The sequence below is a fragment of the Actinocorallia aurea genome, assembly GCF_054783995.1.
In genome coordinates this window covers 55337-144469 of sequence record NZ_BAAGPQ010000035.1, presented here as the reverse complement: position 1 = coordinate 144469, position 89133 = coordinate 55337, and the positions used below count along the sequence as shown (strand labels likewise).

The following is an 89133-nucleotide window of genomic DNA, read 5'->3' as shown; positions in this document are numbered from 1 at the left end:
AGATGGGGAAGGGAGTGGGGGTGAGGGCTTGGGTGAGGAGGGTGGCGGCCTGGTCGGCTGTCGGGCGGGCGGCGGGGTCTTTGGCCAGGAGGAGGGACAGGAGGGGGGCGAGCGGGCCGGCGTGTTCGCACGGGGCCGGGGGGAGGCTGAGGATGGCGTGGAAGAGGGCCATGAGGGAGGGCGCGGTGAAAGGGGTCCTGCCTTCCACCGCGGTGTAGAGCGTCGCGCCGACCGACCACAGGTCGACTGCGGCCGTGGCTTTGCGGCCTTCGACCTGTTCGGGCGCCATATAGAGGGGCGTGCCCATCTTCGTCCCGGTATGGGTCAGGACCGTGGCGTCGGCGAGGCTGGCGATCCCGAAGTCGGTGATGACGGTCCGCTCGCCGCTGAGCAGGATGTTGTCGGGCTTCAGGTCGCGGTGCACCACACCGGCGGCGTGCGCTTCGGCGAGCGCGTCGAGCAGGGACCGGCCGAGTTCCGCGACCCGTTCCAGCGGCAGCCTTCCCTCCGCGTGGAGCAGCGCGCCCAGCGAGCCGCCGCCGACGAACTCCATGACCACCATAGGAGCGCCCTGGTGCTCGACGAGGTCGTGCACCGTGACGACCCCCGGGTGGCTGAGCCGGGCGGCCGACCGCGCCTCGCGCAGCACCCGGCGGACCAGGAGTTCGCGCTGCTCGGGAAGGGCCGCCTGCGGAAGCAGGATCTCCTTGACGGCGACCTGCCTGTCCAGGAGGTCGTCATGCCCGCGCCAGACCCTGCCCATCGCGCCCTCGCCCACGGACTCGATCAGCCGGTAGCGCCCACCGACGAGCCCGCCCCCATCCACGTTCACGAACGCCACGATAGTGCCGCGAATGCCCGTCGGGCGGTCGCTCGCCACGACGCCGGCTCGTCGCGATGCGGCGCGGGGCGGGTGGGAGGATGCGGGGGTGGGAGCGATCGAGCACACCGAGATCACGGCGGGGCTGTGGCATCTGCGGCCGCCGCGGGAGGCGGAGGCCGCCGACCTCCTGGCGCTGGCGGCCGATCCGGACACCGCGAGGTGGTCGGCGCCGCTGCCGGAGACCGCGGAGGGGGCGGCCGCCTGGTTGCGGACGCAGGCCGAGTGGGACGGGCGGGTGACGTTCTCGATCCTTGAGTCGTCGACGGAGCGGTGGGCCGGCCACGTCGGGGTGGCGGGGCTGGCGGACGGCGAGCCCGTCGTGCTGTGCCGGGTCGCGCCGTGGGCGCGCGGCCGGGGCGCCGCGACCACGGCGATCCGGTGCGTGACCGGTTGGGCGACGGCGATGCTCGCGCCGCCCCGGCTCGCGCTGGCGCACGACCCCGCCGACCTCGCCGCGTGCCGGGTCGCGGCCAAGACCGGCTACGCGCTCGCGTCGGCCACGCCCACCGCGCACGTCCACGTCCGCACCGCCTGATCCGGCCCGGATGGGGACGGTACGGGCACGAAACGGGCACGGTCCGGTCGGGGGACGGGAGCGGGCGGGTACGGATAGGTAGGGTGGTGATCATGGATGAGTCGGTGCTGGCGCGTTTGGCGGCGGAGAAGTACGTGCTGGTGACCACGTACCGCAAGGACGGGCGCGAGGTCGCGACCCCGGTATGGGTCGTGCGGGACGGGAACGCGCTCGGGATCTGGACGGCCGCGGAATCCGGGAAGGTGAAGCGGATCCGCAACCGCGGCGACGTGCTCGTCGGGCCGTGCGACGTGCGCGGCAACCCGACGGGGGAGCAGGTGCCGGGGACCGCGGTGATCTGCTCGGTGGAGGACACGGCCGCCTACCGGACCCTGCTGCGCAGCAAGTACGGGATCCTCGGGTCCCTGACGCTGCTCGGCAGCAGGCTGCGGCGCGGCGACACCGGTACCGTCGGCATCCGGATCACGCTGACCGAATCTTGATCTCCCGGCGGGAATGATCACCCGTCCCAGCGGGTTCCTCCCCTTTATGACCTTGAAGCCGGTCGGCACCTCCGACCTCCTCGTTTCCCCGCTGAACCTCGGCGGCAACGTCTTCGGCTGGACGGCGGACGAAGCCACGTCGTTCGCCGTCCTCGACGCCTACGCCGCGGCGGGCGGCAACTTCGTCGACACCGCCGACTCCTACTCGGCCTGGGTGCCGGGCCACTCGGGCGGTGAGTCCGAGGCGATCATCGGCCGCTGGACCGCCGCGCGCGGAAACCGCGACGACGTCGTCATCGCCACGAAGGTCGGCCAGCATCCGGGGTTCAAGGGGCTGAGCGCGGCGAACCTCAGGGCCGCCGCGGAGGCGTCCCTGGGCCGTCTCGGCACCGACCGGATCGACCTGTACTACACGCACTACGACGACGAGTCGGTCCCGGTCGAGGAGATCATCACCGCGCTCGACGGGCTGGTCCGCGAGGGCAAGGTGCGGCAGATCGCGGTCTCGAACATCTCGCCGGAGCGGCTGCGGGCGTCGCTGGAGTTCTCCGACCGCGAAGGACTCGCGAAGTATGTGGCGATCCAGCCGCATTACAACCTGGTGAGCCGCGACACCTACGAGGGCGAGCGCGCGGCGCTGGCCGTCGAGCACGGCCTGTCGGCGATCCCGTACTACGCGCTCGCGGCGGGTTTCCTCACCGGCAAGTACCGGCCGGGCGGCCCCGCGGTCGACAGCCCGCGCGCCAGGGGCGGCGAGGCGCTCCTGAAGGACCCGCGCGCCCTTCGCGTCCTGGCGACGCTGGACGAGATCGCCGCCGCCCACGCCAGCGAGCCCGCCGTGGTCGCCCTCGCCTGGCTCGCCGCCCAGCCGACGGTCGTCGCGCCGATCGCGAGCGCCCGCACCCTGGAGCAGCTCAGGCCGCTCCTCGCCTTCCCCGACCTCAAGCTCACCGACGCCGACCTCGCCTCCCTCACCGAGGCCTCCAACCCCTGACGCCGGCACCCGCCCGCGCCGCGCGGCTCCGTTCCCGGACCCCGTGCGGCGCGGGTCCCTGCGGGGCCGAAGAACAGCGGGTCGCCCAGGGTGCGTCGCCACGCCGGTGCGCGCCGAGAGCGCCCGGCGAACGCGATGCCGTCCTCGACGGCCCTCGCGTGCAGCGCCTGGCGGGCAGCAGAGGCGCGCGGCGGCGAGCCGCCGAGGCAGCACGCCGGTGAGGTTTCGCCATCCGCGCGGCGCGGCGGCCACGGGGCATGATGGGGGAGTGCGGAGGGTCGTGGTGTTCGGGCGCGGCGGGGCGGGCAAGTCGACGCTGGCCGTGCGGCTGGGGGCGGTGCTGGGACTGCCCGTCGTGGAGCTCGACGCGTGCTTCTGGAGTGACGGTCTGAGCCCGATGCCGAAGGAGGCGTGGGCGGAGGTCCAGGAAGGGCTCATCGCCGGGCCCGGGTGGATCCTCGACGGGGATCTCGGCCCGTATGACGTCCTGGACGTCCGGCTGCGGGCCGCCGACACCGTCCTGCTGCTGGACTTCCCGCTCTGGCGGTGCGCGTGGCGGGCGGTGCGCCGCTCACGCGAGACACGGGAGTTCTGGCTCTGGGTGCTCACCTACCGGCGGCGCGCTCTTCCCGTGATCCGCGCGGCCCTCGCCGCCCATGCGCCCGATGCCGACGTCCGCGTCCTGCGCTCGCCGCGGGCGGTTGCCCGCTTGGTCGCCGCGGAGGGGAGGCACTGAGCGCGGGGCCGACGGCGGGGGCGTTCGCGTCCTGCTCGGCGGGCTTTGCCGTGCGGTGTCGGCGCGTCGTCAGGGGGCCGGGGGCAGGCGGGTGAGGAAGGCGTGGAGGTCGGCGGTGAGGTAGCGGGCCATCGGGTGGGCCTCGGCTGCGGTGAGGGCGTGTTCGGCGTGGGTGCGGGCGGCGGGGAGGTCGCCGCGGGCCTCGGCGGCGCGGGCGAGGCCGTAGTGGGACTCGGCGCGGTTGCGCTGGGAGTGCCAGGTGGGGAGGGTGTCGGCGAGTGCGGTGCGGTAGCGGAGTTCGGCCTCGCGCCAGTGGCCGAGCCGGGCGGCGAGGTCGCCGCGGCCCCGGCTGACCTCGGCGAGGGTCGTGCGCGCCCCGCCGCGCCGTGCCGCGGCCTCGGCGGCGTCGTAGCCGCGGGCGGCGTCGTCCGTGCGGCCGAGGCGCAGGAAGAGGTCGGCGCGGCGCAGCAGCAGGTCGCCGGTCTCGGAGTGCGAGTCGAGTTCCCGCACCAGCTCCAAAGCGCTGTCGAGGAGCGCGAGCGCGCCTTCGAGGTCGCCGGACAGCTCGAAGGCGCTCGACAGGGTGTCGCGGGCCGTCGCCATGCCCCAGCGCTCGCCGACGGCGGTGAAGGAGTTCACCGCGGCTTCGAGCGGCGGCCGGGCCGCCAGGTGATCGCCGGCGAACAGATGCATCATGCCGTCGCCCAGTTCCATGAGGGCTTGCGACCAGGGGTCGGCGACGTCGCCTGAGCGGAACCGCGCGACCTGCTCGGCGTGGTCGTCCGGCGGCCCCGACGCGATCGCCCACAGCGCCAGCAGGATCGGACGGCGCGGCGCGGGCGTGATGCGCCGCATGACGGCGTCGGCGCGTTCCGTCAGCTCCGGTGACGGCACCGGCCGCTCCCCGGCCATGGTCGCGAGCGCGACGCAGGCCGCCCATTCCTCGTCGAGCCCGGTCGGCGGCTCCGGCGCGGCGGCGAGCAGGTCCCGTGCCGCCGCGGCCCCTTCGGCGTGCAGCCCGCGCAGCCACCAGTATCCCGACAGGGCGGCGACGAGCCGCATTCCGAGGAAGGGGTCGGCCCGGACGGCGAAGCGCAGCGCCGCGTGGAGGTTGCCGTGTTCGGCGCGCAGGAGGGCGAGCCAGTCGAGCTGGTCGCGGCCGAGCAGCCGGGGGTAGGCGGTGTCGGCGAGGTCGAGGAAGTGCGCGGCGTGGGCGAGACGGAGGCCGAACTCGTCGCCGGAAGCGGCGAGGTGTTCCGCGCAGAACGCGCTGATCGTCTTCAGCATGGTGAAGCGGCCGTCGGGTCCTCGCGTTATGAGGGATTTGTCCGCGAGGTCGAGGAGGAGCGCGGGGTCGGCGGCGCAGACGGCGCGGGCGTCGGCGGTGCGGAAGCCGCCGGTGAAGACGGTGAGGCGGGAGGCGAGCGCCTGCTCCTCGGGGGTGAGGAGGTCCCAGCTCCACTCGACGACGGCGCGCAGGCTGCGGTGGCGCGGGTTCTTGGACCTGTCGCCGCGCGACAGCAGCGCGAACCTGTCGCTCAGGGCCGCCGCGACCTCGGCGGCGTCCAGCGCGCGCATCCGGGCGGCCGCGAGCTCGATCGCCAGGGGCATCCCGTCGAGCGCTGAGCAGATCGCTACGACATGGGGCAGATCCTCCGAGGTCACCCGGTATCCGGGGCGGACGGCGGCGGCCCGGTCGGCGAAGAGCCGGACCGCGGAGGCCTCGCAGGCGTCCGGGTCGTCCGCTTCGGGCACCGTGAGCTGGCGGACGGGCCACAGGGTCTCCCCGGTGACGCTGAGGGGCTCCCGGCTGGTGGCGAGGATCCGCAGGTCGGGGAGGGCGGCGAGGAGCCGGGCGGCGAGGTCGGCGGCGCCGTCCACGACGTGCTCGCAGTTGTCGAGGATGAGCAGGGCGGCGCGGCCGTCGAGTTCGCGGCGCAGCCGTTCGACGGGTTCGGCGCGGGCCTCGAAGGGCAGGACGCCGACTTCGCGGAGGCCGAGGACGTCGGAGACGGTGAGGGCCACGGTGTTCCCGTCGGCGCCGGAGGGCACCGGGACGAGGTCGGCGAACACCGCGTATCCGCCCGCCCGTTCGGCGGCCTCGACCGCGAGGCGGGTCTTGCCGGTGCCGCCAGGTCCGAGCAGCGTGAGCAGCCGGAAGTCGTCGAGGAGCTCGCCGACCCGGGCGAGGTCGGCGTCGCGGCCGACGAGGCTGGTGAGCCGCGCGGGCAGCCGCGGAGCGGTCCGGCCGAAGAACGCGACGGGCGGGGGAGCCGCCTCGGCGCGGAGGATCTCCAGGTGGACCGCGGCGAGTTCGGCGGACGGGTCGGCCCCGAGTTCGTCCGCGAGGATCCTGCGGCCCTCCTCGAAGACCTCCAAGGCCTCGCCCTGCCTGCCCGCGCCGTAGAGCGCGCGCATGAGCAGCGCCCGGGCGTGCTCCCGAAAAGGCTCGGACCGTACCAGCGCCCGCAGGGGCGCGATCGCGTCGGCGGCGCGGCCCACGGCGAGCAGGGTCGTGCCGTGCTCCTCGACGGCCGACGCCCTGGCCTCCTCCAAGGCGGCGGCATGGCCGCGCAGGGCGGGGACGTCGGCGAGGGCTGGCCCGCGCCAGAGGGAGAGTGCCTCGTCGAGGAGGGGGAGCCGGTCGGCCGGAGGCAGCCCGGACGCCTCGGCGAGGAGGGCGCGGAAGCGGTGGGCGTCGATGTCGGACGGTTCGGCCGCCAGCCGGTAGCCGCCGGGAACGAGTTCCACCTCGGCGAGGCCGCCCAGCGCGCGCCGCAGCCGCGAGACCCGCGCCTGCAGCGCGCCCCGCGCGCTCTCCGGCGGTTCGTCCCCGTAGAGGGCGTCGATCAGCGCCTCCGCCGGAACCACCCGACCGGCCTCCAGAAGCAGCAGCCCCAGCAGCCCCCGCACGCCCGGCCCGCCGAGCGGGACGACCCGCCCGCCGGCCTCCCGAACCTCGACGACCCCCAGAATCCCGAAGCGCATGACCTGATTGTCGTGCATACCCGCCCTATCCGCGTATCTCCCGACGCCGCCACCGGCCCCGACGCCTCCCGCGCCGCCACACGATCGGCCCGCCACCCCCACTGTGCTGATGCGGGTCCGGTCAGGGCTTGCGGCGACGACGGCGGCGGCGGGGGGCCGGGCTGCTGGGGCCCGGGGTGGCGTGCCTGATGCGGGTGCCCCGTCTGATCGCGGCGGCGGAGGCCAGGGTGCAGGCGGCCAGGAGGACGCCCAGCCAGACGCTCTGGCCCAGGGCGAGGACGGGGGAGACGTCGCCCGCGCCGGTGAGTTCGGTCGCGGGGAGGGGCTGCTCGGTCGAGGGGGGGACGGCGTAGCCGGGGGGCGTGGAGGCCGTGGGGGTCGCCGCCACCTGGGGGAGGGCCGCGCCGGGGGCGGCGGCCTGGGGGGTGGCGACGGACGGGTCCGTGGAGGTGCCGGGGGCCGGCACCGCGGCCGGGGCGGCCGGCGCGGGGGTCGTCGCGGAGGCGGTGGGCGTGGCGGCGGGGGCCGAGGTGTCCTCGGCCGACGGAGTCTGGGTCTTCGGCGGGGTGCGGGCGAAGGTGATCTTGGTGTACTCGCCGACGGACTCGGACGCGTCGGCGCGGGTGAAGGCGCCGAGCGTCACGGTCAAGGGAGAGGCGCCCGCCTTCACGCGAAGGGTGAACGGGATGGAGGTGCCGCCGGCGTCGACGTCGCCGAGTTTGCAGTAGCCCTGCGCGGTACGGGTGCAGACCGGTTCCAGGCCGACGCCGGTGTTGGGGGCCGCGGAGAAGGTCAGGGTGGCGTTGGCGGCGGTCCCGCCGGTGGCGGCCACCCACACCTGCCCGCGGACCTCGGTGCCGCGCGTCGGGTCGGCAGTGGTGATGGTGGTGTGCACGACGAGGACGCCGTCGCCCGGGGCCGCCTGTGCGGAGGCACCGGGAATTGCGGCCGCCGTGGCCGTGAGGAGGAAGAGCGCCGCGCCTGCGCGCATGGGATGTGGTCCGCCTTCGAGCCTGCCGGGCCGCCGCGGGCGGCCGTTCTCCGGACAAAGGCGAGCCTACTGGATCATCCGTGACGGCGTGTGCGGTATCGCCGCGCGGAACCGGGGCTAGGGCACGACGGTGAGGAACAGGAACGAGGCGAAGATGGCCAGGTGGACGCCGCCTTGGAGCACGCTCGCCTTGCCCGGGACGATCGTGAGGATGGACACGGCGACGGTGAGGATCAGCAGGACGAGCTGGGTCGCCCCGAGCCCGAGCACGAGGTCGCCGGGGATGATGAAGGACGCGATCGCGATGACGGGGATGGTCAGTCCGATGCTGGCGTTGGCCGAGCCGAGCGCGAGGTTCAGGCTGGTCTGGGTGAGGCCGCGCTGCGCGGCCCGGACGGCGGCGATGGTCTCGGGCAGCAGGACGAGCAGGGCGATGACGACGCCGACGACCGCGTGGGGCATCCCGAGCGCCTGGACGCCCCGTTCGATGACGGGCGACTCGACTTTGGCGAGTCCGACGACGGCGACGAGGGCGACCATGAGGAGCGCGAGGCTGTAGAGGGTCTCGCCGTTGGTCGGCGGGTCGGCGTGGCTTTCATCCTCTTCAAGGAGTTCGCCCTCTTTGGTGATCGGCAGGAAGTAGTCGCGGTGCCGGACGGTCTGGGTGAACACGTGCAGCCCGTACAGGAAGCAGGCGACGACGGCGGCGAAGATGAGCTGCGCGGTGGCGAACCGCGGCCCGGCGGCGGTCGTGGTGAAGGTCGGCAGCACCATGGTGAGGGTGACGAGCGCACTGACGATGGCGAGCATGCCGCCGGTCCCGCCGGGCTGGAAGTGGGCGAGGCGCCGCCGCTGGGCGGTCACCCAGAGCGAGATGCCGACGATCCCGTTGCAGGTGATCATGACGGCGGCGAAGACCGTGTCGCGGGCCAGGTAGGCGCCCTTCTCGCCGCTGGAGAGCATGACGCTGACGATCAGCGCCACCTCGATGACGGTGACGGCGACGGCCAGGACGAGGGAGCCGTAAGGCTCGCCGACCCGGTGGGCGATGACCTCGGCGTGGTGGACGGCGGCGAGGACGGCCCCGGCCAGCAGCACCGCGATGACGAGGACCACGATGCCCGGCGGTTTCCGGCCGAGCGCGAGGATCAGGGCGATGACCGCGAGGATCGGCAGCGCCGTGGTCCAGAGCTTCAAGGCGGTCCCCTTAATGCGAGGTGAGGGGGATGCAGTCGGCCTACCCGAGATGATCATTGTGTGAAACGCTCTGTCCGCAAGTTCGGAAACGGGGGTTTTCATGCCGATCAATAGACGGGCCCTTCTTGCCGGAGGGACCGCGGGCGCGTTCGGCGCGGCGGCCTTGGGCGCGGGCGGATTCGTGGCGGTGGACCGAGGTCTGCTGCCGGGGCGTGCGCGGTTGCGCAAGGCGCTCGGTATGACGGGCGAAGACGGAACGGTCCCGGCGGTGCCGACCGGTCAGGTCGCGGCGTTCCGGCGCAGGTCGCAGGCCCGGGGCGTCGAGGTCGAGGTCGTGACGATGGTGCCGGACGGCGTGGAGGCCAAGGGCCTGCCGGTGGTGCTCGCCCTGCACGGCGCGGGCGTCGGCGCGTCGTTCTGGGTGAGCCTGGGCCTGCCGCAGTTCCTCACCGCCGCGGTGCGGGCGGGTGTGCCGCCGTTCGCGGTGGCGGCGGTCGACGGCGGCCAGCACAGCTACTGGCACGAGAAGAGTCCCGGCGACGACCCGGAGGCGATGGTGTTCCGGGAGCTGCCGCGGTGGATCGCGCTGCGGGGCTTCGCGGTGCCGTCGGGGCTGCTCGGCGTCTCGATGGGCGGGGCCGGCGTGCTGCGGATGGCGCGGCGCAGGCCGGTCGCGGCGGTGGCGGCGCTGTCGCCCGCTCTGTTCCCGACCTTCGCCGACGCCCGGACGGTCTCCGCCTACAGCGACCGGGGCATGTGGAAGGAGGAGGAGCCGCTGGAGGGCCCGGAAGGCAAGCTCGCCGGCGCGCTCGGCCTCTGGTGCGGCACCGAGGACCCGTTCATCAGGCCCTCGCGCCGGATGGCCCTGCGGGCACGGGCGGACGTCGCCGAGTTCGACCTCGGTCTGCACACGGTGGGCTACTGGCGGCGGGTCATGCCGGACGTCGTCAAGTTCCTCGGCAGGGCGCTGAACGGCTGAAACGGACCGGCCGGCACCCTTGCGAAAGTAGTCACTTACGTGGCAGTTTCCTCTGCATGGTACAAGTTCTGGACGAGCTTCTGACGAGGTTCCTGGCCGACCATGATCCGGACGCCATGGAGCCCCTGGAGTTCCTGCGGGCGCGCTACGACGCGGGCCTCGCCTGGGTGCACTTCCCCGAGGGGCACGGCGGCCTCGGCCTGCCGCGCGAGGCGCAGCGGCAGGTGGAGGCGGCCTTCAGGGGCACGCCCTCGAACAGGCCCGACGTCAACCCGATCGGCCTCGGCATGGCCGCGCCGACGATCCTGACCGTCGGCACCGAGGAGCAGCGCAAGAGGTGGCTCCGCCCCCTGTGGACGGGCGAGGACATCTGGTGCCAGCTGTTCTCCGAGCCCGGCGCGGGCTCGGACCTCGCCGGCCTGGCCACCCGTGCCGTCCGCGACGGCGACGGCTGGGTCGTCAACGGGCAGAAGGTCTGGAACTCGATGGCGCACAAGGCCCGCTGGGCCCTGCTCGTCGCCCGCACCGACCCGGACGTGCCGAAGCACAGGGGCCTCACCTACTTCGTGCTGGACATGCGGCAGCCGGGCGTCGAGGTGCGCCCGCTCCGCCAGATCACCGGTGAGGCGGAGTTCAACGAGGTCTTCATGACCGACGTGCACATCCCCGACACCGACCGGCTCGGCGACGTCGGCGCGGGCTGGATGGTCGCGAACACCACGCTGATGAGCGAGCGCGTCTCGATCGGCGGGCAGGCCGTGCCGCGTGAGTCAGGCGTGCTGGGCCTCATCGCCGAGGCATGGCGCGAGCGCCCCGAGCTCCGCGCGGCGGGCCTCCACGACGAGCTGCTGTCGCTGTGGGTGAAGGCGGAGGTGACCCGGCAGACGGCGCGGCGCCTCAGCCAGTCGCTGGCCGCGGGCAAGCCGGGCCCCGAGGGCAGCGGCATGAAGCTGGCGTTCGGCGAGCTGAACCAGGCGCTGACGGACTTCGAGGTCGAACTGCTGGCAGAGGAGGGCCTGCGGTACGACGAGTGGACGATGCGCCGTCCCGACAGCGTCGACTTCGCGGGCCGCGGCCCCGGCTACCGGTACCTGCGCGCCAAGGGCAACTCCATCGAGGGCGGCACCTCGGAGATCCTGCGCAACATCATCGCCGAGCGCGTGCTGGGCCTGCCGGGCGAGCACCGCGTCGACAAGGACATCCCCTGGAAGGACCTGCCCCGATGAGCGACCTGCTGTACAGCGAGCTGGAAGAGGAGCTGCGCTCCGGGGTGCGCCGCGCGCTGCGGGAGCGGGCCGACTGGCAGCAGGTGCTGGCCTGGACCGAGAGCGGCGAGACCGGCTACGCGGGCCTGTGGAAGGTGGTGGCCGCCGAGCTCGGCACGGCGGGCCTGGCCGTGCCCGAGGACAGGGGCGGCGCGGGCGCGTCCTGGCGCGAGGTGGCGGTCGTGCTGGAGGAGCTGGGCCGGGCCACCGCGCCCGTCCCGTACTTCGGCGCGGCGGTCCTCGGCGTCGCGGCGCTGCTGGAGGGCGACGACGCCGCGCTGCTGGAGGCGGCGGCCTCGGGCGAGAAGGCGGTGACGCTCGCGGTGCCGTTCGGCGCCCACCGGCCAGGCCCGCAGGGCCCGGTGGTGGCGGGCGTGGCCGACGCGCTCACGGCCGACGTCCTTCTGCTCCCGAAGGAAGACGGCCTGTACGCCTATGACGCCTCCGAGGTGGCCGCCGCCCCGGTCGTCAGCCTCGACCAGACCCGCCCGCTGGCCGACCTGGACTTCACCGGCGCGTCCGGCAGGCGCGTCGCGGGCCCCGAGGCCGCGGGGAAGGCCTGGACGATCGGGGCCGCGCTCCTGGCGTCCGAGCAGCTCGGGGTCGCGGAGCAGTGCCTGGAGACCACGGTCGAGTACGTGAAGACGCGGCACCAGTTCGCCCGTCCGATCGGCTCCTACCAGGCGGTCAAGCACCGGCTGGCCGACCTGTGGCTGACCGTCGCCCAGGCCCGCGCGGCGGCCCGCTACGCGGCGTCGTGCGCGGCGAGCGGCGACCCGGACCTCGCGGTCGCCGCGGCCGTCGCCCAGTCGCACTGCTCGGAGGCCGCGCTGCGCGCCGCCGAGGAGTGCGTGCAGCTGCACGGCGGCATCGGCTTCACCTGGGAGGCCCAGCCCCATCTGTGGCTGAAGCGCGCCAAGGCCCTCTCGCTGGCGCTGGGCGCCCCGCACCGGCACCGGGCGACCCTGGCCGGGCTGGTGGACCTGCCGCTGTGACGCGTCCGCTCTGAGCGCAGCGCGGGGCACTACCGTGCGCCGCGAAGGCCATGGCAGCATGCCCGGTGGCGCGACCGCCTCACGGCGGCCTTCCCCGGCGCACGGAGGTGCCCCCTCGATGACCGAACGGATCTTGCTCGACCGGCTGGAGATCGCGGATCTGCTGGCCCGGTACGGCCTCGCCGTGGACAGCGGCCGGTGGTCGCTGCTCGACACCGTCTTCACCGTCGACGCGGTCCTGGACTACACCGCGACGGGCGGCGCCAAGGGCTCGCTCGCGGAGGTCCGCGGCTGGCTGAGCGAGGTACTGCCCGCCTTCCCCGGGAGGCTCCACCTCCTCGGCCCGCCCGCGATCGCCTTCGACGGCGAGCAGCACGCGGGCGTCACCGTGGCGTTCACCGACACCCTCGCGCCCTCGCGGGAGCCGCTCTCGGGCAAGGGCGTGCGGGGCCTCATCCAGGGCGGCGGCTACTACCACCACAGGATGGAGCGCACCGCCGACGGGTGGCGCAGCCGCGAGCTCGTCGTCGAGCAGACCTGGCGCGTCTTCCACTGACGCCCCGCGCCGCCTTTCCCACGGGCCGGGGCTACTCCTCGACGCGGCGGCGCCTGGTGCGGCGCGGGTAGGCGCGGGCGGTCTCGGCGAGCCGGGCGGAGTGCTCGGCCTGCTTGCGCCAGTGCCCGTAGGCCTCGCCGCGCTGGGCGAGGGTGTCGAGCCGCTTCATCGTCCGCACCGGGATGAAGGCGGGATCGGCGTCGCGCCAGGGCGTGCCGGGCAGCGGCATGAACGTGTGGGTGTGGATCCGGGCGCCCAGGTCGACGAGGTCCTCGGCGAGCCTGAGGGAGGCGGCCTGGTCTTCGGCGTCCTCGCCGGGCATGCCGAACATGAAGTCGACGTTCGGGCGGAACCCGTGCTCGACGGCGATGCGCACCGCGTCGCGGACGGGTCCGGCGCCGTGGCCGCGGCCGGAGGCGGCGAGGATCCTGTCGGAGCCGGACTGCGCCCCGATGATGATGTTGTCATTCGCCACATACCGCCGCAGCAGGACCATCGCCTCGGGCGTGACGTGCTCGGGCCGCACCTCGGAAGGGAAGCTGCCGAAGAAGATGCGCCCGTGGTCGGGCAGTTCCTCGCGCACCCCGCAGAGCAGCTCCTCGACCTTGTCCAGATCGGGGTCCGGCCCCGGTGTGCCGTACGACAGCGACGTGGGCGTGATGAACCTGACGTCCTTCAGCCCGAACTCGCGCATCCGCCGCACGTGCGCGCGGACGCTCTCGACTGACCTGTGCCGGAACTGCCCGCCGAACATGAACGGCGTCTGGCAGAACCTGCACGTGTAGCGGCAGCCCCGGGTCAGCTCGATCGGGCCGACGTGGCGGCGCACGGCGGGGAAGGAGAAGTGGGCGTCCAGGGGGAGCTGAGGCGCGGGGCGGGTGCGCAGGGCGACGCCGTCGTGGTCGCGCAGGGCGAGGCCGGGCACCTCGCGCAGGGGCGTGTCCGCGCGCAGCGCCGCGACGAGGGAGACGATCGTGGACTCGCCTTCGCCGATGGCCGCGAGGTCCCAGCCGGAGTCGAGGATGTGCTGCGGCTCGGCCGTGGCGTGGACGCCGCCGGCGATGTGCAGGACCTCGGGGTGGGCGCCGCGGTCGGTGAGAGCCCGGACGGTGGCGAGCTCGGCGGCCATCGCCTCGGCGTCGGGGGAGTAGAAGGACCAGAGCACCAGGACCCGGGTGCCGGCCGCCGCGGCGATCTGCTCGGCGGTCTCCTCGGCGCTCGTGCCGTAGCGCAGCGTGCAGGGCTCGCCGGACGCCTCAAGGGCCGCCAGCAGGGCATGAATCCCGTAGGTCACCGCCTTGCGGTAACGGGCCACCACGGTCACATCCATAGGCACGCAAGGTTACCGGCATCGCGGCCGATCCCGGGTCTGGCGCTTACTAGACAGTTCGTCTAAGATCCGGACCGTTCGGTCACGACGGGAGCAATCGGAGGCGGCATGAGCGGCAAAGTGGCAGTGGTGACGGGCGCGGCCCGCGGACTGGGCGAGCTGATCGCGCTCCGCCTCGCCGGGAAGGGCTTCCGGCTGGCCCTCGTCGGGCTGGAGCCCGAGGAGCTGGCCCGGGTCGCCGACAAGTGCGGGAACGGCGCGGCCTCCTGGAAGGCCGACGTCACCGACGACGCCGCGATGGCCGCGGTGGCCGCCGAGGTCGTCGAGCGGTTCGGCAGGGTGGACGTCGTCGTGGCCAATGCGGGCATCGCCACGGGCGGCCCGGTGGAGCTGTCGGACCCGGCCACGTTCAACCGCGTGATCCAGGTGAACCTCATCGGCAGCGTCACGACCGCGCGCGCGTTCCTGCCCGCGCTGCGCACGTCGAAGGGCTACTTCTTCCAGGTCGCGTCCCTCGCCGCGCTGACCGCCGCGCCGATGATGGCCGCCTACTGCGCGAGCAAGGCCGGTGTCGAGGCGTTCGCGCACTCCCTGCGCGCCGAGGTGGCCCGCTACGGGGTCGGCGTGGGCGTCGGCTACCTGAGCTGGACCGACACCGACATGGTCCGCGGCGCCGACGAGGACAAGGCGCTCGGCGAGTTGCGCGCCAAGATGCCGTGGCCGACCGGCAAGACCTATCCGCTGGCGCCGACCGTCGACCGCCTCGTCGCCGGGATCGTGCGGCGCCGCCCGCAGGTCTACGGCCAGTGGTGGCTGCCCGCGCTGCGCTACCTGCGTCCGGTCATCCCGGCGGTGGTGACGCGGGAGTCGGCCAAGATGCTGGCGGGTTTCGACGAGAAGTGGAAGGCGGCGGGAATGAAGAACCGCCTGGTCGGCGCGGGCGGGGCGGCCGACGAGAAGCGCTGAAGCGCGGGGCGCGGGCGCGTCCGGGATCGGGAAGTCCCGGTTCTGTGCGCCTTCCGGGCTGGACGGCGAATATAGGTAAGGCTTACCTTCGTAAGGCTTACCTAAGTTCCTCTTTCGCCGACTCGTCTGAAAGGGCGCCCCATGACCAGCACCGCAGAGCAGGTCCACGACCTCGTCGGGATCGGATTCGGTCCCTCCAACCTAGGCCTGGCGATCGCCCTGCGTGAGGAGGCCGGCGACCTCGACGCGGTGTTCCTCGAGCGGCAGCCCGCGTTCGGCTGGCACCGCGGCATGCTCATCGAGGGCACCACGATGCAGGTCTCGTTCCTCAAGGACCTCGCGACGATGCGGAACCCGTCGAGCTCCTTCAGCTTCGTGAACTACCTGAAGGAGCGCGACAGGCTCGTCGACTTCATCAACCACAAGACGATGTTCCCGTCGCGGGTCGAGTTCCACGACTACCTGGAGTGGGCCGCCTCCCGCTTCACCGACCAGGTGGAGTACGGGACCGAGGTGCTCGCGGTCCGTCCCGTCGTCGAGGACGGGATCGTGACGGCCGTCGAGATCGTCGCCGCGAAGGACGGGCGGACCGTCGTGCGGCGCGCCCGCAACCTGGTGATCGCGACCGGGCTGGAGCCCGCGGTGCCCGACGGGATCGCGCTGGGCGACCGGGTCTGGCACAGCCACGAGCTGCTGCGCCGCCTGCCCGAGCTGGACTCCCCGCGCAGGCTGATGGTGCTGGGCGCGGGCCAGAGCGGCGCGGAGGTCGTCGACCACCTCCACCAGACGTTCCCCGAGACCGAGGTGTGCGCCGTCTTCGCCAAGTACGGCTACACCCCGGCCGACGACAGCAGCTTCGCCAACCGCATCTTCGACCCGGCAGCGGTGGACCACTTCCACTACGCGCCCGAGGACGTGAAGCGGATGCTGCTGGACTACCACGGGTCCACCAACTACTCCGTCGTCGACATGGACCTCATCGACGAGCTGTACCGGCGCGTCTACCAGGAGAAGGTGCAGGGCAAGGAGCGGCTGCGCATCCTCAACGTCTCGCGGGTCCTGGAACTCACCGAGCACTCCGGCGGCGTCCGCGCCCTGCTGGAGTACCTGCCGACGGGCGAGCGGACGGTCCTGGAGGCCGACGCGCTCGTCTGCTCGACCGGCTACCGCAGCCGCGACCCGCTCGCCATGCTCGGCGACCTCGCCGCCCACTGCGTGCGGCGTCCCGACGGCGCGCCCGAGGTGTCCCGCGACTACCGGCTCGCGATGTCCCCCGAAGTGGCCTGCGGCGTCTACCTCCAGGGCGCGACCGAGCGCACCCACGGGCTCAGCTCGACGCTGCTGTCCAACACCGCGGTGCGGGCCGGCGAGATCGTCCAGTCCCTGGTGCGCGCCCGGAGCCTCGTGGCGGTCTGAGCCGGCTCCGGCAGGCCGGCGGCAGCACGCCAGGACGGCGACACGGCAGGCGACACGCCAGGACGGCGACACGGCAGGACGGACGGGCGCCGCGCCCGTCCGTTCAGCCGTCGATGAGGGCCTGGACGGCCGGGGCGTACCGGGCGATGACGGCCTCGGGGTCGGCGGCCATCACCGCACCCTGCTTGTGCAGGCTGAGCACGGTGGACAGGCCGAGGACGTGCGCCCACACCAGTTCCGCGCGCAGCGCCGCGTCGGGGCCGGGCAGCAGCGCGGCGAGGCGGTCGGTCACCTGCTCGCGGAAGCGGCGCAGCAGCAGTTCCCGCTCGTCGCCCGCGCCGATGCCGAACACCACCCGGATGAGCGGCGGCGGCAGGTCCCGGTGGCGGACCATCACCGCGGTCTCCACGAGGTGGCGGCCGAGGTCGTCCAGCGGGACCGACAGGAGCGCCTCGGCGTCGCCGGAGAAGTCCGCGACCGCCTCGAACAGCTGCTCCTTGCCGCCGAAGTGCTTGACGATGAGCGCGGCGCTCACCCCGGCCTCGGCCGCGATGGAGCGCAGCGTCACCTTGGCGTAGGGGTGGAAGGCGAACGCCCGGCGGGCGGCCCGCAGGATCGCGGCGCGGCCTGGTTCGCTCACGCGGGCTCCGGTGCGGGCGCGGCGAGCGTCGAGGGCAGGGCGAGCGGGCGGCGCGGCACCAGGAGCGCGAACACCAACGCGCCGATCGCGGCGGCGCCCGCGACGAGGAAGATGAGCAGGTAGGCGTCGAGGCTGGGGTAGCCGCCGATGACCAGGTGGCTGAGCACCGCGGCGCTCATGGCGCTGGAGACGGCCTGGCCGACCATCCGCATGAGCGTGTTGACGCCCGTCGCCTCGCCGGTCTCGCTCGCGGGGATCGCGCCCATGATCAGCACAGGGAGCGCGGAGTAGGCCAGTGCGGTGCCGATGGCGACAACGGTGGCTCCCAGGATGATCGACCACAGGGCGTGGCTGGCGAGGTAGCGGACCACATAGCCTAGCGCGATCACGATCGAGGCCAGGGCCACCGTCGTCTTCGCGCCGCGCCGGTTGGTGAGGCGCGCCGAGACCGGGGCGAGCATGGCCATCGCGACGCCGCCGGGCAGCAGGCACAGGCCGCTCGCCACGATCGACAGCCCGAGCCCGTAGCCGGTGCTCTTCGGTTCCTGGACGAGCTGCGCGGTCGACAGCGAGTTGGCGTAGAAGGCGAAGCCGACGAACAGCGCGGCGAGGTTGGCCAGCAGGACCGCGGGCCGGGCGGCGACGCGCAGGTCGAGCAGCGGGGCGGGACGGCGCAGCTCGTAGCGGCCCCACAGGAGCGCGAGCACGAGCGCGGTCCCGCCGAGGCCGAGCGTCGCGGGCGCGGTGTACCCCCAGTCGGGGCTCTTGGTGACGGCGAGCATCAGGCACACCAGGACGGCGGCGAGCCCGACCGCGCCCGGGTAGTCGAACCGCTGCGCCGCGCCGGCGCGCGCCGACTCCGGCACCTGCCAGCGCACGAGCAGCAGCACGAGCAGGGCGGCGACCGCGCACACCCAGAACATGGCGTGCCAGCTGACGTACTGGATGACGACGCTGGCGATCGGCAGCCCGATGGCCGCGCCGATGCCGATGGTCGCGCTCATCATGGCGACCCCTCCGGCGACGCGCTCGGGCGGCAGCTCGTCGCGCAGGATGCTGATGCCGAGCGGGGTCGCGGCGAGGCCGACGCCCTGGAGCGCCCGGCCCAGGACGAGCAGCGGCAGCGCGGAGGACACCGCGCAGAGCAGCGATCCGACGACGACCACGCCCAGTGCCCACAGCAGGATCCGGCGCCTGCCGTACATGTCGCCCGCGCGGCCGAGGAGCGGGGTGGCGACGGAGCCGCTGAGCAGGGTCGCGGTGACCATCCAGCTCACGTCGGCGGGCGCGCTCCCGGTGATCTCCGGCAGGATCGGCAGCATCGGGACGGTGATCGTCTGCATCAGCGCGACGACGGTCCCGGACGAGGCGAGGATCAAGGTGATGGGGGGTGTACGTCTGTTCACTCTCCTAGGTAAACATATGTTCACCGCAGTGGGGCCGAAAACCGACGGGTGACCTGCGTCTCGTCACACGATCGTCACCGCGGGGTGCTGGACTGTTGCCTGTGAGTGTTCAGGAGTGTCTGGACGGTTTTCTGGTGCGCAGGTCTTGATTCAGGACGATGGGGTTCGGTTCGGGGGGGTGGTCGTGGTATCGCTGGTCAATGGTGTGGCCTCCGAGCTCCGGCGGCATGGCGGGGACACGTGTCACCGGGTTTTCGGGACGTGGCCTGCGTGCCTGTTGCGGGTGCGGGCCTGTGCGGCGTGGGGGACGGCGGCCGGGTATGGGTGAGCCGAAGCCGCTGCGGCCGATGGCGGTGCCCTTCGTGGTCGCGCAGGCACGCCCTGACCGGGCTGCTGCACTGGACCCGGCACCTGGGTGTGGCGGCGATCGCGATCGAGGATCTCGACTTCACCGACGTCAAACACCGCGAGAAACACGGCAGGCGGCGCCTCCGGCAGGTCGTCCACGGCATCCCGACCGGACGGCTCAAAGCCCGCCCGGTGTCCATGGCCGCCGAGCAGGGGATCGCTTTGGTGGCGGTGGATGCGGCCTACACCAGCCGGTGGGGAGCCCAGCACTGGCAGCAACCCACCAGCACACCCGGACACACGACCAGCCGTCATGAGGCAGCGAGCCTCGTGATCGGACGACGCGCCCAAGGCCATCATGCCCGGCGTCGGACGGCACCGCCCCCGCATCATCGGAGTGATGGTGCGGGGCATCGGACCGTCCAGGCCCGGCATCATGGTCTTGGGTGTGAGGAACCCTGCCCGGTCCGGACCGGACGGCGGACACGATCCGCCCGCCCACCAGGCACGTGAAAGCAGGGGACCAGTCTGTCCAGCACCGTTCGGGACAGGCCACTGACCACAGGAGGAACACTCCTGAACAGTGCTCAGGAACGGTCACAGCAGCCCGCGGTACTGGACGCCCGGCGTCACCACCGTCGGCGCGAGCAGCTCCGAGACCGTCGCGAAGACGTAGCCGCGCTTCTTCAGCTCCTTCACGATCTGCGGGACCGCCTCCACGCTGTCCTTCCTGATGTCGTGCAGCAGCACGATCTCGCCCGGCTGCACCTCCTTCAGCACCTTCGCCGCGACCGCGTCGTGCGCCATGCCGCGCCAGTCCTGCGGGTCGATCGTCCAGGTCACCTCCGGCAGCCCGAGCGCGGCGAGCTCCTTGGCGACCTTCCCGTCGCTCGCCCCGTACGGCGGGCGCATCACCGAGGGGCGCACCCCGGCGATCCGCGTGACGAGGTCGGACGTCCGGGAGAGTTCGTCCCTGATCCCCTTGGCGTCCAGACCCGTGAGGTCGCGGTGGTCCCAGGTGTGGTTCCCGATCTGGTGCCCGGCCGCGGCCGTCGCGCGCAGCACCTCGGGCAGCTCCTCGACCTTCTCGCCGAGCACGAAGAACGTCGCCCGGACGTCCTCGCGCGCCAGCGATCTCAGCAGCTGCGCGGTGTAGGGGCCGGGGCCGTCGTCGAACGTCAGCGCCACGCACTTGGCCACCGCGCAGTCGTTCGGGTAGGCGTCGGCGCGCAGGCCCCGGCGCCGTTCGGCGTCGGCCGCGACCACCGGTACGGCGGGCCTGTTGCGGACGCCCGGGGCCGGCCCCTCCGGCAGCAGGTGCACGTCGCCGACGACGGCGACGACGCCGAGCCCCGCCATCCCGATGGCCACGCTCGCCCCGAGGGCGAGCACCGCGACCAGCGCCAGCGCGACCGTCATCGCCACCGCGAGCTTCCTCATCGACCGTCCCCCGAGCGCCCCGTGAAGATCATTTGCAGGACGGACACTGCCCGATGACGGCCGGGGAAAACCAGGCGGCGCGCGCGCTCGGGCCGGGTGTCCGAAAGGCCGGGAAACTGGGATGATCTGCGGATGTCGCAGTGGTGGCGGGGGTACCGCCGGGAATGGCTCCGGGGCGACGCCGCCGCGGGCGTGACCGTGGCGGCCTACCTCGTCCCGCAGGTCATGGCCTACGCCGCGGTGGCCGGTCTGCCGCCCGTTGCGGGCCTGTGGGCGATGCTCCCCGCGCTCGTCGCGTACGCGCTCTTCGGGTCGTCCGAAAGGCTCTCGGTCGGCCCCGAGGCGACGACGGCGCTCATGACCGCCGTCGTCATCGGGCCGCTCGCCGACGGAGACCCCGCGCGGTACGCGGCCCTCGCCGCGGGGCTCGCCTTCTTCACCGGCCTCCTCGCGTTCGCCGCCCGGCTCCTGCGGCTCGGCTTCGTCGCCGACCTGCTCTCCCACCCGATCCTCGTCGGCTACCTCGCGGGCGTCGCCGTCGTCATGGTCTGCGGACAGCTCTCCCGCGTCACCGGGGTCCCGGTCGAGGGCCGGGGCGTGGTCGAGGAGGCGGTCTCCTTCGCCGGGAACATCTCCGGGGTCCACGCGGGCACCCTCGCGCTCTCGCTGACCTGCCTGGGCTTCCTGTTCGCCGTCCAGAGATGGCGTCCGCACTGGCCGGGCCCTCTGCTCGCGGTCCTGCTCGCCGCCGGGGCCGTCGCCGCCTTCGCCCTCGACGAGCGGGGCATCGCCGTCGTCGGGGAGGTGCCCGCCGGGCTGCCGCTGCCCGCGCTGCCGGACGTGTCCGACGCTGCCGTGCTGGTGCCCGCCGCGCTCGGCGTCCTGCTCGTCTCCTTCACCGACACCATGCTCACCGCGCGCGCCTTCGAGACGCCCGGAAGCCGGCGCGCGGACGGCAACGCCGAACTCGTCGCGCTCGGCGCGGCCAACGCGGGGGCCGGCCTGTTCCAGGGCTTCCCGGTGAGCAGCAGCGGCAGCCGCACCGCGCTGGCCGCCGCCGCGGGCGCCCGCACCCAGGCGTTCTCCCTGGTCGCGCTGGCCTGCGTCGCGGCGGTGCTGCTGGTGCTGAACCCGCTGCTCGCGTCCTTCCCCCAAGCCGCGCTCGGCGCGCTCGTCGTCTACGCGGCCTTCCGGCTCGTCGACCTCGCCGGGTTCCGCAAGCTCGCCGCCTTCCGGCGCAGCGAACTCCTGCTCGCCCTGTCGGCCGTCGCGGGTGTGCTCTTCCTCGACGTGCTCTACGGCATCCTCGTCGCCATCGGCCTGTCGGTCCTCGACCTGCTGCGCCGGGTGGCCCGCCCGCGCGCCGCCGTGCTCGGCAGGGTCCCGGGCCTGGCCGGGATGCATGACGTCACCGATTACCCGGACGCCGAGACGGTGCCGGGCCTCGTCGTCTACCGGTACGACTCGCCGCTGTTCTTCGCCAACGCCGAGGACTTCCGCCGCCGCGCGCTCGCCGCGGCCGAGGCCCCCGCCGAGCCTCCCGCCTGGTTCCTGCTCAACGCCGAGGCGATCGTCGAGGTCGACAGCACCGCCCTGGAGGCCCTGGCCGACCTCGCCGCCGAACTGGAGCGCCGCGGGATCGTCCTGGCCCTCGCCCACGTCAAGCAGGACCTGCTGGCCGACCTGCGCAGGTTCGGGCTCCTGGAGCCGATCCCCGAGGACCTGATCTTCCCGACCCTGCCGACCGCCGTCGGCGCCTTCACCGAGCGGACGGGCGCCCAGCCGGGCGACGGGCGGAAGGGCGCCTAGCCCTCACCTAGCCCAGCGACCGGGTGACGTCCGGCACGACCGTGGTCTGCCGCGGCGGCCGGACGTAGCCCGTGGGCTCGGGCCGCTCCGGCATCTGGATCTGCGGCGAAGGCACCTCGTAGTACGGGACCGTCGAGAGCAGATGGGAGATCATGTTGATCCGCGCGCGCTTCTTGTCGTCGCTCTCGACCTCGTACCAGGGCGCCTCGGGGATGTCGGTGTAGAGCATCATCTGGTCCTTGGCCTGGGAGTACTCCTCCCAGCGGGTGATCGACTCGAGGTCCATCGGGGACAGCTTCCAGCGCCGCATCGGGTCGTCCAGCCGGGACTCGAAGCGCCTGCTCTGCTCGGCGTCGCTGACGGAGAACCAGTACTTGCGCAGCAGGACGCCGTCCTCGACGAGCAGCCGCTCGAAGATCGGGCACTGGTGCAGGAAGCGCGAGTACTCCGCGTGCGTGCAGAAGCCCATGACGTGCTCGACGCCCGCCCGGTTGTACCAGCTCCGGTCGAACAGGACGATCTCCCCGGCGGCGGGCAGCTCGGCCACGTACCGCTGGAAGTACCACTCGGTGCGCTGGCGCTCGGTGGGCTTGGGCAGCGCCGCGATCCGCGCGACCCGGGGGCTGAGGTACTCGGTGACGCGCTTGATCGCGCCGCCCTTGCCTGCGGCGTCCCGGCCCTCGAAGACGATGACGACCCGCTTCCCTTCGGCCTTCACCCACTCCTGGAGCTTCACCAGCTCGGCCTGGAGCCGGAGGATCTCGCGGTCGTACGCCTCACGCGGGAGCTTCTTCGCCATGATCTCCATTATCCGCATACGGACGACGGGGAAAGCGGGCAAAGTCATCCGAAATCAGTGCCTTTGGTGACACTTGGCGGACCATGGCGCCACCTTTGGTCATCACACGATTACGCTTTGCTGAACGAGGCGATCCGGGGAGCGGACATGCGAGGCGTACGGCTGGCCATGAGCCTCGCGGCACTCGTCGGCGGGATCGAACTCGTGATCGTCTGCGTCGGGTACGTCACCCTCCCGATGGAGGCCGTCACCGGGCCGCCCCCCGCCGGCCGCGGGATCGACATCGGCTCCGCGCTGTTCGAGTACGTGATCCTGCTGGCGTGGGGCACCGTCAACGCCGCGGTCCTCGTCCTCGCCGCGCTGTACGGCCTCGCCGTCCACCGCGACGCCGCGCGCTGGCGGCGGGCGCAGCGCCGCGTCCTGCAGGCATGCCTCGTCGGCGCGCTCATCTGCGGCGTGTCGGCGCTGGCCGCCAGGGCCGACACGACCGCCATCCCGCTGGGCGCCCTCGGCCCCTCGCTCCTGCACGTGATCGTCTACAGCGCGATCGCCTTCTTCACCCTGCTCTGCCTGCTCGTCCCCGAGGTCGCCCCGGCGTCCTCGACTGGCGAGTTGACGGCCCGGTGAATGTGAAGTGCGTCATACCTGCCATCATCGGCACGCTGGAGCGATCCAGTCAGGGGGCTTCGATCAACCGCCCGGTAAGGTCGGTTCAGGAGGTGGGACGTCTTGGAGACGAGGGACCGGATCTTCACGGTGCCGAACGCGTTGAGCCTGGCTCGCCTCCTGGGGGTTCCGCTCTTCTTCTGGCTGGTCCTCACCGAGCACGACGGATGGGCCATCGGCCTGCTCGTGCTCGCGGGCCTGTCGGACTGGGCCGACGGCAAGCTGGCCCGCGCGCTCGACCAGACCAGTCGGCTCGGCACCCTCCTGGATCCCGCCGCAGACCGCCTCTACATCCTCGCCACGCTCGTCGGGCTCACCGTCCGGGAGATCATCCCGTGGTGGCTGCTCGCCGCGCTCGCCGCACGCGAGGTCTACATGGGCCTCGTCCTGGCCGTCGTCAAACGCCGCGGCTGGACCGGCCTGCCGGTCCACCTCGTCGGCAAGGCCGCGACGATGTGCCTCCTCTACGCCTTCCCCCTGCTTCTGTGGGGGGCCCACGACGGGGCCGCGGCCACCACCGCGCGCGTCGTCGGATGGGCCTTCGCCCTCTGGGGCACGGCCCTGTACTGGTGGGCCGCAGCCCTTTACACCCGACAGGCACGACAACTCATCCGAGCGCTGCCCCCCCGAGCGGGCGCCGAGAACGAGGGAGTCGCACCAGCCCCATGAAGGCCGTAGTGATGGCCGGAGGCGAGGGGACGCGTTTGCGTCCCATGACCGCCAACCAGCCCAAGCCCCTGCTCCCCGTCATCAACCGACCGATCATGGAGCACGTGCTCCGGCTGCTGAAGAGACACGGCTTCACCGAGACGGTCGTCACCGTCCAGTTCCTCGCGGCGCTGATCCGCAACTACTTCGGCGACGGCGAAGAACTGGGCATGAGCCTGCAGTACGCCACCGAGGAGGTGCCGCTCGGCACCGCGGGCAGCGTCAAGAACGCCGAGGACGCACTCAAGGACGACCGCTTCCTGGTCATCTCCGGCGACGCCCTCACCGACATCGACCTCACCGACATGGTGCGGTTCCACAAGGAGAACGGCGCCCTGGTGACCATCGGGCTCAAGCGGGTGCCCAACCCGCTGGAGTTCGGCATCATCATCGTCGACGACGAGGGCCGCATCCAGCGCTTCCTGGAGAAGCCGACCTGGGGCCAGGTGTTCTCCGACACCGTGAACACCGGCATCTACGTCATGGAGCCCGAGGTCCTGGAGCGCGTCGCCCCCGGGAAAAGCGTCGACTGGTCCTCCGACGTCTTCCCCCAGCTCCTCGCCGAAGGCGCCCCCCTGTTCGGCTACGTCGCCGACTGCTACTGGGAGGACGTCGGCACCCACGAGAGTTACCTGAAGGCCCAGGCCGACATGCTCGAAGGCAAGGTCGACGTCGAGATGGACGGGTTCGAGGTCTCGCCCGGCGTCTGGGTGGCCGAAGGCGCCGAGGTCGACCCCTCGGCCGTCCTGAAGGGCCCGCTCTTCATCGGCGACTACGCCAAGGTCGAGGCAGGGGCGGAACTGCGCGAGTACACCGTGCTCGGCAGCAACGTCGTGGTCAAGGAGGGCGCCTTCCTGCACCGGGCCGTCGTGCACGACAACGTCTTCGTCGGGCCGTCCACGAACCTGCGCGGCTGCGTCATCGGCAAGAACACCGACGTGATGGCCGGAGCGCGGGTCGAGGAGAACTGCGTCGTCGGCGACGAGTGCGTCATCGAGGCCGAGGCCTACCTGGCCCACGGCGTCAAGGTCTACCCGTTCAAGACCGTCGAGGCGGGGGCCGTGGTGAACACCTCGGTCATCTGGGAGTCCCGCGGCCAGCGCAACCTCTTCGGGCCGCGCGGCGTCTCCGGGCTGATCAACGTCGAGATCACCCCCGAACTCGCCGTCCGCCTCACCAGCGCCTACGCCACGTCGCTCAAGAAGGGCGCCACGGTCATCACCGCCCGCGACGCCTCCCGCGCCGCGCGCACCCTGAAGCGGGCCGTCATCGCCGCGCTGACGGCCGGCGCGATCAACGTCGAGGACCTGGAGGCGTGCGCGCTGCCCGTGGCCCGCTTCGAGACCGCCCGCGAGGACTGCGCGGGCGGGATCGTGATCAGGACCACCCTCGGCGATCCGCAGAGCGTCGACATCCTCTTCCTGGACGAGACCGGCGCCGACCTCTCCCAGGCCGCCCAGCGCAAGCTGGAGCGGGTCTTCGGCCGCCAGGAGTTCCGCCGGGCCTTCCCCGGCGAGATCGCCGAGCTCAGCTACCCCACCCGCACCGTCGAGGGCTACAGCCGCGACCTCGTCCGCCAGATGGACATGTCCGGCATCGACGAGGCCGGGCTCAAGATCGTCGTGGACTGCGCGGGCGGCGTCACCGCCAACGTCCTGCCGATCCTGCTCACCAAGGTCGGCGTCGACGTCCTCACCCTCAACAACCGGCTCGACGAGCTCCACCCCACCGAGACCCCGCCCATGCGCGAGGAGGCCCTGGCCACGATGGGCGCGATCGTGTCGTCCTCCGGCGCGGCCTTCGGCGTCCGGTTCGACCCCGTGGGGGAGCGGATCGCCCTCGTCGACGAGAAGGGCGAGCCGATCTCCCACGACAGGGCGCTGCTCGTGCTGCTCGACCTCGTGGCGGCCGAGCGGGCCGGCGGGACCGTGGCGCTGCCCGTCACCACCACCCGGGTGGCCGAGCGGGTCTGCGCGGCGCACGGCGTCAAGGTGCGCTGGACCACCACCCACCAGGACGTGCTGACGAAGGCGGCGGCCGACCCCGAGGTGGTCTTCGCCGGCGACGGTCGGGGCGGGTTCGTCTTCCCCGAGTTCAGCCACACCGTCGACGGCATCGCGGCGTTCATCAGGCTCATCGGCCTGGTCGCGCGCACCCGGATGACGCTCTCCCAGATCGACGAGCGCATCCCCGCCGCGCACCTGCTGCGCGCCTCGGTGCCCACTCCGTGGGCGGCCAAGGGCAGCGTCATGCGGCACGTGGTCGAGGCGGCGGGGGACCGGACCGTCGACACCACCGACGGCGTCCGCGTGGTCGAGACGGACGGCAGGTGGGCGCTGGTCCTGCCCGACCCCGCCGAAGCGGTCACCCACCTGTGGGCCGAAGGGCCCGACGACGAGGCGGCCCGCGCGCTCATGGACGAGTGGGTGGCGGTCGTCGAGGCGGCCGGAAGCTGAAAATCCCGCCCCCGGGACCGGTAATTCGATCACCGGGGGCTCCGCGACCGCCGTCCGCGCGGTACGGTCTTCCTGACAGGCTTTCCGGAGGGCTCCACCGCGCGGCGGCGTAGACCGTCGATCATGGCGGCGGGTAGCGTCTGACGGGAAGTGTTCTTTTGTGAGGCGCGGTCCAGGGGGACTCGCCGAGGGTAGGAGGCCGAGCCGATCGATGCCGAGCGTCTACTGCACCCAGTGCGGTCACGCCAATCCCGATGGCGCCCGCTTCTGCTCCAATTGCGGCACCCCTTTGGTCCGCAGTGTGCACCCGGCCCCGGAGACCCCCGGTGAGTCGACCTCGACGATCTCGATCAGCGGGCTGACCGACGGGCTGGAGATCCCCGAGGCCCCTTCCGAGGAGAGCGGCTCCGACCAGCTCAACGTCGACGCCCTGCCCTTCGGCACGGCACTGCTGGTGGTGCGGCGCGGCCCCAACGCCGGCAGCCGCTTCCTGCTCGACAAGGAGCGCACCTCCGCGGGCCGCCACCCCGAGAGCGACATCTTCCTCGACGACGTGACGGTCTCGCGCCGCCACGCCGAGTTCACCCGCCACGGCGGCGGCTTCTCCGTGCGCGACGTCGGCAGCCTCAACGGCACCTACGTCAACCGCGAGCGGATCGACAGCGTGGCGCTGCACGGCGGGGACGAGGTGCAGATCGGCAAGTTCCGCCTCGTGTTCCTCACCAACCCCCAGCACGGGTGAGCAGCAGCGCCGCCCGGGCGTACATGACCATAGGGGACGTCCTGGCACGCCTGCAGGACGAGTTCCCCGACGTCACGCCGTCGAAGATCAGGTTCCTGGAGTCCGAGGGCCTGATCGAGCCGGACCGGACCCCGGCCGGCTACCGCAAGTTCACCCACGCCGACGTGGAGCGCCTGCGGTTCATCCTGGCGGCGCAGCGCGACAGCTACCTGCCGCTGCGGGTGATCAAGGAGCAGCTGGAGACCCGGCCGCCGCGCACGCTGGTGGCGGCCGACTCCGAGACCGCTGCGGAGGTCGCGCTGACCCGCCGCCAGCTCCTGGACGCCGCCGGCATCGCCGAGTCCCTGCTGGAGGAGCTGGAGGCCTACGGGCTCGTCCGGCGCGTCGCGGGGCACTTCGGCTCCGAGGCGCTGACGGTGGCCCGCACCGCGGCCCGGCTCGCCCCGTTCGGCCTGGAGGCCAGGCACCTGCGGGTGATCAAGGCGGCGGCCGAGCGGGAACTCGACCTCGTCGAGCAGATGATCGCCCCCCTGCTGAGGCGGCGCGCGCCCGGCGCCCACGAGGAGGCGGGCCGGACCGCCGACGAGCTGTCCGCGCTCGTGCTCGCGCTGCACACGGCCCTCGTCACCGCGGGCCTGCGCGACAGCCTCGGCCGATGACCGCGGTCTCTCGCGAGGGTGCGGGGCGCTGGAGAGTCCGCCTTCGCCGGGGCTGCCCGCCACCTCTGGAGTAGGCCCGGCCTCACCGGGCAGGGCCGGTTCCGCGAAGGTGGTTCCGGAAGGTGTAGTTTGTGACATAGGACCGCCTGACGCAGGGAGCCGCCGTGAAGCAGATGGAGGTCGTCGGCGTACGGGTCGAAGTGCCCACCAACCAGCCGATCGTGCTGCTCAAAGAGATCGGCGGGGACCGCTATCTGCCCATCTGGATCGGGGCTGTGGAGGCCACCGCCATCGCCGTCGCGCAGTCGGAGAAGCCGCCGCCGCGGCCCCTCACCCACGATCTGTTCAAGAACGTGATCGAGGCGCTCGGCGTGGCCCTCACGACGGTGAACATCACCGAACTGAGGGACGGGATCTTCTTCGCGGACCTGGTGTTCTCCAACGGCACCGAGGTCAGCGCCCGTCCGTCGGACTCGATCGCGCTCGCGCTGCGGACGGGATCGGCGATCTTCGCCAGCGAGGACGTGCTGGAGTCCGCGGGCGTGTCCATGCCCGACGAGCAGGAGGACGAGGTGGAGAAGTTCCGGGAGTTCCTGGACAACATCTCCCCCGAGGACTTCGAGAAGGGCGGCGCTTAGGCGCCGCGCGTGTCCCGTGACCTTTCACCGGCCGTGACAGGTGTCATGGCCGTTTCCCACACCCGCGCCCGCGGGTAGGGGAAGAGGGGGAGCGGATACCGAGTCGTTTGCGCACGTGAAGGCGATACATCCGCCTTGCGACGCGCCGACGGCGAACGTTGACCATGCCCTGACCGGCACCTACCGTGCTGGTGGAGCACCCGTGGTGAAAGTCCGGCAAACCCCCTTGCCGGGATCACCTCGGGATGACAGAAGCCGGAGGACCGCGTGGCGGTGGGCAGCGGCGAGGACAAGGTGGACCGCGAACGTCAGCTCGCTTCCCGGGAGGCCGGGGCGCAGGGACTGCTGTTCGATGGCGGCGCGCCTATGCCGTCCCGGCTCTCCGAGGACGTGGGTTTCCGCGGGCCCGCGGCGTGCGCCGCGGCCGGCATCACTTATCGGCAGCTCGACTACTGGGCGCGCACCGGGCTGGTCGAGCCCAGCGTGCGGCCCGCGCACGGCTCCGGCAGCCAGCGGCTGTACGGCTTCCGCGACATCCTCGTGCTCAAGGTCGTCAAGCGGCTCCTCGACACGGGCGTGTCGCTCCAGCAGATCCGCTCGGCGGTCAGCCACCTGCGCGACCGGGGCGTGGAGCACCTGGCCCAGATCACCCTCATGAGCGACGGCGTCAGCGTCTACGAGTGCACCAGCGCCGACGAGGTCGTCGACCTCCTCCAGGGCGGCCAGGGCGTCTTCGGGATCGCGCTCGGCAGGGTCTGGCAGGAGGTCGAGGGCAGCCTCGCCGCCCTGCCCGCCGAGAACGCGGCCCCGGGCTCCGCCGCCGACGAGTTGTCCCGCCGCAGGGCCCGCAAGACGGGCTGAGCGGGCCCCTACAGCGAGTCGGTGCGCTGAAGGTGGTGGAAGGCCGCCCAGCCCGGCAGGACCGGCAGCCAGAACGTGAGCAGCCGGAACAGCAGCACCGCCGAGGTGGCGGTCTCCGCCGGCAGCCCCGCGATCGTCAGGCCGAGGATCAGCGCGCCCTCGACGGCGCCCAGGCCGCCCGGGGTGGGCGCGGCCGAGCCGAGCGCGTTGCCGGTGAGGAACACGACCGCCACGGCGGTCCAGGCGAGCGAGCCGCCGAACGCGCGGATCGAGGCGTCCAGGCAGACCACGAACGCGACGGTCAGCAGGAGCGTGCCGCCGAGGCCCGTGGCGATCTTGCGCGGGTCCTGGAGCACGTCCACGAGCCGCGGGATGACCCCGTCGAACATCAGCCGCAGCCGCTTGGCCACCATCCTGCGCACCGGCCCGACGGCCGCGCCCAGCCCCGCGACCGCCGCGACGGCGAGCAGCACCAGCATGACGGTCTTGGACGGCGCGAACTCCGAGTCCGGCGTGGCCGAGCCCGTCAGGAAGCCCATCACCAGCAGCAAGGTGATGTGGATGACCAGGCCGATGAGCTGGGAGGCGCCGACGCTCGCGACCGCGGGGCCGGGCCGCACGCCCATCTTCTGCAGGTACCGGGTGTTGATCGCGATGCCGCTCACCGCGGCGGGCGCGACGAGCTTGACGAACGAGGCGGCGAACTGGACCGCGACCGTCCGCCACAGCGGCAGCCGCTCGGGCACGAACCCCATGACCATCATCGCCGCCGCCACGAACGACACGCCCGCCGCCAGCAGCCCCAGGACCGCCCAGCGCCAGTCGGCCGTGGACGCGAGATGCCCGAGGTCCTGCCCGCTGAGCTGCGACGCCAGGGCGTAGGCGGCGATGGCCGCGCCGATGATGCTGAAGATCGTGCGCGGCCGGAACCGCTCAAGCCGGACCGGCTCGACCTCGATCTCCGGGTAGGACCGCAGGATCTCCTCGCGCAGCGCCCCCAGCAGCTTGCCGTCGCGGCGCAGCGCCGCCCGGGTCTCCCGGGACAGCGCGACCTTCTGCAGCAGCGGCACCAGGGCCCCGAGGGACTGCGCGCCCAGCATCTCCGAGGCCGTGCGCACCGCGCGCTCGGCGCCGACCCGCAGACCGAGCGTGGTGAGCAGCTGCGCCTGGTCGATGCGCAGCAGGAGGTCGCCCGCGGCGATCTCGCCGCCGCCCAGGGAGACGAGCCACGGCCGTCCCTCGCAGACGAGGACCGCCGAGCCGTCCAGGCCCCGGTGGGCGATGCGCTGGCTGTGCAGGAGGTTCAACTGGCGCCAGATGCCCGCCAGGAGCCCGTCGGTGATCTCCTCCTCCGGCAGGTCGGGCAGCGGGACGCCCTCCACGTGCGTGTAGGCCAGCAGGGCGGCCTCGGTGCCGACCTCGGAGGTCGCCAGCAGCCGGGGCGTGCGGACGCCCGCCGCGGTGGCCGCGTACGACAGCAGCGACTCCTGCTCCAGCGAGCGGCGCAGCGAGCGCAGGGTGCGGCGCGGCCTCTCGGCGCGCAGGCGCAGGCCGCGCCAGGCCCGGTAGACGATCCCGGACGTCTGCTGGTCGCGGTCCAGCACGACCACGTCGAGGTCGCGGGTGCGGGCGGTGACCAGGTAGCTGCGCCCGTCGGCGGTCCCGTCGTCGACCCGGGTGGCCTTGACGGGCCGCAGGCCGAGCCTGTCCAGGGCGGCCAGCACCGCGGTGCCCGGCGGGCGGGGGTTGGGCGTGCCCAGGCCGTAGAGGGTCAGGTAGCCGGTCAGCCGGCCGATCAGATAGGTGGCGACGAGGCCGAGGGCCGTGGTGTTGCCGGCGACGAGCGAGGCGAGGCCGGCGAGCGCGATCGTGCCCCACATCACCGCCTGCCAGCGCGGCCGCCCGCCCAGCCGGATCGCCGTCACATAGGCGATGACGGGCGTCAGGTCGGCCGGGACGGGGGTCTGCCCGGTCTTGGTCCAGCCGAGCGCGTTGGTGATCACCGCGGGGGACGCGTGCTCGATCCACGCGTCCAGCGCGACCACCGCGCCGAGCGCCGCGATCGCCGCGGCCAGGCCCACCACGATCCGCATGCCGTCGCGGCGGACCACCCGGTCGGCGGCGAAGACCAGCGGGACCGCGAGCACGCCGAAGCCCGCGGTGAGGCTGGCCAGGCTCAGCAGGAAATGCGGGGCCTGCTCGGTGCCCCGGCTGACGTCGTTCTCCAGGCCCGTCGTCGTCTGGGTCGCGAACGAGGGCAGCAGCAGGAGCAGGCCGATCCCGACGAGGCAGGCCACCGCCCTGATGAGATCGCCCTGGTTGCGGATGCGCGAGGGAAACGGAGCCTCATCGACCTCGGCGCCTTCGGGAAGGTCGAGCGCAGGCTCCAGCGCCGTCGCACCCGCCGTTCTCACCACGTCGGCACCGTCCTCCCGTTTCCCCGCACCGCCCAAGGTTATTAGGCCTCCGTCCGGCTGTGATCACACCTTCGAATGAGATCGTCGCACTCTTGGGGGGAACGCTGCGTGTCCGGCCGCCCACCCGTCGGAGACGATCTCCAGGGCGGGGCCGCCGACATCGGCGAGATCGTGCACAAGGTACACTGACCGGGCTGTCGACCCCTGGCGGGAGAGACTTCGCGCAAGCCGGCGCGGAGCGCCGAAGGAGCAACGTCCCCGGAACCTCTCAGGCAAACGGACCGTTCGGGTGAGGCGCCTCTGGAAAGCGGGCATGTGCCCCACCGAAGGTGAAAGCCAAGCGTCCGCGCGTGGCGAAGCTCTCAGGTTCCATGACAGAGGGGGAGTGCGGGTCTCGACGACCCCTCCTCACCTCTGCTCCGCGCCTTCGGGAGGCCCCGGGATGACCGCCCAGACGAATTTCACCGACCGCCACATCGGCCCTTCGCCCGCCGACCGGCAGAAGATGCTGGAGACCGTCGGGTTCGCCGACCTCGACGCCCTCGTCGACGCCGCGGTCCCCGCGTCGATCCGGACCGGCCGGCCGCTCGACCTGCCCGCCGCCCTGAGCGAGACCGAGGCCTTGGCCAGGCTGCGCGCGATCGCCTCGCGCAACCGGGTGCTCACCTCCTACATCGGCCTCGGCTACCACGGGACGATCACCCCGGGCGTCATCCTGCGCAACGTCCTGGAGAACCCGGGCTGGTACACCGCCTACACGCCCTACCAGCCGGAGATCTCCCAGGGCCGCCTCGAAGCCCTCCTGAACTTCCAGACCGTCGTGTCCGACCTGACGGGCGTCGCCGTCGCCAACGCCTCCATGCTGGACGAGGGCACCGCGGCGGCCGAGGCGCTGGCGCTGGCGCTGCGCGCGACCAGGCGCAAGGAGGCCGGGGCCTTCGTGATCGACGCCGACGCGCTGCCCCAGACCATCGAGGTCATCCGGGCCCGGGCGCTGCCGCTCGGCATCCCCGTCGTCGTCGCCGACCTCGCCGAGGGACTGCCCGAGGGCGAGATCTTCGGGGTCCTCGCCCAGTACCCGGGCGCGTCGGGCGCGATCCGCGACCTCGCGCCGCTGGCCGAGGCCGTCCACGGGCGCGGCGCGCAGTTCGTCGTCGCCGCGGACCTGCTCGCGCTGACCCTGCTCAAGTCGCCGGGCTCGTGCGGCGCGGACATCGTCGTCGGGTCCGCGCAGCGGTTCGGCGTGCCGTTCGGCTTCGGCGGCCCCCACGCCGGCTACATGGCGGTGCGCGAGGAACTCCAGCGCCAGCTCCCCGGCCGGCTCGTCGGCGTGTCGGTCGACGTCGCCGGGCGGCCCGCCTACCGGCTCGCCCTCCAGACCCGCGAGCAGCACATCCGGCGCGAGAAGGCGACCTCCAACATCTGCACCGCCCAGGTGCTGCTGGCCGTCATGGCCTCGATGTACGCGGTCTACCACGGGCCCGAGGGCCTCAAGGCGATCGCCCGCCGCGTCCACCACCGGGCCGCGACCTTCGCCGCGTCGATCGCCGCCCAGGACGTCGAAGGCTTCGAGGTCGTCTCCGGGGACTACTTCGACACCCTCACCATCCGGGTGCCTTCGCCCGCCGACCTCACCGTCGCCGCCGCGCGCCGCGCGGGCTACAACATCCGCCAGGTCGACGCGCACACGATCGCCGTCGCCTTCGACGAGACCACCACCGAGGACGACCTCCAGCAACTCCTGGAGGCGATCGAGCAGCGGGGCTTCCGCCGCGCCGTCGCCCTCGTCGAGCCGTCGGGGGAGACCCTGGCCGCGGGCCTCCTGCGCGACGACGCCTTCCTCACCCACCCGGTGTTCCACTCCCACCGGTCCGAGACGGCCATGCTGCGCTACCTGCGCCGCCTCCAGGACAAGGACATCGCCCTCGACCGGTCGATGATCCCGCTGGGCTCCTGCACGATGAAGCTCAACGCGACCACCGAGATGGAGCCCATCACCTGGCCCGAGTTCGCGAACCTCCACCCGTTCGCGCCCATCGAGCAGGCCGCCGGGTACGTCGAGCTGATCACCGAGCTGGAGGGCTGGCTCGCCGAGATCACCGGGTACGCGAAGGTATCGGTGCAGCCCAACGCCGGATCGCAGGGCGAACTTGCCGGGCTGCTGGCCGTCCGCGGCTACCACGCCTCCCGCGGCGAGGGCCACCGCGACGTGTGCCTGATCCCGTCGTCGGCGCACGGCACCAACGCCGCCAGCGCCGTCATGGCCGGGATGCGCGTCGTCGTCGTCAAGTGCGACGACGACGGCAACGTCGACCTCGGCGACCTGCGCGGCAAGCTCGACAAGCACGCCGAGAACCTTTCGGTGATCATGGTGACCTACCCGTCGACGCACGGCGTCTACGAGGAGGGCATCACCGAGATCTGCGCCGCGGTGCACGCCGCGGGCGGCCAGGTGTACGTCGACGGCGCCAACCTGAACGCGCTGGTCGGCCTCGCCCGTCCGGGCGAGTTCGGCGCGGACGTCTCCCACCTCAACCTGCACAAGACGTTCTGCATCCCGCACGGCGGCGGCGGTCCGGGCGTCGGCCCGGTCGCGGTCGGCGCGCACCTCGCGCCGTTCCTGCCCAGCCACCCGCTGCGCCCCGAGGCCGGCCCGCAGACCGGCGTCGGCCCGATCTCGGCGGCCCCGTGGGGCTCGGCCGGCATCCTGCCGATCCCGTGGGCCTACATCGCGATGATGGGCCCCGAGGGCCTGCGCGAGGCCACCCAGGTGGCCGTGCTGGCCGCCAACTACGTGGCGCGCCGCCTGTCCCCGCACTTCCCGATCCTCTACACCGGCCAGGGCGGGCTCGTCGCGCACGAGTGCATCGCCGACCTGCGCAAGATCACCAAGGAGACCGGCGTCACCGCCGAGGACGTCGCCAAGCGGCTCGTCGACTACGGCTTCCACGCCCCGACCCTGTCGTTCCCCGTCGCCGGGACGCTGATGATCGAGCCGACCGAGTCCGAGGACCGGGCCGAACTCGACCGCTTCTGCGACGCGATGATCGCCATCAAGGCCGAGATCGACAAGGTCGGCTCCGGCGAGTGGGACACCGCCGACAACCCGCTCCGCAACGCCCCGCACACCGCCGAGACCCTCCTGGTCGACGAGTGGAAGCACTCCTACACCCGCGAGGAGGCCGCCTACCCCGTCGCGTCGCTGCGGGCCGACAAGTACTGGGCCCCGGTCGGCCGCATCGACCAGGCCTACGGCGACCGCAACCTCGTCTGCTCCTGCCCCCCGCCGGAAGCCTTCGTGGACTGAGCGGCACGGGAATTAAGTAGATCTTTGGTGATCTTTCATGATCCGGTCGTGTCCCGCCCGCGCGGGCACGGCCGGATCGGTAGGGTCTGCTTGCGTCCCCGGTCGTGAGGAGGCCCCGGTTGACCCTGGCGCAGGCACAGCACAAGGCGGAGACCGGTGACCTGACCGGTGCCGCGACCCTTTTCACCGCGGCCCTCGCCGACTCCCCGGCCCCCGCCGACCGGGCGCAGGCCGCGCTCGGCCTCGCCGTGGTGCTCGACGACCTCGGCGACATCGAAGGCGCCCGCCGCGCCGACTGGACCGCGATCGAGACCGGCGACCCCGACTACGCGCCGCGCGCCGCCTACCACCTGGCCGTCTCGCACGAGCGGGCCGGCGAACCCGACGGCGCCGCCGAAGCCTGGCGGATCGTCGTGGCGTCCGAACACCCCGCCTACCTGCCCGCGGCCTGCCTGGCCCTCGCCCAGCTCGCCGACGACGCGGGCGACACCGAGGCCGCGATCTCCTGGTGGGAGCGGGTCATCGAGACCGGTGACGCCGAGTACGCGCCCGTCGCCGCCCACGACCTCGCGCAGCGCTTCCTCGACGACGGCAAGGCGGCCCGCGCCCAGCGCGTCCTCATCGACGCCCTGCGCGGCGTCGACCCCGGCGGCTACGCCTACGCCCGCCTCGCCGTCCTCATCGGCCTCACCCACCTCGACCAGGCCATCGGCGCCTTCACCGCCGCCGTCGAGGCCACCGACGCGCCCGACGTGGCCCCCCTGGCCATCGAACTCCTCGCCCGCACCCTCACCCTCCGAGGCCGTGACCCCGAAGCCGACGCCGTCTGGCGCGCCGGCCTGGCCGACCCCCTCCTGGAGGACCAGGTGTCGGCCCGCCTCAAGCGCTGACCCGCCCCCCGCACGGGCCTCCCGCCCGGGTGGGAGTGGGACGATGGGGGGATGCGGATCGAGACGGTGGCGGGGACTGCCGAGATCTTGACGGAAGGCCCGGACGACCCCCGGCTGGTCGTCGTGCTGACGCACGGCTCCAACGGAACCGTGGACGCCCCCGACCTCGCCGCCGTGCGGCAGGTCGCGCTGGGGCTGGGCGCGGCGGTCGCACGCGTCACGCAGCCGTTCCGGCTCGCCGGAAGGCGGGCGCCGGGGAGCGCGGCGAAGCAGGACGCGGCGTGGCTGGAGGCCGTGGCGGTGGTGCGGGAGCGGTGGCCTACGGCGCCGCTGGTCCAGTGCGGGCGGAGCAACGGGGCGCGGGTCGCCTGCCGGACCGCCGTCGAGGCGGGGGCCGTCGGGGTGCTCGCGCTGGCGTTCCCCCTGCATCCTCCGGGAAAGCCCGACAAGAGCCGGGCGGAGGAGCTGCGTGCGGCGAAGGCGCCCGTCGTCGTCGTCAACGGGGACCGCGACCCGTTCGGCGTGCCGGACCCGGCCGACGCCGCGGAGGTCGTCGTCCTGGCGGGGGAGCGGCACGATCTGCACAAGGACCCCGCCCGGGTGGGCGCGGCCATCGAGCCCTGGCTCCTGCGCTGGAGGAGCTGAGCCCTGCCGCCGGCGGGGCCTGCGTCGGCGCTTCGAGGGACCGCCTCGAAGCGCGGTGATCACCCGATAGGACTAGTTCTTCGCCATTTCAGGCGGCGGTGTGGGCGTGCAGGTCGGTCGGCCGGTGCGGCGCGACGATCTCCCCGCCGGGCAACAGCTCACCGGTGTCGTCGAACAGCACAACGCCGTTGCACAGCAGGCTCCACCCCTGTTCGGGGTGGGTGGCCAGGGTCCGCGCGGCGTCGCGGGCAGGTCCGTTGGAAGAAGGACAAGGCGGCTGGTGCGGGCACATCGGCGTGCCTCCGGTTTCCACTCAAGGTCTGTGTGATCTGTCACGTTGGACGCGTACCAGTGTGCAACGGTTCGCGTTCGCCGGGACATAGCCCGATGGGACTGTTGTGGCATCGACACCTGCGCCGCCGCGCCTTTGCGGCGCCGCAGGCTGATCGACGTGGACCGATCCTTCCCGCGCCTATCCCGGAGGAAACGGGCGGCTGGACGTCCTGGACAGAAGATCATGTCCTCTTGGCAAGACTCAGAGGAGCGCCGTGAGCATGCCCGACAGCAGGACTTCGAGGCCCTCCTCGAACTGGCGGTCCCAGTCGACGGGCTCGGGCGCGGCGAGCTCGCGGCCGCGCACCTCAAGGGCGGCGTGGCCGATGAGGAAGGCCAGAAGGGTCCTGGCGGCGCTGTGCGCGGCGGACTCCAGGAAGCCGGCCAGGCGGAGCACCTCGGCGACCGAGCGGGTGGTGGTGGCCAGCGCGGCGGGGTTGCGGCGGGTCACCAGCAGCGGCAGGACGCCCGCGTGGTCGACGAGCAGGGCCCGGTAGGCCTCGGCCCAGGACCTGATCCGGTCGCGCCAGTCGTCGGCGCCGAGCGGCCTGGTGTCGGCGTGCAGGACGCCGACGTGGGAGACGAGCCCGTCGAGGAGCTCCTCCTTGCCGCGCGGCAGGTGGTGGTAGATCGCCATGGCCTCGACCTCCAGGGCGTCCCCGAGGCGGCGCATGGTGAGGCGGCCGAGGCCCTGGCCGTCGACGATGTGCAGGGCGGCCTCGATGATCCGGTCGCGGGTCAGCGGCTCACGCGGGCTCAAGGGCGCTCCTTCGGCGGTGGCGGTCCGGGCGGTCGTCCGGGGTGATCACCCGAACCTTACTGAGTAAAGGCGGCGGCCGGGGCGTGCGGCGCGGAAAATCCCGCCGGGCGGATGTGCCGGGCGTCACGCGGCGGCGTAGGCTGCCGCGAGTACCTGTGCGGAAAGGAACGACCCATGGTCTTCGGACGTCGCATCAGCCCTGAGGACGCGGCCCAGTACGCCGCGGACAAGCAGCTCGCTCGGGAGCACGCGGGCCGCGTCGCGGCAGTGGAGGAGGCGCGGGCGGCCCTCGCCGCCGGAGCCCCGGACACCGCGGGCCGCCGCGAGCTCGCCGGGGTCCTGGAGGCCGCCCTCGTGGACGCGATCGCCTCGGCCGAGGCGGCCGAGCGCGTCGCGATGGGCCCCAAGACCTACGGGGCCACCCGGGCCGCCGAGATCTCCCGGCGCAAGGCCCGCGCGAAGGCGTCCGTCCGCCCCTACAGTGAGGAGCTGGACAGGCTGCGGACGGCCCGCGAGACGCACAAGCTCTCCTTCCGGGCCCTCGAAAGGGTCTAAAAGGAGATAGGCGGGGTTTTCCGGCACGCTGGCCGCCCAAGGTGGCACAGCGGCCGGAACTCTGAGACCCTTGCCTGCGCATTCGCGGAGGGGCACCGCGAGTCACGAGGGAACCGGGCCGGTGGCAGCTCGGCGGGGGAAAATCGTGGGGGTTGTGAGTTGGATCGCAGGCCGCCTGACCGGCACCGCTTGCTGGAGTCCTACCGCGCAGGGGTGGCCGCCATACGGCGGTTCGCGGCCCGGTGCGAGGACTGGGAGGCGCCGACTCCGTGCTCGGAGTGGCTGGCGATCGACCTTGCCGGGCATCTGCGCTGCGTCGCGGAGAACCAACTGGAGTACCTGCAGGACGCGCCGGACAGCCGGCTGGCGAAGCTGTTCGCCCAGGACATCGCGACGGCGGTGCTGATCCGCCAGCAGTCCCGCCAGAACGCCGCGGAGCTCGCGGTGCTGCCGCCGGAGTCCGGCCGGGAGCGGATCATGTCGTTCACGGTGTCGGCCGACGCCTATCTGGATCTGGTGGCCGACGGGTGGGAGAAGACCCATCTGATCCACCGGGGCACCAAGTACACGGTGGGGGACCACGTCGGTTCCGCGTGCGTCGAATGGCACCTGCACGCCTGGGATCTGGCCCGCGCGATCGGCGAGGACTACCGGCCCGACGATCCCGAACTGCTCGTGGCGGCGTGGGCGTGGGGCGTCCCGCATCTGCCGCTCAGCCGGGAGGGCGATCCGTGGATCAGGGTGCTGCGCTCGTCGGGCCGCTCCCAGGACTGGCGGCGGGACAGGCCCGTCAGGGCCCGCAGGCGGCGCTGACGCCCCGCGCGGCGGGCCACCGCATGATGCGGCGATTTGCCGGGTAGGTCCACTTTCGCGAGGTCTCGGGGGAGGCCGCGCGGGACCGAGATGATCGCGGGGGATCACGATGGCCATGTGCGAGGTCTGCGGCAACGACTACGACCTGTCCTTCGAGGTGCACGCCCAGGGCGCGGTGCACGTTTTCGACAGCTTCGAGTGCGCCATCAGCAAGCTCGCCCCGATCTGCGAGCACTGCAAGTGCCGGGTGATCGGGCACGGTGTCGAGGTCGACCGCCGCTGGTTCTGCTGCGCCCACTGCGCCCGCTCCTCCGCGGGCGCCGCCGCCAGCCAGATCGCCGACCGCGCCCCGGCGTAGACCAGGGACGGACGCCGCGGGGAGACCGCCCGCGCAGGGCAGGCCGCCGGTCTGCGGGCGCGGTCGGCCTGCTTCGTCGCGATGCGGCGTACGGCCCGCGAAGGCGATGCCGCGCACGGCGCTCCGAGATGCGATGCCGCGTACGGTCCTTCGGGGCGGGCTGCGGGTCAGCGGCGGGGGAGGGGGGCCGTGCAGGCGTCGGGGTGGACGCCGGCCTCCAGATAGACGGGGTGGCCGGATGCGGCGACGATGCCGGCGATGCGGCGGGTTATGTGCGGGGGAGTGAAGTCGCCGACCTCGTCGGGGGCGGCGAGGACGTGGTCCGAGAGCTCGTCCGGGGGAAGTTCGATGCGGGAGATCTCATCGGATTCCAGGCGGCCGGCGAAGACCCACACGTTGGTCGCGTCTATCTCGCCTTCCGGCGGGACCCAGTCGAAGCAGACGAGGCCGTCGAGCCGGGGCCGCAGGCCGAGTTCCTCCTGGCATTCGCGCAGGCAGGCCGCCAGAGGCGACTCGCCGGCCTCGATCACGCCGCCGGGCAGCAGCCAGCCCTCCCGGTAGGTCGGCTTCACCAGCAGGATGCGGCCGCCGTCGTCGGTGAGGAGGGCGGAGGCGGCGCCCCGGGTGCGCGGCAGCGTGGCGAGGTAAGCGGCGTCGGCCATACTTCGAGACTAAGCCTCAGGGCGGCGGAACCGTCGTCTGATCGCACGAAACCCATCACGCCGTGGCGCGCGGAGAGTGAGCGCGTATTAACACCGGGGACATGTACGGGACGCCCTGGTGAAACCGCCGCCGATGACGATCGTGGCATGGCCGCAAGCGACCCGGGAGCCGTCGCTCCCCGCTGCCCGTGCCGTTCTTCGCGGTGCGGGCCTGCAGGCGGACCGGACACCGCCCGAACGATCCCTTGTGTCGGCGGGCCCGCGGACGGCGGGCCGGATCAGAAGGGCTGGTCGGCCGGCGAGATGTGCAATGTACCGGACCGCGTGACGACGCCCCTGCTGCGCATTCATCCGGGCGCCCCCCTGGAGCCCGTGTCCTGGGAGGCCGCCCTCGACGTGGTGGCCGCACGCCTGCGCGGGCTGCGGGAGGCGCACGGCGCGGGCGCGGTCGCGGTGTTCGGCGGCTGCGCGATGACGAACGAGAAGGCCTACCAGCTCGGTAAGTTCGCCAGGGTGGCGCTCGCGACGCCGCGGATCGCGTTCGGCGACGGGACCGGCGTGCCCGCCTCGACGGCGGCGGCGCTGACCCGCGCGTTCGGGCTCGACCGGGCGCTGCCCGGCCCGCTCGCCGACGTCGGCGAGGCCGACGCGCTGCTCCTGGTGGGCGGTGACGCGGCCGAGTCCGCGCCGTCGCTGCTGCGCGAGGTGCGGCGGATGCGCGCGGGCGGCGGGGCGATGGTCGTGGTGGATCCGCGGGCGACGGAGACCGCGCGGTCCGCCGACCTGCATCTCCAGCTCACGCCCGGGACCGAGGCGGTGCTGGCCAGCGGCCTGCTGTTCCTGGCGGTCGCCGACGGTCTGGCCGACGCCTCCTACATCGCGCGGCGGACCTCCGGGTTCGACCGGTTGCGCACGGCGGTCAGCGGCTACTGGCCGGAGCGGGTGGAGCGGCTGACAGGGGTGCCTGTCGCGCGGATGCGCGAGGCGGTCCGGCTGCTCGCGGCAGGGCGCCGCTCCCTGGTGCTGACCGAGCGGGACCGGCCCGCCGACACCGTCACCGCGTATCTGAACCTGGCGCTGGCGCTCGGCCTGCCCGGCAGCGCGGGGTCGGGCTTCGGGTGCGTGACCGACACCGCGGACGGTCGGGGCCACGGCCAGAAGGCGGACCGCCTGCCGGGGGACCGGTCGCCGGGCGATCCCGCGGCGCGCGAGCACGTCGCCCGCGTGTGGGGGGTGGATCCGCGGTCGCTTCCGGCGGCTCCGGCGCCCGGCTCGGCGGACGGGCTGCTGGGCGGCAGGGACGCGCCGCGCGCGCTCCTCGTGTTCGGTTCCGATCCGATGGGCGCCGCCGGGAAAGCGCGGGTCTCCGAGCGGCGGCTGAGCGCACTCGACCTCCTGGTGGTGGCCGACCACGAGCTGTCGGAGACCGCGCTGCGCGCCGACGTGGTGCTGCCGGTGGCGCGGTGGGCGGAGGTTTCAGGGACGACGACGGGCCTGGACGGCCGGGTGGTGCGCCGCCGCCGGGCGGTCCCGCCGCCGGAGGGGGCCCGCACCGACCTTGAGGTGCTGCGGGACCTGGCCGAGCGGCTCGCCGCGCCGGGGAGCTGGAGCGCCGAGCCGGAAGAGGTCTTCGCGGAGCTGGCGCGGGCGTCGCGGGGCGGTCCGGCCGACTGCGCGGGCCTGTCCTACACGCGGCTCGACGCCGAGGGCGGGGTCTGCCTGCCGTGCCCCGCGCCGGAGCACCCGGGGACGCCGCGCCCGTTCCTCGACGGTTTCGCGACGCGTGACGGGCTCGCCCGCTTCGTCGCGCTGGATCCGGCGGGTCCGGCCGAGGACGTCGACGCGCGCTACCCGCTGTACCTGACGACGGGACGGGCGGCGGCCGGGCACCGGACGCCGCAGGAGCCGCCCTTCGTGGAGCTGCATCCCGATCTCGCCGAGCGCCTCGGCATCGCGCCGGGCGCGATGGTGCGGGTCTCGGGCCGGCGCGGGGTGGCGATCGGCCGCGCGCGCCTGTGCGTGTCGCTGCGCGAGGACACCGTGGCGATGCCCGCGCCGTGGGGCGGCGAGGGGACGGCCCGGCCCGCCGCGGACGCGGCGCCTTGGTCGGCCGTGTGGGCGGTGCGGGTCGAGCCGGTGGGGCTGCCTGATCCGGTGGCGCCCCTCCTGCGAGACGGCCCGCAGGGTCTGTCCGGAGGCTGAAACGGTTCAATGTCCGGAACCCACTGTGACGTCCTGTCGCGGTGGGTTCCTGCGTTTTATTAACCGACTACTAAAAAATCCGGTTCTTGGTCACGCCATGACAACGACGATGTCTCGACGTGAGCGTGTTTTAACACAGGGGTGACAATGGAGACCCTGACGCGAAACGCGCTCTTCCGAGTATCTCTTCCATGGATCACGGACGAGTCGTTCCCCAGAAGAGCCTGGTGGTGGTCGGGTACGGGCCCGCGGCCCACCGGCTGATCGACGCGCTGCGCGAACGGGACGGCGTCGGCGCTTGGAAGATCACCGTCATCGGTGAAGAGACCAGGCCGGCCTACGACCGTGTGGCGCTGACCACCTACCTCGAAGGCGCCGACCTGGCCTACCCCGCGCACGGCGACGGCGATGGCGTCGACGTCGTCTGCGCCGAGAAGGTGACCGGCATCGACCGCGAGGCCAAGGAGGCCGTCACCGAGTCCGGCCGCCGCGTCGCCTACGACGTCCTGGTCCTCGCGACCGGCTCCGCGCCGTTCGTCCCGCCCGTCGAGGGCAAGGACCTGCCCGGTGTGTTCGTCTACCGGACGATCGACGACCTCGACGCGATCCGTGACTACGCGGCGACCCGCACCTCCGGCGCCGTCGTCGGCGGCGGGCTGCTCGGCCTGGAGGCCGCCCGCGCGCTGCAGGGCCTCGGTCTGGACAGCGGCGTCGTCGAGGTCGCGCCCTGGCTGATGCCCCGCCAGCTCGACGAGGGCGGCGGCGCGATGCTGCGCCGCCACATCGAGGGACTCGGCATGGCCGTGCACGCCGGAACCCCCATGGCCCGCCTGTCCGCAGGCCCCGACGGCGCCGTCGGTGGGGTCGTCTTCGCCGACGGCAGGGAGGTCCCGGCCGAGGTCGTCGTGTTCTCCGCGGGCATCCGGCCCCGCGACGAGCTGGCCCGCGCCTGCGGCCTCGCGGTCGGCGAGCGCGGCGGCATCGTCGTCGACTCCGGCTGCCGCACCGACGACCCTTCGATCTACGCGATCGGCGAGTGCGCCCTCATCGGCGGCATGGTCTACGGCCTCGTCGGCCCCTGCTTCACGATGGCCGAGGTCGTCGCCGACCGCCTGGTCAACCCCGACAGCACCGCGTCCTTCGAGGGCGCCGACCTGTCCACCAAGCTCAAGCTGATGGGCGTCGACGTCGCGAGCTTCGGCGACCCCTTCGCGGGAGGCGAGAGGGGGACCGCGCTCGGCGTCACCTACACCGACCCGGTCGCGGGCGTCTACAAGCGCCTGCTCGTCAGCGACGACGCCCAGACGCTGCTCGGCGGCGTCCTGGTCGGCGACGCCGAGTCCTACTCGACGCTGCGCGCCTACGTCGGCGCGAAGCTGCCGGGCGCGCCCGAGCAGATGCTGTTCGGCGGCACCGAGGCCGCGGGCGGCGACCTGCCCGAGGCGACCGTCATCTGCTCCTGCAACAACGTGACGGCCGGCGACATCCGCTGCGGCATCCGCGACCACGAACTGCGCGACGTGCCCGCGGTGAAGGCCTGCACCCGCGCCGGAACGAGCTGCGGCTCCTGCGTCCCGCTGGTGAAGAAGCTGCTGGACGCCGAGCTCGCCGCGGCCGGCATCGAGGTCAGCAAGGCGCTGTGCGAGCACTTCGCCTACTCCCGCGCCGAACTGTTCGACATCGTCAGGGTCCGCCAGATCAGCACCTTCACGCAGCTCATCGCCGAGCACGGCACCGGCAAGGGCTGCGACATCTGCAAGCCGACCGTCGCCTCGATCCTGGCGTCCCTCGGCAACGGCCACATCCTCGACGGCGAGCAGGCCGCCCTCCAGGACACCAACGACCACTTCCTCGCCAACATGCAGAAGAACGGCACCTACTCGGTCGTTCCGCGCATCCCGGGCGGGGAGATCACGCCGGACAAGCTGATCGTGATCGGCGAGGTCGCCCGCGACTACGGCCTCTACACCAAGATCACCGGCGGCCAGCGGATCGACCTGTTCGGCGCCCGCGTCGAACAGCTCCCGCAGATCTGGAAGCGCCTGGTCGACGCCGGATTCGAGTCCGGTCACGCCTACGGCAAGTCGCTGCGGACGGTGAAGTCCTGCGTCGGCTCCACCTGGTGCCGCTACGGCGTCCAGGACTCCGTCGGCATGGCGATCAAGCTGGAACTGCGGTACCGGGGCCTGCGCGCCCCGCACAAGCTCAAGTCGGCGGTGTCGGGCTGCGCCCGCGAGTGCGCCGAGGCGCAGTCGAAGGACTTCGGCATCATCGCCACCGAGAAGGGCTGGAACCTCTACCTGTCGGGCAACGGCGGCATGCGGCCCCGGCACGCCGACCTGTTCGCGAGCGACCTCACCGACGAGATGCTGCTCACCTACATCGACAGGTTCCTGATGTTCTACATCAGGACCGCCGACCGGCTCCAGCGCACCTCGGTGTGGATGGAGTCCCTCGAAGGCGGCCTTGACTACCTGCGCGAGGTCATCATCGACGACAGGCTCGGCATCTGCGACGAGCTGGACACCGCGATGGAGCGGCACGTCGAGGCCTACGGCGACGAATGGGCAGAGACGCTCGAAGACCCCGAGCGACTGGCCCGGTTCGTCTCCTTCGTGAACGCTCCCGAGACGCCCGACCCGAGCATCTCCTTCGAGGTCGAGCGCGAACAGATCAAGCCCGTCCTCGCGGCGGGCCCGCGCCTGGAGGTGATCAGCCAGTGACCGTTACCGCGATCTCTACGACCTGGACGGACGTCTGCTCCGTCGACCGCCTCACCCCCGAGCGCGGCGTCTGCGCTCTCGTCGACGGTCTTCAGGTGGCCATCTTCAAGACCTTCGAGGGGGACCTGTACGCCCTCTCGAATTACGACCCGTTCAGCAACGCGTTCGTGCTGTCGCGGGGCATCCTCGGGAGCCGCGGCGGCGTGCCGACCGTGGCGTCCCCGATGTACAAGCAGGTCTTCGACCTGACCAGCGGAAAGTGCCTGGACGACCCGGACACCTCCGTGCCCACCTTTTCCATCAGGCTCAACGGCGACCGAGTGGAAGTGATGACGTGACCATTCAGGCGGGTGTGCTGACCAGTGAACCCCTTTCGGGGTTCGCCGTCGGGGTGACGGCGGCCCGCCGCCATGAGGAACTCGCGGCGCTCCTGGAACGCAGGGGCGCCCGGGTGGTCCATGCCCCGGCCATCCGGCTCGTCCCGCTCCAGGACGACGCCGAACTGCTCCAGGCCACCGAGGAGTGCATCAGCCGCCCGCTCGACTACGTGGTGGTCACCACCGGCATCGGGTTCCGCGCCTGGCTGGAGACCGCCGACGGCTGGGGGATGCGCGAAAGCCTCCTCGACCGCCTCGGCAGCGTGCCGATCCTCGCGCGCGGCCCGAAGGCGCGCGGCGCGATCCGCTCCGCCGGCATCACCGAGGCGTGGTCGCCGGAGTCCGAGAGCTGCGAGGAGGTGCTGAAGCACCTGCTCGAAGGCGAGCTCAACGGCACCCGCATCGCGGTGCAGCTCTACGGCGAGCCGCTGCCCGACTTCACCGACGCGCTGCGCAGCCACGGCGCCGAGGTGATCGAGGTGCCCGTCTACCGCTGGTCGCGGACCGACGACTCCACGCCGCTGCGCCGCCTCGTCGGCCAGGCCGTCGCCGGGACCGTCGACGCGATCACGTTCACCAGCGCGCCCGCGGTCACCGCGACCCTCGCGGTCGCCGCCGAGGACGGACTGGAGGACGCGCTCATCGAGGCGCTGCGCACCCACGTGGTCGCGGCGTGCGTCGGGCCGGTGACGGCGTTCGCGCTCACCGAGCGCGGTGTGCCGACGATCCAGCCCGAGCGGGCCCGGATCGGCGCGCTGGTCCGCGCCATCGTCGAGGACCTGCCCGAGCGGCGGGCGCGGCGGCTGCACGTGCGCGGCCACGCCCTTGAGCTGCGCGGGCACGCGGTCGTCCTGGACGGCCAGCTCCGCCCGATCGCGCCGGCGCCCATGGCGATACTGCGCGCCCTCGCCCGGCGTCCCGGGCACGTCGTCTCGCGCGCCGAGCTGTGCGGGGTGCTGCCCTCGCGCGTCGTCGCCGCGGGCTCCGGCTGGACCAACCCGCGCGACGGCAGGCCGCAGGCCGACGAGCACGCCGTCGAGATGGCCGTGGCGCGGCTGCGCCGCGGACTCGGCCGCACCGGGATCGTGGAGACCGTCGTGAAGCGCGGCTACCGGCTCGCCTGCGAGCCCGGCCGCGAGGCGCTCGCCTGATGGCGGTGCTGCTCGGCGTCGCGCACGGCACCCGCGACCCCGCCGGGGCCGCGACGGTCCGGGCGCTGCTGGCGTTGGTGCGGGCGGCCCGGCCCGACCTCGCCGTCGCCGAGGCCTACGCGGAGAACACCGCGCCGTCGGTGGCCGAGGCCGTCGCGGCGCTGCCGCCCGGCCGCCGGCTGGTGGCGGTGCCGCTGCTGCTGGGCCGCGGCTACCACGTGCACGTCGACATCCCCGCGCAGCTCGCCGCGACGGGGACCGAGGCCGTGGTGTCGCGCCAGCTCGGCCCGCACGCCGAACTGACCCGAGCGCTCGCCGACCGCCTCGCCGAAGGGGCGGCGGCCGACGCCGTCGTCCTCGGCGCGGCGGGCTCCACCGACCCGCGCGGCGTCGCCGACGTCCGCTCCGCCGCCCGCCTCCTGTCGCGCCGCCTGGGCCGCGAGATCCCCTACGGCTTCGTGGGCGGCCCGGGTCCCCGCCTGGACGAGGTGGTCGCGCAGGCCAGAGCCGGAGGCGCCCGCAGCGTCGCGGTCGCCTCCTACCTTTTGGCCCCGGGCTTCTTCCAGGGCCGCCTGGTCGCCACGGGCGCCGACCTGGTGGCCCCTCCCTTGGGGGCCCATCCGGCGATCGCCGACCTCATCCTCCGCAGGTACGACGAGGCCCTACTGGCCTCCCGTGTCCTCGAAAGGTCCTTCTGACCCCGTCCACGCCAACGGACTCTCCTAACGACCGCCCGTAGGCCGAAGGTCGAGGATCCGCCTGATCACCGCCGCGGCGAAGCCGCGGCCAAGAACACAGCCCCGACCCTTCCCGAAACCTCTGGCCCGGAACTGCTTGAAGAAGCCTCACACAGCGAAGTCCAGAAGAGGCTGTGCGTTGCTGGGGTGCCTCAGCTTGGAGAGGGACTCCTTTTCGAGTTGGCGGATGCGCTCCCGGGTGAGGCCCAGGTGCTTGCCGATCTCGTCCAGGGTGCGCGGGGTGCCGTCGTAGAGGCCGAAGCGCATGGACATGATCTTGGCTTCGCGGGGTGACAGGACGCCGAGGGCGCGGCGGAGCTGGTCGGCCATGAGCTGGCGGTCGACGAGCTCGGAGGCCTCGACGCTGTCGGTGTCCTCGATGAGGTCGCCGATGCGGGTCTCGCCGTCCTCGCCGATCGTGGAGTCGAGGCTGATCGGCTGGCGGCTGGTACGCAGCAGTTCGCGCACCTGCTCGGGGCTCTTGCCCATCTCGACGGCGAGCTCCTCGGCGGTGGGCTCCCGGCCGAGCTTCTGGTGCATGTCCCGCTCGATGCGGCTGAGCTTGCTCAGCAGCTCCAGGACGTGCACGGGCAGGCGGATGGTCCTGGCCGAGTCGGCGAAGCCGCGCTGGATGGCCTGGCGGATCCACCACATGGCGTAGGTCGAGAACTTGTAGCCCTTGGAGTAGTCGAACTTCTCCACGGCGCGGATCAGGCCGAGGTTGCCCTCCTGGACGACGTCCAGCAGCGACAGGCCCCGGTCGGAGTACTTCTTGGCGACCGACACCACGAGCCGGAGGTTGGCCTCCAGCATGTGGGCCTTGGCCCGCTGGCCGTCCTCGGCGACCCATTCCAGCTCGGCGCGCTGCTGCCCGGACATGCGGGCGGGCGCGTTCTCCAGCTTGTACTCGGCGTACAGGCCGGCCTCGATCCGCTTGGCGAGGTCCACTTCCTGCTCGGCGGTGAGGAGCTGGCGGCGGCCGATGGCCTTCAGGTAGGTGTGGACGGAGTCGCCCATCACCGAGGTGTTGTCGTCGAGGTCGCGGGTGCTGACCTCCTCGGTCTCCTCCTCCTCGGCGCTGTTCGGGTCGAACTCGGAGTCGTCGTCGCCGAGTTCGGCGGCGCGGGCGGCGTCGTCGCCGGCCTTGGCCGGCGTGGTGGCCGGGGTGGTCGTGGTCTTGCGGGCGGTCCGGCCGGCGGACGCCGTCCTGCGGGTAGTCTTCTTCGTGGGCTTGGCGTCGTCACCGCCGTTGCCGTCGTCGCCGAGGCGCACTCCGCTCTCGGTCAGCTCCTTGAGCAGGGACCGGCCGCGGGTGGCGGAGATCCCGGCCTCCTCGAAAGCCTCGCGGACCTCGGTGAGCGACAGATGCCCCCGGGACTTGCCCAGTTCCAGCAGGTCCGCGAGGTGCGCAGCCGCGCCGGTGGCGGCTCCGCTGTCAGTGCGAGTCCCGTTTTCCACGGGCGGGGCCGTCGTTGCCTTACGAGGCATGGGGTCCGACCCTCCCTTCTGACGAGGTCCGAAATATGCCTTTTGGGCACGTATCCGAAACGGTGGACCGTGTCCAGGATGTTCCCGACCAGCGAAAACCTTGACCCGGGCGGCTTGTGGCCAGGGATCGGCGGATTCGCGCGACTCGATCGGTTTCCCGGCTGCATCAGGTATAACGCCCGGGTAATACGTATGATTCCGGAGTCCGCCCCGAGGTTGACCGGTGTGGCGCGATTCTCACCCCGGGGTGAGACCTGCCTTCCCGTCAGGCGCGGCCCGCAACGCCTCGCGGTCGGGCTTCCCCGAGGGCAGCAGCGGGAGCTCGGCGCGGATCTCCAGCTCGCGCGGCGCGGCGTGGGCGGGCATCTCGGCGCGGACGAGGCCGCGCAACTCCTCCAGCGTGACGGGTCCGTCGGCGACGACCACGGCGGTCACCCGCGCACCCCACTCGGGGTCGGCCCGGCCCACGACGACGGCCTCGCGGACCGAAGGATGCCGCGAGACGATCTCGGCCACGGCCCCGGCGACGACCTTCTCCCCACCGGTGTTGATCACGTCGTCGATCCGGCCGAGCACGCGCAGGCGGCCGTCCTCGAACGCGCCGAGGTCCTGCGTGGTGAACCACGGGCCCGTCCGGCGCTCGGCGAACCGGTACCCGGAGAACAGGACGGGGCCGGCCAGCGAGATCCGTCCGTCCTCGCCGAGGGAGACCTCGACGCCCTCCAGGGGGACGCCGTCGTAGACGCAGCCCCCGCTGGTCTCGCTCATCCCGTAGGTGGTGAAGATCCTTGCGCCGCGTCCGCGCGCCTCCGCCAGCAGCGCGGAGGGCGCGGCGGCCCCGCCGAGCAGGATCGAGGCATAAGAGGCGAGGTCGGCTTCCACGTCCAGAAGGCGCCGTAGTTGGGTCGGCACCAGCGACACGTGAACCTCCCCGGCCTTGGCGACCTCCATGAGGTCGAACCCGGGATGGATCACCGGGGGCGCCCCGGACAGCAGCGCCCGCACCAGCACCTGGACGCCGGCGATGTGCGAGGTGGGCAGGCAGCACAGCCACGGTGCGTCCTGCGCGCCGACCCGGGCGAGCGTCGAGCGCGCCGACGACTCCAGCGCCGACGCCGCCAGCTCCACGATCTTGGGACGCCCCGTGGACCCCGAGGTCGCGATGAGCACCGCCGCGTCCGTCGGCACCCCGCCCTCCAGCGCGTGCACCCCCGAGGAGTCCACCAGCGCGGCGGGCCTGGCGGCCTCCACAAGCGCCCGCAGCGCCGGTTCCGGGGTTCCCGGGGCCACCGGCAAGAGGGCGGGCCCGCTCCCGTCCAGCGCGGCCGTCAGCGCCGTCAGCAGGGCAGGTCCGGGCGGCAGGACCACGGCGTGCACGGCTCTCATGATGCGATCAGGCTACCTCTGGCCGAACGCGGCCCGGAAAGGCGGTGTAATAGGGGCCATGGTCTCAGAGAACTTCGACGCCGCAGCCTGGAAGGAAGTCGACGGATTCGACTTCACGGACATCACCTACCACCGGTCGGTGGACCAGGGCACGGTGCGGATCGCCTTCGACAGGCCTGAGGTGCGCAACGCCTTCCGCCCCCACACCGTCGACGAGCTGTACCGGGCGTTCGACCACGCCCGCCTGTCCCCCGACGTCGGCGTGATCCTGCTGACCGGCAACGGGCCGTCGCCCAAGGACGGCGTCCACGCGTTCTGCTCCGGCGGCGACCAGCGCATCCGCGGCAAGGACGGCTACAAGTACTCCGAGGGCGAGACCTCCGCCGGGATCGATCCGGCCCGCGCCGGGCGGCTGCACATCCTTGAGGTGCAGCGCCTCATCCGCTTCATGGGCAAGGTCGTCATCTGCGTGGTGAACGGCTGGGCCGCGGGCGGAGGGCACAGCCTGCACGTCGTGTCCGACCTCACCCTCGCCTCCAGGGAGCACGCGCGGTTCAAGCAGACCGACGCCGACGTCGCGAGCTTCGACGGCGGCTTCGGCTCGGCCTACCTGGCCCGTCAGGTCGGCCAGAAGTTCGCCCGCGAGATCTTCTTCCTCGGCGACGAGTACTCGGCCGAGGATGCCCACCGCATGGGCATGGTCAACGCCGTCGTCCCGCACGCCGAGCTGGAGAAGACCGCCCTGGAATGGGCCGGGAAGATCAACGCCAAGTCGCCGACGGCGCAGCGCATGCTGAAGTTCGCCTTCAACCTGATCGACGACGGCCTGGTCGGCCAGCAGGTCTTCGCCGGGGAGGCCACCCGCCTGGCCTACGGCACGGACGAGGCCGCCGAGGGCCGCGACTCCTTCCTGGAGAAGCGCGACCCCGACTGGTCGCCCTACCCCTGGCACGGCTGATGCGGGCCTTCTCCATCCCGATGCGCACCCGGTTCCGGGGGCTGACGCGCCGGGACGGCGCACTGATCCACGGACCGGCGGGATGGGGGGAGTTCTCCCCTTTCGCCGAGTACGGCCCCGCCGAGGCCGCCCGCTGGCTGGCCGCCGCCCGCGAAGCGGCCTTCACCGGCTTCCCCGTGCCGCTGCGCGACCGGATCCCGGTGAACGTCACGGTCCCGGCGACCGACCCCGAGCACGCCTGGAAGATCACCGCCGAGGGCGGCTGCCGCACGGCCAAGGTCAAGGTCGCCGAGAAGGGCCAGACCGACGCCGACGACCTCGCGCGGGTCGAGGCGGTGCGCGACGCGATCGGACCGGGCGGTAAGGTCCGCATCGACGTCAACGGCGCGTGGGACGTCGAGCGGGCCGTCCGGATGATCGGACTGCTCGACAGGTTCGATCTGGAGTACGTCGAGCAGCCTTGCGCTACGGTCGAGGAGCTCGCCGCGGTGCGCAGGCGCGTGAACGTGCCCATCGCGGCGGACGAGTCGATCCGCCGCGCCGAGGACCCGTTCCGTGTCGTGGCCGCCGAGGCCGCCGACATCGCGGTGCTCAAGGTGCAGCCGCTCGGCGGCGTCGCCCCCGCGCTGGAGATCGCCGCGGCGATCGGCCTGCCCGTGGTGGTGTCGAGCGCGGTCGAGACCTCGGTCGGGCTCGCGGCAGGGCTCGCCCTGGCCGCGGCGCTGCCGGAGCTGCCGCACGCGTGCGGGCTGGCGACGCTCAGCCTGCTGGAAGGCGACGTGACCGGCGATCCGCTGGTCGTGGAGGACGGGGAGATCGCCGTCCGCCGTCCCGAGGTGGATCTCGCGGCGCTCGCGCGCCACCAGGTCGACCCTGCGGCCTGGCGGCGGCGTGCGGAGGAAGCGGAGAGAGCATGAACCCGGCGACGGCGCTGGCGACGGTCCTGGTGGACGAGCTGCTGCGGGGCGGGATGACCGACGCGGTCCTCGCCCCGGGTTCGCGCTCGGCCCCACTGGCCCTGGCCTTGGACGCCGCGGAGCGCGCGGGCCGGATGCGCCTGCACGTCCGGGTGGACGAGCGGTCGGCGTCGTTCCTCGGCCTCGGACTGGCCAAGCGGACAGGCCGGCCCGTCGCCCTCGTGTGCACCTCCGGGACTGCGGCGGCGAACTTCCACCCTGCGATCATCGAGGCCTCGGAGTCGTCGGTCCCGCTCGTCGTCCTCACCGCCGACCGGCCGCCGGAGCTGCGCGGCACCGGCGCGAACCAGACCATCGACCAGGTGAAGCTGTACGGCTCGGCCGTCCGGTGGACGTGCGAGGTCGGGGTGCCCGAGGAGCGGCCCGGGATGGTCGCCTACTGGCGGTCCATGGCCAGCCGCGGCTACGCCGCCGCCCTTTCGCCCGACCCCGGGCCGGTCCACCTGAACGTGGCCTTCCGCGAGCCGCTGATCCCGAGCGGCGACGACACGTGGTGCGAGCCCCTCGACCCGGGCGACGCGGGCGTGTGGACGCGGGTCCGGGAGAGCGCGCCCGGCTCGGTGCTGCACGTGCCGCCCACGCGGCGCGGGGTCCTGGTCGTCGGCGACGGGGCCGTCAACGTCAAGCGGTACGTCGCGGCGGCCTCGATGGCGGGCTGGCCGGTGCTGTCGGAGCCGATAGGCAACGGACGGTACGGCGACCACGCCATGTCCTCCCACCACTTCCTGCTCGGCGTGCCGGAGTTCGCCCGTGAGCACCAGCCGGACGTGGTGGTGACGCTCGGCAAGCCCGGGCTGTCCAAGCCGCTGCTGAGCATGCTGCGCCGCGCGCAGGAGCACATCGTTGTCACCCCCACCCTCGCGCGCTGGCCCGATCCCGTCCGTTCGGCCACCCAGGTCGCCCAGGAGGTGGAGATCCCCGTGGTCTCCGGTGACGACGGCTGGCTGCGGTCGTGGCGCGCCGCCGACCAGGCTGCCTCCGCCGCCGTCGACAGGGTGCTGGACGAGAGCGAGGAGGTGACCGAGCCGCGGCTCGCCCGCGACCTCGTGGCCACCATCCCGGGCGGCTCGCTGCTGCTCACGTCGGCGAGCATGCCGGTGCGCGACCTCGACCAGACGATGCGCCCGCGCCGCGGCCTGCGCATCCTCGCCAACCGGGGCGCTTCGGGCATCGACGGCCTGGTCTCGACCGCCATCGGCATGGCCCTCGGGCACAGCGGGAGGTCGTATGCCCTGCTGGGCGACCTGTCGTTCCTGCACGACCAGAACGGGCTCCTGATCGGCCCCCGCGAAGCGCGTCCCGACCTCGCGCTCGTGGTGGTCAACAACGACGGCGGCGGGATCTTCTCGCTGCTACCGCAGGCAGCGCTGCGCGACCCGTTCGAGCGGGTCTTCGGCACGCCGCACGGCACCGACCTGGAGCGGATCGCCGCGGCCCACGGGATCCCGCACACGCTGCTGGAGTCCGCGGGGCAGCTCCCGCGCGCGCTGGCGGGCGACGGCCTGCGCATCGTCGAAGCGCGGACCGACCGGGAGAAGAACGCCCTTCTGCACGCGCGGATGCGCCAGGCGGCGCACGACGCGATCAAGGAAGCCCTGTGACCGGGTTTCGCCTTACTGCGTAAAGACGCTGGCCGGCCCGACGCCATAGGGGCTGCGGGCCGATCGGCGTCCGATCCCGGGGAAATCTCGGTCATCGCGCTGCGTTGCTTTACGTTGCGGAACGTGACTCCGGGTCGAGTCTGGCGCGGAAGGCCGCGGCGTCGGGCAGGAACCACGTCTGACGGCCCCGGTTGGATTCGGTGACGAACGCGCGGAGCGCCCGGCTCGCCGTCATCCGCTCCTCGATGTCGCCGATGATCGCGACGCCCACCCCGTACTGGGCGAACTTCTGGAGGACCTCGCCGGCCTCCCGCGTCGCCAGGTCGAAGAACGACGGGGCGAGCCGCCCCGCGGGCACCGCGACCCAGTCCGCTCGGGCGCCGAACGCGTCGCCGAGCAGCCCGATGACGTCGTCGAGGGGCGGGCCCTGGTCGGGGACGAACAGCACGGGGGTGCCGTGCACGTCGGTGGGCTCGGGGGCCGCTTCGGCCGTCATCACGCCTCCTCGGCGAAGGTCTGCACGAGATCGAGCAGGGCCGCGGTGTCGCGCAGGCCGCCCAGGACGACGATCTTCAGGGTGGCGCGGGCCGCGTCGTGGACGGTGTGGACGCGCAGGGGCGTCCCCGCGGGTTCGCGTCCCGAGACCGTCGCGGTGAGCAGGGTGGTGATCCGCTGCGCCGCGCGGGCGTCGACGCCCTCCAGGAGTGCGATCGTCGAGGCCTCGGTGTGCCGGGACACCGCCTCCGCGGCGGGTTCGGCGACGGGGGAGCCGGTGAACTCCTCGAGGTCGGCGCGGCTGATCCGGTACTGCTTGCCGATGCGCGCGGCCTTGAGGCGTCCGTCGCGGACGTAGCCGCGCACGGTGCGCACGTGCAGGCCGAGGAGTTCGGCCACCTCGTCGACCGCGTAGTACCGCTGAGCCATCATCGCCTTCCCTCACATCCGCTAACGCTCCCTAAACTACCTTAAGGATGTGGGCGATGGGGAAGTTCGGGGAGGGGTCAGTCGAGGAGGCGCCATCCGTCGTCGTCGTGGTCGTCATCGCAGCGGCGGTCCGCCACGACGAGGGAGACCTCGCCGCCGACCTGCCACTGCGCGCCGGCCGCGGGCTGCTGCTGGACGACGCCCCGGTCGCGGCCTCGCACGCACACCTCCTGGTAGCCGAACCCGGCCGCCGCGAGGCGGACCGCGGCCTCTTCCAGGGACAGCCCGACGACGTCGGGGACGGGCCGGGCCGTCGGCGCGGAGGGAGCCTGCGTGGTCGGGGCCTGGGTGGGCTGCGGCTTGGGCGTCGTCGGTCGGGGAGACGGGATCGCCGAGGTCGGTGTCGCCGTCGGGGTCGCCGTGGTGGGCGCCGAGACGGGGGTGTGCTGCCCGCGCGGAGTCGAGGTGGGCGTCACCGTGGTGCTCGCGGTGGCGGCCGGGGGCCGCTCGGGGCTGATGGAGAGGTTCTTGTCGGAGTCGTCGGCGTTCACCGCCGCGGCGAGCCCGATGACGGCGACCGCGCCCACGGGCACGGCGATCTTCAGCAGCAGCCGGCCCTGCCGGTTGCGGGTATGCGCTCCGATGGCGAATCCCCCCTTTCGCAGGAAGATCCTAGGGCATTCCGGATAAGTCCCGGCGGTGTATCGCCGCATCGCACGCCCGTCCCGCCCCGCGCTCCCCGTCGGCCCATGACGCATCGGGTGAGCTCGCGTACACGACGTGATCAAAGGGTCGGAATCCGGGAGAACGGCGCCGGTCAGACCGTGTCCGGCGCGGGCAGTGCGGCCGCGGTCAGCGCACCGAGCACGTGGTACAGCGTCGTCTGCGCCTCCTGGATGCGGTGCGGCGAGTCCGACGGGACCACGAACAGGTGCCGGACCGCGCCCGGCGCGGCCATGCCGCCGCCGTCGCAGCCCGCGAAGGCGACGGTGACCAGGCCGCGGCGGTCCGCCTCGTCCAACCCGCGCAGGACGCTCGGGGAGCCGCCGCTCGTGGAGAACGCGACCGCCGCGTCGCCGGGCCGGCCCAGCGCGGCGACCTGCCGCGCGAACACGACCTCGAAGCCGATGCCGTTGGCGAGCGCGGTGAGCGCGGCGGCGTCCTGCGGGAGGGCGAGGGCGGGCAGCGGACGCGCCGGGGAAGGCGGCGCGGCGAGCAGAGCCGCGAAGGCCCGTGCGTCGGCGGCGCTTCCCCCGTTTCCGAAAGCCAACAGCCTGCCTCCGGCCGCGAAGGCGGCGGCCAGATCCTGTGCGCAGGCCGCCAACGCCGCAGCGAACCTGTCGGCGAGCCCTTCCCGGAGCGCTGCGGACTCGGCGGCCTTGCGCGCGGCGGACCGCTCGGCTTCCGCGAGCAGGCCGGGCGTCCCGTCCGCCCCGGCCTCGGACCGGAACGGGTACAGCGCCTCCACGCCCCCGCTCACCGGAGTTCCTCCACCACGGCGAGGGCCTCGTCGGCGTGGATGAGGAGGAGGTCGCCGGGGCGGGCGTCGACGAGGGCGACGCTCACCTCCACCGGGCCCGCTCCGGTCTCTACGAGGGCACGGCCTCCGGGCCGCACTTCGTGGACCCTCGCCGCGATCGCGCCTTCGGCGCAGGTGAGGCACACCTCGCCCATGCAGTGCGGAACCGAGTCTTCACCGATCATCGGGCCCTCCGATGCCTCGGGCGGACGCGGCCTGTGCGAAGGCGCCTTCCGCGAGGAACACATGGACCAGCTCCCACAGGAGGTGGCAGGCGGTGACGTGGATCTCCCGGACGACGAGGGGGTCCGCGCAGTCCACGGCGAGCACGTGGTCGGCGGCCTCCCGCGCGGCCACGCCCTCCCCGCCGACGAGCGCGACGGTGAGGGCCCCGGCCGCCCTCGCCGCGGCGAGGCAGCGCAGCACGGCGGGCTCGTCCCCGTCGGCGGCGAGGCCGAGCGCGATGTCCGAGGGCCCGGCGAGGGGCCGCAGGCGGGCGGCGAGCGCGTCGTGCGGGCCGACGCCGGGGCCGTCGCACGTGGCGCTCGCGCCCAGCGCGACGGCGGGCAGCGCCCGCCTGCCGACGGCCGCGGGGTGGGCGAACTCGACGGCCACGTGCGCCGCGTCCGCGGCGGCGAGCCCGGTCCCGAAGGCGAGCAGCAGCCCCCCGCGCCGGAACCGCTCGGCCATCGCCCGGCAGGCCAGCGCGATCCGCGCCCCCTCCCTCCCCAGCACCAGCCCCTGCTCCCCCCGCCGCCCGAGCAACTCTCGCGCCAGCCCCTCCCCACCCCTCACCACCCCCACCCCCCTCGACCACCGCAAGCAGCCGCCTCGCAGGCGACGTCCGCGCGGTCAGCGCCCACAGGACGCTCCCACCCTTGGCCTTCTTGGGCGGTGGGGGTGCGGGTCGGGGGCTCGTGGAGGAGGGGATGCGGGGGGAGGGGCGGCAGGTTGCGGACGGGGTCTCCCTTCACGGCTCTCCCCCTTGCGCGGAAGCCCCGGCGACGGCGGCGAGGCGGACATGGACCCAGGTCACCTGCTGTAGTCGGTGTCCTACCTGTCGTGGTCTCGGGTGAAACCTGGGAGTCGGCCGTCAGGTCTGCTCGATGAGCATCACCGCGGACGTGCCGGGCGCCAACGCCTCGAAGACGTGCTGCGTGTCGCCCGGGTAGGCGACGTAGTCGCCGGGGCCCAGCTCGACCGGGGCGTCGACCGGTCCGACGAGCGCCCTGCCTTCGGCGAGGACGACGTGCTCGCGCACGCCGGCCTGGTGGGGAGTCGTGGTGCGGCGGGCCGCGCCGGGCTCGGCGACGATCCGGAAGAGGTCACGCCGGGCGCCGGGCGGACACGGCGACAGGAGGGCGACGCCGTACGGCGCCTCCTCGGACCGCGTGTAGGGCCCCTCTCCCGCGCGGATCACCCGGATCGGGGTCGGCGGCGGCTCCACCAGGCGGCTGAACGGGACCTCGAGGGCGAGGCTGAGCGACCAGAGCGTCTCCACGCTCGGGTTCCCCGTGCCCGACTCCAGCTGGGAGAGCGTGGACTTGGCGAGTTTCGCCCGGCGGGCCAGCTCGGTGAGCGAGTAGCCGGCGCGCTCGCGCTCGCGGCGCAGCGAGAAGGCGATGGTCGTGATGATGTCCGGGGTGCTGATCGTCGGGCTCCTGTTCGCTGGGATGGCGTCGAAGCCCAGGCCCGCCCGCTGTGGCGGTCGGCCGCGCTCGCCGGTCGTTCGATGCAGGCTTCCACATGTTCGATTTGACGAACACCGCTGCACTGTTCAATCTATTGCTCATGTGTTCGTTCTGGCGAACGATGGACCGCGGCACGCTCCGCGACATCGGCCTGGTGTCCGTCGCCGACGCCCTCGTGGGCGTCTCCTTCGGCGCGCTCGCGACCGCGGGCGGGCTGCCACTGTGGGTGCCGGTGTCCATGTCGGTCCTGGTGTTCGCCGGGGGCGCGCAGTTCGCGGCGCTGGGCATCGTGCTCGCGGGGGGCGGCGCGGTCGCCGCGGTGGTGACGGCCCTGGTGCTCAACGCGAGGCTGCTCCCGTTCGGGCTGGCCGCCGCCGACGTCTTCGAGGGGCGGCCGTGGCGGAGGCTGGTCGGCGCGCATCTGCTCACCGACGAGTCGCTGGCCTTCACCTTGCGGCACACCGATCCACGCCAGCGGAAGATGGCCTTCTGGGTGTGCGGGATCGCCCTGTTCGTCGTGTGGAACGCGGCCGTGGTCGTCGGCGCCTACGCGGGCGGCGTCCTGGACGACGTCGACTCCCTCGGCCTGGACGCGGCGTTTCCCGCGGTGCTGCTGGCGCTGGTGATGCCGGCCCTGGGCGATCGCGGCACCAGGGGCCTCGCGCTCGCCGGGACCGCGGTCGCGCTGGCCGCCACCCCGCTGCTGCCACCCGGACTGCCGGTGCTGCTGGCGCCGGCCGCCGCCGTTCCGCTGCTGATCCTGCGCGCGCGCCGCGCGCGGACGTCCTGATGGGGGCCGCCATGCCGCTGCTCGCCGTGCTCGCGCTCGCCGCGGGCACCTACGCCTTCCGCGTCGCGGGGCCGCTCGCCGCGCGCCGCTTCGATCTGGAGCGACTGCGCACCCCGCTGGTCGCCGCGGCCGTGGTCCTGCTTCTCGCGCTCGCGGTGACCTCGGCCGTCGCGGACGGAAAGGAGTTCGCCGGATGGGCGCGTCCTTCGGGCGTCGCCGTGGCCGCCGTCCTCGCCTGGCGCGGGGCCTCGTTCGTCCTCGTGGTCCTGGCCGCCGCCGCGGTCACCGCGGGCCTGCGCCTGCTGGGCGTCCCATGAAACGCAGCGGGGCCCGTCCGGAGTCACCGGACGGGCCCAGCCACACGATGCGGCGCGATGTGCGGGGTCGCCTCTCGGCGAAAGGCACAACACGGCTCCAGCCGAACGGTATTCCGTGAAGGCTATAGATGGGGCCCGGGGACACCCGAGTCACATCGGCCACGTCCTGTTCAACCACGCCCCCCTGCCCGATGTTCCCGCCCCCGCCCCGCATTTTTTCCGGGCCCGGTCCGCTCCCGATGGGGGAGAGGCGGGTGGGTGTCCGGTGGGTGGACGGGGAGGAGCGGGGGCGGGGTGAGGGCGGGTGAGGGCATTGTCGGTGTGGTCGGTGAGCTGCGAGAATGCGCGCATGATCGATCGGAAGCCCATCGAATGTTGGTTGTCGGACATGGACGGGGTCCTCGTGCACGAGGGGCGGCCCGTCCCGGGGGCGGAGGCCTTCATCGCCAAGGTGGTGGAGTCGGGGAAGCGGTTCCTCGTCCTCACCAACAACTCCATCTACACGCCGCGGGACCTCTCGGCGCGGCTGGCGTCGGCGGGGTTGAACATCGCGCCGGAGATGATCTGGACGTCGGCGCTGGCGACGGCGAAGTTCCTGAACGACCAGCGCCCCCACGGGACGGCTTATGTCATAGGGGAATCCGGGCTGACGACCGCGTTGCACGAGGTCGGCTACATACTGACCGATCTCAATCCGGAATACGTGGTCCTCGGGGAGACCCGGAACTACAGTTTCGACCAGATCACCCGGGCGGTGCGCCTGATCGAGGGCGGGGCGCGTTTCATCTGCACCAATCCCGACCCGATCGGCCCCTCCCAGGAGGGTTCGCTGCCCGCGTGCGGCGCGGTCGCGGCGATGATCACCAAGGCGACCGGGGTCGAGCCGTACTTCGTCGGCAAGCCGAATCCGCTGATGATGCGCAGCGCGATCCGCCAGGTCGCCGGGCACAGCGAGTCGACGGCGATGATCGGCGACCGGATGGACACCGACGTGGTCGCGGGCATGGAGGCGGGCCTGGAGACGATCCTCGTGCTCACCGGGGTGACCCGCCAGCACGAGATCGAGCGGTTCCCCTACCGTCCGTCACGGATCGTGGACTCTGTGGCCGACCTCATGGACCTCATCGAGTGAGACTTCTTAGACCCTGAGGGAAGAACCTTGAACACCCCCGGCCCGGGAGAAAAGTACTTATTGGTACCTCATAACGGTTGTCGGTGACCTGGTGAAATCGCCGGTTCCGCGTCGATAACCTCCGAACCACTTCGAGTTCTGGTGGCGACGGGGGGACGCGGTGCCGGCGATTGAGGATTGCCTGACGCAGGTCATGGCGATCCCGGGTGCCCGCGCCGCGGATCTGCTGGAGATCTCCGCGGGCCTTTCGATCGCCTCACTGGGCGCGGAGGACGAGGCCGCCGAACGGGCGGCGGGCGCCTCGGAACTCGTGCGGACCGTCCTTTCCAGCCCGGCCTTCAGCTCGGCCGCCACCGGTGACGAGATCGAGGAGATCACCGTCAGCGGCACGGCAGGCCATCATCTCCTCGCGCTGGTCACCACCGCGACGGACGCCAGGCTCTGCCTGCATCTGGCGCTCGACGCCGAGCGGGGCAACATCGCGCTGGCCCGGCACAGGATGCGGGACGTGGTCCGCGATCTGGCGGTGGGATGAGGCAGATCCGCGCCCAGCTGGAGAGACTCGCCCGCGACCAGGCCACGGGCACGCTCCTCCTCGGCGACGACGGAGCCTTCCATTTCCTCGACGGGGCCGTCGTGCACGCCGAGACGGGTCTGGCCCCCAGCCTGTACGACCTCCTGACGGCGTCGGGACGCCTCAGCGAGCAGGGCTGGGAACTGCTGCGGAGAACGGGCCCCGGGCATGGCCCCGCCACTCCGGCCCGTCTCACCAGCGCCGAACTCGAGGCGCACGCGCTCATCCAGCTGTTCGACGCGGCGTTCTTCCTGCTGCGCTCGGCGCACGAGCCGGAGTTCCACGGGGGCAGGAGCGCGTACTGGCCGGAGTGCCTCGCGGTCGATCCGGTGACGCTCTGCGTGGAGACCCGCCGCCGCAGGGGCCTGCTCGACGAGGTGTGGCCCTCGGCGCTCGCCGATGACGGCCCGGTCGAGCCGGTGCGCAGGCTGCGCCGCCAGCGGGTGGTCCTCACCGGTCTCCAGATGGAGATCCTGCTCAACGCCGACGGGCGCAAGACCCCGTCCGGGCTCGCGCGGGAGCTCGGACGGACCCGTTTCGGGTGCACTCTCGCCGTCCGCGGCCTCGTGGCCTCCGCGCTCGTCCGAGAGCCCGAGGCCGCCGCCGGGGCCGACCCGGCGCCGCGGGGCGGCATCGGGGGCGCGCCTCTGGGGAGCGGGGGAGCGCCGCCGTTCGGCGGGCCGACGAAGTGGGCCGAGGCCGATCTCGTCTTGCTGACACAGCTACACGACGCGCTGAGGGAGCTGGAATGAGCGAAGAACGGATCTTCCGAGAACTGCACGAGCTCCGGCGCAGGGTGCCGGACCTGACCGGTTCCCTGGTCGCCACCTGCGACGGCTTCCTCGTCGCGAGCGACCTGCCGGACCTCGTGGAACCCGACGGGATGGCCGCGATGACCGCGACCGAGCTTTCCCTGTCGGACCGTGTCGCCCGCACCGCGGCCGACGGCGCCTTCGAGGAGGTCGTCATCCGCAACAGCGGCGGGCACGTCGCGATTTACGCCGTGGGGCCCACCGCGGCCTTGGCGATCCTGGCCGGTCCGGGGGTCACCCTCGGCCGGCTGCACCTGGAGGCCAGGCCCGTCGCGCGGGCCATCGAGGCCTTCCTGCCAGAACAGTCAAAGGAAAGGACGAACAATGTCGAACCTGGACCAGTCTCTCAAGGAGATGATGTCGATCGATGGCGCCCTCGGCGTGGCGATCGTCGACTACAGCAGTGGCATGGCGCTCGGAGTGCTCGGTAGCACCAAGACGCTCGACCTGCAGATCGCCGCGGCGGGCAACACCGAGGTGGTCCGCGCGAAGATGCGCACGATCGAGCAGCTCGGCCTCAAGGAGGCCATCGAGGACATCCTGATCACCCTCGACAAGCAGTACCACATCATCCGCCCGCTCACGAGCCGGAGCGGGCAGGGCCTGTTCATGTACGCGGCCCTCGATCGTGGGCGCGCCAACCTGGCCCTCGCCCGGCACCACCTGCGCCGCATCGAGGAGAACATCGAGATCTGACCTCCTCGTCGTCGGGTCTACGGGCCGACCCGTGCCGCCCCGCCCCCTTGCCGACCCCGGGGGGCGGGGCCCTTCGCCGTCCGGGCCTCAGCCGCTCCTCCGCCACTCCTCCGCCACTCCTCGGACTCGGCCGCTCCTACTTCGCCCCGCGACGGGTTCCGCCTGCCTGCCCGCCCGTGCGCGCGCTCTCGCGGCTCAGAGGGCCGACGTCAGGTAGAGGACGGAGAGGGCGCAGGCGAGGGCGCCGAGCAGGAGGCGGAGCGCGCGTTCGGGCATCCGGGGCTGGAGCCGGGCTCCGGTGTAGCCGCCGACGAGCCCGCCCAGGCCGCAGGCGAGCCCGATCGTCCAGTGTGGGGCGATGTCGCCGGTGGTCGCGAACGACAGGGCAAGGTAGGTGAGGGCGCCCGCGACCGACGTGACGAAGGTCGAGGCGAGCGCGGCCGGCGCGACGCGGGAGAGGGGCAGGCCCCGCCCGGCGAGGACGGGGCCGAGGATCGATCCGCCGCCGATGCCGTAGATCCCGCCGATGACCCCGACGCCGAGGGCCATGCCGGAGATCGCGCCGGCGGACGGCTCCGTGCCGCCCCCGCCCGGCGCGGCGGACGGCCGCAGGGTCCGGTACACCAGCCAGAGGCCCAGGGGCAGCAGGAAGGCTCCGACGAGGATCCGGAACACCCGGGGTCCGGGCAGGAAGAAGACGCGGATCACCGCGCCGATGACGACCCCGGGCAGGGTGCCGAGGACCAGGAGGCGGGTGAGGGGCCCGCCGAGCGTGCCGCGCCGGTGGTAGCGGATCAGCGCTCCGGGTCCGGAGACGACGTTGTAGAGCAGGTTGGTCGGGGTCACCGCTGGGTTCGGCACGTGCAGGACGCTGAGCTGCACCGGGAGCAGGAAGACAGCTCCGGAGACGCCGACGGGGGCCGTCACGACGGAGATGAGCGCCCCGGCGAGGAATCCGAGCAGATGGTTCTCCAACCGGGACGCTCCTTTTCCTGTCTTATCGACAGGAAAACTACTACACCTGGGCGTTCTCCGTTCTGCGGGCGAACAGCACCGCCGCCGCGGCCAGCGCCGCGCACGCCGCGCACACCAGCCACACGGTGACGTACGCGCCCTCGGTCGGGGTGTCGCCGAGCGCCATGGTGGCGAGGATCGAGGCGATCACGCCGCCCGCCACCGCGCCGCCGATGGACTTCACGTTGTTGTAGAGGGCCGTGAGCACGCCGGTGCGGCTCGGGTCGGCGGCCTCGACGATCACCGTGGGCATCGCGCCGAGCGCGAGCCCCGCGCCGAAGCCCATGAACATCTTGGCGACGATCATCTGCCAGAGCTCGTCGTGCAGGACGACCTGGAAGAAGATGCCTCCGGCGATGAGGCCGAACGACAGCATCAGCGCGGGCCGGTACCCCAGGGCGCCCGCGATCCGGGCGGTGAACCCCGAGCCGATGACGGCCAGCACCGTCGCGGGCAGCGCCATGAGCGACAGGTTCAGCGAGGTCAGCCCGAAGCCGTAGCCGTCGGTCGCCGGGTCGGCCGCCAGGAAGGTCGTGTCGGGGGTCTGGATGCCGAAGAACACGACGCCGAAGAGGAACGACACCGCGAAGAACGGCGCGATCCTCCGGTCGGCCATGGCCCGCAGGTCCACCAGCGGGTCCGCGGTGCCCAGCTCCATCCGCGCCCACACCGCGAGCAGGGCGAGGCCGCCGAGCAGCGGGCCGAGCGTCCAGCCGGAGATCCAGCCTTCGGTCTCGGCCCGGGAGACGCCGAACAGGACGGCGATCATCGACAGGCCGAGCAGGGTGATGCCGGGCCAGTCGGCGCGGCCCGTGGCGCGCGGGACGCTCTCGGGCACCTTGAGGAACGAGAGCGGGATGCAGATCAGGGTGAGAGCCGCGGGCAGCAGCAGCGCCACCTGGACGTTCCCCACGGCCTCGTGGACCGCGCCCATGATGACGGCGCCGAGCAGCCCGCCGAAGGTGAGCGACCCGACGAGCCGGGCGATCGCGTGGCGCGCCTTGTCCTCGGGCAGCCGGTCCTTGACCAGCGCCACCTCCAGCGGCAGCAGCGCGGCGAGCGCCCCCTGGAGCACCCGGCCGACGAGCAGGAGCTGCAGGTTCGGCGCGACCGCGACGAGCACGGTGCCCGCCGCGAACATGATCAGGGCGATCCGCAGCATTCTGCGGTGGCCGTGCAGGTCGCCGAGCCGGCCGAAGGTCGGGACGCAGACGGCGGCGGACAGGAGCTGGAGTGAGATCACCCAGTTGAGCGCGGAGTCCGACACGCCGTGGTGCTCGCCCAGGTCCGGCAGGAGGGGGGTGATGCCGCCCTGGAGGAAGCCGCTGGTGATCTCGAAGAAGACGAGGATGCCGACGACGGCGCTCACCGTCGCCTCCTTCAGGTTCCCGCCGTCCTTATCCGGGCGCACCGTCTCGGCGGTCACTCCGCGGCCGCCTTGGCGAGCCTGCGGGTGGCGAGGGAGGCGAGCAGGAAGGCGGCGTCCGGCAGGACGACGTCGTCGAACGCGGCCTGCGGGGAGTGGTTCATGGGCGCGGTCGCGGGGTCGCGGTCGGACGGGCAGGCGCTCAGGCCGAGCATGGCGCCGCCGACCTCGTTGATGACGAAGGAGAAGTCCTCAGACCCGGCGAGCGGCTGGGGCGCCTCGAACGCGCGCGTCCCGCCGAAGAGGTCGACCGCGGTCTCCAGCGCGAAGGCGGCCTCGGAGGCCGTGTTGTTCGTGACCGGGTAGACGAAGTCGTAGTCGATGTCGACCTCGACGCGGTGGGCCTTGGCGATGCCCTGGACCGTCTCGATGACGATGTCGCGCACGTCGTGCCGGGTCTTCTCCGAGAAGGTCCGGGTGGTGCCCTTGAGGTGGGCGGTCTCGGGGATGACGTTGCGGGCGCTGCCCGCGTGCGCGGAGCCGACGGTGACGACGGCGGGGTCCAGCACGTTGATCGCGCGGGCCACCCGGGTCTGCAGCGCGATGATCATCTCGGCCATGGCAGGGATGGGGTCGCGGGTGGCGTGCGGGGAGGAGCCGTGCCCGCCCGCGCCGCGGATCGTCACGTCGAAGGAGTCGCTGGCGGCCAGGAGCGTGCCCGGCCGCGTGCCGATGATGCCGGCGGGCATCATGGTGGAGAACACGTGGAGGGCGTAGGCGGCGACGGGCCGTGCTCCCGCGGCGTCCAGGACACCCTCCTCGATCATGATCGGCGCTCCGCCGCAGCCCTCCTCGCCCGGCTGGAACATGAGGACGACGTCCCCGGCGAGGTCCTCGCGGTGGTCGGCGAGCAGTCGGGCCGCGCCGACCAGGCCCGCGACGTGCAGGTCGTGGCCGCAGGCGTGCATGGCGCCGGCGACCTGCGAAGAGTAGTCGACGCCTGTGTCCTCCTGGACCGGCAGCGCGTCCATGTCGGCCCGCAGCAGCACGGCGGGACCGGGCCTCCCGCCGCGCAGGACCGCGGTGACGGAGCTGAGGCGCTCACCCGTGCCGATCTCCAGGGGGAGGCCGTCGAGCGCGGTGAGGATCCGCTCCTGGGTGCGGGGCAGGTCGAGCCCGATCTCGGGCCTGCGGTGCAGGTCCCGGCGCAGGCGCCGCAGCTCGGGGGCCAGGCCGGTCGCGTCATCATGGGTGAACATGCCGCGTATCCTGGCGAAATGTTGCCCCGTTGCCGGAAAAACGCTGGGAATCGCCGGTGACACGCGATCCACTCCAGGAATCCGCCACCCTCGACGAACTCGACTTCCTCCTCGTCGGCGCCCTCCAGCGCGACCCGCGCGCGGACTGGGTGACGATCGGGGCGGCCCTGGACGTCGACGCCTCGACCGCGGCCCGCCGCTGGTCCCGCCTCACCCGCGAGGGCCTGGCCTGGCTCGCCTGCTACCCGACGTCCCTGCCCGGCGCGCAGCCCCTCGTCGCCATGATCGAGATCGACTGCGTGCGCGGGCGGATGCACGAGGTGGCGGCCGAGCTGGCCGAGGACCCGCATCTGTTCACCATCGAGCACGTCACCGGCGGGCGCGATCTCATGCTCACCGCGATCTTCGGCAGCCAGGCGCAGCTCACCCGCTACATCGGCTTCCGGCTCGGCGGGATGCCCGGCGTCGGGGCGACCCGCACCCAGCTCGCCACCACCCTGCACGCCGAGGGCAGCCGCTGGCGCCTCGACCGGCACGGGCAGGGCCCCGGGGCGATCCCGGGAAGGGGCACGCTGACCGCCGACGATCTCGACCTCATCAAGGCGCTCGACGAGGACGTCAGGCAGAGCGCGGCGGCGCTGTCGGCAAGGACCGGGCTCAGCCAGACGACGGTGCGGCGCAGGCTCGCCCGGCTGGAGCGGGAGAAGTCGATCGCCTACCGGTGCGAGGTCGCGCACTCCCGCTCGGGCTGGCCGGTGAGCGTCAGCTTCTGGGGCAGGGTCCCGGCGCGCAAGGTCGGCGAGGTCACGGCGCGGATCGCGGGCCTGCGCGAGACGCGCCTGTGCGCGTCGCTGTCGGGCGCGCACAACCTCCTGTTCACGGCGTGGCTGCGGTCGATCGACGACATCCCGGCGTTCGAGGCCTCGCTCGCCGAGCACAGCCCGGACCTCGTCGTCACCGACCGCGCGATCGCCCTCTGGAAGCTCAAGTTCGCGGGCCGCCTCCTCGACCCGCAGGGCCGCCTCCTCAGGTCCGTCCCTCTCGCAGGATGGACCGGCGGCGCAGCCGCCGCGGCCGAGGAGGACCTGCTGAGACTCCTGGCCGAGGGCCCGGACGCATGACGGCGGCCGCCGCGGGGGCGCTCCCCGGCGGCGGCCGCGTGCGACCTGCCCCGGTCAGGCGGTGAAGGAGCCGTAGAGCTGCGGCGCCCGGGTGGCCAGCGGGTCCAGGTGGTAGCCCATCATCTTGTCGTTGGACTCGCGCAGGTCGAGGTCCATGACGAGCTGCTCCTCGAAGCCCGGACGGGTCCAGTACCCGCTCGGGTACCGCATGATCGCGATCGGCTGGCCCGGCACGAAGTCGTCGGCCCGCACGATCTGGCTGCCGAGGCCCGCCGGGGCGTCCAGCCGCGTCACCGACACCAGGTGGACGCGGTTCTCCTCGGTCCGCTCGGTCGCCGCGACGTGCATCGCCTCCGGCGTCGTCCAGGACGTCGGGTGGACGATCAGCTCGGCGCCGTTCACCGCGAGGACACGGGACACCTCCGGCACCCACACCTCCTCGCCGACCATGAAGCCGATCCGGCCGATCGGCGTGTCGGCGACGGCCAGGGACCCGCCCGGCGTCGCCCACGCGCGGTCGGCGTCGGTGAGGTGGGTCTTGCGGTAGGCGTGGGCGACGGCGCCCGCGTCGTCCAGGAGGTAGACGGTCGAGTAGTACCGGTCGCCCTCGGCTTCCACGAGGCTGGCCGCGACCCAGATCTTGTGCTCGGCGGCGGCCGCCGCGAGCCGCTGGAGCACGTCGCGGGACAGGCCCGCGGCCTTGGCCGGGTCGGCCGCCGCCTCGTCCGGCGCCAGGCAGAACAGCTCGGGCAGCACGCCGAGGCGGGCCCCCTGGCGGGCCGCGTGGGAGATCTGGCCGAGGGCGCGCCGGACCGTCCACTCGGTGTTGCGGAAGTAGCTGACCTGCATGAGCGCCACCGGCAGGGGCCGGGGCGGCATGTCCGCGGGCGCGGGTCCGTACATGGCCGCCGCGGGCACGTCGGCCAGGGGCTGGGTGAGGACCCCGTACAGGTCGGGCCGCCGCCAGGCGAACACGTCGCCGACACCCGGCATCACCTTGTCGTCGGCCATCTCCACGTCGATGTCGGCGACGATCAGGCCGGGCTCCTCCTCGCCCGCGTCGGCCAGCCGGGAGCCGTCCGGCGCGATGATCTGGGAGCCGCCCATCCACGGCCACTCGTGCTCCGGCCCGCCGACGGTGTTGGCCGCGATGTGCCACACCCGGTTCTCCAGCGCGCGCAGCGGCACGTGCACCCGGTACTCGTCGGGGCCGCGCGAGTTGAGGGAGTTGCAGAGGATCTGCGCGCCGAGCAGGCCGAGCGCCCGCGGGGTGTCGGGCACGATGCCGTCGGCGCACAGCAGCAGGCCGAGCCTGCCGATCTCGGTGTCGTACACCTCGTACGGGTGGTCGCCCGGCGTGAACAGCGTGTACTCGTAGTCCCAGAGCACGTGCTTGTGGTGGACGCCGACGAGTGCGCCGTCGGGCCCGGCCAGCACCGAGCCGATGTGCACCACCGGAGACGCCTCGCCGCGCAGGTCCACGCCCGCCGCGATGTAGATCCCCAGTTCGGCGGCCAGGGCCCGCAGGCCCGTGACGAAGGGGCCGTCGAGGGCCTCGGAGCGCTCGAAGCACTCCTCGCGCGAGGCGAAGTCGCGCACCCGGTTGCTGTTCTCGGGCAGCACGATGAGCCGTGCGCCCTTCGCCGCGGCCTCGCGCGCGTACCCGGCGCACAGCGCCAGGTTGGCCACCGGGTCGGTGCCGGAGAAGAACTGGGCCGCCGCGACCCGAACCACTGCCATCTGTCGTTCCTTATCCTCGTGCGTTCGTTTTCTACAGTTCCGACAGCAGGCGGCCCGCACCCGGGATGGGGTCGGTGATGCCGCTGCTGCGGTAGGCGTGCCACAGGGTCGCGGCGTTGATCGGGACGACCGGCTTGCCGATCTCCTCCTCCAGCGCGGCGGCCACCCCGATGACCGGCAGGTTCGTCCCGGCCTGGACGAGGACGTCCACATCCGGTCCGTCGACCTTCGCGAACGCGTCCCGGATCTCCTGCGGGGTGACGTCGGCGATCGAGGTCGCGGACCCGCACTTCAGGCCGTGCACGGCCGCCACGTCGTAGCCCAGCTCGGTGAAGTAGGCGCGCACCTGCTCGTCGGCGACGGGCTGGTAGGGGGTGATGACGCCGATGCGTCTGGCCCCGAACGCCTGGAGCGCGTTGTGGGTCGCGGTCGCCCCGGTGTAGACCTCCAGGCCGCCCGACAGCTCGCGGATCAGCGCTTCGAAGCGGGCGTTGCCCTCGGCGCCGCCCCAGAACGTCTCGGCGCTCATGCCCATGATGAGGGAATCGGGCTTGCAGGTGAGGACGGAGGCGACGGCGTTGCCGATCTCCAGGCGCAGGTCCTCCAGGAACGCCTCCATGGTCTCGTCGGAGTCCAGGACGGGGTTGCGGATGAGGATGCGGCCCGCGTGGAAGGACACGCCGGGCGCGCGGAAGCGGTAGTACTCGTCTTCCACCGCGGTGTTGGTGGAGGGGATGATGACGCCGAAGGCGGCGCGCGGGGCGAGCACGGTGGTCAAGGCGGTGTCCTTCTCTACTTGTCGGCGGAAGAGGTGCCTGCGGGCGCGGCCTTCCAGCGGTCCTCGGCGGAGGACAGCGCGGGCAGGCCGAGCACCGTGGTGAAGTCGTCCCAGCTCATCGGCGGCTCGGGGGCCGCGCCGGTGGCGAGGATGGAGCGGTAGGCGTCGCGCATCGCCGCGGCGCCCGCGAGGGCCGCGGCGACGGGGAAGATGGCGATCCGGCAGCCGGCCCGCCCGAGGTCGGCCAGCGGCTCGGGGGTCCGCCCGGCGGCGGAGAAGTTGACCAGGACGGGCAGTCCGCCGGACGCGTCGCGTGCCTCGGCGACGGTGGCCGCGTCGATCGCGCCCTCGACGAAGACGGCGTCGGCGCCCGCCTCGGCGAACGCGGCGATCCGGCGCATGGCCTCCTCCCGGCCCGCGGCGCGCAGCGCGTCGGTCCGGGCGATGAGCACGAGCCGCTCGCGGGTCTCGGCGGCGGCGCGCAGCCGTCCGACGGCCTCCTCCAGCGGGGCGAGGCGGGTGCCCTCCATGTGGCCGCAGCGCTTGGGCATCACCTGGTCTTCGAGGTGCAGCGCGGCCGCGCCCGCCCGCTCGTACCGGCGGACGGTCGCGGCGACCTGGAGAGGGTCGCCGTAGCCGGTGTCGGCGTCGGCGATGATCGGCAGGTCGGTGCCGGAGGTGACGCGGCCGAGCGCCTCCAGCATGTCCGAGGCGCCGACGTAGCCCAGGTCGGGCAGGCCGAGGGTGACGGCGCTGACCAGGGCGCCCGAGAGATGGATCGCCTCGAATCCGGCCTCGGTCGCGAGCCTGGCCGAGAGCGCGTCGTGCGCGCCCGCGGCCAGCAGGGGCGCGCCCGCGCGGATGCGGGCGCGCAGGCGGTCGGCAGGATAGCTGTTCTGGGGGGTCACACGGCTTCCTTCCATAGGTCCAGCACCGCGCGGGTGTCGTGGACGTCGGCGTACTTCGCGGACAGATCGAAGAGCGCGGCCGCGTGGGGCCGCGGATCGCGATCGGCGACGGCGTCGGAGACGACGACGGGCCGGAAGCCGTGGCAGAGCGCGTCGAGCGCGGTGGCCCGGACGCAGCCGCTGGTGGACGTGCCGGTGATCACCGCGGTGTCGACGCCGAGCGCCGTCAGCGTGGAGGCCAGGGACGTGCCGAAGAAGGCCGAGGGGTACTGCTTGGTGACGACGAGGTCGCCGGGCCGGGGCGTGAGCGCGGGGGGCGGCTGGCCCCAGGGCGAGCCCCGGTCGAACAGCCGCAGCGCGGGCACCTTGCGGTAGAACAGGCCGCCGTCGAGCCCACCGTTCAGGTACTCCACGTAGGTGAAGACGACGGGGTGGCCGAGCCGCCGGGCGTCGTCGGCCAGTTCCGCCGTGCGCTCGGCCGCGGACTCCGCGCCCGCGTACAGCGGGGAGGCGGGGTCCAGGTAGGCGCGCACGAGGTCGACGACGATGAGGGCGGGCCGCCGGCCGAAGCCGACGCTCCCGCCGAACCCGGCCGAGCGGTAGTCGTCGGCGAGGGAGCCGCCGGACGCCGTGTCGCCGGACGCCGTGTCTCCGGGCGCGCCGCCCTGGGGCAGGTCAGACATCGAACTGGATCACTGAGCGGCTCGCGAGGATGGGGGCCAGGTGCTCGGAGATGAGCGCGCGGTGGGCCGGGTGGTCCTGGTAGGTCCGCCAGTCGTCGGCGCCGTCGAAGTCGAGGACCGCCGCGAAGTCGTGGGCGCCGTCGGTGAGTCCGAGGTCCGCGCCGCAGGAGAAGGCGCGGATCTGGGTGACATGCCGAGGCAGCTCATGGAAAGCTGCCTCCGCGGCCTGCTTCTGCGCGGCCGTGGCCGTCGCCTTCCACGCGAGCATGACAATGTGTCGCACCATGTGGTTGTCCCTCCGGATCGTTCGGGGCCGGAGAGTGCTGGTTTCTCGTAGTGTGAGAGACTTATTTCTACGATGTGGGACACCGTAGATCCCGGCGAGGCCGGCGGTCAAGGGGACGCGAGGAGGGATCGGTTGGACAAGACCGCGCCGGAGGCCCCTGGCCTGGACAAGGCGTACCGTCGCAGCGGGGCCGAGAGCTCCCGCAAGGTGCTGCACCTGCTGCTCGCCTTCACCGAGCGCCGGCACACGCGGACGGCCGCCGAACTGGCCGGCGAACTGGGCATGCCGCTCAGCTCGGTGTACCGGTACCTGTCGGTGCTGCGCGAGGAGGGCATGGTCGAGGAGGCGAGGCCCGGCGAGTACCGGCTGAGCCTTCTGCACGTCGGGCTGGCCGCCGCCGCGCGCGCGGCGGGCGACTCCCTGGAGAAGGTCGCGCGGCCGGTGCTGTCGTCGGTCGCCGAGCACGGCGGGGAGACGACCCTTCTCATCAAGCGCGTCGGCTGGAACGCCACCTGCGTGGACCGCGCGGAGTCGCCCCATCCCGTCCGGCTGCAGTTCGAGCCGGGGCAGCCGATGATCCTGCACAAGGGCTCGGCGTCGCGCGTCCTGCTCGCGTCCATGCCACCGGACGACCGGCGCCGCTACCTCGCGACCGTGCAGGACCTCACCGGCGCGCAGCGCGAGCAGATCGAGGCGGACGTGGACACCGTCGCCCGCCTCGGCTGGGTGGAGAGCTTCGGCGAGGTGGACGAGGGCATCTGGGGCGCGTCGGCCGTCATCCGCGACCGCGGCGACGTCGTCGCGGCGCTGGGCGTCGCCGGTCCGCTCTACCGCCTCCAGCACGCCGACCGCGCCCGCATCATCGATCTCGTCGTGTCCGGCTCCGAGGAGATCTCCCGCGTCCTTGAGGGCCGTTCCTAAAACCTGAGAACCCCTTCCCAGCAAGCCCCGGTGCCCGCGCGCCGGGGCTTTGTGCTGGTTTGACCTGGGACGTTCTATGTAACCGGTTGGTTAACTCCTGTCGCCGAACCATTGACTTACTCCTCTATGCCTCGTTAGCTTTCCCGCATAGCGAGTGCATGGTTACCGCAGTGTGAGAGCTGTTAGTGATGGAGGAACCCGTGCTTCTCGGCTTCAACGACTCGCGGCCCCCGGAGGAATCCGATGTGGTCGTCGTGGGCCTCGGGCCCGTGGGCGCCACCGCAGCGCTCACCCTGGGCCTGCGCGGGCTGAGGGTAACGGTCCTGGAATCCGGCCCGGTGGCCGCGGGCACCCCCGAGGAGTCCCGCGCCTCGACGTTCCACCCGCCGACGCTGGAGCTCCTGGACGACCTCGGCGTCTCCGACGCGCTGCACGAGGTCGGGCTGGTCTCCGACACCTACCAGTACCGCGACCGCGAGGACGGCGTGATCGCGCATTTCGACCTCGCGCGCATCGCCGGGGACACCCGGTTCCCGTACCGGCTGCAGAGCGAGCAGCAGAACCTGGTCCGCATCATCGCCGACCGGCTCGCCGAACTACCGAACGTGCGCGTGTTCGAGAACGCGCACGTGCGCTCGGCCCGCGACGAAGGCGACTCGGCGGTCGTGGCCGTCGCGGCGTCCGACGCCGACGACGCCGAGGTGACCGAGTGCCGGGGTCGCTGGGTCATCGCCGCCGACGGCGCGCACAGCGCCGTCCGGCGCTCGCTCGGCCTGGCCTTCGAGGGCATGACCTACCCCGAGCAGTTCCTCGTGGCGTCCACCACTACGGACTTCGCCGAGCTCATCCCGGGCATCGCGTCGGTCAACTACATCTCCGACCCGCGCGAGTGGCTGGTGCTGCTGCGCACGCCGCTGCACTGGCGGGTGCTGTTCCCGATCTCGCCGGGCGAGGACGACGCCGCCGCGGCGCTCGACCCCGAGGGCGTGCAGGCGAGGCTCCAGGCGATCGTCCCGAACCCCGACGGCTACGACGTGGTCCACACCCGCATCTACCGGGTGCACCAGCGGGTGGCCGAGGCGCTGCGGGTGGGGCGGGTGCTGCTGGCCGGCGACGCCGCGCACATCAACAACCCGCTCGGCGGCATGGGCATGAACAGCGGCATCCACGACGCCGCTGCCGCCGCCGCGGCGATCCTCGCGGCGGAGTCCGGCGACTTCTCGCTCGTCGACGACTACGGGCCCGCCCGCAAGTCGGTCGCGCACGACTACGTCCGGGTCGTCACCCATGAGAACTGGGAGATGCTCGGCGAGGAGGATCCCGAGGAGCGCCGCCGCCAGAACGCGCACATGGCGCGGACCGCGGCCGACCCCGAGCTGGCCCGCGCGCACCTGCTGCGCTCCTCGATGCTCTCCTCCCGGGTCGAGCGCCCGGGCCGTGTCCTCACCTGACGGTTCCTTTTCCCCGCTTTCTGAGATCCCCCCACGGTTTCTCTTCGCCCTGAGATTTTCTGACCGCTCAAATAACCACGTTTGATCATGAAGGAGGATGTCGTGGACGTCCCCGTGAACCAAAGGTCCCGCGCGGGCCTGGAGTTCCTCGGCGCGCTCCAGGGCTACACCGGCGGAGTGCTCCAGCAGGCCGCCGCGGCCCGCTACGGCGAACTCGTCGCCGACCCGCCGCTGGACCTGGCCGCCCGCCGCGCCTCGGTGAAGGCCGCGCTCGGCGACCACGGGCCCTGGCTGTTCGACCGGCTCTACACCCGGTACGTCGCCGAGGAGATCTACGTCCGGGCGATCCCGGCCGCCGAGCAGGCGCGCCCCGAGATCGAGGAGTGGCTGGACGTCCCCGCGGACGCCCCCGGCTCGCTCGCCCTGGACGAGCAGGTCGCCACCCCGGACTACTTCACCACCGGGTTCCACCTGACGACCGGCGGCTGGGACGGCCACGACCTGATGGGCGTGGTCATCCACGACCTCGGGTACCGGTACGTCCTCATGCCCGGCGGCGTCGGCGCGGCCCGCGCCGGGGAGAGCCTCACCGACCACCGCACCCAGGTGGCCCGCGAGGCGCCCCGCCGCGACTACCGGCACATCGTCGAGCTGGGCTGCGGCAACGGCCGCTTCGCGCAGGTGCTCAGCAACGAGTTCCCGCAGAGCCGCCTCACCGGCGTGGAGCTGTCGGCCACCCAGTTGAAGTACGCCCGCGCCCGCGCGGTCCACGAGGGCCACGACTGGACGCTCGTGCAGGCGCCCGCCGAGGCCACCGGCCTGCCGGACGCGTCGGCGGACCTGATCGCCGCCTTCACCCTGTTCCACGAGACGCCCCCGAAGGCGACCGCGGCGGTCATCGCCGAGGCGTTCCGGGTGCTGGAGCCGGGCGGCGACCTCGTCATCGGCGACATCGCGCCGGCCGAGCGCAACGGCGCCTTCCGCGCGGTCGTCCTGGACTGGGAGACCGAGCACCGCGGCGAGCCGTTCATGCGCTCCTACCTGCAGCTCGACCTGCCCGCCCTGCTGAAGGAAGCCGGATTCACCGACGTCCAGGCGTACGGCCTCGGCAAGGGCGACTACCCGTGGATCGTTCGCGGACACAAGGAGGCCTGATGAGCGACACCACCCCCCGGTATCTGGAGAGCGACCGGCTGGACGACCTCGCCCGCATGATCGCGGAGCTGACGTCGGAGGTGTGGATCCTCAAGGACCGCACCCTGGTGCTGGAGCACCTGCTGGAGCAGCGCGGCGTCCTCGACGCCGCCGCGGTCGACGGTCTCGCGCCGTCGGCCGACCTCGTGGCGAAGCTGCGCGCCGAGCGCGAAGCCCTCGTCAGCCGAGTCTTCGGGGCGGTCCTCGACCCCGACACCAGAGTCACGGCCGCGGTCGCGGCCGCCAAGAAGCAGGAGCGTTAAGTGGCGGAGAAGTTCCTTTCTGGCATGACGGTCGGCCGTCGCGGATTCCTCGCCCTCGGCGGCGCGGTCGCCGGCGGCGCGGCGCTCACCGCGTGCGGCGGCCCCGGCGGCGGCTCGTCCGAGGACGGGTCCGGCGGCGGCCCCCTCACCATCGGCACCGTGATCGTGGACGACACGCTCAACCCGATGCAGGAGCAGTACACCACCTTCCAGTTCAACTCCTTCGACACGCTGGTCCGCCAGCTGCGCGGCGACGCCGAGGCGATCCCGCGCCTCGCCGAGTCCTGGACCCGCGAGGGCGACACCGTCTGGAAGTTCAAGCTCCGCCAGGGCGTCACCTTCCACGACGGCTCCCCGGTGACCGCCGACGACATCGTCTTCAGCTTCACCGAGCTCGCCGCGCAGCAGTACGCCAACGCCGCGCACGTCGCGACCATCAAGAAGGTCTCCAAGGTCGACGAGACCACCCTGCAGATCGAGACGCTCGCGCCCGACCCGCTGCTGCTCGCCCGGCTCGGCCAGGTCTTCGTGGTGCCAGAGGCGCACTGGAAGAAGGTCGGCGCCGACGGCTTCACCGCGAACCCGATCGGCTCGGGCCCCTTCAAGATCGACTCCTTCCAGGTCGACACCGGCATCGAGTTCAGCGCCTACGACGGCTTCTACGGCGCCAAGCCGAAGTCCGCCAAGATCACGCTGCGCTACTTCACCGACCCGGGCGCGCTCGCCTCCGCGCTGGAGGCCGGCGAGATCGACGCCGCGCAGAACCTGGGCGCCGAGAGCATCAAGGCCCTGGCCGGCCGCGACGACCTCACCGTCAAGGCCGACTTCAGCGCCAACCAGAACATGCTCCAGTTCAACACCACCAAGGCCCCGTTCGACGACATCCGGGTGCGCCGCGCCGCGGTCATGGCGATCGACGCGCCCGCCCTGAACAACGCCATCAACTTCGGCGCCGGCACGCTGGAGGACGGCCAGGTCGCCGCCGAGGGCGTCTTCGGCTACGACAAGTCCCTGAAGCGCACCCCCTACGACCTCGAAGGGGCCAAGAAGCTCCTCAAGGAGGCCGGGGCCGAGGGCGCCGAGATCGAGATCTTCGGCATGAACCTCTACAAGAAGCTGTACGAGGCGGTCGGCGCGCAGCTCCAGGAGGCGGGCTTCAAGCCGAAGATCTCCGCGGTCGAGGTGCCCGTCTGGGTCCAGACGTTCCGCAACGGCTCCGACGCCGACGTCTTCTACCGCGGCGCGTCCTACACCGGCATCTTCGACGCCGACCGCATGTACGGGCACTTCTCGTCGTCCAAGAAGCCGTTCGTCAAGGACCCGAAGTGGGACGGCCTGCTGGCGGCCGAGCGCACCGAGATGGACCCGGCCAAGCGCGAGGAGAAGCTGCACGCCTGCGCCGCCTACCTCAACGAGCAGGCTTACGTCCTGCACACCTACGCGGCGCCGACCGTCGGCGGCTTCCGCAAGGGCGTCTCCGGCTTCGACAACACCAACGGGCTCATGCTCCTGCTCGACAGCGTCACCAAGGAGGTCTGACCCCCATGCCCCCGGTAGAGTCCACCGTCCCCGCCGGCATGACCGTCCCCGATGGGATGAATCCAGCCGTCGAGCTCCACCAGCGCGGCCGCGCGGAACTGCAGTTCCTCGCCGCGCACCGGGCCGCCCTGACGCCGCTGCGCGCCAGGGTCAGGGCCGAGGTGGAGGGCGTGCCCGAGGTCGCGGCGTGGGAGGGCGATCCCACGGCGCCGATCGGGGAACTGCGCGCCGCGGCGGACCGGGCCCTGGCGGGCCGCGCCGACCAGGCCGTGGTCGGCGCGGCCCTGCGCTGGAACCGGAGCGTGCTCACGCCCCGCGCCGTCGCGGCGTTCACCGCGCGCCGCGCCGCGCTGGCGGAGCTGGCGAGCGCGCCGGAGCCGGCGGCCATCCTCGACCGGGGAGACGAGGCGGTGCCGCGGTACTGGAAGTACGAGTTCCACGGCACCGCCGGAGGCTGGGACGGGCACGAGCACATGGGCTTCGTGCACCACGAACTGGTGTACCGCCACCTGCTCGTGCCCGCCTACGGCGACATCTTCCGCCAGCGGGGCGCGGTCGCGGCCGCGGCCCCGCGCGACGCCTACACCGCGATCTGCGATCTGGGCTGCGGCACCGGCCAGTACACCCTGAAACTCGCCGAGACCTACCCCGACGCGAAGATCACCGGCGTCGACCTGTCGACGGCGTCCCTGCACTACGCCCAGCGCCGCGCCGCAGACCGCGGCCGCGCCTGGGACCTGGTGCGGGCGCCCGCGGAGGCCACCGGGCTGCCGGACGGCGGCTTCGACCTGGTGACCTCCTTCATCCTGCTGCACGAGCTGCCCCCGCACGCGATCCGCGCCGTGTTCGCCGAGGCGTTCCGGCTGCTCGCCCCCGACGGCGACCTGCTCTTCTCCGACGTCACGCCCTACGCGCGCCGCGCCGGACACCAGGCGTGGCTGGACGACTGGGACGCCGAGAACGGCCACGAGCCGTGGTGGCGGACCGCGGCGACGATCGACCTCGCCGCCGCCGCCCGCGACGCGGGCTTCACCGACGTGCGCCAGCAGGCCCTCGGCCCCGGGAACTACCCGTGGCTGACCATCGCCCGCCGCCCGGCGGACTCCCGAGAGGAGGCGGCATGAAATCCAGACTGCTCGCCGCGGCCCCCGAGGCCCCGCAGAGCACCCGGTCCGGGACGGACGCCCTGGTGATGGACGGCGTGCGCGTGTCGCTGCCGTCCGGGCGCGGCCCCTTGCGGATCATCCGGGACGCCACGTTCCGGGTGCGCCGCGGCGAGGTCGTCGCGCTGGCCGGGGAATCCGGCTCGGGCAAGTCCACCTCGATCCTCGCGGCGCTGCGGCTGCTGCCGCCCGGCGCGGAGATCGACGGCTCGATCGTCCTGGACGGCCAGGACGTCCTGGCCACGCCCCGCAAGGAGATGCGCAGGCTCCGCGCGAGCCGCGCCCGGCTGATCTTCCAGGACCCGTGGCGCTCGCTGCACCCGATGAAGAGGATCGGCGCGCAGCTCGTGGAGTCGGCCCGCACCGCCGACCCCTCGCTGTCCAAGAAGGAGGCCGCCGAGCTGGCCGAGGCGATGCTGGCGCGCGTCGGCATCCCCGACCCGGCCTCGCGGATGGCGTCCTACCCGCACGAGGTTTCCGGCGGCCAGTCGCAGCGCATCGTCATCGCGATGGCGCTGGTCGCCAAGCCCGCGGTGCTGTTCTGCGACGAGCCCACCACCGCCCTCGACGTGACGACCCAGGCCCAGATCCTCGAGCTGCTGCGGGAGCTCAACCGGGACCTCGGCATCTCCATCGTCATCGCCACCCACGACCTCGACGTCATCAGCGACCTCGCCGACCGGCTCGTCGTCATGTACGCGGGCGAGGTCGTCGAGTCGGGGCCCACCGCCGAGGTGCTGGCCAGGCCCCGGCACCCCTACACCTTCTCGCTGCTGCGCGCCGCCCCCGGCGCGCAGACCGGCGACCGGCTGCACGCCATCGAGGGCCGCCCGCCGGGCCCGGCTGAGGAGATCTCCGGGTGCGCGTTCGCGGCCCGCTGCCCCAGTGCCGCGGACGTGTGCGCCTCGGCCCATCCCGCGCCCCGCGAGGTCGCCCCGGAACGGATCACCGCGTGCCTGCGCGCGGAGGGCTACGGCCCGATCGGAGGAACCTCATGACGCCCCAGCCGGTCGCCCGGGTCACCGACCTGGTCAAGGAGTTCCGCGTCGGCCGAGGCCGCACGCTGCGCGCCGTCGACGGCGTCTCCTTCGAGGTCCGCCGCGGCGAGACCGTCGGCCTCGTCGGCGAGTCGGGAAGCGGCAAGACGACGGTCGCCCGGATGCTCATCCGCCTGGAGGAGCCGACCGCGGGCCGCGTCGAGTTCGAGGGCCGCGACGTCACCGAACTCGGCGGCGAGGCGCTGCGCGAGGCGGTCCGGCGCAAGATGGCGATGGTCTTCCAGAACCCGTCGACCTCCCTCAACCCCTACCAGCGCATCGGCGACGTGCTCGCCGAACCGCTCAAGGTGCACAAGGTGGGCGACGCCGCCGACCGCGAGCGCGCCGTCCGGGAGATGATGGAGCAGGTCGGCCTCGACCCGGCCTTCGCCGGCCGCTACCCGCAGGAGCTGTCCGGTGGGCAGCGCCAGCGCGTCGGCATCGCCCGCGCGCTCATGCTCGACCCGTCGCTGATCGTCGCGGACGAGCCGACGGCCTCCCTCGACGTGTCCGTGCAGGCCCAGGTCGTCAACCTGCTCCAGGACCTCCAGCGCGACCGGGGCCTGGCGTACCTGTTCATCACCCACGACCTCGCGCTGGTCCGGCACCTCAGCCACCGGGTCGCGGTGATGTACCTCGGCCGGGTGGTCGAGATCGGGCCTGCCGCCGACCTGTTCGCCGACCCCGCGCACCCCTACACCGCGGTGCTCGCCTCCATGCAGCGCGACGCCGAGCACCGGATCGTGCCGCAGGGCGACATCCCGTCGCCGATCGACCGGCCGTCCGGCTGCGCGTTCCGCTCGCGCTGCCCGCTCGCCCGGGACAAGTGCGCCACCGAAACGCCCGCCCTCGCATCCGTGGCCGAGGGACGCCAGGTGGCCTGCCACTTCCCCGGAGAGCTGCGCCTGTCCGGCGCCGCGCAGCACCGCGCGCTGCCCGAGCCGCCGCCGCTGGTGCCGGCCGGCTCTGACCTGCTGACCTCGAAGAAAGGGGGCTGAGCGATGCCCGGCTTCGCCGCAGACGACCCCGTCTACCTGAACCGCCCCGAGCACCTCGACGGGCTGTTCAACGCCCTCATGGAGGTCTGCTCGGAACTGTGGGTGATGCGCGACCGCTTCACCGTGCTGGAGCACCTGCTCGCCGAGCGCGGCTCCGTCACCGCCGCGGACCTGGACTCCTTCCAGCCGGAAGGGGAGCTGGCGGCCCGCCTCGACGCCGACCGGCGCGCGTTCCTCGGCCGCGTCCTGGAGGCTGCGGCCTCGGGCGGTCCCCGATGATCGCCTACCTCGCCCGCCGCCTGCTCATGCTCGTCGTCGTCGCGTTCGGCGTCACGACGTTCCTGTTCATCCTCGCCCAGCTGTCCGGCGACGCCGCCGAACTGCTCACCCCGCCCGACGCCAGCCCGGCCGTCGTGGAGGCCACCCGGGAACGGCTCGGCCTCGACGCACCCGTCCTCGTGCAGTACTGGCACTCCCTGGTCGCCTCGGTCACCCTGGACTTCGGTCACTCCTTCGCCTTCCACCAGCCCGCCGTGACCATGGTGTTCGAGCGGATCGGCGCGAGCCTGTGGATCGTGCTCCCGGCCATCGTCCTGTCGGTGGTGATCGCGTTCGCGATCGGCCTCACCGCGGCGCTGCGGCCGAGCCGGACCGTCGGCCGGCTGATGATGGCCTCGACGTTCCTCACCGGCAGCATCCCCTACTTCTTGATGGCGCTGCTGCTGGTCCTGCTGTTCGCGGTGAACCTCCAGTGGCTGCCCGCGACCGGCAGCGAGGGCCTGATCAGCCTCGTCATCCCGGTCACCGCGCTCACCCTGGCCGCGGTGGCCACGACCGCCCGGCTCGTGCGCGGCCAGCTCCTCGACTCCTTCTCCGAAGGGCACGTGCTCACGGCGCGCTCCAAGGGCGTGCCGCCCTGGAAGGTGCTCTTCGGGCACGCGCTGCCCGGCGCGCTGCCGCCCGTGCTCGGCTGGCTCGGCATCGAGTTCTCCTTCCTGTTCAGCTCCCTGCTCGTGCTGGAGCCGCTGATGGGCTACCAGGGGCTCGGCGGCCTCCTCATCCGCAGCGTCAGCAACCAGGACTTCCCCCTGGTCCAGGCCAGCGTGTTCTGCATGGCCATGCTCATCACCCTGGTCAACATCGGTATGGACGTGATCGTCCGGCTGGTGGACCCCAGGCTGCGCGCCAAGGCGGCGGCATGACCGCACCGACCGTCAGGAGACACTCATGACCACGGCGACCCAGATCTTCAAGAAGAGTCCGGCGGGCCGGGACAGGCGGGCGAAGGCGCCGGACGCCGCCCGCAGCCGCTCGCGCGCCGCCGAGATCGCCGGCCGCGTGTGGGCCGACTCCGTCGGCCGCGCCGCCGTGGTGCTGCTGGCCGTGCTGGTGCTCATCGCGCTGTGCGCCCCGCTGCTCGCCCCCTTCGACCCCGAGCAGCAGAACCTCCAGGCCACCAGCCAGGCCCCGTCCTGGCTCGGCGGGGCGGGCGGGCACCTCCTGGGCACCGACACGCTCGGCCGCGACATCCTCAGCCGCGTCCTGTACGGGATGCGGCTCAGCATGGCCGTCGGCGTCCTCACCGCCACCGGCGCGGCCCTCATCGGGCTGATGCTCGGCCTCATCGCCGGGTACTTCGAGAACACCGCGGGCGCGGTCCTCATGCGGGTCGCCGAGATCCAGTTCGCGGTGCCCTTCGTGGCCGTCGGCGTCGCGCTGGCCGCGGTCGTCGGCCCCGGCATCGTGAAGATGATGATCATCCTCGCGGTGTGGGGCTGGGTGAACTACGCCCGCACCATCGTCAACTCGGTCTCGCAGGTCAAGCGGATGGACTTCGTCACCGCCGCCCGCACGGTCGGCGCGAAGACCCCCGCCCTGCTGTTCCGGCACATCGCGCCCAGCGTGCTCGGCCCGGTCGTCATCCTGTGGTCGACCAGCGCGGGCGTGCTCATCATGGTGGAGAGCGCGCTCAGCCTCCTCGGCCTCGGCGTCCAGCCGCCCGGGTTCTCCCTCGGCAGCATGCTCTCGGACTCGCGCTCCACGCTTCGCCTGGCCTGGTGGGCGACGGTCTTCCCCGGCATGGCCATCATGCTGCTGGTGGTCGCGTTCAACCTGCTGGGCGACGCGATCCGCGACGCGCTCAACCCGTCGGCGCGCGGCAAGGCCGACCCCGAGCTCTGGTGACCGACACGACAAGGCCCGGCCCGGAGGAACCCTCCGGGCCGGGCCTTCACGCGTGCTCAGCGGCCGTCGGGGGCGCCCAGCCAGGCCCAGCTCCGGTTGATCTCCTCGGCCGCGGCCAGGACGAGGTCGCGGTGGTGCTCGACGACGTCGGCGGTGAACCGGTGGGCGGGTCCGCACAGGCTGATCGACCCGTGCGCCTCCCCGTCGGGGCGCACCAGCGGCGCGGCGATCGAGGCGGCGTCGGACTGCCGCTCGCCGATCGACATCGCGACGCCCTCCCGGGCGATCCCGGCGAGTTCGGCGCGCAGCGCTTCCCGGTCGGTCACGGTCCGCTCGGTGAGCGGCTCCAGCGGGCCGGCCAGGACGGACTCGCGCCGGTCCTCGGGCAGGAACGCCAGGATCGCCTTGCCGGACGAGCCCGCGTGCAGCGGGAACCTGCGGCCGACCTCGACGGTCATCTTGACCTCGCGGGGGCTCTCGAACTGGGTCAGGTAGACGCGGTCGTCGCCGACCAGCCCCGAGAGCGTGGTCGTCTCGCCGGTCGCGTCGCGCAGCCTCCGCAGCACCGGGAGCGCGACGGTGCGCGCCTCGAAGCGCGACAGCGCGCTCGCGCCCAGCGCGACCGCGGCGGGCCCGAGCCGGTACCCGGCGACGCCCTCGTCGGTCTGCAGCATCTCCCGCGACACCAGCGACTGCAGGATGCGGTGCACGACGGCCTTGGACAGGCCGAGCTCCCGGCTGATCGCGCTGACGCCGAGATACTGGGGGCCGCCGACGAACAGCAGCAGCACGTCGGCGACCCGCGCAGCGGTCTCGGTGCCGGAGGGGTCGGCGGGGCGCGCGGCCGCCCGCGCGGCGGAGGTCTTGTCCGTCACGTCATGATCCTAAGGTCGGCGGGGTACGGCGAGGCCCCGCCTCCGTGCGGTGGAGGCGGGGCCGGGGGAGAGCGGTCAGCGGCCGCGGGGCACGTAGCGGCCCGAAGGGGCGCCGGTGATCTTCCCGTCGGTGAGGACGCGGGCGCCGCGCACGAAGGTGTCGGTCACCTTGGCGGTCATCGCGAAGCCCTCGAACGGCGTGTACTCCTGGGTGGACTCGGACTCGGCGGCCCGGACCGTCCAGCGCGCGTCCGGGTCGACCAGGGCGATGTCGGCGTCGAAGCCCTCGGCCAGGTCGCCCTTGGCGAGCAGGCCGTAGCGGCGGGCCGGGTTCGCCGAGGTGAGCCGGGCGATCGCCTGGAGCGACAGGCCGCGCTTCGTGCCCTCGCCGACGAGGCCGGGCAGCAGGTACTCGGCGCCGCCGAAGCCGGACTTGGCGAGGAAGATGTCGTCGCGGTCCGCGCCGAACTTCATCTCGTCCTTGCAGCACGCGTGGTCGGACACGACCCAGTCGACGTTCCCGGCCAGGACGTGGCCCCACAGCGCCTCGACGTCCTCGCGCTCGCGCAGCGGCGGGTTCACCTTGCCGCCCAGGCCGTGCGCGGTGTCCACGTCGGCCAGCAGGTGGCCGATGGTGACCTCGCGGCGGAAGTCGACGTGCGGGAACGTCCCGGCCATCGTCATCGCCGCCTCCATCGCCTTGCGCGAGGTGAGGTGCAGCAGGTTGATGTTCGGCAGGCCGGTCTCGTGCGCCAGGTAGGAGGCGATGGTGACGGCCAGGCCCTCGGAGTGCGGGGGCCGCGAGGCGCTGTAGGCGCGCAGGCCCGTCAGGGAGCCGTCCTGCTCGACGAGCTTCGTGTAGGCCGTCATGATCTCGGCCGTCTCGCAGTGCAGCGACAGCGACAGGTGCGGGGCGTAGTCGGTGAGGATCTCCCGCGCGTTCTGCACGCCGCGCATGACGAACTCGAAGTGCGCCAGGTCGTAGCGCTCGTCCGGCGGGGTCATGAGGAAGTCGCTCTGGCTGGTCGAGCGGCCGTGCAGGCCGTGGCTGCCGTAGAACATGAAGATCTTGAACGACGTGACGCCGTGCTCCTCGACGAGGTACGGGATCTCGCCGATGTGCTCGGCCGACATCGGCGCGAGGTGGAAGGCATAGTCGACGTAGGCCCTGCCGTCCGACAGGGACAGGACCTCGGGGAAGAAGTCGCGGTAGGAGCCGCCCTTGTTCAGGTAGTACTGGCCGGTCCGCATGTAGGTGAGCGCCGTGGTGACGCCGCCCTGGGCCGCGGCGCGGCTCTCGGTCGCGGTGTCCACGGACAGCTCGTTGTAGATGCCCCAGTGCTGGTGGGCGTCCACGACGCCGGGGAAGGCCAGCAGGCCGCGGCCGTCGACGACCTGGGCGGCGTCGTCGGCGGGGAGGTCCGGGGCGATGCGCACGATCTTGCCGTCGTTGATCGCGATGTCGACCGGCGGGGGCGTCCCGTCGGCGTCGCCCGGCCGGACGGCGCGGACGTTCTTCAGCAGCAGTTCGATGGACGCCATGGAAACTGTCCTCCAGGGGATCGGCGCGGGTCAGTTCGCGAGGGTGCGGGCGAGGTGGTCGGCGGCCAGGTAGGCCAGGCCGAAAGCGGGGAGCAGCCCGTTGCCGGGCAGGTAGCCGTCGGCGCCGTGGCCCGAGATCCCGGCGGCGGCGCCGCCCGCGGCGTACAGGCCGGGGACGGGCCGGTCGGCGGTGTCGACGACCGAGGCGTTCTCGTCGACGATGAGGCCGCCCTGGGTGTGGAAGAGGGCGGGCACGACCCGGACCGCGGCGTAGCGCGGCTCCAGGGGGCGCTCCCAGTGGGTGCGGCCGTGCGGGTCGGCGGTCTCGCCGCGCGCGGCCGCGGCGGACGCGGCCAGCTCGGCGGCCAGGGCCTCGGCGGGCAGGCCGGTGGCCTTGGCGAGGGCGGCGGCGTCGTCGGCCCACAGGATGCCGCCGGCGGAGTCGACGTCGCGGAAGTCCTGGAACGCCTGGCACTGGTCGTAGATCGTCTGGTCGATGACGATCCAGCCGGTCGAGCCGGGACGGGCGGCGAGCTCGGCGGCGTACTCGGAGTAGCCGCGGGTCTCGTCGCCGAAGCGGCGGCCCGTGGTGTCGAGCAGGACGCCGCCGCGAATGACCGTCGCCCAGCCGAGCAGGGTGCCCGCGCCCGCGGCGACCGCGGCGTGGCCCTGGTAGGCGTCGAGGAAGCCGGTGGCCGCGCCGAGCCGCCCGCCGATGCGCAGGGCGTCGCCGCGCGAGTGCTCGCCGCCCTGGTAGAGGGCGCCGGCGATCTCGGGCATGTGCTCGGCGACGAGCTCGCGGTCTGCGCCGTAGCCGTTGGTGGCGAGCAGGACGGCCCGGGTCGGGATCTCCTCCGCGGTGCCGTCGGGCAGGGTCACGACGGCGGCGCGCACCGCGCCCGTCGCGTCGGTGAGCACGTCGGTGAGCCGGGCCGGGACGAGCAGGTCGATGCCGGGGTGCTCGCGCACGCGGCGGGCCAGGTGGTCGATCACGGACGAGCCGTGCCTGCCCGGCAGGGAGTGGCAGCGCGGCACGGAGTGGCCGGGGTAGTTGAAGTCGGTCACCAGCGACAGGGGCAGGCCGACCCCGTCGGCGAGCCACTCCACGAGAGGGGCGCTGACCGCGGCGAGGGTCCCGGCGAGGCGCGCGTCGGCCTTGCCCTTGGTCTTGGCCATGATGTCGGCGACGAACGCCTCGGGGGAGTCGGCGACGCCCTCGGCGGCCTGCCAGCGCGATCCCGCGCCGGGGAACATGGCCGTCGACATCGAGGTGTTGTTGCCGCGGCGGAAGTGCTCGCTGCACTCGACCACGAGCACGCTCAGGCCGTGCTCGGCCGCGCGCAGGGCGCCGGCGAGGCCGCCGCCCGCCCCGGCGACCACGAGGTCGGGGCCTTCGAACTCCGGTGCGCTCATCGCGTCAGTTCCGTGCCTTCCTGCTGCGCACCGCCTCGTCCGGCGGTGTGGTTTCCGTTCCGCTCAAAGGAACGGGTATCTGGCTACGGCTTATCGTGACATCTGTCGACCTTCCTGGTCAATATCCTGCGCAAACTTGACGATACGCCATGAACAGTGCGAACTTGGGCCTCCTGGGCCGGAGTGCGACACCGGCCTTGGCATGAGATCGTTCCGCTAGCAGGAACGCATCGGCCGCAGGAACGACCGACACAGACGACACGAAGGAAGTGCACGCCATGGCAGGCGCCCTGGAAGGCCTGCGGGTCATCGACACCGCCACGCTGTTCGCCGGTCCCCTCGCCGCCACCCTGCTCGGGGACTTCGGCGCGGAGGTCGTCAAGGTCGAGCACCCCAAGGGCGACCCCGTCCGCAGCCACGGCGCGAGCAAGGACGGCGTGGGCCTGTGGTGGAAGATGATCGGCCGGAACAAGAAGGCGATGACGCTCTACCTGGGCTCCCCGGAGGGCCAGGAGGTCTTCCGCGCGATGGTCGCCGACGCCGACGTCGTCATCGAGAACTTCCGGCCGGGCACCCTGGAGAAGTGGGGCCTCGGCTACGACGAGCTGAGCCGCATCAACCCGCGCCTCGTGCTCGCCCGCGTCACCGGCTTCGGCCAGTTCGGCCCCTACTCCGGCCGTCCCGGATTCGGCACCCTCGCCGAGGCGATGAGCGGGTTCGCCGCCATCACCGGCGAGCCCGACGGCCCGCCCACCCTGCCGCCCTTCGGCCTCGCCGACGGCATCACCGCGCTCACCACGGCCTTCGCCGTCATGACCGCGCTGAAGGCCCGCGAGAGCACCGGCCGCGGCCAGGTCGTCGACATGGCCATCATCGAGCCGATCCTCACCCTGCTCGGGCCGCAGATCATCGCCTACGACCAGCTCGGGATCCTCCAGGAGCGCACCGGGAACCGGTCGTCCAACAACGCGCCCCGCAACACCTACCGGACCAGTGACGGCAAGTGGGTCGCGGTGTCCACCAGCGCCCAGTCCATCGCCGAGCGCGTCATGCGGCTCGTCGGCAGGCCCGAGTTCATCGACGAGCCGTGGTTCGCCTCCGGCGCGGAGCGCGCGAAGCACGCCGACGAGCTCGACGCGGCCGTCGGCGACTGGATCGCCGAGCGCGACCGCGCCGCGGTCATCGCCGCCTTCGAGCAGGCCCAGGCCGCCGTCGCGCCGATCTACGACGCCGCCGACGTGCTCCAGGACCCCCAGTTCGCCGCCCTCGGCTCGATCGCCACGGTGCTGGACGACGAGCTCGGCCCGGTCCGCATGCAGAACATCCTGTTCCGCCTCTCGGAGACCCCCGGCGAGATCCGCACCACGGGCCCGGCCCTCGGCGCGCACACCGAGGAGATCCTCGCCCGCTACGGCGTCACCGGCGAGCGCCTGGCCGAGCTGCGCGCCAAGGGCGTCGTCAAGTGATCAGGTCCTGGCTGTACGTGCCGGGGGACCGGCCCGACCGGATCGGCAAGGCCCTCGGCGGCCCCGCCGACGCCGTCGTCATCGACCTTGAGGACGCCGTCGCCCCCGCGGACAAGGACGCGGCCCGCCGCGTCGCGCTGGACGTCCTGGCCGACGGGCGGCCCGCCTATGTCAGGATCAACGATCCCGCCACCGGGCCCGGCCGCGACGACGTGGCCGCGCTGGCCGCCGCGCCCGGCGCGCTCGCGGGCGTGCGGGTGCCCAAGTGCGAGGACCCCGGCGAGCTGCGCCGCACCGCCGACGCGCTCGGCGTGCCGGTCTTCCCGCTGGTGGAGTCCGCGCTGGGCGTCGAGAACGCCTACGCGCTGGCGACCGCGCACCCGATGGTCGGCGGGATCTCCCTCGGCGAGGCGGACCTCGCCGCCGACCTCGGCGGTGACCGGACCGCGCTGGCCTGGCCGCGCTCGCGCGTCGTCGTCGCGGCCCGCGCGGCCGGGCTGCCGAGCCCGGCGCAGAGCGTCTGGACCGCCGTGCGCGACCTCGCCGGGCTGCGCGCCGACACCGAGGCGGGCCGCGCCGCAGGATTCCTCGGCCGCTCGGTGATCCACCCCGCGCAGATCCCCGTCGTGCACGAGGTGTGCGCCCCCGACCCGGAGGAGACCGCCTGGGCGCGCGACCTGCTCGCCCGCGCCGAAGGCGGCGGAGCGGCCTGGGTCGACGCCGCCGGGCGGTTCGTCGACCGGGCCGTCCTGGAACGCGCCCGCCGCGTCGCCGCTCTGGCCGACGCCGCCCGCTGACCCGCCACCGACCCCACCGACCGCTCACCGAGCCGTCCGAACGCGAGAACGAGGAATGCCGATGTCCCAGTCCACCCACCGCGATCCCCTGCTGGCCGCCGTGGCCGGCGGCGTGCGCCTGATCGAGCTGGGGCAGCCGTTCTTCACCGGCATGCCCTGCTCGCCCAACCACCCGGGCTTCCGGATGACGCTCATCCGCCGCCACGGCGACATGGAGCGCCCCGACGGCGGTTCGGCCGCCAACGAGATCATCGTCACGGGCGGCCACGTCGGCACCCACATCGACGCGCTCTCACACGTCAGCCATTGCGGCGAGCTGCACGGCGGCGTCGACGCGGCCGAGGCGCAGAAGGGCGGCGTGTTCAGCGCGCACGGCGCCGAGACCCTGCCCGGCCTGCTGCGCCGCGGCGTCCTGCTGGACGTGGCCGCCGTCCACGGCGTGCCGACGCTGCCCGCCGGGTACGGCGTCACCGTCGCGGACCTGGAGGCCGCCGCCGAGCGGGCGGGCGCCGAGCCGGGCGAGGGCGACGTCGCGCTGATCCGCACCGGCTGGGCCCGCAACTTCGGCGACGCCGACACCTACCTGAGCAAGGCCGCGGGCGTGCCCGGCGCGACCGTCGAGGCGGCCGAGTGGCTCGCCGCGCGCAAGATCGCCGCGACGGGCGCCGACACCACCGCCTACGAGCAGATCCCGGCGGGCGCGGGCCACGCCGTCCTGCCCGTGCACCGGGTGCTGCTGGTGGAGAACGGCATCTACATCATGGAGCACCTCAATCTTGAGGACCTGGCCGAGCAGGGCGTCCACGAGTTCGTGTTCCTGCTCGCGCCGCTGCGCATCAAGGGCGGCACCGGCTC

General features: G+C 72.8%; 87 protein-coding genes and 1 riboswitch (1 of these 88 running past the window's edge). Of the genes, 54 read left to right on the top strand and 33 right to left on the bottom strand.

Features of this window, described 5'->3' with window-relative positions:
- Positions 1 to 832 (bottom strand): serine/threonine-protein kinase (locus ACYVOM_RS37380; protein WP_460308344.1); only part of this gene is annotated, 832 nt, incomplete at its 3' end.
- Positions 833 to 929: 97 nt separating this feature from the next.
- Between ACYVOM_RS37380 and ACYVOM_RS37375 the strand changes: the two genes are divergently transcribed.
- From ACYVOM_RS37375 to ACYVOM_RS37360, 4 genes are all read left to right on the top strand, one after another.
- On the top strand, positions 930 to 1418 hold the full coding sequence (locus ACYVOM_RS37375) for a GNAT family N-acetyltransferase (RefSeq protein WP_460308343.1): 489 nt from the start codon (positions 930 to 932) through the stop codon (positions 1416 to 1418).
- A gap of 92 nt (positions 1419 to 1510) precedes the next feature.
- Positions 1511 to 1900, top strand: a complete 390-nt coding sequence (locus tag ACYVOM_RS37370; RefSeq protein WP_460308342.1) for a PPOX class F420-dependent oxidoreductase — start codon at positions 1511 to 1513, stop codon at positions 1898 to 1900.
- 46 nt (positions 1901 to 1946) lie between these two features.
- Complete coding sequence (locus ACYVOM_RS37365) at positions 1947 to 2894, top strand: aldo/keto reductase (protein WP_460308341.1); 948 nt, start codon at positions 1947 to 1949, stop codon at positions 2892 to 2894.
- A 268-nt stretch (positions 2895 to 3162) separates the two neighbouring features.
- On the top strand, positions 3163 to 3630 hold the full coding sequence (locus tag ACYVOM_RS37360) for a P-loop NTPase family protein (protein WP_460308340.1): 468 nt from the start codon (positions 3163 to 3165) through the stop codon (positions 3628 to 3630).
- 69 nt (positions 3631 to 3699) lie between these two features.
- Here ACYVOM_RS37360 and ACYVOM_RS37355 read toward each other — a convergent pair whose 3' ends face one another.
- The 3 genes from ACYVOM_RS37355 to ACYVOM_RS37345 form a co-directional block, all read right to left on the bottom strand.
- Positions 3700 to 6618, bottom strand: coding sequence for a BTAD domain-containing putative transcriptional regulator (locus tag ACYVOM_RS37355; RefSeq protein ID WP_460308339.1), 2919 nt, complete (start codon positions 6616 to 6618; stop codon positions 3700 to 3702).
- Between the two features lie 121 nt (positions 6619 to 6739).
- A complete protein-coding gene (locus tag ACYVOM_RS37350) occupies positions 6740 to 7609 on the bottom strand; it encodes a hypothetical protein (protein WP_460308338.1) in 870 nt (289 codons plus the stop codon).
- A gap of 117 nt (positions 7610 to 7726) precedes the next feature.
- Positions 7727 to 8806 carry a calcium:cation antiporter gene (locus tag ACYVOM_RS37345; protein WP_460308337.1) on the bottom strand — a complete coding sequence of 360 codons (1080 nt, stop codon included), beginning with the start codon at positions 8804 to 8806 and terminating at the stop codon, positions 7727 to 7729.
- A 100-nt stretch (positions 8807 to 8906) separates the two neighbouring features.
- Between ACYVOM_RS37345 and ACYVOM_RS37340 the strand changes: the two genes are divergently transcribed.
- From ACYVOM_RS37340 to ACYVOM_RS37325, 4 genes are all read left to right on the top strand, one after another.
- Positions 8907 to 9785, top strand: a complete 879-nt coding sequence (locus ACYVOM_RS37340; protein ID WP_460308336.1) for an alpha/beta hydrolase — start codon at positions 8907 to 8909, stop codon at positions 9783 to 9785.
- A 56-nt stretch (positions 9786 to 9841) separates the two neighbouring features.
- A complete protein-coding gene (locus ACYVOM_RS37335) occupies positions 9842 to 11011 on the top strand; it encodes an acyl-CoA dehydrogenase family protein (protein ID WP_460308335.1) in 1170 nt (389 codons plus the stop codon).
- Positions 11008 to 12045, top strand: a complete 1038-nt coding sequence (locus ACYVOM_RS37330) for an acyl-CoA dehydrogenase family protein (protein ID WP_460308334.1) — start codon at positions 11008 to 11010, stop codon at positions 12043 to 12045. The genes ACYVOM_RS37335 and ACYVOM_RS37330 overlap by 4 nt, the downstream gene beginning before the upstream one ends.
- Positions 12046 to 12163: 118 nt before the next feature.
- Positions 12164 to 12601, top strand: a complete 438-nt coding sequence (locus tag ACYVOM_RS37325; protein WP_460308333.1) for a nuclear transport factor 2 family protein — start codon at positions 12164 to 12166, stop codon at positions 12599 to 12601.
- Between the two features lie 31 nt (positions 12602 to 12632).
- On the opposite strand, the gene ACYVOM_RS37320 is transcribed toward ACYVOM_RS37325, so the two are convergent.
- Positions 12633 to 13931, bottom strand: a complete 1299-nt coding sequence (locus ACYVOM_RS37320) for a TIGR04013 family B12-binding domain/radical SAM domain-containing protein (RefSeq protein ID WP_460308332.1) — start codon at positions 13929 to 13931, stop codon at positions 12633 to 12635.
- Between the two features lie 108 nt (positions 13932 to 14039).
- On the opposite strand from ACYVOM_RS37320, the gene ACYVOM_RS37315 reads away from it, so the two are divergent.
- A complete protein-coding gene (locus ACYVOM_RS37315) occupies positions 14040 to 14897 on the top strand; it encodes an SDR family oxidoreductase (RefSeq protein ID WP_460308331.1) in 858 nt (285 codons plus the stop codon).
- A gap of 141 nt (positions 14898 to 15038) precedes the next feature.
- Positions 15039 to 16313 carry a lysine N(6)-hydroxylase/L-ornithine N(5)-oxygenase family protein gene (locus ACYVOM_RS37310; RefSeq protein ID WP_460308330.1) on the top strand — a complete coding sequence of 425 codons (1275 nt, stop codon included), beginning with the start codon at positions 15039 to 15041 and terminating at the stop codon, positions 16311 to 16313.
- Between the two features lie 103 nt (positions 16314 to 16416).
- Here ACYVOM_RS37310 and ACYVOM_RS37305 read toward each other — a convergent pair whose 3' ends face one another.
- From ACYVOM_RS37305 to ACYVOM_RS37295, 3 genes are all read right to left on the bottom strand, one after another.
- Complete coding sequence (locus ACYVOM_RS37305) at positions 16417 to 16953, bottom strand: TetR/AcrR family transcriptional regulator (protein ID WP_460308329.1); 537 nt, start codon at positions 16951 to 16953, stop codon at positions 16417 to 16419.
- The gene (locus tag ACYVOM_RS37300) at positions 16950 to 18359 is read right to left on the bottom strand and encodes an MFS transporter (RefSeq protein WP_460308328.1); all 1410 of its coding nucleotides are present in this window, start codon (positions 18357 to 18359) and stop codon (positions 16950 to 16952) included. Before ACYVOM_RS37300 ends, ACYVOM_RS37305 begins: the two co-directional genes overlap by 4 nt.
- 945 nt (positions 18360 to 19304) lie before the next feature.
- A complete protein-coding gene (locus ACYVOM_RS37295; RefSeq protein WP_460308327.1) occupies positions 19305 to 20147 on the bottom strand; it encodes a polysaccharide deacetylase family protein in 843 nt (280 codons plus the stop codon).
- Positions 20148 to 20279: 132 nt separating this feature from the next.
- Between ACYVOM_RS37295 and sulP the strand changes: the two genes are divergently transcribed.
- Positions 20280 to 21956: a sulfate permease gene (gene sulP, locus ACYVOM_RS37290; protein ID WP_460308326.1), complete on the top strand. Its 1677-nt coding sequence runs from the start codon at positions 20280 to 20282 to the stop codon at positions 21954 to 21956.
- 7 nt (positions 21957 to 21963) lie between these two features.
- Here the strand turns inward: sulP and ppk2 are convergent, their stop codons facing one another.
- Complete coding sequence (ppk2, locus tag ACYVOM_RS37285; protein ID WP_460308325.1) at positions 21964 to 22755, bottom strand: polyphosphate kinase 2; 792 nt, start codon at positions 22753 to 22755, stop codon at positions 21964 to 21966.
- A 147-nt stretch (positions 22756 to 22902) separates the two neighbouring features.
- On the opposite strand from ppk2, the gene ACYVOM_RS37280 reads away from it, so the two are divergent.
- From ACYVOM_RS37280 to ACYVOM_RS37250, 7 genes are all read left to right on the top strand, one after another.
- On the top strand, positions 22903 to 23382 hold the full coding sequence (locus ACYVOM_RS37280) for a hypothetical protein (protein ID WP_460308324.1): 480 nt from the start codon (positions 22903 to 22905) through the stop codon (positions 23380 to 23382).
- Positions 23383 to 23484: 102 nt separating this feature from the next.
- Positions 23485 to 24090, top strand: a complete 606-nt coding sequence (locus ACYVOM_RS37275) for a CDP-alcohol phosphatidyltransferase family protein (RefSeq protein ID WP_460308323.1) — start codon at positions 23485 to 23487, stop codon at positions 24088 to 24090.
- Positions 24087 to 26585, top strand: coding sequence for a sugar phosphate nucleotidyltransferase (locus ACYVOM_RS37270; RefSeq protein WP_460308322.1), 2499 nt, complete (start codon positions 24087 to 24089; stop codon positions 26583 to 26585). The genes ACYVOM_RS37275 and ACYVOM_RS37270 overlap by 4 nt, the downstream gene beginning before the upstream one ends.
- A gap of 211 nt (positions 26586 to 26796) precedes the next feature.
- A complete protein-coding gene (locus ACYVOM_RS37265; RefSeq protein ID WP_460308321.1) occupies positions 26797 to 27327 on the top strand; it encodes an FHA domain-containing protein in 531 nt (176 codons plus the stop codon).
- Positions 27324 to 27986 carry a transcriptional regulator FtsR gene (gene ftsR, locus ACYVOM_RS37260; protein ID WP_460308320.1) on the top strand — a complete coding sequence of 221 codons (663 nt, stop codon included), beginning with the start codon at positions 27324 to 27326 and terminating at the stop codon, positions 27984 to 27986. The genes ACYVOM_RS37265 and ftsR overlap by 4 nt, the downstream gene beginning before the upstream one ends.
- A gap of 164 nt (positions 27987 to 28150) precedes the next feature.
- Positions 28151 to 28624: a bifunctional nuclease family protein gene (locus ACYVOM_RS37255; RefSeq protein WP_460308319.1), complete on the top strand. Its 474-nt coding sequence runs from the start codon at positions 28151 to 28153 to the stop codon at positions 28622 to 28624.
- Positions 28625 to 28891: 267 nt separating this feature from the next.
- Positions 28892 to 29485, top strand: a complete 594-nt coding sequence (locus ACYVOM_RS37250; protein WP_460308318.1) for a MerR family transcriptional regulator — start codon at positions 28892 to 28894, stop codon at positions 29483 to 29485.
- An 8-nt stretch (positions 29486 to 29493) separates the two neighbouring features.
- Here the strand turns inward: ACYVOM_RS37250 and ACYVOM_RS37245 are convergent, their stop codons facing one another.
- On the bottom strand, positions 29494 to 31902 hold the full coding sequence (locus tag ACYVOM_RS37245; RefSeq protein ID WP_460308317.1) for a flippase-like domain-containing protein: 2409 nt from the start codon (positions 31900 to 31902) through the stop codon (positions 29494 to 29496).
- Between the two features lie 198 nt (positions 31903 to 32100).
- A riboswitch (glycine riboswitch) is annotated at positions 32101 to 32196 on the top strand.
- A gap of 148 nt (positions 32197 to 32344) precedes the next feature.
- Between ACYVOM_RS37245 and gcvP the strand changes: the two genes are divergently transcribed.
- The 3 genes from gcvP to ACYVOM_RS37230 all read left to right on the top strand — a co-directional run bounded on the left by gcvP (position 32345) and on the right by ACYVOM_RS37230 (position 36744).
- Entirely contained in the window at positions 32345 to 35209 is a 2865-nt protein-coding gene (gene gcvP, locus ACYVOM_RS37240; RefSeq protein ID WP_460308316.1) for an aminomethyl-transferring glycine dehydrogenase, read from the top strand.
- Between the two features lie 119 nt (positions 35210 to 35328).
- On the top strand, positions 35329 to 36099 hold the full coding sequence (locus tag ACYVOM_RS37235; RefSeq protein ID WP_460308315.1) for a tetratricopeptide repeat protein: 771 nt from the start codon (positions 35329 to 35331) through the stop codon (positions 36097 to 36099).
- A 51-nt stretch (positions 36100 to 36150) separates the two neighbouring features.
- Positions 36151 to 36744: an alpha/beta hydrolase family protein gene (locus ACYVOM_RS37230; RefSeq protein WP_460308314.1), complete on the top strand. Its 594-nt coding sequence runs from the start codon at positions 36151 to 36153 to the stop codon at positions 36742 to 36744.
- Between the two features lie 88 nt (positions 36745 to 36832).
- Here the strand turns inward: ACYVOM_RS37230 and ACYVOM_RS37225 are convergent, their stop codons facing one another.
- Entirely contained in the window at positions 36833 to 37036 is a 204-nt protein-coding gene (locus ACYVOM_RS37225; protein WP_460308381.1) for a DUF5999 family protein, read from the bottom strand.
- Positions 37037 to 37279: 243 nt separating this feature from the next.
- A complete protein-coding gene (locus ACYVOM_RS37220; protein ID WP_460308313.1) occupies positions 37280 to 37837 on the bottom strand; it encodes a TetR/AcrR family transcriptional regulator in 558 nt (185 codons plus the stop codon).
- A 174-nt stretch (positions 37838 to 38011) separates the two neighbouring features.
- Here ACYVOM_RS37220 and ACYVOM_RS37215 point away from each other — a divergent pair, with 174 nt between their 5' ends.
- From ACYVOM_RS37215 to ACYVOM_RS37205, 3 genes are all read left to right on the top strand, one after another.
- Positions 38012 to 38392: a plectin gene (locus ACYVOM_RS37215; RefSeq protein WP_460308312.1), complete on the top strand. Its 381-nt coding sequence runs from the start codon at positions 38012 to 38014 to the stop codon at positions 38390 to 38392.
- 213 nt (positions 38393 to 38605) lie between these two features.
- Positions 38606 to 39205 (top strand): maleylpyruvate isomerase N-terminal domain-containing protein, encoded by a 600-nt coding sequence (locus ACYVOM_RS37210; RefSeq protein WP_460308311.1) that lies wholly within the window; start codon positions 38606 to 38608, stop codon positions 39203 to 39205.
- 109 nt (positions 39206 to 39314) lie between these two features.
- Positions 39315 to 39563 (top strand): hypothetical protein, encoded by a 249-nt coding sequence (locus tag ACYVOM_RS37205; protein ID WP_460308310.1) that lies wholly within the window; start codon positions 39315 to 39317, stop codon positions 39561 to 39563.
- A 167-nt stretch (positions 39564 to 39730) separates the two neighbouring features.
- Here ACYVOM_RS37205 and ACYVOM_RS37200 read toward each other — a convergent pair whose 3' ends face one another.
- Entirely contained in the window at positions 39731 to 40225 is a 495-nt protein-coding gene (locus ACYVOM_RS37200) for an NUDIX domain-containing protein (protein WP_460308309.1), read from the bottom strand.
- A gap of 324 nt (positions 40226 to 40549) precedes the next feature.
- Between ACYVOM_RS37200 and ACYVOM_RS37195 the strand changes: the two genes are divergently transcribed.
- The 5 genes from ACYVOM_RS37195 (at position 40550) to ACYVOM_RS37175 (ending at position 47376) form a co-directional block, all read left to right on the top strand.
- Positions 40550 to 42427: a molybdopterin oxidoreductase family protein gene (locus ACYVOM_RS37195; protein WP_460308308.1), complete on the top strand. Its 1878-nt coding sequence runs from the start codon at positions 40550 to 40552 to the stop codon at positions 42425 to 42427.
- Positions 42428 to 42618: 191 nt separating this feature from the next.
- Positions 42619 to 45150, top strand: a complete 2532-nt coding sequence (nirB, locus tag ACYVOM_RS37190; RefSeq protein ID WP_460308307.1) for a nitrite reductase large subunit NirB — start codon at positions 42619 to 42621, stop codon at positions 45148 to 45150.
- Positions 45147 to 45488 carry a nitrite reductase small subunit NirD gene (gene nirD / locus ACYVOM_RS37185; protein ID WP_460308306.1) on the top strand — a complete coding sequence of 114 codons (342 nt, stop codon included), beginning with the start codon at positions 45147 to 45149 and terminating at the stop codon, positions 45486 to 45488. The genes nirB and nirD overlap by 4 nt, the downstream gene beginning before the upstream one ends.
- Positions 45485 to 46678 (top strand): uroporphyrinogen-III synthase, encoded by a 1194-nt coding sequence (locus tag ACYVOM_RS37180; protein WP_460308305.1) that lies wholly within the window; start codon positions 45485 to 45487, stop codon positions 46676 to 46678. Before nirD ends, ACYVOM_RS37180 begins: the two co-directional genes overlap by 4 nt.
- Positions 46678 to 47376, top strand: a complete 699-nt coding sequence (locus ACYVOM_RS37175; protein ID WP_460308304.1) for a sirohydrochlorin chelatase — start codon at positions 46678 to 46680, stop codon at positions 47374 to 47376. Before ACYVOM_RS37180 ends, ACYVOM_RS37175 begins: the two co-directional genes overlap by 1 nt.
- 147 nt (positions 47377 to 47523) lie before the next feature.
- Here ACYVOM_RS37175 and ACYVOM_RS37170 read toward each other — a convergent pair whose 3' ends face one another.
- Both ACYVOM_RS37170 and ACYVOM_RS37165 read right to left on the bottom strand, forming a co-directional pair.
- Positions 47524 to 48903, bottom strand: a complete 1380-nt coding sequence (locus tag ACYVOM_RS37170; protein ID WP_460308303.1) for an RNA polymerase sigma factor — start codon at positions 48901 to 48903, stop codon at positions 47524 to 47526.
- Positions 48904 to 49140: 237 nt separating this feature from the next.
- Positions 49141 to 50289: an AMP-binding protein gene (locus ACYVOM_RS37165; protein ID WP_460308302.1), complete on the bottom strand. Its 1149-nt coding sequence runs from the start codon at positions 50287 to 50289 to the stop codon at positions 49141 to 49143.
- Between the two features lie 58 nt (positions 50290 to 50347).
- Here ACYVOM_RS37165 and ACYVOM_RS37160 point away from each other — a divergent pair, with 58 nt between their 5' ends.
- Genes ACYVOM_RS37160 through menD form a run of 3 tightly spaced genes read left to right on the top strand, consistent with a single transcriptional unit; the run spans position 50348 to position 53825 of the window.
- Positions 50348 to 51247, top strand: coding sequence for a 1,4-dihydroxy-2-naphthoyl-CoA synthase (locus tag ACYVOM_RS37160; RefSeq protein WP_460308301.1), 900 nt, complete (start codon positions 50348 to 50350; stop codon positions 51245 to 51247).
- Positions 51247 to 52164, top strand: coding sequence for an o-succinylbenzoate synthase (locus ACYVOM_RS37155; RefSeq protein ID WP_460308300.1), 918 nt, complete (start codon positions 51247 to 51249; stop codon positions 52162 to 52164). Before ACYVOM_RS37160 ends, ACYVOM_RS37155 begins: the two co-directional genes overlap by 1 nt.
- Positions 52161 to 53825 (top strand): 2-succinyl-5-enolpyruvyl-6-hydroxy-3-cyclohexene-1-carboxylic-acid synthase, encoded by a 1665-nt coding sequence (gene menD, locus ACYVOM_RS37150; protein WP_460308299.1) that lies wholly within the window; start codon positions 52161 to 52163, stop codon positions 53823 to 53825. Before ACYVOM_RS37155 ends, menD begins: the two co-directional genes overlap by 4 nt.
- Positions 53826 to 53934: 109 nt before the next feature.
- Here the strand turns inward: menD and ACYVOM_RS37145 are convergent, their stop codons facing one another.
- The 7 genes from ACYVOM_RS37145 to ACYVOM_RS37115 all read right to left on the bottom strand — a co-directional run bounded on the left by ACYVOM_RS37145 (position 53935) and on the right by ACYVOM_RS37115 (position 58042).
- A complete protein-coding gene (locus ACYVOM_RS37145) occupies positions 53935 to 54321 on the bottom strand; it encodes a DUF4180 domain-containing protein (protein WP_460308298.1) in 387 nt (128 codons plus the stop codon).
- Positions 54321 to 54752 carry a helix-turn-helix domain-containing protein gene (locus ACYVOM_RS37140; protein ID WP_460308297.1) on the bottom strand — a complete coding sequence of 144 codons (432 nt, stop codon included), beginning with the start codon at positions 54750 to 54752 and terminating at the stop codon, positions 54321 to 54323. The genes ACYVOM_RS37145 and ACYVOM_RS37140 overlap by 1 nt, the downstream gene beginning before the upstream one ends.
- 74 nt (positions 54753 to 54826) lie before the next feature.
- Entirely contained in the window at positions 54827 to 55462 is a 636-nt protein-coding gene (locus ACYVOM_RS37135; RefSeq protein WP_460308296.1) for a PASTA domain-containing protein, read from the bottom strand.
- 104 nt (positions 55463 to 55566) lie between these two features.
- Positions 55567 to 56229 carry a D-sedoheptulose-7-phosphate isomerase gene (locus ACYVOM_RS37130; protein WP_460308295.1) on the bottom strand — a complete coding sequence of 221 codons (663 nt, stop codon included), beginning with the start codon at positions 56227 to 56229 and terminating at the stop codon, positions 55567 to 55569.
- Positions 56226 to 56453, bottom strand: a complete 228-nt coding sequence (locus tag ACYVOM_RS37125; protein ID WP_460308294.1) for a HypC/HybG/HupF family hydrogenase formation chaperone — start codon at positions 56451 to 56453, stop codon at positions 56226 to 56228. The genes ACYVOM_RS37130 and ACYVOM_RS37125 overlap by 4 nt, the downstream gene beginning before the upstream one ends.
- Positions 56443 to 57003, bottom strand: coding sequence for an SIS domain-containing protein (locus ACYVOM_RS37120; protein ID WP_460308293.1), 561 nt, complete (start codon positions 57001 to 57003; stop codon positions 56443 to 56445). Before ACYVOM_RS37120 ends, ACYVOM_RS37125 begins: the two co-directional genes overlap by 11 nt.
- Before the next feature lie 358 nt (positions 57004 to 57361).
- Positions 57362 to 58042 (bottom strand): helix-turn-helix domain-containing protein, encoded by a 681-nt coding sequence (locus tag ACYVOM_RS37115; protein ID WP_460308292.1) that lies wholly within the window; start codon positions 58040 to 58042, stop codon positions 57362 to 57364.
- 38 nt (positions 58043 to 58080) lie between these two features.
- On the opposite strand from ACYVOM_RS37115, the gene ACYVOM_RS37110 reads away from it, so the two are divergent.
- The 7 genes from ACYVOM_RS37110 (at position 58081) to ACYVOM_RS37080 (ending at position 62280) form a co-directional block, all read left to right on the top strand.
- A complete protein-coding gene (locus ACYVOM_RS37110) occupies positions 58081 to 58749 on the top strand; it encodes an AzlC family ABC transporter permease (protein ID WP_460308291.1) in 669 nt (222 codons plus the stop codon).
- Positions 58749 to 59066 (top strand): AzlD domain-containing protein, encoded by a 318-nt coding sequence (locus ACYVOM_RS37105; protein ID WP_460308290.1) that lies wholly within the window; start codon positions 58749 to 58751, stop codon positions 59064 to 59066. The genes ACYVOM_RS37110 and ACYVOM_RS37105 overlap by 1 nt, the downstream gene beginning before the upstream one ends.
- A 349-nt stretch (positions 59067 to 59415) precedes the next feature.
- Entirely contained in the window at positions 59416 to 60198 is a 783-nt protein-coding gene (locus tag ACYVOM_RS37100) for an HAD-IIA family hydrolase (protein ID WP_460308289.1), read from the top strand.
- Between the two features lie 193 nt (positions 60199 to 60391).
- Positions 60392 to 60733 carry a hypothetical protein gene (locus ACYVOM_RS37095; RefSeq protein WP_460308288.1) on the top strand — a complete coding sequence of 114 codons (342 nt, stop codon included), beginning with the start codon at positions 60392 to 60394 and terminating at the stop codon, positions 60731 to 60733.
- Entirely contained in the window at positions 60730 to 61524 is a 795-nt protein-coding gene (locus ACYVOM_RS37090; protein WP_460308287.1) for a hypothetical protein, read from the top strand. The genes ACYVOM_RS37095 and ACYVOM_RS37090 overlap by 4 nt, the downstream gene beginning before the upstream one ends.
- Positions 61521 to 62015: a roadblock/LC7 domain-containing protein gene (locus ACYVOM_RS37085; RefSeq protein WP_460308286.1), complete on the top strand. Its 495-nt coding sequence runs from the start codon at positions 61521 to 61523 to the stop codon at positions 62013 to 62015. Before ACYVOM_RS37090 ends, ACYVOM_RS37085 begins: the two co-directional genes overlap by 4 nt.
- Positions 61909 to 62280, top strand: a complete 372-nt coding sequence (locus ACYVOM_RS37080; RefSeq protein ID WP_460308285.1) for a hypothetical protein — start codon at positions 61909 to 61911, stop codon at positions 62278 to 62280. The genes ACYVOM_RS37085 and ACYVOM_RS37080 overlap by 107 nt, the downstream gene beginning before the upstream one ends.
- A gap of 195 nt (positions 62281 to 62475) precedes the next feature.
- Here the strand turns inward: ACYVOM_RS37080 and ACYVOM_RS37075 are convergent, their stop codons facing one another.
- The 3 genes from ACYVOM_RS37075 to ACYVOM_RS37065 are packed head-to-tail and all read right to left on the bottom strand — an operon-like array spanning position 62476 to position 65919.
- Entirely contained in the window at positions 62476 to 63255 is a 780-nt protein-coding gene (locus tag ACYVOM_RS37075; RefSeq protein WP_460308284.1) for a sulfite exporter TauE/SafE family protein, read from the bottom strand.
- 40 nt (positions 63256 to 63295) lie between these two features.
- Positions 63296 to 64663 carry an MFS transporter gene (locus ACYVOM_RS37070; RefSeq protein WP_460308283.1) on the bottom strand — a complete coding sequence of 456 codons (1368 nt, stop codon included), beginning with the start codon at positions 64661 to 64663 and terminating at the stop codon, positions 63296 to 63298.
- A gap of 53 nt (positions 64664 to 64716) precedes the next feature.
- The gene (locus ACYVOM_RS37065) at positions 64717 to 65919 is read right to left on the bottom strand and encodes a M20 metallopeptidase family protein (RefSeq protein ID WP_460308282.1); all 1203 of its coding nucleotides are present in this window, start codon (positions 65917 to 65919) and stop codon (positions 64717 to 64719) included.
- Positions 65920 to 65975: 56 nt separating this feature from the next.
- Here ACYVOM_RS37065 and ACYVOM_RS37060 point away from each other — a divergent pair, with 56 nt between their 5' ends.
- A complete protein-coding gene (locus tag ACYVOM_RS37060; protein WP_460308281.1) occupies positions 65976 to 67040 on the top strand; it encodes an Lrp/AsnC family transcriptional regulator in 1065 nt (354 codons plus the stop codon).
- Positions 67041 to 67094: 54 nt separating this feature from the next.
- On the opposite strand, the gene ACYVOM_RS37055 is transcribed toward ACYVOM_RS37060, so the two are convergent.
- The 5 genes from ACYVOM_RS37055 to ACYVOM_RS37035 are packed head-to-tail and all read right to left on the bottom strand — an operon-like array spanning position 67095 to position 71435.
- Entirely contained in the window at positions 67095 to 68780 is a 1686-nt protein-coding gene (locus tag ACYVOM_RS37055) for a nitrilase-related carbon-nitrogen hydrolase (RefSeq protein ID WP_460308280.1), read from the bottom strand.
- 31 nt (positions 68781 to 68811) lie between these two features.
- Positions 68812 to 69549 carry a maleate cis-trans isomerase family protein gene (locus ACYVOM_RS37050; RefSeq protein WP_460308380.1) on the bottom strand — a complete coding sequence of 246 codons (738 nt, stop codon included), beginning with the start codon at positions 69547 to 69549 and terminating at the stop codon, positions 68812 to 68814.
- Between the two features lie 23 nt (positions 69550 to 69572).
- Positions 69573 to 70466, bottom strand: coding sequence for an isocitrate lyase/PEP mutase family protein (locus tag ACYVOM_RS37045; protein WP_460308279.1), 894 nt, complete (start codon positions 70464 to 70466; stop codon positions 69573 to 69575).
- On the bottom strand, positions 70463 to 71149 hold the full coding sequence (locus ACYVOM_RS37040) for an isochorismatase family protein (RefSeq protein WP_460308278.1): 687 nt from the start codon (positions 71147 to 71149) through the stop codon (positions 70463 to 70465). Before ACYVOM_RS37040 ends, ACYVOM_RS37045 begins: the two co-directional genes overlap by 4 nt.
- Positions 71142 to 71435 (bottom strand): Dabb family protein, encoded by a 294-nt coding sequence (locus tag ACYVOM_RS37035; RefSeq protein WP_460308277.1) that lies wholly within the window; start codon positions 71433 to 71435, stop codon positions 71142 to 71144. The genes ACYVOM_RS37040 and ACYVOM_RS37035 overlap by 8 nt, the downstream gene beginning before the upstream one ends.
- A gap of 132 nt (positions 71436 to 71567) precedes the next feature.
- Here ACYVOM_RS37035 and ACYVOM_RS37030 point away from each other — a divergent pair, with 132 nt between their 5' ends.
- The 11 genes from ACYVOM_RS37030 to ACYVOM_RS36980 all read left to right on the top strand — a co-directional run bounded on the left by ACYVOM_RS37030 (position 71568) and on the right by ACYVOM_RS36980 (position 82185).
- Positions 71568 to 72356, top strand: a complete 789-nt coding sequence (locus ACYVOM_RS37030) for an IclR family transcriptional regulator (protein WP_460308276.1) — start codon at positions 71568 to 71570, stop codon at positions 72354 to 72356.
- 188 nt (positions 72357 to 72544) lie between these two features.
- Positions 72545 to 73807 carry an FAD-dependent oxidoreductase gene (locus ACYVOM_RS37025; protein ID WP_460308275.1) on the top strand — a complete coding sequence of 421 codons (1263 nt, stop codon included), beginning with the start codon at positions 72545 to 72547 and terminating at the stop codon, positions 73805 to 73807.
- Positions 73808 to 73909: 102 nt separating this feature from the next.
- A complete protein-coding gene (locus tag ACYVOM_RS37020; protein ID WP_460308274.1) occupies positions 73910 to 74962 on the top strand; it encodes a class I SAM-dependent methyltransferase in 1053 nt (350 codons plus the stop codon).
- Entirely contained in the window at positions 74962 to 75264 is a 303-nt protein-coding gene (locus ACYVOM_RS37015; RefSeq protein ID WP_460308273.1) for a hypothetical protein, read from the top strand. Before ACYVOM_RS37020 ends, ACYVOM_RS37015 begins: the two co-directional genes overlap by 1 nt.
- Positions 75265 to 76803, top strand: coding sequence for an ABC transporter substrate-binding protein (locus ACYVOM_RS37010; protein ID WP_460308272.1), 1539 nt, complete (start codon positions 75265 to 75267; stop codon positions 76801 to 76803).
- Positions 76804 to 76808: 5 nt separating this feature from the next.
- A complete protein-coding gene (locus tag ACYVOM_RS37005) occupies positions 76809 to 77927 on the top strand; it encodes a class I SAM-dependent methyltransferase (protein WP_460308271.1) in 1119 nt (372 codons plus the stop codon).
- Positions 77924 to 78964, top strand: coding sequence for an ABC transporter ATP-binding protein (locus tag ACYVOM_RS37000; protein WP_460308270.1), 1041 nt, complete (start codon positions 77924 to 77926; stop codon positions 78962 to 78964). Before ACYVOM_RS37005 ends, ACYVOM_RS37000 begins: the two co-directional genes overlap by 4 nt.
- The gene (locus tag ACYVOM_RS36995) at positions 78961 to 80001 is read left to right on the top strand and encodes an ABC transporter ATP-binding protein (RefSeq protein WP_460308269.1); all 1041 of its coding nucleotides are present in this window, start codon (positions 78961 to 78963) and stop codon (positions 79999 to 80001) included. The genes ACYVOM_RS37000 and ACYVOM_RS36995 overlap by 4 nt, the downstream gene beginning before the upstream one ends.
- A 3-nt stretch (positions 80002 to 80004) precedes the next feature.
- Positions 80005 to 80280: a hypothetical protein gene (locus ACYVOM_RS36990; RefSeq protein ID WP_460308268.1), complete on the top strand. Its 276-nt coding sequence runs from the start codon at positions 80005 to 80007 to the stop codon at positions 80278 to 80280.
- Positions 80277 to 81203, top strand: a complete 927-nt coding sequence (locus ACYVOM_RS36985; protein ID WP_460308267.1) for an ABC transporter permease — start codon at positions 80277 to 80279, stop codon at positions 81201 to 81203. Before ACYVOM_RS36990 ends, ACYVOM_RS36985 begins: the two co-directional genes overlap by 4 nt.
- A 25-nt stretch (positions 81204 to 81228) precedes the next feature.
- Positions 81229 to 82185 carry an ABC transporter permease gene (locus ACYVOM_RS36980; RefSeq protein ID WP_460308266.1) on the top strand — a complete coding sequence of 319 codons (957 nt, stop codon included), beginning with the start codon at positions 81229 to 81231 and terminating at the stop codon, positions 82183 to 82185.
- A 56-nt stretch (positions 82186 to 82241) separates the two neighbouring features.
- Here the strand turns inward: ACYVOM_RS36980 and ACYVOM_RS36975 are convergent, their stop codons facing one another.
- The 3 genes from ACYVOM_RS36975 to ACYVOM_RS36965 form a co-directional block, all read right to left on the bottom strand.
- On the bottom strand, positions 82242 to 83060 hold the full coding sequence (locus ACYVOM_RS36975; RefSeq protein WP_460308265.1) for an IclR family transcriptional regulator: 819 nt from the start codon (positions 83058 to 83060) through the stop codon (positions 82242 to 82244).
- Positions 83061 to 83135: 75 nt separating this feature from the next.
- The gene (locus ACYVOM_RS36970; protein WP_460308264.1) at positions 83136 to 84602 is read right to left on the bottom strand and encodes a dihydroorotase; all 1467 of its coding nucleotides are present in this window, start codon (positions 84600 to 84602) and stop codon (positions 83136 to 83138) included.
- Between the two features lie 30 nt (positions 84603 to 84632).
- A complete protein-coding gene (locus ACYVOM_RS36965; RefSeq protein ID WP_460308263.1) occupies positions 84633 to 86015 on the bottom strand; it encodes an FAD-dependent oxidoreductase in 1383 nt (460 codons plus the stop codon).
- Between the two features lie 278 nt (positions 86016 to 86293).
- Here ACYVOM_RS36965 and ACYVOM_RS36960 point away from each other — a divergent pair, with 278 nt between their 5' ends.
- The 3 genes from ACYVOM_RS36960 to ACYVOM_RS36950 form a co-directional block, all read left to right on the top strand.
- A complete protein-coding gene (locus ACYVOM_RS36960; protein ID WP_460308262.1) occupies positions 86294 to 87481 on the top strand; it encodes a CaiB/BaiF CoA transferase family protein in 1188 nt (395 codons plus the stop codon).
- Positions 87478 to 88278 carry an HpcH/HpaI aldolase/citrate lyase family protein gene (locus ACYVOM_RS36955; RefSeq protein WP_460308261.1) on the top strand — a complete coding sequence of 267 codons (801 nt, stop codon included), beginning with the start codon at positions 87478 to 87480 and terminating at the stop codon, positions 88276 to 88278. Before ACYVOM_RS36960 ends, ACYVOM_RS36955 begins: the two co-directional genes overlap by 4 nt.
- 61 nt (positions 88279 to 88339) lie before the next feature.
- On the top strand, positions 88340 to 89133 hold the 5' portion of the coding sequence (locus ACYVOM_RS36950) for a cyclase family protein (protein ID WP_460308260.1). It continues 34 nt past the right edge of the window; the window shows 794 of its 828 coding nt (coding positions 1–794); the start codon lies at positions 88340 to 88342; the stop codon falls past the right edge of the window.

What these genes read in the sequence shown, in the direction of transcription:
- ACYVOM_RS37370 (WP_460308342.1), top strand. Translation starts at nt 1,511, where the DNA reads ATGGATGAGTCGGTGCTGGCGCGTTTGGCGGCGGAGAAGTACGTGCTG.
- ACYVOM_RS37365 (WP_460308341.1), top strand. Translation starts at nt 1,947, where the DNA reads ATGACCTTGAAGCCGGTCGGCACCTCCGACCTCCTCGTTTCCCCGCTG.
- ACYVOM_RS37355 (WP_460308339.1), bottom strand. Translation starts at nt 6,618, where the DNA reads ATGCGCTTCGGGATTCTGGGGGTCGTCGAGGTTCGGGAGGCCGGCGGG.
- ACYVOM_RS37350 (WP_460308338.1), bottom strand. Translation starts at nt 7,609, where the DNA reads ATGCGCGCAGGCGCGGCGCTCTTCCTCCTCACGGCCACGGCGGCCGCA.
- ACYVOM_RS37340 (WP_460308336.1), top strand. Translation starts at nt 8,907, where the DNA reads ATGCCGATCAATAGACGGGCCCTTCTTGCCGGAGGGACCGCGGGCGCG.
- ACYVOM_RS37335 (WP_460308335.1), top strand. Translation starts at nt 9,842, where the DNA reads ATGGTACAAGTTCTGGACGAGCTTCTGACGAGGTTCCTGGCCGACCAT.
- ACYVOM_RS37330 (WP_460308334.1), top strand. Translation starts at nt 11,008, where the DNA reads ATGAGCGACCTGCTGTACAGCGAGCTGGAAGAGGAGCTGCGCTCCGGG.
- ACYVOM_RS37325 (WP_460308333.1), top strand. Translation starts at nt 12,164, where the DNA reads ATGACCGAACGGATCTTGCTCGACCGGCTGGAGATCGCGGATCTGCTG.
- ACYVOM_RS37320 (WP_460308332.1), bottom strand. Translation starts at nt 13,931, where the DNA reads ATGGATGTGACCGTGGTGGCCCGTTACCGCAAGGCGGTGACCTACGGG.
- ACYVOM_RS37315 (WP_460308331.1), top strand. Translation starts at nt 14,040, where the DNA reads ATGAGCGGCAAAGTGGCAGTGGTGACGGGCGCGGCCCGCGGACTGGGC.
- ACYVOM_RS37310 (WP_460308330.1), top strand. Translation starts at nt 15,039, where the DNA reads ATGACCAGCACCGCAGAGCAGGTCCACGACCTCGTCGGGATCGGATTC.
- ACYVOM_RS37295 (WP_460308327.1), bottom strand. Translation starts at nt 20,147, where the DNA reads ATGAGGAAGCTCGCGGTGGCGATGACGGTCGCGCTGGCGCTGGTCGCG.
- sulP (WP_460308326.1), top strand. Translation starts at nt 20,280, where the DNA reads ATGTCGCAGTGGTGGCGGGGGTACCGCCGGGAATGGCTCCGGGGCGAC.
- ppk2 (WP_460308325.1), bottom strand. Translation starts at nt 22,755, where the DNA reads ATGGCGAAGAAGCTCCCGCGTGAGGCGTACGACCGCGAGATCCTCCGG.
- ACYVOM_RS37280 (WP_460308324.1), top strand. Translation starts at nt 22,903, where the DNA reads ATGCGAGGCGTACGGCTGGCCATGAGCCTCGCGGCACTCGTCGGCGGG.
- ACYVOM_RS37270 (WP_460308322.1), top strand. Translation starts at nt 24,087, where the DNA reads ATGAAGGCCGTAGTGATGGCCGGAGGCGAGGGGACGCGTTTGCGTCCC.
- ACYVOM_RS37265 (WP_460308321.1), top strand. Translation starts at nt 26,797, where the DNA reads ATGCCGAGCGTCTACTGCACCCAGTGCGGTCACGCCAATCCCGATGGC.
- gcvP (WP_460308316.1), top strand. Translation starts at nt 32,345, where the DNA reads ATGACCGCCCAGACGAATTTCACCGACCGCCACATCGGCCCTTCGCCC.
- ACYVOM_RS37230 (WP_460308314.1), top strand. Translation starts at nt 36,151, where the DNA reads ATGCGGATCGAGACGGTGGCGGGGACTGCCGAGATCTTGACGGAAGGC.
- ACYVOM_RS37225 (WP_460308381.1), bottom strand. Translation starts at nt 37,036, where the DNA reads ATGTGCCCGCACCAGCCGCCTTGTCCTTCTTCCAACGGACCTGCCCGC.
- ACYVOM_RS37215 (WP_460308312.1), top strand. Translation starts at nt 38,012, where the DNA reads ATGGTCTTCGGACGTCGCATCAGCCCTGAGGACGCGGCCCAGTACGCC.
- ACYVOM_RS37205 (WP_460308310.1), top strand. Translation starts at nt 39,315, where the DNA reads ATGGCCATGTGCGAGGTCTGCGGCAACGACTACGACCTGTCCTTCGAG.
- ACYVOM_RS37200 (WP_460308309.1), bottom strand. Translation starts at nt 40,225, where the DNA reads ATGGCCGACGCCGCTTACCTCGCCACGCTGCCGCGCACCCGGGGCGCC.
- nirB (WP_460308307.1), top strand. Translation starts at nt 42,619, where the DNA reads ATGGATCACGGACGAGTCGTTCCCCAGAAGAGCCTGGTGGTGGTCGGG.
- ACYVOM_RS37175 (WP_460308304.1), top strand. Translation starts at nt 46,678, where the DNA reads ATGGCGGTGCTGCTCGGCGTCGCGCACGGCACCCGCGACCCCGCCGGG.
- ACYVOM_RS37170 (WP_460308303.1), bottom strand. Translation starts at nt 48,903, where the DNA reads ATGCCTCGTAAGGCAACGACGGCCCCGCCCGTGGAAAACGGGACTCGC.
- ACYVOM_RS37165 (WP_460308302.1), bottom strand. Translation starts at nt 50,289, where the DNA reads ATGAGAGCCGTGCACGCCGTGGTCCTGCCGCCCGGACCTGCCCTGCTG.
- ACYVOM_RS37160 (WP_460308301.1), top strand. Translation starts at nt 50,348, where the DNA reads ATGGTCTCAGAGAACTTCGACGCCGCAGCCTGGAAGGAAGTCGACGGA.
- ACYVOM_RS37155 (WP_460308300.1), top strand. Translation starts at nt 51,247, where the DNA reads ATGCGGGCCTTCTCCATCCCGATGCGCACCCGGTTCCGGGGGCTGACG.
- menD (WP_460308299.1), top strand. Translation starts at nt 52,161, where the DNA reads ATGAACCCGGCGACGGCGCTGGCGACGGTCCTGGTGGACGAGCTGCTG.
- ACYVOM_RS37145 (WP_460308298.1), bottom strand. Translation starts at nt 54,321, where the DNA reads ATGACGGCCGAAGCGGCCCCCGAGCCCACCGACGTGCACGGCACCCCC.
- ACYVOM_RS37140 (WP_460308297.1), bottom strand. Translation starts at nt 54,752, where the DNA reads ATGATGGCTCAGCGGTACTACGCGGTCGACGAGGTGGCCGAACTCCTC.
- ACYVOM_RS37135 (WP_460308296.1), bottom strand. Translation starts at nt 55,462, where the DNA reads ATGCGGCGATACACCGCCGGGACTTATCCGGAATGCCCTAGGATCTTC.
- ACYVOM_RS37125 (WP_460308294.1), bottom strand. Translation starts at nt 56,453, where the DNA reads ATGATCGGTGAAGACTCGGTTCCGCACTGCATGGGCGAGGTGTGCCTC.
- ACYVOM_RS37110 (WP_460308291.1), top strand. Translation starts at nt 58,081, where the DNA reads ATGGACCGCGGCACGCTCCGCGACATCGGCCTGGTGTCCGTCGCCGAC.
- ACYVOM_RS37105 (WP_460308290.1), top strand. Translation starts at nt 58,749, where the DNA reads ATGGGGGCCGCCATGCCGCTGCTCGCCGTGCTCGCGCTCGCCGCGGGC.
- ACYVOM_RS37100 (WP_460308289.1), top strand. Translation starts at nt 59,416, where the DNA reads ATGATCGATCGGAAGCCCATCGAATGTTGGTTGTCGGACATGGACGGG.
- ACYVOM_RS37095 (WP_460308288.1), top strand. Translation starts at nt 60,392, where the DNA reads ATGGCGATCCCGGGTGCCCGCGCCGCGGATCTGCTGGAGATCTCCGCG.
- ACYVOM_RS37090 (WP_460308287.1), top strand. Translation starts at nt 60,730, where the DNA reads ATGAGGCAGATCCGCGCCCAGCTGGAGAGACTCGCCCGCGACCAGGCC.
- ACYVOM_RS37085 (WP_460308286.1), top strand. Translation starts at nt 61,521, where the DNA reads ATGAGCGAAGAACGGATCTTCCGAGAACTGCACGAGCTCCGGCGCAGG.
- ACYVOM_RS37080 (WP_460308285.1), top strand. Translation starts at nt 61,909, where the DNA reads ATGTCGAACCTGGACCAGTCTCTCAAGGAGATGATGTCGATCGATGGC.
- ACYVOM_RS37065 (WP_460308282.1), bottom strand. Translation starts at nt 65,919, where the DNA reads ATGTTCACCCATGATGACGCGACCGGCCTGGCCCCCGAGCTGCGGCGC.
- ACYVOM_RS37055 (WP_460308280.1), bottom strand. Translation starts at nt 68,780, where the DNA reads ATGGCAGTGGTTCGGGTCGCGGCGGCCCAGTTCTTCTCCGGCACCGAC.
- ACYVOM_RS37040 (WP_460308278.1), bottom strand. Translation starts at nt 71,149, where the DNA reads ATGTCTGACCTGCCCCAGGGCGGCGCGCCCGGAGACACGGCGTCCGGC.
- ACYVOM_RS37035 (WP_460308277.1), bottom strand. Translation starts at nt 71,435, where the DNA reads ATGGTGCGACACATTGTCATGCTCGCGTGGAAGGCGACGGCCACGGCC.
- ACYVOM_RS37025 (WP_460308275.1), top strand. Translation starts at nt 72,545, where the DNA reads ATGGAGGAACCCGTGCTTCTCGGCTTCAACGACTCGCGGCCCCCGGAG.
- ACYVOM_RS37015 (WP_460308273.1), top strand. Translation starts at nt 74,962, where the DNA reads ATGAGCGACACCACCCCCCGGTATCTGGAGAGCGACCGGCTGGACGAC.
- ACYVOM_RS37005 (WP_460308271.1), top strand. Translation starts at nt 76,809, where the DNA reads ATGCCCCCGGTAGAGTCCACCGTCCCCGCCGGCATGACCGTCCCCGAT.
- ACYVOM_RS37000 (WP_460308270.1), top strand. Translation starts at nt 77,924, where the DNA reads ATGAAATCCAGACTGCTCGCCGCGGCCCCCGAGGCCCCGCAGAGCACC.
- ACYVOM_RS36995 (WP_460308269.1), top strand. Translation starts at nt 78,961, where the DNA reads ATGACGCCCCAGCCGGTCGCCCGGGTCACCGACCTGGTCAAGGAGTTC.
- ACYVOM_RS36990 (WP_460308268.1), top strand. Translation starts at nt 80,005, where the DNA reads ATGCCCGGCTTCGCCGCAGACGACCCCGTCTACCTGAACCGCCCCGAG.
- ACYVOM_RS36985 (WP_460308267.1), top strand. Translation starts at nt 80,277, where the DNA reads ATGATCGCCTACCTCGCCCGCCGCCTGCTCATGCTCGTCGTCGTCGCG.
- ACYVOM_RS36980 (WP_460308266.1), top strand. Translation starts at nt 81,229, where the DNA reads ATGACCACGGCGACCCAGATCTTCAAGAAGAGTCCGGCGGGCCGGGAC.
- ACYVOM_RS36970 (WP_460308264.1), bottom strand. Translation starts at nt 84,602, where the DNA reads ATGGCGTCCATCGAACTGCTGCTGAAGAACGTCCGCGCCGTCCGGCCG.
- ACYVOM_RS36965 (WP_460308263.1), bottom strand. Translation starts at nt 86,015, where the DNA reads ATGAGCGCACCGGAGTTCGAAGGCCCCGACCTCGTGGTCGCCGGGGCG.
- ACYVOM_RS36960 (WP_460308262.1), top strand. Translation starts at nt 86,294, where the DNA reads ATGGCAGGCGCCCTGGAAGGCCTGCGGGTCATCGACACCGCCACGCTG.